Source organism: Tardiphaga robiniae (assembly GCF_013359755.1).
GTDB classification, from domain to species: domain Bacteria; phylum Pseudomonadota; class Alphaproteobacteria; order Rhizobiales; family Xanthobacteraceae; genus Tardiphaga; species Tardiphaga robiniae.
This window is the reverse complement of the sequence record NZ_JABMCJ010000079.1, coordinates 1-112,833: the sequence shown is the minus strand read 5'-3', so window position 1 is coordinate 112,833 and position 112,833 is coordinate 1. Positions and strand designations below refer to the sequence as shown.

Genomic DNA, 112,833 nt, shown 5'->3' with positions numbered 1-112,833 from the left:
GCCTCGATCCGCATCCTGTATGGCGGTTCGGTCAAGCCATCCAACGCCAGGGAGTTGATGGCGGTTCCTCATGTGAACGGTGCGCTGGTGGGCGGCGCCAGCCTGAAGGCGGCCGATTTCCTTGCGATCGCGGCGGGCTGTCCCTAACTCTCACGGAATGCTGGAATTTGCGGTCCAGACCGGTCGGCGCGGGGGTGACAATCCCCCGGTCGATCGTGTAGACACCGCTGGATTCAAACCCCGCAAGCCATGACTGCAGCCGGCGATCGGCGCTGCGTGCTTGCGATGGAAGGACACGATGCAAAGCGTCATTATCGTTATCCACCTCATGATCGTCGCGGCCCTGATCGGGACGGTGCTGCTGCAGAAATCCGAAGGCGGCGGCTTGGGCGTCGGTGGCGGCGGCGGTGGCGGCTTCATGTCCAGCCGCGGCACGGCGAACCTTCTGACACGCACCACCGGCGTTCTTGCGGTGGGCTTCTTCCTGACCAGCCTGTTCCTGTCGTGGCTCGCGACCTATGAGCGCAAGCCGACCTCGATCCTGCCAGGCAACACTGCGCCGGTCTCGCAGCCGGGCTCGCCGCTGGCTCCGCCGACCTCGGGCGGCCTGCTCGATACGCTGAAGAAATCCGACGAGCAGCAGGCTCCTGCAGCCCCGGCACCGCCACGCTCGCAATAAAGCAGAGGCGCCATGCAGGACGGGGACTACCGTCCTGCATCAGCAGATCCCATCAAGGGGCTGCAATCATTTCGTTTTTCAAGTCACCCACAGCCTCACCGATTCTCGGCTGACGGCTGCGATTCGTTTTGGCGAATCGGTTTCGGAGCCTTAAAGGTTAAGTCCCATGGCGCGGTACATTTTCATCACCGGCGGCGTGGTTTCCTCGCTCGGTAAAGGTCTGGCTTCAGCGGCGTTAGGCGCGCTGTTGCAGGCGCGTGGCTACAAGGTCCGGCTTCGCAAGCTCGACCCCTATCTCAACCTCGATCCTGGGACGATGTCGCCGTATCAGCACGGCGAAGTGTTCGTGACCGATGATGGCGCCGAGACCGATCTCGATCTCGGCCATTACGAGCGTTTCACCGGACGGCCTGCCACCAAGCAGGACAACATCACCACCGGGCGAATCTACCAGGACATCCTCACCAAGGAACGTCGCGGCGACTATCTCGGCGCCACGATCCAGGTGATCCCGCACGTTACCAACGCCATCAAGGACTTCGTCCTGTCGGACAATGACGGCTACGACTTCGTGCTGGTCGAGATCGGCGGCACTGTCGGCGACATCGAAGGCCTGCCGTTCTTCGAAGCTATCCGCCAGTTGCGCAATGACCTGCCGCGCGGCGACACCGTGTTCGTGCATCTGACGTTGCTCCCTTACATCCCGAGCGCCGGCGAGTTGAAGACCAAGCCGACCCAGCACTCCGTCAAGGAACTTCGCTCGATCGGCATCCAGCCGGACATTCTGCTGTGCCGCTGCGATCGCGATATTCCCAAGGAAGAGCGCCGCAAGCTTGGCCTGTTCTGTAACGTCCGCGAAAGCGCCGTGATCGAGGCGCGCGACGTCGACAATATCTATGCGGTGCCCGAGGCCTATCACGTCGCCGGGCTCGACGACGAAGTCCTGGCCGCATTCGGCATGACGCCGAAGGCGCTGCCCGAGCTGAAGACCTGGAACACCATCAACGAGCGTATCCGCCATCCGGAAGGCGCGGTGACCATCGCGATCGTCGGCAAATATACCGGCATGAAGGACGCCTATAAGTCGCTGACCGAAGCGCTGTCCCATGGCGGTATCGCCAACAAGGTGAAGGTCAATCTCGACTGGATCGAGAGCGAGGTGTTCGAGAACGAGGATCCGGCGCCCTTCCTCGAACACGTCAACGGCATCCTCGTCCCGGGCGGCTTCGGCCAGCGCGGCGCCGAAGGCAAGATCCGCGCGGCGCAGTTCGCGCGCGAGCGTAACGTGCCTTACTTCGGAATTTGCTTCGGCATGCAAATGGCGGTCATCGAAGCCGCGCGAAACCTTGGCGGCATCAAGGACGCCAACTCCACGGAGTTCGGTGAGACCAAGGAGCCGGTCGTCGGCCTGATGACCGAATGGCTGCGCGGCAACGAACTCGAGAAGCGCCACAATGCCGGCGATCTCGGTGGCACCATGCGGCTCGGCGCCTATCCGGCGACGCTGACCAAGGGCAGCAAGGTCTCGGACGTCTATGGCGGCGCCACCGAAATCTCCGAGCGCCATCGCCATCGCTACGAGGTCAACACGGCCTATAAAGACCGTCTTGAAAAGCATGGGTTGAAGTTCTCCGGCCTGTCGCCGGACGGCGTGCTGCCCGAAATCGTCGAATACGAGAACCATCCGTGGTTCATCGGCGTGCAATATCATCCCGAACTGAAGTCGCGCCCGTTCGAACCGCACCCGCTGTTTGCGTCGTTTATCAAGGCTGCGGCGGCGCAGAGCCGGCTGGTGTGAGACCGGAGGAGCGGATTTGGCGAATCTGTAATCCGCCGTCGGCGTGTGTGGGACGGAAGGATGGCGGATCACGCTTCATCAATCCGCCCTACGACCGAGTTGCCCATGTCGCTGCGCTCATAAGGGCTGCGCAGACTGCCGATTGATCGGCAGAAACCAATCATGCGAATGATCCCTGAGGCGTCGGTCTTCTGACCGGCCGAACGGACAGAGGGATGATCCATGCGCGCTTTCTATCACCCGGATCAGGCAATTCATTCGCCGCAGCAATTCATGCGTTACGGCCGCTTCGTGCCCATCAAGGATTCGCCGGTTCGCACCGAACGACTGATCGGCGCTTTGGCGCGGCACGAGATCACGCCTGAAAAGCCGGCGGAGTACGGCACTGCGCCCGCGCTGACGGTGCATACGCCGGCTTACGTACGCTTCTTGGAAACCGCGTGGGATAATTGGGCGCAACTGCCTGACCACGGACCGGAAGTGTGGCCGCAATATTTCCCGTATTGGAGCGGACGCCCGGAAGAGGCTGCACGGCGGGATTGCCCGGCAACCGGATTTATCGCTCAGGTGGGCTGGTATCTCGGCGATCTGTCGGTGCCGATGGGCCCCGATAGCTGGCGTTCCATCCTGCGCTCGTCGGAAACAGCGGTCACTGGCGCAGACGCTATCGTCGGCGGGGACCGCGCTGCCTATGCGCTGTGCCGGCCGTCGGGCCATCACGCGCGCGCCGATCGCGGCACAGGATTCTGCTACCTGAATAACAGCGCGATTGCCGCGCAGCGATTGCGCAGTCGCTTTGGAAAGGTGGCGATCATCGATGTCGATGTTCATCACGGCGATGGCACGCAGCAGATTTTCTATAATCGTCCAGATGTGCTGACGATCTCGATCCACGGCGACCCCACGAATTTCGTGCCGTTCTATACGGGCTATGCAAGCGAGACCGGCCATGGTGCCGGCGAGGGCTTCGATCTCAATCTACCCTTACCGCCCGGTGCCGGTGGTGCTGAGATGAATGCAGCGCTCGACACGGCGATCGAACGCGTTCGCGCATTTGGCGCCGATGCCCTTGTCGTGGCGCTCGGCTTCGATGCCCATCGCGACGATCCGATCGGCATCCTGAAGCTTGACGCAAAGGACTTCGGGAGCGTCGGCACCAAGATGCAATCGCTGGGTCTGCCGACGCTCATCGTTCAGGAGGGCGGATACGGCATCGATGCAATCCAGGACTGCCTCGATTCCTTCCTGACTGGCTTCAGGCAAGCGTAGTTCGGATGGGATCGCGTAGGGCGGATTACGCTTCACCCTACGGCTCAGCCACAGGTTCAGCTCTCGAAGAATACAAACGCCGCCCAGACCGACGGGTCTTTGGCGCCCGTGATCTTGCCCTGGATCGCTTCGATGCGGACCTTCCGGAGCGCGCTGGCGTAATCGAGTTTCTCGTCGGCCAGCACCTGATAGAACCGCGCCATGAAGTTGGCGGTGCCTTCGTCTGCGACCTCCCACAACGTCAGCAGCGAACGCCGGGCGCCGGCGATGGCAAGGGCGGTGGGCAAGCCGCGCACGCTGCCAATCCGGCTGGGATCGCCGAGCGCCGTCTGGCAGGCGGACAGCACGACAAGGTTGGCCGACGACAAATCCCAGTTCATCAGCTCGTGCGCATAAAGTACGCCGTCATTATCGTCGCGCTGCGGCGGGCGGCTGAGATTGGGGCGCGAGGCAACGAGGCCGCTGCGCCAGAGCGCGTCGGTGCGGTTGGAGGCGGTCTTGTAGAAGCCGTGGGTGGCGAGATGGATCAGGGACGCGCCTTTGGCGTCGGCGCGGATCGTCGCTTCGCCGCTGCCGCTGCCCGAGAGGATGGTAACGACAAGGTTGCGCTTCTTCAGATCGGCGCTGACCGTATCAACTTCGGTCTTCGTCGAGGGTAGCTCATTGGCGGCGCCGGCATAGTCGAGCCCGCCGACCAACAGCGCCTTGTCGCCCGATGCAAGCCTGTTGTTGTTGTTCGCAAAGAACAGCGCGTCGGCGTGCGTCATGATCCGGGTGTCGTAAATCTCGTCGAGATAGCGGCCGCCCGCATCCTGCAGCATCGCGAAGGGCAGGCTGTAGAGTTCGGCATCGGGGACAAGAAACAGTCGTCTCACGTCGGCGAGCTGCGGCTTCAGCGGTCCGAGCAGCGTGTCATGGAGGCGACGGAAGAGCTTTGCATGATCCGGCGACGTCGCATCGACTGCGAGGAAGCCATCGAGCGGGCCGAGATCGAACAGCGCTGGCGCGCTGTCGTGGCGGCGGATCACGGCCTGCAGCCGCATCTCCGGTTTTGGCGCGATCGGATTGACGCGGTTACGGCGGCCGCTGACGAAGAAGTCGACCAGCGCGTCTGATCGTTCGAGCCTTTCCTCTATGGATGGGAGCTTGAGATCGGTTGGTGCCTTGTCACCCATCTTCGCCGCAAGCGCCTGCCGTGCGTTCTGCAACTGCTTGAGCACGTCGCGCGCGTCGTCATCGATCTTGCCCGATGACAGCAATTCCTGCTGTTGGCCGGACAATCGCAGCACGGTCTGCGCCAGTGCCTTGGTGGCGTCGTCAGGCAGTCGGTCGGCCGTCAGGCGCAGCAATGTGCGTTCGCCATCTTCCATTGTCTTCCAGCGCGACACTGCGTCGGCATAGGCGATGGCCGCGGCTGGTTCGACCAGCGCGTAGCGACCGAACTCATACAGGATATCATCGGCCAGCTTGCGCATGGTCTCGGCGACGTAGCGGTTACCGGCGGTGCCGACCTCGCGCAGCATCCAGCGGAACGCCTGCTGCTCGACATCCTTGAAGGTCGCCAGCGTGTCCTTGTCGCCGCGCTTCATTCGAGTCATCGCGACACCGAGCAAGGCATCGAACGTGATCGGATGCTGACGCGCAATGGTCGTCTGCGAACGGTGATAGGCGTCGATCCGCAGCGCCAGCGCGCGGTCAGTCTCGCCATGTGTCTCATACTGATCGGCAGCGAGTTGTGCCGCCTTGATGCGCAGGAGATCCGGTGCGCCGTTCCAGTCCTTGACCTTGGCCATGGCTTGCAGATCAGGGCGGCTCATCTGCTGGTCGGGATGGAAATAGGCTTTTGTATAGGCGATCCAGACATTGGCCTGCTGGACATGTTCGGAGCGGGGATCGGCGAGTTCGGTCGCGCAGCGCTTTTGCAAGTCGAGCGCGCGGAGCGTTTCGGCTTCGTTGCCCATGGCCAGATGGTTGAGCGCGAGATTGCTGGCGCTCACCAGCGCCTGGATGCTGCCATAGCCGTAATGCGCGATGCGCTTGCGCAGCAGTGGTTCGTCGATCCCCGCGGCGACGTCGGGATGCCCGACCATGCGCAGCGCTTCGGCATAATTGTTCTCGGTGCGCCAGGTCAGCGGCTCGCGGTCGCCGAGCGCCTTTCGCGCATTCAGATAGGTTTCTTCGGAGAGGTTGAGGCCGGATGCGACGGCACCGTTATTGGTCAGCAATGTTGCGAGGATGTCGCCACCGGCGATGTCCTGCGCCGAATTCGGCCCGTAGGCCGCGCGCATGCGCTTGCGCGCTTCGGTGGCGACGGGGATGCCGAGATCGTATTGATTGCTGCGTTCGAGGAAGCGTGCATATTCGAACCAGAACGTGACCGCATCGTTGCCACCGTCGCGCGCGGCACGGGTCTTGGCTGCATCAGCAAAAAACTCGGATGCCGTGCCGTTGTCGCGGCGGCGCTCGAACGAGCCTGCGGCATTCAGATAGGCCGAAATCGTAAGCCGGTGATAGTTGCTCTGCGTAACCTCGCGCAGTGCGTTCTTCAGTCGATCGCGGCCGCTGCCATCATTGCTGGCGCGTAACGCATTTAACGCATCCTGAATCTTGGCTGTGAGCTCGCGCTCGCTGGGTGCGCGGCTGTTCTGCGCTTGGGCGACGGGGGTGAAAGCCGGCAATAGGATGAGGCCACTGGCGATGGCGATAGCAAGCCGAGCGGCAACGCCGGCTGCCCATTGCACCCGGGATGACAAAGACATCTCCGGCAAGTCCTACTTGCAGCCCGATGTGCTATCTCCGGCACGGGCCATCGGCTTGCCGTTGATGAACACGCCAGTGCTGCCCGAGATGGTCTTGCCGCCGCATTCGGTGCTGCCGCCGACGACGGCTGCAGGCTTGCCGTTAATGTAGACGCCCTTCGCACCCTCGATGATCTTGCCATCGGTCGTGGTGTCACCGACGCGTGCCGCCGGCTTGCCATCGACCATCACGCCGGTGGCGCCCGACGTGATCTTGCCGGGCTGTTGAGCGGTGGCAGACACGGTCAGTGTCATCAGGGCGACTAGCGACAAAAGGGGCTTTTGCATCGTGGATCCAAGTCGGTTGCGTCACTGGCGGCATGATGTAAGCCTGACGTTGCGCAGGCAAGGGACGATGCCGCAACAAGCCATGCGTTAGAGTCTTTCAAGGCTGACAAAAAGGGAAGGAACCAAAGCCGATGATCTATGAATTACGCGTCTATCGCTGTTTGCCGGGACGTTTGCCGGCGCTGATCAAGCGATTTGAGTCTGTCACATTGAAGCTCTGGGAGAAGCACGGCATCCGGCAGTCCGGTTTCTTCACCACGGTGATCGGCGAATCCAATCAGGAACTGACCTACATCCTCAAATGGGAATCGCTCGCCGAGCGCGAGAAGGTGTGGACTGCCTTCATGTCCGACCCGGAATGGATGTCGGCGCGCGCCAAGTCCGAAGAGGATGGCCAGATCGTTGGCAATATCGTCAGCCAGCTGCTGGCGCCGACTGCGTTCTCGGCGCTGAAGTAAGCCTGGTTCCGGGGGCAGGCCGGTCCGCCCGGTGCGGAGGCCGCCCTAGTCGGGTCGGAGGCGGCTTCCGCCGCAACCCTGATATTCCGACCGGCGGGATGGGCCTGATCCGGCTTGCATCCCGCCCGGTCCTGCGGTCATGGTCTCGCGCGAAAAGGAGACCATTTTGACCGCATCGTCCGCAGCCGCGCCCGTCGTCGCACTTGGCAATGTCCGCTTCGGCAATGCTCTGCCGATCTCGGTGATCGCCGGGCCATGCCAGCTCGAAAGCCGGGCGCATGCGCTCGAAGTGGCATCGGCGCTGAGGGAGATCGCGACCCGGCTCAAGATCGGCCTCGTCTTCAAGACCTCGTTCGACAAGGCCAACCGCACCAGCGCCTCCGCCGCGCGCGGCATCGGCCTCGATGATGCTCTGCCGATCTTTGCCGAGATCCGCGAGACGCTCGGCCTGCCGGTACTGACCGACGTGCACGAGAACTATCAATGCGCGCGTGCCGCCGAGGCGGTGGACGTGCTGCAGATCCCGGCCTTCCTGTGCCGGCAGACCGATCTGCTCCTGGCCGCTGCCGCGACCGGCAAGGTCGTCAATGTGAAGAAGGGCCAGTTCCTGGCGCCCTGGGACATGGCCAATGTCGTCAGCAAGCTGACATCGTCGGGCAATGACAAGGTGCTGGTCACCGAGCGCGGCGCGTCGTTCGGTTACAACACGCTGGTCTCGGACATGCGGGCGCTGCCGATCCTCGCGCGTACCACCGGCGCGCCTGTGATCTTCGACGCGACCCATTCGGTGCAGCAGCCGGGCGGCAAAGGGACATCATCGGGTGGCGAACGCGAATTCGTGCCGGTGCTGGCGCGTGCGGCCGTGGCCGTCGGTGTCGCCGGAGTGTTCATCGAGACCCATCCCGATCCGGATAATGCGCCGTCCGACGGACCGAACATGGTGCCGTTGCGTGACTTCGAAGCGCTGGTGAAGAACCTGATGGCGTTCGATGCGCTGGCCAAAGAGACCGCGGCCAAGGCCTGATCATGCAGCCCTCTGCCGCGGCGCTGGTGGCGCGCTGATGCCTCCGGTCCTCAATGTCATCGCACTGGCATCCTTCGCCGCCGCGCTGTCGATGCGCGCGCTGGATCCGGTGCTGCCGCATGTCGCCGACGATCTGTCCATCACGGTGGCGATCGCCGCCGGTCTGGCCTCCGCACTGGCCTTCACCTTCGCCATTGTGCAGCCGGCGCTCGGTGCTGCCGCCGACCTGTTCGGCAAGCCGCGCCTGATGATCGTCTGTCTGGTGCTGCTCGGCGTCGCCAATATTCTGGGCGCGATCACCACCGACTATCCGCTGCTGCTGGCGACGCGCGTGCTGGCCGGCATCGGGGCAGGCGGGGTGTTTCCGGTCACCCTCAGTCTCACCAGCGATCTGGTCGGGCCGAAGCTGCGTCAGGTGGCGCTGAGCCGCGTGATGGCCGGCGCCATGACCGGCAATCTGCTGGGGTCGACTGCATCCGGCGTGATCGGCGATTTCTTCGGCTGGCGCGGAGTGCTGGTCATCCTCGGCGGCCTCGCGATCGTCGCATCGGTCGCCGTGGCGTACGGCTTCAAGGGCGCCGCGATCATCAAGCCGACCGTGAAGGCCGACTTCGGCAAGCTTGCCCAGGGCTACAAGGTCATTTTCCGTAATCCGAACACGCTGATCGTTTACAGCGCCGTGTTCGTCGAAGGCTGCTGCATCCTCGGCCTGTTTCCCTATATCTCGTCGTTCCTGTTCGACCGCGGCGTCACAAGTCTCTCGATCGCGGGCCTCGTGATCGCCTGCTTTGCCGTCGGCGGCCTGTTTTATACGGCGACTGTGTCGCGCATGCTGGCGCGCCTCGGCATCAACGGCATGATGATCTATGGCGGCATCGTGATCGCGATCCAGCTTGCCGCCACCGCCTTCAGCCCAAACTGGCAGATCCAGGCACTGAGCCTGCTGCTGATGGGCTGGGGCTTCTACATGCTGCACGGCTCGCTGCAGATCTTCTCGACGGAGCTCTCGCAGGAAGCCCGCGCCAGCGCCATGTCGTTGCACGCCTTCTGCTTCTTCATGGGCCAGTCCGTCGGCCCAATCGCCTATGGCTTCGGCCTCGCCCATGCCGGCAAGATGCCGACACTGTTGACGTCAGCCGCCATTGTCTTCGCGCTTGGATTTGCGGCAGCAAAACTTCTGAAATCGACCAAGCCGGCGGATGCGGGAAGCGCTTGACGTCGAGCTAGCGTGGTGCGGCGGTCGCCAGCATCTGCAGTATTTGTTCAGGCCAGACGATCTCGGTCGTGTGCATCAATTCATCTCGCGACCACCAGTGGTGATCGGCGATCACTTCCGACTCATCCGGGGTCCATCCGAGACGGGACAGCGTGGCATCGTGCGATGTTACGAGGTAATATTTCTCGAACGCGCTGACACACTCGCCGTCGGGCATTTGTAGGCTGAACTCTCGGTCCGCCACAGGCTCACCGACTGTATCGCGGATCAAGCCCGTTTCTTCCCGGAGTTCGCGAATGGCAGCGTCATGGAAGGTCTCACCTTCCTCTAAACCTCCGCCCGGTGTTGCCCAATAATCCTGGCCGGCGAGGGCACCTGATTTGTGAACAAAACGGAAGAGCAAAACGCGCCCGTCGTTGTCGATGACGAGCAGACGCGCGGATTTGCGCTGGCGCATGCTTGGATCTTCCGTTGTTTCCCTTTCGGGCTGAGGTTTCACCCCCGTCCGCGATACGGAGCGACGCCTTGCTCGGGGACCCAGACGCCCTTGGGCAGCGTTCCGGTTTGCCAGAACACATCAATGGGGATGCCGCCGCGCGGATACCAGTAACCGCCGATGCGCAGCCATTTCGGCTTGATGGTGGAGGCGACGCGCTTGCCGATCTCCACGGTGCAATCCTCGTGGAAGGCACCGTGATTGCGGAACGAGGCGAGATACAGCTTGAGCGACTTCGACTCGACCAGCCACTGGCCGGGCACATAGTCGATCATCAGATGGGCGAAATCCGGCTGGCCGGTGATCGGGCACAGCGAGGTGAATTCCGGCGCCGTGAAGCGCACCACGTAATTGGTGTCCTTCTGCGGGTTCGGCACCCGGTCGAGTTTGGCCTGCTCCGGGGAGGTCGGCCATTCCACGGCGCGGCCGAGCTGCAAGTCAGCCGGCAATTTGGGGGATTTGCGGGGTGTTTTTGACATAAATATCTCCGTTATGGCGGTTCATAGCCAATCCCGGGCCAGTCGTCACGTCAGGCGGGGTTTTCCCGCCGGGAGGCTTGCTGTAGAAGCGGCGCCAACGACCCACCCCCAGCACAAAGAGGGCATTCATGACCGCCATCGTCGACATCATCGGCCGCGAAATTCTCGATAGCCGCGGCAATCCCACGGTTGAAGTCGACGTCGTCCTCGAAGACGGGTCGATGGGCCGCGCCGCGGTTCCGTCGGGTGCCTCCACCGGCGCCCATGAGGCGGTCGAGCTGCGCGACGGCGACAAGTCCCGCTATCTCGGCAAGGGCGTGCAGAAGGCGGTCGATGCCATCAATGGCGAGATCTTCGACGCCATCGGCGGCATGGACGTGGAGAACCAGGTCCAGCTCGACGAGATCATGATCGAGCTCGACGGCACCCCGAACAAGTCGCGCCTCGGCGCCAATGCGATCCTCGGCGTCTCGCTGGCCGCCGCCAAGGCGGCTGCGGAATCCTTCGATATGCCGCTGTATCGCTATGTCGGCGGGACCTCGGCCCGCACGCTGCCGGTGCCGATGATGAACATCATCAATGGCGGCATGCATGCCGACAATCCGATCGACTTCCAGGAATTCATGATCATGCCGGTCGGCGCCTCCTCCTTCGCCGAAGGCCTGCGCTGCGGCGCCGAGATCTTCCACACGCTGAAGGGCGAGCTGAAGAAGGCCGGCCACAATACCAATGTGGGCGACGAAGGCGGCTTCGCACCCAATATCGGTTCGGCCGAAGCGGCGCTGGACTTTGTGATGGCCGCCATCACCAAGGCTGGCTACAGCGCCGGCAAGGACGTGATGCTGGCGATGGATTGCGCCGCCACCGAATTCTTCAAGGACGGCGCTTACGTCTATGGCGGCGAGAACAAGACCCGCAACATCTCCGAACAGGCCAAGTATCTCGCCCAGCTCGTCGCCAACTATCCGATCGTCTCCATCGAGGACGGCATGTCGGAAGACGATATGGACGGCTGGAAGCAGCTCACCGACCTGATCGGTTCGAAGTGCCAGCTGGTCGGCGACGATCTGTTCGTTACTAACGTCACGCGTCTTGCCGATGGCATCAAGAACGGCCGCGCCAATTCGATCCTGATCAAGGTCAACCAGATCGGCTCGCTGACCGAAACGCTGAGCGCTGTCGAGATGGCCTACAAGGCGGGTTATACCGCGGTGATGTCGCACCGTTCGGGTGAGACTGAAGATTCCACGATCGCGGATCTCGCCGTCGCCACCAATTGCGGACAGATCAAGACCGGCTCGCTGGCACGCGCGGATCGTACCGCCAAGTACAATCAGTTGCTGCGCATCGAGCAGCAGCTCGGCACCCAGGCGAAATATGCCGGCAAGGCCGCACTGAAAGCTCTCGCGTAAAGCGCAAGCGCGGCCTTCGGCCGAGCAAGAAACTACGCGATCAACGCCGTTCGCTGAAATAGCGGGCGGCGTTTTTCATTGAATGACCCTGACCGCGTAAGCCTACAACGAGGTTCAATTTGTAGACGTCATTATGATACCCCATTGCGGTCGCGAAGGTATCACGTTGCGGGTTCAGCCTTCTCCAGACAATGCCGATGGAGAGCGCGAATGCCCAACATCTTTAAGGTCCAAGGTTTCGGTGCACTGTCGGAGTGGAATGGACAGTTCTCCAGTGCGTCGGCCGATCAGGCGTTTCAGGCCATGGCGTCTCTGGGATCGAATTCGATCGCGCTGACGACGCGGATATGGACCGACAGCCGTACGGGCAATGACGTGCTCGCCGTGCCGGACAAGACCGAAAGCGATGCGAGCCTGCTGGCTGGTTTTCAGAAGGCCCATGCTGCGGGGCTGGATGTTGTCTTCAAGCCCGGCATCACAGGTCTCGACGGCACGATCTCGCACAGTCTGGCGCCGTCGGATGTCGATGCGTTCTTTGCGTCGTACAAGGCCGAGATCGTGCATCTGGCCGAAATTGCGGAGCAGGGTGATGTCGCCAGTTTCGCTATCGGCAACGAGATGAGCAGCCTGTCGGGCGACGCCTATCGCAGCTACTGGGTCGATATCATCGACGCTGTGCGCGGCGTCTATCATGGCGAAGTTACTTATGCGGCGGCAACCGACGAGGCATCCAAGGTCAGCTTCTGGGACCAGGTCGATACGATCGGCATCAACGCCTATCCACCCTTGACGGCTAGCACCACGCCGACGGTGGACGATCTCGTACACGCCTGGAATGAGGTGCCGTACAATCCGTATTACGCGAAAGCATTCGGCTATCAGTCGCCCGTCGATTTCTTTCACTCGCTGGCGTTGGAATACGGCAAGCCGGTGCTGATGACCGAGGTCGGCTATCGCAGCATCGACGGCACCGCGATAAATCCGGGCGGCGGATCATCGAAGGCACCTGCGGATCTCGCCGAGCAGGCCGATGCCTATAATGCGTTCTTTCAGGTCTGGAGCGCGCATGGCGGCAGCTGGCTGAAAGGCGTGGAGTTCTGGCAGTGGGACCTCAACAACTTCTATTCGGAGACCGGCTATTCGGTCATGGACAAGCCGGCGCAGGATGTGGTGGCGCAATATTTCCATGGGACAGGAGCAACGCCGGGCGTCACCGTCACGGGCTCGTCGATTGGCGATACGATCGATCTCGGAGGTGGCAACGACGTCATCTTCGGCGGGCTCGGTCATGACGAGATCTATGGCGGTGCCGGGAACGATACGATTGTCGCCGGTCCAAGCGTAGCGGGCAAGCTCGCCACGACCACTATCACGCTGACGGGTTATGGCTCCGTCGTGAACGGAATCGGCGCGCAGGCACAGGTTCTGGTCAATGGCCAGCCGGTTTCGGGCGTGCTTGAATTCACGCCCGCGAGCGATCCGTCGGGCTACCAGACCTACACGGTCACTTTCGACAATCCCGCCAGCATCTCCACTGTCGCGATCAATCTCGCAAATTCCGAGCCCGGGCGCGCGCTGCATTTCAAGGACATTGCCATCAACGGCGTCGATCTGGTGCCGGCCGACGGCACCAATGCCAGTTCACCCGGCTCGTTCGATCTCTATGTCCGCAGCATCCAATTCGACACGACCAAGCATCAGGACTGGTTCTTCGGTGCCTCAAGCGACAACGATGTCGTCCGCGGTGGAGATGGCGATGACTACATTGCTGGCGGGATCGGCAACGACATCATCAATGGCGGCAACGGCACCGACACCGCGGTATTCTCCGGCAATGTGGCCGACTACAGCATCAGCCGCAGTGGCGCTCAGACGATCGTCACCGACGGAATCGCCGGTCGCGACGGCACCGACTATCTCACCAATACGGAGTTTCTGAAATTCGCGAATGCCAGTATTGCCGTCGATACGCTTGGACAAGCACTTGCGAGCAGCACTGGCAGTGAGAACTTTGCTTTCAGTCTGACGTCCGGCCACACGATGTCCGGGCACGCGGAGGTGCAGAATAGTGCGCAGGGTGAGGGCGCTGCGGAAGTCGTTCTTGCTCAGGTCCTGACGGCATCTAGCCATCCCGTCGCGGCCGCGCCGGCGCCGGACGACGCTCTCGGCACTCACGATGCCGCGCTCGCGCCGGTGACGCCTCCATCGCATCATGACGTTCTGATCGTCTGAGGATTTCGGATGGCCAAAACAATTCAGCCGAGGTGATGATCACCTCGGCTGAATGCGTTTCGATATTGGCTGCGTGTTATTGCGGAGCAGCCGAGACCTGCGCAGGCTTCGGCGCCGCCGGCTTGCGGCGAATACCGCCGCCGGTCACGGCCATGACACGGGCAATGGCCTGACGCTGCAGGCTGTCGTCCTTGTCGATCGAGAAGTGGTTGGTGGTGGCGTTCTCGTTGACGTTGGCAAGCTTGCCCTTGAAGCGGGGATCCGCAGACACCGCGCGCCCCCAGCCGGCAGGTACGTAATAGTTCACGATCTGCTTCACGTTGTTGGGGACGGCATCGGGCGCCACCGGATCGAAGTTCACGATCAGCGCCACCGGGATGTTGTACTGTGCGAGCTTGCGGGCAATCGAGATGGTCACGTCGGCACCGGCCGAGTGGCCCATCAGGATGATCGGTTCGCGGTTACCGGCCTTGTACCGGGCGATCATGTCGTCTGCCTGGCCGCTCCACAGCGTGTGATTGCTGACCGAGGAGGCGACGCCGGCGGCTTCGAGCTTGTAGGCGATCTGATCCATGCCGAGCGAGAACACGTTCATGAGGCCACGATAGAGATAGACATGGCCAGGGCGACGGCCGGGCGCCGCATCGGCATCCCCGGAACTCGCGAGTGAGGCCACAAAGAGCGACGACAGAATCAGCAAAACGGCCGCTGGAGAGGTCCACGACGGCCGTTTGAAGCCCTTGAGAGCAATCGACATAGTGCTTTCTTTCTTCGAAAAAACCCGCGACATGTTCAGACATAAGACCCTGCCGTCAATCACAGTCCTGCCTCGATTCCCGGAATTGTGATGAAGGGGGTTGCGAAAGAGCGGCTGTGTGACCTGAGGGCGACAAAATCCTGCCGGACGCTTCCGTTTTGGGCATGGGGCAGGTTTGTCGGCGCGGGCGAATTTGCTATGCACCGGATCAGAACGGTGCGTGATGCACTCGGGAGCGAACGGACGATGATCGCGCGGCGACATGTCTTCCACATTGGCGGCTACGACCCGATTCTGCCGGACACGCAGCTCGAGCGGTTCCGCCGTTCGCTGTCGAGTTTCGAGAAGACGTGGAGCGTGTCCGCGAAGGCGTCTGGCGTGCTTGACGCTACGGATGTGAGCGCATCCTGGCGGGCCGAGACCTCCGGACCTAACTGGAAGACCGAAACCACCTACGAAATGCTGCGCTGGGATGACCTGATCCTGCAGGATCACACCCGAAGCATGCTGTCGCGATTGGGCGCCGCCTTTGTTACGCTGGGCGACTGGCTGGTGACGGGAACCCTGTTCCGCTTCTTCTTCGCGAGCTGGAAATATGCCGGCTTCTTCCTGTTCTCCTATCTGTGGATCGCGGGCTTTGCTGCATCTGGCGCAGCGGTGGGCTATGGGCTGACCTGGCTGCTTGGCATGAATGCCGCCGCCGCATGGATCGCTGGCGCAATTGTTGCTGCTGCCGTCTTCACGGCGCTGTTGCACCATTACGGCTGGCGCAAGCCGATCAATCATGTGTTCGACGACTGGATTTTCTCGCGGCAATATGTCCATGGCCAGCGCCCGAAGATGACGGCGCGCGTCGATGAATTCGCGGGGGTAATCGTGGCCCGCGCGCAGAAGGCCGATGTCGACGAGATCGTCATCGTCGGGCATTGCCTTGGTGCGGCATTGGTGATGGAGGCGGTGGCCCGCGCACTCGTGCTCGACCCGGATCTCACCAAACACGGCCCGACCATCTGCGTGATGACGGTGAGCGCGACCATCCCGAAGTTCGCGTTGCACCCCGCCGGCAAGAGCGTACGCGCAGCAACGCGCCTCGTCGCCGACACGCCGGCGATCCGCTGGACCGAATATCACGCCCGCGACGACGTCATCAGTTTCTACCGCTTCGATCCCGTGACCTTGAAGCGCCGCAGCCGCGACCGCGACGAGGGCAGGCCGAACATCCGGCGCGTCCAGATGCATGCGATGATGGGCATGGAGCAGTTCAAGCGCTATCGCTTCAGCTTCATGCGCATCCATTATCAGATGGTGATGGGCAACCAGTGCCGCGCGCCCTACGACTATTGCATGGTGATTTGCGGTCCTCTGCCGTTCGACGAGATCACCGCGGGCGAAGGCGGCCTCAAACGCTTCAGTGCGGATGGCGCGCTGCTGGACATGCCGCTGTCCAAGATCACATCCTCTCAATCGCAAGCCGGGGCATCCGTGAATGCCGCATGATGGCCTGATCGGACGACAATGACCGCGTCACTTCTTGGAACATATGTCTGGGCGATCGGTCTGATCGCCTGGTTCATCATTCGCTATCCTTATGCGCGCAAGGCTCGCCGCACGGCGACGCTGCGCGCGGTCGGCTGGAGCCGTGAACGCATCCTGCTGGCGATCGCCACCATCGGCCTGTTCGTGGTACCGCTGATCTGGCTGGTGACCGGCTTGCCGGCCGCGCTGAACTATCAGCTGAATTATGCGGCGGTCGTGGTTGGCGCTGCACTCTATGTGCTGTCGCTCTGGCTGTTTCGCCGCTCACACAAGGATCTCGGCCGGCAGTGGTCGGCCAGTCTGGAAATCCGCGAGGCTCACCAGATCGTGCGTGCCGGCGTCTATCGCAGCATCCGCCATCCGATGTATGCCTCGTTCTGGTTGTGGGCACTGGCGCAGGCATTCCTGCTGCCGAATGCCATGGCCGCGCTGGGCGGGCTGGTCGCGATCGCGATCCTGTTCTTCACCCGCATCGACTATGAAGAGCGGATGCTGATCGAGGCATTCGGCGACGACTACCGGGCCTATATGCGTGAAACCAAGCGCATCATTCCGGGCATCTACTGACGCGGCACCAGACCGCCGGACAGATTAAGGGGAAACGACCATGACTGACATCACATCCGGACTTGAACTGCGCTCGCTCATCAAAAGCAGCGGAGAACTGGAAATCTCGCTGCAGCAGGTGGCGATCCCGGCGCCGGGTCCCGACGAGGTCGTCGTGCGCATCGAGGCTGCGCCGATCAATCCGTCGGATCTCGGTCTCCTTCTCGGCGCGGCCGATCCGGCCAGCGCGAAAGCCTCCGGCTCTGGCGCGTCCTCGATCGTCACAGCAACCGTCCCGCAGGCCAATATGAAGGCGATGGGCGGCCGTCTCGACGAGTCGATGGCGGTCGGCAATGAGGGCGCCGGCACGGTGGTGAAGGCCGGATCGTCCGAGGCCGCGCAAGCGCTGCTCGGCAAGACCGTCGCGATGATCGGCGGCGCGATGTATGCGCAGTATCGCGTCATCAAGGCCAAGGAATGTCTGCCGCTGCCCGAGGGCACGACGGCCACCGAGGGCGCATCCTGCTTCGTCAACCCGCTGACCTCGCTCGGCATGGTCGAGACCATGAAGCGGGAAGGGCACACGGCGCTGGTGCATACGGCCGCCGCGTCCAATCTCGGCCAGATGCTCAACAAGATCTGCCAGAAGGACGGCATCGATCTCGTCAACATCGTTCGCAGCGAGGAGCAGGAGAAACTGCTACGCGGGATCGGCGCGAAATATGTCTGCAACTCGACGTCGCCGAGTTTCATGGAAGACCTGACTGCCGCATTGATTGCCACCAATGCCACGCTGGCTTTCGACGCCACCGGTGGCGGCAAGCTGCAGGGCCAGATCCTGCAGGCGATGGAAGTCGCCGCCGTCAAGGCCATGAAGGTCTATAGCCGCTATGGCTCGACGACCCACAAGCAGGTCTATGTCTACGGTCGGCTGGATCTACGCCCGATCGAATTCGTCCCTGCCGGGATGGCCTGGGGCATGGGCGGCTGGCTGCTGTTCCCGTTCCTGCAGAAGATCGGAGCGGCCGATGCCGCCAGGCTCCGTGCCCGCGTGGTCGCCGAACTCAAGACCACCTTCGCCAGTCACTACACCAAGGTGATTTCGCTCGAAGGCGTGTTGCAGCTCGACAATCTCCGGGCCTATGCGAAGCGCGCCACCGGCGAGAAGTATCTGATCAATCCGAACATGCCGGGATGACACTCGCCGATCAGTCTGCCGGCGTGGTCACGGATGGCGCGCGGCTTTTGCTGCGCCATCCGCCGTATCTGTACTACATGGTGTCGCGCAGCTTCTCGCGCTTCGCGTCGCAGATTGCCGCTGTCGCGGTCGGTTGGCAGATCTATGATCTGACCGGCAGCGCGTTCCAGCTCGGTATGGTCGGCCTCGCGCAATTCGTGCCGATGCTGGCGCTGGTCTTCGTCGCCGGCCATATCGCCGACCGCTACGACCGCCGCCGCGTGGTGCAGATCTGCCAGACGCTGCAGGGGCTGACAGCGATCCTGCTCGCCTGGGGCACCTATGCCGGTTGGATTACGGTGCCGCAGATTTTCGTGGCGCTGGTGGTGATCGGCGCGGCGACGGCCTTCGAGGCGCCGGCCGGCTCGGCGCTGCTGCCCGGCGTCGTACCGGAAGGTCGCCTGCAAAAAGCGACGGCACTTTCCACCGGCGTGTTTCAGGTGGCGATGATTTGCGGCCCTGCGCTCGGCGGCATCGCGTACGCGCTATCTCCGTCGACGCCCTATGTGCTGATGGCGGCATTCTGGCTGATCGGCGGCGGGCTCAACAGTGCGATCAAACTGGCGCGCGAGGTGGCGGTGAAGGATCCGCCGTCGCTGCGGACTTTGTTTGCCGGCGTGGGCTTCGTGCGCAGCAATCCGGCGATCCTCGGCACCATTTCGCTCGATCTGTTCGCGGTGCTGCTCGGCGGCGCCACTGCGCTGCTTCCGATCTATGCGCGTGATATCCTGCAGACCGGTCCGTGGGGCCTCGGCCTCATGCGCGCGGCGCCGGCAGTCGGCGCGCTGCTGACGACGATCGTGCTGACGCGCTGGTCGATCAATCGCCGGGTGGGCATGCGGATGTTCCAGGCCGTCATTATCTTCGGCCTTGCGACAGCGGTGTTCGCGGTGTCGCAATGGCTGTGGTTGTCGGTGGCCGCACTCGCCGTGCTCGGCGCCGCCGATACGGTCAGCGTGGTGATCCGTTTCTCGCTGGTGCAGCTCGCGACCCCGGATGACATGCGCGGCCGGGTCGGTGCAGTGAACTACCTGTTCATCAATACCTCGAACCAGCTCGGCCAGTTCGAGAGCGGCGTCACCGCGGCGCTGTTCGGCACTGTGCCCGCCGCCCTGATCGGTGGCCTTGGCACCGTTGCCATAGCGTTGCTGTGGATGCGGCTGTTCCCGACGCTGCGCAATGTCGAGCGGCTGGAATAGGCGCGTCAGCGATCCGCGAAGGCCAGTTTGGCGCCGAGCGCGGCAAACGCCCCGGCAAAAGTGCGTCGCATCCAGGTCAGCACCCGTGGCTGCGTGATGACGTGGTTGCGGATTGATGCGGCGAACAGGCCGTAAAGCGCAAAGACAACGAAGGTCATCAGCATGAATACCGCGCTGAGCAGCAGCATCTGCGATAGCGGATGCGCCTCGTCGGCGCTGATGAACTGGGGCAGAAAGGCGAGGAAGAAGATCGACAATTTCGGATTGAGGATGTTGATCAGGATCGCTGTGGTCGTCACCTGCACCGCGGACTGCGCGCTATCGTCGGTCTCCACCTTCAGCGTGCCATGCTCCTGCAGCGTCTTCCAGGCCATATAGAGCAGGTAGGCGACGCCGATATATTTGAACACCTGAAACGCCACGGCGCTCGTGTGCAGCAGTGCTGCGAGACCAAGGATCGCGGCGGCCATATGCGGCACGATGCCGAGCATGCAACCGAACGCGGCGACGACGCTGCTGCGGCCTCCGCGCGAGAAACCAGTTGCCAGTGTGTAAAGGGCGCCAGTGCCCGGCGACGCCACCACGATCAGCGAGGTGATGAGAAATTCGATGGTCACGATGATGGCTCCGGCTTGCAAACCTGGATCGTTAGAATGTCGCTTGCGATCCTGTCAGGCAAGCACGTCGTCAGTTGCACACCTCGACATTGGTGAGGCCGATCCGCATGTCGCGCGATACCAAGCGGCAGCCGGGACGCACTGGACGGCAGCCGGCATTGTCACAGACGATCTGGCCGGACGGTTGCGCACGCGGCGTGCGGGCCTGAACCTGCGGGCGATCAAGCTCATCGCGCTCAAGACGTTCGCGGTGCGGCGCCGCGTTGCGCTTGGCCTCGGTGCGGCTGCGCTTCTTCTCACATTCATTGTCGTCGTTCAGGAAGGTGCCGACGCGGCATACGATTTTCACGCAGCGGTTGCCGTCGGCCTCTGAACCATGCGCACAGACCAGCGGGCAGACGCGGGACGACCTGGTCTTGATCGCGTCGAGCGCATTGGTGCTGGCCGCCTTGGCATCGAATTTGGTCGACGCGTAGCGATTGAAGCGCTCGAGCGATTTGCGGGAAGCCGCAGTCCATGTGTTGTCGACTGATCCCTGCAGGCAGCCCACCCGCTGAAGCTCGACCTGGACCTGACGGGGTAGATCGGCTGGCGCGGGTGTTCGGGACACATCGGCCGTGGGGGCAGGGAGTGTCGCCAGCTGCGGTCCGGCGGCAGGCGTGTCCGGCTTGCCGGCATCGACCCTGGCTTCCGCTGCCGCGCGGGCGCGCTCGCCGGCGGCGGCGCGTTCCTGCTCGGCGGTTTTGAGTTTCTCGGCGGCGATCCGGGCATCCTCGGCGGCCTTGGCATCGGCCGCTGCCTTGGTCTGTTCGGCCTTCCTGGCGCCTTCGGCAGCCAGACGGGCTTTCTCTTCAACGGCGAGGCGGGCTTTCTCCGCAGCAGCGGTATGGGCGTCCTCGGCTGCGAGCTTCGCTAGTTGGGATTTGGCCAGCGACGCATAGAAGCCGTCGGGGTGCTGGGTCAGGAACGCGTTCCAGCCGTCTCTGGTCGCAAGCTGCAAAGCCAGCTCGTAGTCGCGGCGGGTTTCCGCCTGAGCGCTGACGGCGGGGGATGTCGCGACGGCGGCCACCGGGACCAGAGGCACATCGTCGCCGCCGAGTGAACCGTAGACATAGGGTTCCTGGCGGTTGCTGGTGGTCTTCATGACGTCATCGCGGACGAAGCCAAAGGCCTTGCGCAGGTCGAGGCCGGGTGTCGCGATATGGCGGACCAGCGCGGCCGTGAACGGGCTGTTCTTGCTGTCGCCATCCAGCGCCGTCGAGCCGGCCTTGGCCGAATAGGCGATCAGTGTGTTGGGGCTGGCCGGCTCCACCTTGGCGAGGCCGCGGGTGATCGCCCGGGATGCCGTGGTGCGCTTCATGTTCTTGACGAAGGGGTTGTCGCGGCAGGCATCGAGGATCACCAGCCGCAGCTTCCTAGCCGGCTCGATGGTCACGAGGATGCGCTCCAGCGAGAATGCCTCGTCATAGACGTCGGTGTCGCGTTCCAGCAGTGCGTCGGTCGGAATCAGGTAATTGGTGCCATCGACCTCGATGCCGTGGCCGGCGAAATAGACCAGAGCAACGTCCGCATCGCGCGCCTTGTCCGCGAAATCGCGCAAGGCCCGGCGCATCTCGGTCGCCTTCAGATCCCGTCGGGCTTCGACAATGTCGAAATTCGCGGTCTTCAAGGTCTCGGTCATCGCTGCAGCATCGTTGGCGGGATTGGCGAGCTTGACGACGTTCTGGTAGGCCGAATTGCCGATCACCAGTGCGACGCGCTTGTCGGCGGCTAAGGCCGACTGACTGAGCAAGCTCAAGGCGAAGACTACGGAAGCCACAAGACCGAGGTTGCGCATCGGAAGCCCCGCAAATTGCGACGGTCGAATTTGAACAGCCTGGCCAGACGTCGCAGATCAGTCGGGACTGGCGTGCGTGGTTTGTCTTACGTGGTTTGTCGCGCAGCACTCTCCGAAGGTTCGATCACAGCGGCGCTCCGGGCGTCATCCATTTGAGCGATATCAGCATAACGAAGATGTGTTTGGGCGGGCGAGGCGGACGTGCCGGTTCGGCACGATTACGGCCGTCAAATACAATCCATGCACTTGCATCTTTTCCCGGGATAGGTGACAGGTTCCAGATGCGCTCCGCGCTTTTTGGAAGCAGTTATTCAGGGGATATCTCATGGCCACCTACAGCGTTGCCGTCATTGTCGGCAGCCTCCGCAAACAGTCATTCTCGCTCAAGGTTGCGAATGCACTCGCCCAGCTGGCGCCGCCTTCGCTCAAGCTGAACGTCATCACGCTGAACGAGCTGTCATTCTTCAATCAGGACCTGGAAGCCGCGCCGCCGGCCGACTGGGTCAAGTTCCGCGAAGCGATCCAGGCCTCGGATGCGGTACTGTTCGTCTCTCCGGAATATAACCGCTCCGTTTCGGGTGTTCTGAAAAACGCCATCGACGTCGGTTCGCGGCCCTATGGCAAGAGCTCGTTCCTCGGCAAGCCCACCGGCATCGTGGTTAGCTCGCCCGGTCCGATCGGTGGCCTGGGTGCTGCCCTTAGCTTGCGCCAAACCCTGCCGGGGATTGTCGGTCCCATCATGCAACAGCCTGAAATCTATCTGAATGCCGTCGGCGACGCGTTCAGCGAACAGGGCGAGATCGTCAAGGAATCGATCCGGCCGGTGCTGCAGGCCTATATCGACGCCTTCGCCGCCTGGGTCGACAAGCTGAAGAAATAACCCGCGCAAATTCAGGTTGTGGCCCGGTTGTTAGGTTCGCCTTAACCGGGCCGTCGCATTTTCGGGAATGGTCAAGCATACCCGCCTCAAATCGATCCTCACCGGGCTCGTGCTCTATGCACTGGCGGCGATGATGATCAGCTATTTCGGGGTCAATGCCTATACCGGCAAATATGGCCTCAACGCCCGCCAGGAGCTCGACCAGGAGATCGTCGCGCTGACCTCCGAACTGGTACAATTGAAGAAGGAACGCACCAAGGCCGAGCAGCGCGTGGCGTTGCTGCGATCTGGTGGACTCGATCCCGACATGCTCGACGAGCGCGCGCGCTACCAGCTCGACTACGCGCATCCGCGCGACCTCGTGAAGGTCATCAAGCCAAACTAAGATTCTCTCTTCGGCGGCGAGTCGTCCTCGCATGAAGCAACACAGCTTTGCATCAAAGCTATGGATCGCTCGCGCCTGCTCATCGTGACGGCAACGTGACCACGACACGCGCTTTCATTCCTCAAATTACAAAACCGATCCAATTCGATTTCGAAAGTTTCGCGCTTTCGCTGCAGTGCGAAACAACCGTGTGGCATTCCGCGCGACGCAATCCCTTTCAAGCCGCAAGCACTTGGAGTAGGAAGGGCCATTCACTCTCGCATCCGGAATTTTCATGGCCGCACCGAAGAAAAGCGTCGCTCCCGCAGGGCAGGCAACGAGCAATGGCGCAACCCCGTCATCGCCGCCAGATTTCACCCGCGATCAGGAGATGCACGCGCTTCGCGACATGCTGCTGATCCGGCGTTTCGAGGAGAAGGCCGGCCAGCTCTATGGCATGGGCGCGATCGGCGGTTTCTGCCATCTCTATATCGGTCAGGAAGCCATCGTCGTCGGCATGCAGATGGCATTGAAGGATGGCGATCAGGTCATCACGGGCTATCGCGACCACGGTCACATGCTGGCCTGTGGCATGGACGCCAAGGGCGTCATGGCCGAGCTCACGGGGCGCAAGGGCGGCTACTCCAAGGGCAAGGGTGGCTCCATGCACATGTTCAGCCGCGAGAAGAATTTCTATGGCGGCCATGGCATCGTCGGTGCGCAGGTGTCGCTCGGAACGGGTCTCGCTTTTGCCAACCGTTACCGCGGCAATGATCTCGTCAGCCTCGCTTACTTCGGCGACGGCGCGTCGAACCAGGGCCAAGTCTATGAGAGCTTTAACATGGCGGAGCTGTGGAAGCTCCCGGTGATCTACATCATCGAGAACAACCGCTACGCCATGGGTACCTCGGTGACGCGCTCCTCGGCTCAGACCGACTTCTCCAAGCGCGGCATCTCCTTCAACATTCCGGGCGAGCAGGTCGACGGCATGGACGTCCGCGCCGTGAAGGCCGCCGGTGACCGTGCGGTCGCCTGGTGCCGCGCCGGCAAGGGTCCGTTCATTCTGGAAATGCAGACCTATCGCTATCGCGGCCACTCGATGTCGGATCCGGCCAAGTACCGGACCCGCGAGGAGGTGGACAAGGTCCGCCACGATCAGGACCCGATCGAGCAGGTGCGCAACCGTCTGCTGGCCGCTGACGTGACCGAGCAGGACCTCAAGGCGATCGATGCCGAGGTGCGTGACATCGTCAACGCATCGGCGGATTTCGCGCAGCAGGACCCTGAACCCGATGCATCCGAACTTTACACCGATGTGTACCGCTAAGCGCGCGGCTTAAAGACCGATCTGGAGTTATAATGGCCATTCAAGTTCTGATGCCCGCGCTGTCCCCGACCATGGAGAAAGGCAACCTCTCCAAATGGCTCAAGAAGGAAGGCGACACGATCAAGTCCGGCGATGTGATTGCGGAAATCGAGACAGACAAAGCGACGATGGAAGTCGAAGCGACTGATGAAGGGACGCTCGGCAAGATCCTGATCCCGGAAGGGACCAACGACGTCGCGGTCAACACGCCGATCGCGACTATCCTCGCTGACGGCGAAGATGCATCCGCTGCAGCGAGCGCACCGGCCCCCGCGAAGCAGGAGAGGGCCGCAGAATCCGCGCCGCCTGCCGCGGAAGCCAAATCCGCTCCGGCTCCGAAGGAAGAGGCTGTTGCGCCGGCAGCTCCGACGGCTTCGATCCAGCCCGATCCCGAAATTCCTGAAGGCACCGAGATGGTGACCATGACCATCCGCGAAGCGCTGCGCGACGCGATGGCCGAGGAAATGCGCAGGGATGAAGACGTCTTCATCATGGGCGAGGAAGTCGCCGAATATCAGGGCGCCTACAAGGTGACCCAGAACCTGCTGCAGGAATTCGGCGCACGCCGTGTCATCGATACGCCGATCACCGAGCACGGCTTCGCCGGTGTCGGCGTCGGCGCGGCGATGTCCGGCCTGAAGCCGATCGTCGAATTCATGACCTTCAACTTCGCCATGCAGGCGATCGACCAGATCATCAACTCCGCTGCCAAGACGCTCTACATGTCCGGCGGCCAGATGACCTGTCAGATCGTATTTCGCGGTCCGAACGGCGCTGCGGCGCGCGTCGGCGCCCAGCACAGCCAGGACTACTCGGCCTGGTATTCGCAGATCCCGGGCCTCAAGGTTGTCGCGCCCTATAGCGCCGCCGACTACAAGGGCCTGCTCAAATCCGCGATCCGCGATCCGAACCCCGTGATCTTCCTCGAAAACGAAATGCTCTACGGGCATTCCGGCGAGGTGCCCAAGCTCGACGATTACATCGTGCCGATCGGCAAGGCCAAGGTCGCACGTGTCGGCAAGGACGTGACGCTGATCTCGTGGTCGAACGGCATGACGTATGCCCTGAAGGCTGCCGAAGAACTCGCCAAGGAAGGCATCGAGGCGGAGGTCATCGACCTGCGCACGCTGCGTCCACTCGACACCGACACCATCATCGAGTCCGTGAAGAAAACATCGCGCGCCGTGACGGTGGAAGAAGGCTGGCAACAGTCGGGTGTGGGCGCCGAAATCGCCGCACGCATCATGGAGCATGCGTTCGACTATCTCGATGCGCCGGTCGCGCGCGTGTCCGGCAAGGACGTGCCGATGCCTTACGCCGCCAATCTCGAAAAGCTGGCGCTGCCGTCGGTGGCCGACGTCGTGGCTGCGGCCAAAGCCGTTTGCTATCGGTGAACCATGCCAGGTCCGAAGGAACAGCCACTGCCGCCAGATGTCATGGACCGCGAGGACGCCACCGAGGTGTTGCGCGCATTCGTGCTGGATGGCGGGCTGTCCATCGCCTTCATGCGCGCCTTCGAGGAGCCCGACATGTGGGGGCTCCTGCTGGTCGACATCGCGCGCCATGCCGCACGCGCGTATGCGCGTGAGGCCAATTATTCCGAGGACGAGGCGCTGAACCGCATCGTCGAAATGTTCGAAGCTGAAATCGCGCGTCCGACTGACATGGGCAACACCACGCCGCGGTCGCAACAAGGTCACTGACAATGCCAATCAACATTCTGATGCCTGCGCTGTCGCCCACCATGGAAAAGGGCAACCTTGCCAAGTGGCTCAAGAAAGAGGGCGACAAGGTCAAGTCCGGCGACGTGATCGCGGAGATCGAGACCGACAAGGCGACGATGGAAGTCGAAGCCGTCGACGAAGGCACCATCGCCAAGATCCTGGTGGCGGAAGGTACGCAGGATGTTGCTGTGAACGCGGTGATCGCGGTGCTCGCCGCCGACGGCGAGGACGTAAAGGCTGCAGGTTCGGGGGCAGGGGCCGACAAGCCGAAGCCTGCACCCGCTGCCGCGGCTCCCGCACCCAAGCCTGCCGCCGCTGCACCTGCGCCGGCTGCTGCTTCGGCAGCGAAAGCACCGGCTCCGGCCGCCGCGCCGGCTCCGCAGCCGACCGCGGCACAAAGCAATGGCGCGCGCGTGTTCTCGTCGCCGCTGGCGCGTCGTCTCGCCAAGGACGCCGGCATCGAACTCGGTCGTATCAACGGATCGGGTCCGCATGGTCGCGTTGTGGCCGCAGACGTCGAGAAGGCGAAGTCTGGTGGCGGCCTGAAGGCATCAGCCGCGGCTGCCGGCGCTCCCGCAGGTGCAACTGGAGCGATCGGTGCGCCTGCAATGTCCGATCAGCAGATTCTCGGGCTGTACGAGCAGGGTGGTTACGAGAGCGTGCCGCATGACTCGATGCGCCGCACGATTGCGCAGCGTCTCACCGCTGCGACCAACTCGATGCCGACCTTCTATCTCACCGTCGATTGCGATCTCGGCAAGCTCTCCGCCGCGCGCGAGGAGATCAACGCTGCCGCCGGCAAGGACAAGGCCGGCAAGCCGCTCTACAAGCTCTCGGTCAACGATTTCGTCATCAAGGCGATGGCCATCGCGCTGCAGAAGATTCCGGAAGCGAACGTGTCGTGGACGGAAGCGGCGATGCTCCGTCATAAGCATTCGGATATCGGCGTCGCGGTGGCGCTGCCGTTCGGCCTGATCACGCCGATCATCCGCCAGGCCGAGATCAAGTCCATTTCGGCAATCTCCAACGAGATGAAGGAATTGGCCGCGCGCGCCAAGGCCAAGAAGCTCAAGCCCAACGAATACCAGGGCGGTGCGTCATCCGTGTCCAATCTCGGCATGTTCGGCATCAAGGACTTCACGGCGGTGATCAATCCGCCGCAGTCGTCGATCCTTGCGGTTGGCACGGGCGAGGAACGGGCCGTGGTGCGCAACGGCCAGATCGTCGCTGCAACCATCATGAGCGTGACCCTGTCCTGCGACCACCGCGCCATCGACGGCGCGCTCGGCGCGGAACTGATCACGGCGTTCAAGAAGCTGATCGAAAATCCAGTGATGATGGCGGTGTGACGCGGCGTCACGGGACAAGTCGATGAAGTTGTTCGGCATGGTCTTGCTGGCGGGTTTTATCTCGCTGATTTGCGGAGTGGCGGTTACGTCAGCGGCCTCGTCGATCATGCCTTGTTACAGCGACAAAGCCGGTTGCGGTATGGGCGAAGCCTACCGGCTGTTGTTCGTGCCCGGATACGTGCTGCTCGCAATGATTGGTTTTGGTATCGCGGCACCTGGCAAGCATCGCGAACGCGCGTTGAAGCTCGCGATGTTGGTGTTGGTACTGGTGGCGGTGTTTGTGATCGCGCTCGGGATGGCGTCGGATGCAAATTCGGGGCGGTCTCCAAATGCGGGCGACCTCATCGATGCAGTACAGATGTCGGTCTCGTACTGGGTCGTCGTCATCGTGCAATGGCTAATGCTGCGGCGTTACCTGCGTTTGCGCGAGGCCGAACGGGAAGCAATATCTTGAATCGCCGCAAGCGCGGCAACGCGTGTTTGAGTTGAACGGGAGCCACAATGGCCGATACATCTTTTGACGTCGTCGTGATCGGTTCCGGTCCCGGCGGTTACGTGACGGCGATCCGCGCCGCACAGCTCGGCTTCAAGACGGCGATCGTCGAGAAGGCCTATCTCGGCGGCATCTGCAATAACTGGGGCTGTATCCCGACCAAGGCGCTGCTGCGCTCGGCGGAAATCTATCACTACATGCAGCATGCCAAGGATTATGGCCTGTCGGCGGACAACGTGACGTTCGACATCAAGGCCGTGATCGCGCGCTCGCGCGGCGTCGTGAAGCGCCTCAGCGGCGGCGTCGAATACCTGATGAACAAGAACAAGATCTCGATCATCTGGGGTGAAGCGACCCTGGATGCGCCGGGCAAGTTCACTGTCAAGAAGACGGAAGCCGCAGCACCCAAGGGCGCGATCGGTGCGGGCAGCTACACTGCGAAGCATATCATCGTCGCCACAGGCGCTCGGCCGCGCGTGCTGCCGGGCCTCGAGCCCGACAAGAAGCTGGTCTGGACCTATTTCGAGGCGATGAACCCCGACAAGATGCCGAAGTCGCTGCTGGTGGTCGGCTCCGGCGCCATCGGCATCGAATTCGCGTCGTTCTACAAGACCATGGGCGCCGACGTGACTGTGGTCGAGGTGCTGCCGCAGATCCTGCCAGTGGAAGACGCCGAGATCGCGGGTTTCGCCCGCAAACAGTTCGAGAAGCAGGGCATCAAGATCATGTCCGGCGCGAAGGTAACCAAGCTCGACAAGAAGTCGGATTCGGTCACCGTGACCATCGAGGATGGCAAGGGGGCTACCCAGCAACTCACCGTCGATCGCGTCATCTCGGCGGTCGGTGTGGTCGGCAATATCGAAGGCTTTGGCCTCGAGAAGCTCGGCGTGAAGACCGAGCGCGGCTGTATCGTGATCGACAAATACGGCAAGACCAATGTGCCCGGCATCTATGCCATCGGCGACGTCGCCGGTCCGCCGATGCTGGCCCACAAGGCCGAGCATGAGGGCGTGATCTGCGTCGAGGCGATCAAGGGGATGAACCCGCATGCAATGGACAAGTCGCTGATCCCGGGCTGCACCTATTGCCATCCGCAGGTGGCCTCGGTCGGTCTCACCGAAGCCAAGGCCAAGGAAGCCGGCAAGGACATCCGCGTCGGCCGCTTCCCCTTCGTCGCCAATGGCAAGGCCATCGCCCAGGGCGAGGACCAGGGCATGGTGAAGGTGATCTTCGACAAGAAGACTGGCCAGCTGCTCGGCGCCCATATGGTCGGCGCTGAGGTCGTCGAGATGATCCAGGGCTTTGTGGTCGCTATGAATCTGGAGACCACGGAAGAGGAACTCTTCCACACCATCTTCCCGCATCCGACCATCTCGGAGACGATGAAGGAAGCCGTGCTCGACGCCTATGGGCGCGTGCTGAATACGTAGTCGGAAGCATTTCCGATCGATAATTTTGATCGCCGCATCGTGAAGTTGCGGCGGGCTTACGTTCCGGTCTCCCGACGTTATCTGCCGCCAAGGTCAGACGCGAATGCGTCCAAGGCGCAAAGTGCTGTCATTTCCGAGTGACGCTTAATTCAGGGAGCTTTTCATGAAAACAACGATCACCACTGCCGCGGCTTCGGCCCTCATTGCTCTGATAATGTCCGGTGCCGCCACTGCGTCAGAGCGGCGCTCTGCACACCGGTATGCTCAACCGCAGGCCGTCACAACCTATGGCGCCTCACGCGATGCCTTCGCCTATTACCCGGGCTGGGGCCGTGATCCCGTGCTCATCCGCGGTGTTTATCCCGGGCTGGTCTACGGTGGTGCCACCTCCGCGCCCGCCGGACGTTGAGATCGGCAACGAATGGAAAAGTCGGCCTTGCGCCGACTTTCCGGTAACGGGGCAGCGATTTTAGCCTCGCTCAAAAGGGTTGCCGGTGCGCCACAAATGTTGCTTGGTTGCCACAGTCCCCCAAGATTTAACCCTGTCGTGCTGTGGGTATTGTAACCGCCGCTATTTGGCCACACGCCTTCGTGAAATCATTTCTCACCAGCCAGAAGGCTGGAGCGCTTTGTTGATCGGCGGGATGTCAGTGGGATTGTCCCGGATCGCCGAAGCGGCCTGAGAAACCAGGTTCGCGATGGACGCCAAGACGAACATCAAGTCGCGTTTGCCTAGCCGTCTTATGACGGAGGGCCGGGAGCAGGCGTCGCGTGGCGCGCTCCCCTGCGCGATTGGTCTGGCGACGCTGCGGCGCGAACGGTTCATCGCCGGCCCAGTGCTGCGCGCGCAAGAATCTCGCACCGTCGAAATCTTCAAAAAGACACCATATGGCACCGATTTGAAGCGGGTGAGCCGTTATGTCGCCAAAGACATATTGGAAGTTGCCGACATACTGTTGCTGAAGACGACATTGCTCGATCACAGCCGGTCGCAGGGACCGTGCCTCACTGCGACGGGGCAGATGATCGCGGAGAAAATGAAGCCCGTGACGCGGAATTCCCATCAGGACGTCATTCGTTCTGCCGACAAGCTGATCGCCGTTATTGGTGACCTTGTTGGATCGAAGGGGACTCTGGCTCCTGACACCTTCGAATCGATGGGCGGTAGCACCATCGGGCGCGAAACCGGTGAGGGCTGCCTTAACGTAAAATTGACCGACAAAGAATTGGCCGCGCACCCGACCAAACGGAAGCGTCGCGCGACTAACCATATGTCAGGGACGCTGTGGACATATGCCCAGCAGGTTGGATCGGCCATTGGTTGCGCCGTGACCCAAACCGGCCGGGCCCACGAGAAATACTGTTATGCGGATAGTTGAGCGTACCATTTTTGTAGCGTTTGCTTTGGGTGCCGCGTCAGTGGCCGCGCCGGCCTTTGCCTTTGATGGTGCGCCCGTTGGCAGCAGCGACGCAGCCCTGCCGGTTGTAACGACCATTCCCGGTGCTGCGCCGGTCTTGAAGAAGTCCGCCAAGCCCGATACCTCGCTGACCGCTCTTCAGTATGCCGCCGAAGGCGGTCATCCGATTGCCCAGTGGAAGCTCGGCCGGATGTATGCCGACGGTAACGGTGTGGCACAGGACGATCTGCGCGCCTTCGAATATTTCAGCCGTATCGCCAATGCCCATGCGGAGGACTCGCCGTCCGCGCCGCAGGCGACCATCGTCGCCAACGCCTTCGTGGCGCTCGGTCGCTACTACCTCGACGGTATCCCGAATTCGAAGATCAAGGCCGACACTGAACGCGCACGTGAGATGTTCTCCTACGCCGCATCCTATTTCGGCAATGCCGATGCGCAATACGATCTGGCCCGGCTGTATCTGAAGGGCATCGGTACCCCGCGCGACACCAAGTATGGCGCCCGCTGGCTGGGCCTTGCTGCGCAGAAGGGCCAGCACCAGGCGCAGGCGTTGCTCGGCCAGATGCTGTTCAACGGTGAATCGCTGCCACGGCAGATGGCGCGCGGCCTGATGTGGCTGACGCTGGCCCGTGACAATGCCGGCCCGGACGACACCTGGATCCGCGACAGCTACAACAAGGCCATCGCCAAGGCCTCCGAAGACGACCGTGCGATGGCGCTGCAGATGCTTGAACACTGGGTGTCCGGCAAACGGGACTGAGGGTTGTCCCGGACTAAGCGACCGTTCCGAGCGCGATTACCTCACACTCGACTGTCGTCACCCGGCTTGACCGGGTGACCCAGTAATCGCCAGCCTTCATTATTATCAACGAGTGCTCGCGTCAGGCGCCGCCTCGGAACATTGCCCCGGGCGTTTGCTGGATCGCCCGGTCAAGCCGGGCGATGACGGTTTGTGTTTGGGGAGCGCTTGGCGACGGGCCTTTACGCCGCCTCCAGATCCAGGTCGACCCACACCGGCACGTGATCGCTCGGCTTCTCCCAGGCGCGCACATATTTGTCGATGCCGACATCGATGAGCTTGTCGCTGGCCTGTGGTGACAGCAGCAGATGATCGATGCGGATGCCCCAGTTCTTCTGCCAGGCGCCGGCCTGATAGTCCCAGAACGTGTACTGGCCGGGCTCATCTGTGACGGCGCGCAGGGCGTCGGTCATGCCCAAGCCGAGCAGGGTCTGGAAGCTCGCGCGGGTCTCCGGCTTGAACAGCGCGTCGTTGATCCAGGCCGCCGGATTATAGGCGTCTGCTGCCGCCGGGATGACGTTGAAGTCGCCGGCGAGAATCAACGGCTCCTCGGTCTTCAGCCGTAGTCGGGTGAACTCCTGTAGCCGGGACATCCATTTCAGCTTGTAGGGATACTTCTCGGTGTCGACTGGATTGCCGTTCGGCAGATACAGGCAGGCAACCCTGACCACCCCGGATTTCAGCGACACTACGCCTTCGATGAAGCGCGCATGGAGATCCTCGTCGTCGCCCGCCAGCCGGGGCGTGGCTTCCTCCAGCGGATATTTCGAGAGCAGGGCGACGCCGTTGAAGGTCTTCTGGCCGTGGGTGACTACATTGTAGCCGAGCGCCTCGATGGGCTCGCGCGGAAACGCCTCATCGAGGCATTTGATCTCCTGCAGGCAGACGATGTCCGGCGAGCAGTCGCGCAGCCACGTCACCAGATGGTCCAGCCGCTGGCGGACAGAATTCACATTCCAGGTGGCAATTCTCATCTGATGGGATTCCGGTAACAACAATGGCAAAAATACGTCAACGTGGCATACCATCATCCCCGCCAACATGATAAGCTTTAAGCCTAAAGCGCACAGACGCTGTCTTTAAAGCTGCCATGGGCGGGAAACGGGGGCGACCCGATCTTCTGTACCAGGTGACATGGACCATATGAAGAAACGCACATCGATCGCTCTACTCGTTCTCGTCGGCGCTGCCGCGGTTGCGGCCTACACGACGCGCTCCTCGTGGACCGGTGGCAACACCAATGCACAGGCCCCGCAGCGCGCGCGGATCGTTGCGGTCGAGATTGCCAAGGCGGAACGCAAACCGGTTCCGGTCGATGTCGATTCGATCGGTACAGTAACGCCGATTTCGAGTGTCGCGCTCAAGTCGCGGGTGGAAACCACCATCACCTCGGTGCATTTTGAAGACGGCGCCAAGGTCAAGGAAGGCGATCTGCTGTTCACCCTCGATTCGCGGCAGATTGATGCCCAGATCGAGCAGGCCGAAGGCACGCTGGCCCGCGATCAGGCCCAACTGGCCGGTGCGGAACGCGACGTGCGGCGCTTTACCGATCTGATCGGGAAGGGCGCGACCACCCAGGTGAGCGTCGATAATGCCAAGACCCAATCCGACATCCTGGCCGGAACCATCCGGGCCGATCAGTCGGCGCTCGATAATCTCAAGGTCCAGAAGAGCTACACCATCATTCGCGCACCGTTCTCCGGCCGGATCAGTGCAGCCAATGTGAAGGTCGGCAATTTCGTGCGCCCGGCTGATACGGCGCCGCTCGCCACCATCAATCAGATGGCTCCGGTCTATGTCTCCTTCGCCATTCCGCAGCGTGTGCTTGGCGATCTGCGCGAAGCGATGGCGGCGGGATCGACCTCGGTCATTGCGACCATCCCGAACAGCGGCCGTTCTGAAACCGGCAAGGTGGCGATGGTGGAAAACACTGTGGATTCCACCACCGGCATGGTCACTGTGCGCGGCATCATGAGCAATCCGAACGAAACCCTGTGGCCGGGCATTTTGGTACAGACCAAGTTGATCGTGCGCACCGAGGACGGCGTTGTTGTGCCCACCGTGGCCGTGCAACGCAGCCAGACTGGGAACTTCGTCTTCATGGTGAAGGACGGCGTCGCCCGTGTTCAACCTGTCGAAGTCGATCGCACCTTCCAGGGGATTTCGGTGATCTCGTCGGGTTTAAAAGGGGATGAGGACGTCGTCGTCGACGGCCAGCTCTTGCTGACACAAGGCACACGGGTCGAAGCCCGGGCCCGCAAGGCCGGGGCATAAAACATGACCCTCTCGGAGCTCTGCATCCGTCGCCCTGTGATGACCACGCTCATCACGGCGACGATCATCGCGTTTGGCATTTTCGGTTTCCGGCTGCTGCCGGTGTCGGCGCTTCCGAAAGTGGATTTTCCGACCATCGCGGTGACGGCGACGCTGCCGGGCGCCAGCGCCGACACGATGGCGGCCTCGGTCGCCGGCATCATCGAGCGTCAGCTCTCGACCATCGCTGGTATCTCTTCGATGTCGTCGAGCTCGTCGCAGGGAACGACCCAGATCATCATTCAGTTCGATCTCAACCGCAATATCGATGCGGCGGCGCTGGACGTGCAGACTGCGCTGACGATCGCACAGCGCCGGTTGCCGATCGAAATGACGATCCCGCCGAGTTTCCGCAAGGTGAACCCCGGCGATTTCCCGGTGCTGTTCATTGCGCTGAGTTCATCGACGCTGCCGCTCTCGGCCGTCAATGAATTTGGCGATATCACCATCGGGCAGGCGCTGTCGCAGATTCCCGGCGTGGCGCAGGTGCTGATCTATGGCACGCAGAAATTCGCCATTCGCGTGCAGGCCGATCCCGAAGCTGCGGCGGCTCGTGGATTGTCGCTTGAAGATATCCGTACGGCGGTGTCACGCGCGAACTCCTCGACGCCGGTCGGAACTCTGAACGGACCGAAGCAGGATATCTCGCTGCAGGCATCCGGACAGATGTCCAAGGCCGCCGACTATGGCCAGGTCGTTGTTGCCTGGCGCAACGGCTCGCCGGTCAAGCTGAACGAAGTCGCCAAGATCTATGACGCCGTCGAAAACGACAAGGTCGCGACCTGGTTGAATGGCGAGCGCGCCATCGTGCTGGCGATCCAGAAGCAGCCCGACGCCAACACGGTCGCCGTGGTCGACGGCGTCCGCGCCAAGCTGCCGTCGCTGCGTGCGCAATTGCCGCCATCGGTCGAAGTCAATATGATGATGGACCGCTCGATCTCGGTCCGCGAAGCCGTCGCCGACGTCGAGGAGACATTGCTGATCGCCGTCGTGTTGGTGATCTTCGTGATCTTCCTGTTCCTGCGCTCAGCCTCCGCGACCTTGATCCCCGCACTGGCGGTGCCGATCTCGATCTTCGGCACATGCGCCGCGATGTACATGCTGGACTACTCCATCAACAACATGACGCTGCTGGCGTTGACACTGTCCGTCGGCTTCGTTGTCGACGACGCCATCGTCATGCTGGAGAATATCGTCCGACACATCGAGCTCGGCATGAAGCCGTTCGACGCGGCGCTGAAGGGCGCACGCGAAATCGGTTTCACCATCGTCTCGATCACCTTCTCGCTGATCGCGGTGTTCATTCCCGTGCTGCTGATGGGCGGCATTGTCGGCCGCGTGTTCCGTGAATTCGCGGTGACGATCGCGGTGGCGATCATCGTCTCCGGTTTCGTGTCGCTGACGCTGACGCCTATGCTCTGCGCGCGCGTACTCAAGGCGCACAATCCCGAACACAAGGAAAATTTCATCCTACGCGGTTTCGAGCGCATATTTGCGGCCTGGCTGCGCGGTTACGAATGGGCGCTCGATCGCGTGCTCGCACACAAGGGCATCATGCTGGTGGTGACGCTCGCGACCCTCGGCGGCACTGTCTATCTCTACAACATCGTACCGAAGGGCTTCTTCCCGCAGGAGGATACCGGGTTCCTGACCGGTACGACCGAAGCCGCAACCGATACGTCCTTCGAAGCGATGAGTGCGCGGCAGCAAGCGCTCGCCGATCTGCTGAAATCCGATCCTGCCGTTGAATACATCAACAGCACCGTGGGCTCCGGCGGTCCGAATGCGACGGCGAATTACGGTCGTCTGTTCGTTGCGCTGAAACCGCGCCAGGATCGTGATCCCGCACAGGTGGTGATGACGCGGCTGCGCCAGAAGTCGTTGGCCGTTCCTGGCTTGCAGGCCTTCTTTCAGAGCATCCAGAATCTGAACATCGGCGGCCGACCGTCGAAGAGCCAGTATCAATACGTGCTTCAGGGCAGCGACACCGACACGCTGTATCGCGTGTCGCCGGAGATGCGCGACCGCATCGCCAAGGTGCCGGGCCTGCTCGATGTGACCACCGACCTCTACATCAAGAACCCGCAGATGACGGTCGATATCGACCGCGAAAAGGCGGCGGTCTACGGCGTCACCGTCGATCAGGTTCGTAACCAGCTCTATAATGCGTTCGGCTCGCGTCAGGTCGGCACCATCTATATGCCGACCAACGACTATCAGATCATTCTGGAAGCACAGCCGCAGTTCCGGATCGATCCGAGCGACCTCTCCAAGCTCTATATGAAGACGTCGAACAATCAGACCATTCCGCTGAGCGCGGTCGCGCGTCTGGTGCCAACGGTCGGGCCGCTGCAGATCAACCATCAGGGTCAGCAGCCGGCGGTGACGATCTCATTCAACCTGGTGCCCGGCTATTCGCTGGGCTATGCGGTAGACCAGATCACGCAAATCGAAGCGGATTCGAAACTGCCGGTGACCATCGCCACCGGCTTCTCTGGCACGGCGCAGGTGTTCCAGGATTCGTTGCGCGGGCAGGGCGTACTGATCCTCGCCGCCGTGTTCGCGGCCTTCGTGATTCTCGGCATCCTCTACGAGAGCTTCATCCACCCGATCACAATCATCTCCGGCCTGCCATCCGCGGGTATCGGCGCGATCCTGACGCTGATGCTGTTCAAGATGGAAATGTCGGTCATTGCCATGATCGGCATCGTCATGCTGGTCGGCATCGTCAAGAAGAACGCGATCATGATGGTCGACTTCGCACTCGAGCGTCGCCGCGTCGGCCTGTCGGCCGAACACGCGATCCGCGAAGCCGCGCTGCTGCGTTTCCGCCCGATCATGATGACCACTTTCGCGGCCATCTTCGGCACGCTGCCGATCGCGCTCGGTGCCGGTGCCGGCGCCGAATTGCGTCAGCCACTTGGCGTCGCGGTGGTCGGCGGTCTGTGTGTCTCGCAATTGCTGACGCTGTTCATCACGCCGGTCATCTACATCTATCTCGATCGCATCGACCGCAAGCTGAAGCGCAAGCTGCAGCCGCAGCTCGACGAAGAAGATCACGACGATCGTCCCCGCGTCGTGGCGGCGGAATAGGGTGTCTTAATGCTGGTGAGAACACTCACTGCGGCCGCCTTGCTGGCCGCACTTGTTGCTGCGCCGGCGCATTCCGACGACCGGATCGAAATCTTCGACGCCCATATGCACTACAACTGGGAGCCGAAGCCGTATTACCAGCCCGACGAAGTGCTGGAGGTTTTCAGGAAGAATCGCGTCACCGGCATTCTCGCCACCAGCCGCCCGAACACCGGCACCCATGTGCTGATGGACGGTAAGGCCAGTGGCAAGGCAGGCGATTTGCAGGTCGTGCCGTTCATCCGGCCGTATCGCGTGCGCGCCGATATCGGCAGCTGGTTCAACGATCCCGTAATCTTCGATCTCGTGCAGGAGGAGTTCAAGCGCGGCTACTATCGCGGTGTCGGCGAATTCCATCTGACCGGCAAGGCGGCCGATACCGAGATGGTCAAGAAGACCGTCGACTTTGCCGTCGCCAACAATCTCTATTTGCACGCCCATGCCGACGACGAAGCGGTCGAGATTCTGATGCGGCACAATCCGCGTGCGCAGATTATCTGGGCACATACCGGCTTCAGCCTTGCGCCGGACCGTGTCGCAGCGATGCTGATAAAATACCCGAAACTGTGGGGTGAATTGTCTTACCGCAGCGGCATCGTGGACGGATCAGGCAAACTGACGTCGCAATGGCGCGTGCTGTTCGAGCGCTACCCCGATCGCTTCCTGCTGGGCTCCGACACCTGGGTGCCGGAACGCTGGGCGAGCTATGGCGATATCATGGATGGCTATCGCGCATGGCTGGCGCAACTGCCGCCGGCGGTCGCTAAACAGATCGCGCACGGCAATGCGCGGGCGCTGTTCGCCGAGAAATAGACCGATCTAAAAGAGCCGAATAGAGGTCAGATCGAGAAGCTGGTCCCGCAGCCGCAGGACGCCGTCGCGTTCGGATTGACGACGCGGAACGAGGCGCCGATCAGGTCATCGACGAAGTCGAGTTCGGAGCCGGCCAGGAACGGTGCTGAGGAGGGGTCGACCAGCACCACGGCGCTGTCACGTTCGATCAGGATGTCGTCGTCCGCCTTGGCGCGCTCGACGTCGAACTTGTACTGGAAGCCGGAACAGCCGCCGCCTTCGACCGACACGCGGAGCATGGCGCCGTTGCCTTCGGTCTTGAGGATCTCGCCGATCCGGCGCGCAGCACGCGCGCTGACGGTGAGGGGGGCCTCGGTGACTGCAGTGTCGGTCATATCTGGCTCTCCGGGCAGGATTCGAACCATTTGAATCTGCCGCTCCCCATAGTTAAGTGCGGCAGGCTCAGGAATCAATTGGATCAAGGATAAACACGCCGTGTCGGTCGGAATGGCTGCTCCCCGCGCACCCTATGCCTGCGACCCCGATCGCAGCCGTGGACGGCTGTTTTCCGAGGCTCCGAGCCGGACCCGCAGCGCGTTTCGCCGGGATTGCGACCGGGTCATCCACTCGACTGCGTTTCGCCGGCTCAAGCACAAGACCCAGGTCTTCGTGTTCCATGAGGGCGATCATTACCGCACCCGTCTCACCCACACGTTGGAAGTGGCGCAGATCGCCCGCGCCGTGGCCCGGCAACTGGGCCTCGACGAGGACCTGACCGAGACCCTGGCGCTGGCCCATGACATCGGCCATCCGCCGTTCGGCCATGCCGGCGAGCGGGCGCTGGACGCCTGTCTCGAGGCCCATGGCGGCTTCGATCATAACGCCCAGACCCTGCGCCTCGTCACGTCGCTGGAGCATCGGTATCCCGAGTTCGATGGCCTCAACCTGACCTGGGAAACCCTAGAAGGCATCGTCAAACACAACGGGCCTCTGACCGACGCGTTAGGCGCGCCGGTCGGACGTTATGCCACTCACGGCGTGCCATTCGGGATCACCGAATATGACCGCACCTTTGATCTGGAGCTGTCGAGCTTCGCGTCAATGGAGGCTCAGGTTGCGGCGATCGCAGATGATATCGCCTATGACGCTCACGACATCGACGATGGGTTGCGCGCCGGGCTGTTCACCGTCGATGACCTCAAGGCGATGCCGCTGACGCAAGACATGATCGCCAAGATCGACACGCGCTATCCCGGTCTCGACGAGAGCCGGCGCGGTGCCGAACTGGTGCGCGAGCTGATTTCCTATCTGATCGGTGCGGTCGTCGGTGAGACGGAACAACGACTAGCCGCGGTGTTGCCGAAATCCACGGAGGACATTCGCCGCTGCGGGCGCAAGCTCGTCGCGTTTCGTGCTGACGCGGCAGAAGCCGAGGCTGGGATCAAGGCCTTCCTCTGGCAGCACATGTATCGCCATGAGCGTGTCATGCGGGTGATGGTCGAGGCGGAATGTCTGGTTACCGACCTGTTCGCACGCTATCAGCGCGCGCCCGAGGATCTACCGCCCGAATGGCAGCCCCCTGAAGGCGCCGAGCCGGAATCGGAGGGCGAACAGGCGCGCCGGATCGGCAATTTCATTGCCGGGATGACCGACCGTTTTGCCATCACCGAACATATCCGGCTCTTTGACTCGACCCCCGAATTGCGTTAGGCGAAGGCTTCTAAGTGCCTTTCGGGGCTACAGATTTTGATCCTTGCCCACTTGGCGGATCGGCCGTCAAAGAATTGGCGGAACGCCCCCGAAACCGCTATTCCATCCTGATGCAATCCTGCCGGAATCCTCCGGCGCAAGCTGGTTCCCGTATCGCCATGGCCTCGACTGTTCCGACCCCGCATCTGTTCGCCAACGTGCTCGCGCGCGTTCACGCGATCTGCAACGCCCTCGTCAGTGAAGGCGTGTTGCCCGCCGGCATCGATTTGTCGCGCGTCGTCGTCGAGCCGACCAAGGATGCGTCGCATGGCGACATGGCGAGCAATGCCGCGATGGTGCTGGCGAAAGAGGCGAAAGCCAAGCCGCGCGATCTGGCTGACGCTATCGCTGCGAAGCTGCGCGAAGACGATCTGGTGACGTCGGTGGATGTCGCCGGACCCGGCTTCATCAATCTCACGCTGAAGTCGTCGGCCTGGGCCGATGCGCTGCGCGCGGTGTTGCGCGACGGTGCCTCGTATGGTCGGAGCGCGGTCGGAGCCGGTGAGAAGGTCAATGTCGAATACGTGTCGGCCAATCCGACGGGACCGATGCATGTTGGCCATTGCCGCGGCGCCGTGTTTGGCGATGCACTGGCGAGCCTGCTCGATTGCGCCGGTTATGACGTCACCCGCGAATACTACATCAACGACGCCGGCGCACAGGTCGACGTGCTCGCGCGCTCGGCACATCTGCGCTACCGCGAGGCGCTAGGCGAAGCTATCGGTGACATTCCGGAAGGCTTGTATCCCGGCGACTATCTGGTGCCGGTGGGGCAGGCGCTCGTGGCTGAGTACGGCGCTGCGCTGAACCAGATGCCCGAGGACAAGTGGCTGCCGATCACGCGCGCCAAGGCCATTTCCATGATGATGGAGATGATCAAGGGCGATCTCGCCGCGTTGAACATCTCCCACGGAGTGTTCTTCTCCGAGCGCTCGCTGATCGCTGGCAGCACCGACATGGTTGGCGCGACCATCGATTTCCTGCGCGCCAAGGGCGATGTCTATGAGGGCCGGTTGCCACCGCCGAAGGGCAAGCCGATCGACGATTACGAAGACCGCGAGCAGACCCTGTTCCGCGCCACCGCCTATGGCGACGATGTCGATCGTCCGCTGCTGAAGTCGGATGGCGGCTACACGTATTTTGCGTCCGATATCGCCTATCACAAGACTAAGTTCGACCGTGGCTTCCTCAACATGGTCGACGTCTGGGGCGCCGATCACGGCGGCTACATCAAGCGTGTGCAGGCGGCGATCAAGGCGGTGACGGCAGGGAAGGCTGAGCTCGACGTCAAGATCGTGCAGCTTGTAAAGCTGTTACGCAATGGCGAGCCGGTGAAGATGTCGAAGCGCTCCGGCGATTTCGTTACCCTGCGCGAAGTGGTCGACGAGGTCGGCTCCGACGCCGTGCGCTTCATGATGCTGTTCCGGAAGAACGACGCGGTGCTGGATTTTGACCTCGCCAAGGTGATCGAGCAGTCCAAGGACAATCCGGTTTTCTATGTCCAGTACGGGCATGCCCGCGGCCATTCGATCTTCCGCAATGCGCGGGAGATGCTGGCCGACCTGCCTCTGGAAACCGAGGCGCGCATTGCCTATCTACAAGACGCGGTGATGGAGCGGCTCGACGATATCGCCGAGCTGGGCCTGATGCGGCAGTTAGCATTGTACCCACGGATGATAGAATCTGCGGCCACGGCGCATGAGCCGCACCGCATAGCTTTCTATCTGTATGATCTCGCCAGCGAATTTCATGCGCTCTGGACGCGCGGACGGGATATGCCTCATTTACGCTTCATTATCACTAATGATGCAGAACTTACCAAAGCGCGATTGGCACTCGTCCAGAGCGTCGTCTCAGTCCTGGCTTCGGGCCTCGCCGTTCTCGGCGTCACCGCACCGGACGAGATGCGGTAGACAGGGGACGGCCGCTCACATGGGGATCTGTGGGTGGTTCTTGATAGCAGCTGTTTCGTTTGAAAAGCGGGTTGGCGGCTTTCCCGAAGGGGATGCGACATCACAATGGCTAATCGATACCAGAACCGACCTTTCCCAGCGGATGACGATTACGGCCGCGACGCTCAATCGCGGACGAAGGGTGAGGGCGATCCGCTCGCCGAACTCGCGCGGCTGATCGGGCAAACCGACCCGTTTGCGAGCAACAGCCGCCCGGCGCCCGCGCCGCGCCAGGCTGAACCGGCCTATCAGGACGAGCCGGAATATGAGGAAGAACCCGCGCAGCCCGGCCCGCCGCCGTGGATGCAGCGTGCGGTAGCCCATGAGCCGCAGCAGCAGGAGTTCGAGAATCTTCATCCGGTGCAGCGTTACGGCGCTCAGCATCAGGAGCCGCAGCATCTGCAGCCGGAGGCCGATTATCATCAGGCGCCGGCATTTGCCGCGCATACGGATCATCAGGCGCAGGACTATCAGGGCCAGTACGACCAGGCTCACGCGCCGCATGATCCCAATCGTTATGACGATGCGCTGTATGGCCACGTCGATGGCGCACAGGCCCAGCATCCGCTGGACGATCAGTATCAGGACGATCCCTACGCCTATCAGGACGGTTATGCCGAGCAGGAAGAGGCGCCGAAGCGCCGCGGTGGCATGGCGACCGTCGCCATCGTGCTGGCGCTGGCCGTAGTGGGTACCGGTGCTGCCTTCGCCTATCGTACATTTATGGGATCGGCGCGCACCGGCGAACCGCCGGTGATCAAGGCCGAGCCCGGTCCGAACAAGATCGTCCCGCCGTCGGCGACAGCCGCGGCCGACGGCAAGCCGATTCAAGATCGTCTCGGCGGCGCAGCCCCCGAGCGGTTGGTGTCGCGCGAAGAGCAGCCCGTCAACGTGCAGGATGCCACCAAGGCTGGTCCGCGCGTGGTATTCCCGCCGCTGAACCAGAACGCCAACCCGCCATCGACAGCCAGCGTCTCGCCATCCAACAAGCCGATGGTGGGCAATGGCGCGATGCAGGGCGATGAGCCTCGCAAGATCCGTACTTTTGCCGTCAAGGGTGACCAGTCCGACGCCGGGGCCACACCGGCCGCGCGTCAGGCGCCGGCCCGCATCGCCGCTCCGGCAGCGGTTCCTGCAGCCGCGCCCGCTGCGGCACCGCGCGCGACCAATGCCAACGCATCAGCCAATGCCCCGATGTCACTGTCGCCGCAGGCCGCGCCTCCGGCTGCAGCCGCTCCTCCGGCGCCCTCGCGTATGGCCTCGACCAACCCGACCCAGCAGGCGGCCCCAGTCGCCTCCAGCGGCGGCTATGTGGTCCAGGTATCGTCCCAGCGGTCGGAGGGCGATGCGCAGGCGTCGTTCCGTGCCCTACAGACCAAGTTCCCCTCGGTGCTGGGATCGCGTGCGCCGTTGATCAAGAAGGCCGACCTTGGCGACAAGGGGACCTATTATCGGGCCATGGTTGGACCGTTCGGCTCGCAGGACGAAGCCTCACAGGTCTGCGGGAACCTGAAATCTGCCGGCGGACAGTGCGTCGTCCAAAGGAATTAACGGCCGTTTCCTTGACCCTGGGCGTTGATGGGGGCTAATCGGCCCCATGAGCACACGCGCATTCATCACCGGTGTATCTGGGCTGGAGCTGACCGCTGAAGAGCGCGCATTTCTGCGCGCGGAACGGCCGTGGGGCTTCATTCTCTTCAAGCGCAATGTCGATAATCCCGCCCAAGTTGCTCGACTTGTAGAAGAATTGCGAAACACGACCGGTGATCTCGATGCGCCGGTCCTGATCGACCAAGAAGGCGGGCGTGTGCAGCGTCTGGGACCGCCGCACTGGCCGGTCTATCCGCCCGGTGCTGTGTTCGGTACGCTCTATGACGCGGACCCGGAAGCAGGCCTCAGGGCCGCCTGGCTGAGCTCACGGCTCATCGCGAGTGACCTTGTGGACCTCGGCATCACCGTGGACTGCCTGCCGCTGGCGGACGTCCCCGTGGAAGGCGCTGATGCCGTGATCGGCAATCGCGCCTACGGCACCGAGCCCGGCAAGGTCGCGATTATTGCCCGCGCCGTGACCGACGGTCTGTCGCAAGGTGGCATTCTACCGGTCCTCAAACACATTCCCGGCCATGGTCGGGCCACGGCCGACACCCATTTCAAATTGCCGATCGTGGATAACGCGAAGAGTGAGCTCGAAGCCTCTGATTTCGAAGCGTTTCGTCCGCTAGCCGACCTGCCGATGGCGATGACTGCACATGTTGTGTTTAGCGCTCTGGACGCCACCCAACCGGCCACGACTTCTGCGACAATCATCGAGCAGGTGATTCGCGGCAGTATCGGGTTCCAAGGTTTGTTGATGAGTGATGACGTGTCCATGAATGCTCTGGCGGGATCGATCGCGGAACGCACACGGGCGGTCGTCAGCGCGGGGTGCGACATGGTCCTGCATTGCAACGGCAAGCTGGACGAGATGCGCGACGTCGTCAGCGAGACCCCGGTTCTGGCCGGGAAGGCGCTTGAGCGCGCCAAGGCGGCCATCGCCGCCCGCGGTCAGCCGCAGCCGTTCGACCGCGCCGCTGGCCGCGCGGAACTGGACGCCTTGATCGCTCGAGCAGGAGCAAGTGCATGAGCGCTGAGATTTTGTCGTTTGAGACCGGACTGCCGGCCGAGGTCGTTCCCGACGACGAGCCGTCGCTGGTCGTCGACGTCGAAGGTTACGAAGGCCCGCTCGACCTGCTGCTCGCGCTCGCACGTCAGCAGAAGGTCGACCTGCACAAGATTTCGATTCTCGCGCTGGCTGACCAGTATCTGTTGTTCATCGAAGCCGCGCGGAAGATCCGTCTGGAACTGGCTGCCGACTATCTGGTGATGGCGGCGTGGCTGGCATTCCTGAAGTCGCGCCTGCTGCTGCCGGATACGACGGTGCCGGGCGAAGGCCCGAGCGCCGAGGATATGGCGACCGCGTTGGCCAACCGGCTGCGCCGCCTCGAAGCCATCCGCGAGGCCTCGAACAGGCTGATGACCCGGCCGCAGCTCAACCGCGACATCTTTCCGCGCGGCGTTCCCGAGTCGATTGCCGAGGTGAAGCATCCGCGCTTCACAGCGACGCTTTACGACCTGCTGTCGGCCTATGCGACCCAGCGCCAGGCTCGCGTGCTGACGCGCGTCCATCTCGCTAAGCGCACCGTCTGGTCGCTGAGCGAAGCGCGCGCCTCGCTGGAACGGTTGGTCGGCATGGCCGAGGACTGGAGCCGCCTCGACGAATATCTGCTGGCCTATGTCGCCGACCCCGCGCAGCGCGCGACGGTGATGGCCTCGAGTTTTGCAGCTGCGCTTGAACTGGTCCGTGAGGGCACGCTCGACCTCAGCCAGAAAGAAGCATTCGCGCCTTTGTATTTCCGCAAGCACATCGTCCAGCCTGTGCAGGTGGAGCCGGAAGTTCCGGCCGAGTAAGTGGAAGAAGGAGATCCAGACATGGCAAGCCTCGCCGAGAAACGCATCGACGATGTCGAGGATCAGATCGTGCAGTCCGAGGGACAATCCGAGGTCCAGTCGGAGGCGCGCCCAGAAGAATTGCGCCTGCTCGAAGCGCTGTTGTTCGCATCCACCGAGCCGCTCGACCAATCCGCGCTGGCCAAGCGCATGCCGGATGGCGTCGATATCAAGGCGGCACTGGCGCAGTTGCAGGCCGATTACGCCATGCGCGGCGTCAATCTGGTCCGTGTCGCCAACAAATGGACGTTCCGCACCGCTGGTGACCTGTCCTGGCTGATGACCCGCGAGACCACCGAAACCCGCAAGCTGTCGCGTGCGGCGATCGAAGTGCTCGCCATCGTTGCCTATCACCAGCCGGTGACCCGTGCCGAAATCGAAGATATTCGCGGCGTCATCACCTCCAAGGGCACGCTCGACGTGCTGTTGGAAACCGGCTGGATCAAGCCGCGCGGCCGTCGCAAGACGCCGGGCCGTCCGCTGACTTTCGGCACCACCGAGAGCTTCCTGTCGCAGTTCAGCCTGGAGGCGCTCGGCGATTTGCCAGGTCTTGAGGAACTCAAGGGTACTGGTCTGCTGGATTCGCGGCTGCCGTCCGGCTTCAGCGTGCCCAATCCGTCCGACGATCCAACGCTCCGCGAGGACGAGGATCCGCTGGAGGGCGGCGAACTGGAACTGGCGCTGTCGGCACCCGATCCGGAATTCCCCGAACTGCAGCTCAAGGAACCCGAAGCCGGGACTGTCGGATACGCTGGTGAGGCCCAGGCATTTGCCGAGGCCAAGGCCGAATTCACTGAAACGGCAGATGTCGTGGAGCCAGAGAGCGAAGCGGCCGAGGTCGCGGAACTTGAAGCGCGTGATCTCGACGTGATCGAGCCCGAGCAAGGCGAGGCCGAAGCGGCTGAAGTCGCAGAGCCCGAGTCGGATGAAGACGAGACCGCTGAGCCCGAAACGGCCGAACTCGACGACGATGAAGACGATTCCGACGACGCGGAAGACGACGAGGACGATCAGGACGAAGATGAGCCGGATGACGCTGAGCCGGACGCAACCGACCGGGACAACGACAGCAAGCATTGATCGCGGCATTAACGCTCGCGGCATTGCGCCGCGACATCCGCGATTCCACGAGGGTTAAGTCCTTGTTTTTGACACCCCCGCAGCCTACTTTCCGGTCAGATCAGGCCGGGCGACTGGCCGCGTGTTTGGAGGGTTAGCAGGATGGGTTCACTCAGCATTTGGCACTGGATCGTCGTGATCGGAGTGGTCCTGCTGTTGTTCGGGCGCGGCAAGATTTCCGACCTGATGGGCGACGTTGCGCAGGGTATCAAGGCCTTCAAGAAGGGCATGGCGGACGACGACAAGCCGGCAGACAAGCCGACCGAGCCGGTCCGCACCATCGACCAGACCCCGCCGGCGCCGACCGCCAACCGTACGGACGTCGGCAGCAAGGTTGTCTGAGGTTCCGAAGGGATTGTCCTTGGGGATCGCGGCGGCCATTGAAGGAGACGCGGGCACATCCAGCCCCGCGTGAGCGGATTTTTTCATGTTCGATATCGGGTGGAGTGAACTGGTCGTCATCGCGGTCGTCGCGCTGATTGCCATCGGCCCGAAAGAACTGCCCGGCGTGCTGCGCATGGTCGGGCAGTGGATGGGCAAGGCCCGCAAGATGGCCTCGGAATTCCAGGGCCAGTTCAACGAGGCGATGCGCGAAGCCGAAATGGCCGACGTCAAAAAGGCCTTCGACGACGTGAAGGATGTCGCCTCCGGCTTCACCACCAACAACATCATGACCTCGCTGACCAAGGACGTCAGCGATGCCATGGCCATCGACAAGGCTGACAATCTCGACACGCCTCCGGCCGTGCCCACCACGCCCGAGCCGCCTACACCCGAGACCTTCGTTGAGGCCGAGACGCATGCGCAGGAAACTGCTGCGGTAAACGAGCCGCTGGCCATTACCCGGGAAGTGCAGCCGTCGCCGGTCGAAACTCCCGCTGCCGCCCATGATGGCGCAGCAGCCCCCGACGCGGCCAGTCCCGATGTTCTGAAGGACGCCAAAGCGTCATGAGTGCCGAAGATATCGAAGCCTCCAAGGCTCCCTTGATGGATCACCTGATCGAGCTGCGGTCGCGGCTGATCAAGGCGCTGCTCGCATTTGCCGTGGCCTTCATCTTCTGCTTCTTTTTCGCCAAGCAGATCTACAACGTGCTGGTCTGGCCGTTCGTCTGGGTCGCCGGCCCCGAGAACTCGAAATTCATCTACACGGCGCTGCTGGAATACTTCCTGACCCAGCTGAAGCTCGCGATGTTCGGCGCTGGGTTCATCTCCTTCCCCGTGATCGCCGCGCAGATCTACATGTTCGTGGCGCCCGGCCTCTACAAGCACGAGAAGGGCGCGTTCCTGCCGTATCTGATCGCGACGCCGTTCTTCTTCGCGTTGGGCTCGCTGCTGGTCTATTTCCTGGTGCTGCCGATGCTGATCCGGTTTTCGCTGGGCATGCAGCAGACCGGAAGCTCCGATACCGCGCAGATCGCGCTGCTGCCCAAGGTCGGCGAATATCTCTCGCTGATGATGTCGTTGATCTTCGCCTTCGGCATCGCCTTCCAGCTCCCCGTCATCCTGACACTGCTTGGCCGCATCGGCATCCTCACGTCGAAGCAGCTGCGCGAAAAGCGCCGCTACTTCATCGTCATCGCTTTCGTTATCGCGGCCGTGCTGACGCCGCCCGATGTGATCAGCCAGGCCTCCCTCGCAATCCCGCTGCTGATCCTCTACGAAGGTTCGATTATCGCGGTCAGCATGGTCGAGAAGAATGCCGCCAAGGCCGCTGCTGCCAAGGCTGCGGCGGGGACCGGCACGGACGTGACGCCAGCGGAGTAGGCGCCTACGTGTTCTTGTAATTGCAATTGTGGCAATCTACCTTAAGTTGTGCAGCTGGCGCTGCTACGGAGGTGATTGTGGCCTTTGCATTTGATACACTCGGCTATTCCAAGCGGCTCCGCGAAGCCGGGGTAGCGAACAATCAGGCCGAGGCTCATGCCGAAGCGGCACGGGATTTCATCATGACCGAGCTTGTCACGAAATCCGATCTCTTCGCTGTTAAGTCCGATCTGGACGCGCGATTGTTGGCGACGCGCAACGATTTGCAGGCAGCCATGGAGGCTCAGACGCTTCGTCTTACAGTGCGCTTGGGTGGCATCGTCGTTACCGCAGTGAGTGTCGCCGTCGCCTGCATTGGAATACTTGCGCTTCTGCTGCGAGCGCACTAACGGGGCGATCGCGCCATTTCATGTTCCAAATGTCAGCTATTCGGGGTACTCAGAGCCGCTTTCGCTCAGGAATCCCGTCATGCACGACATTAAATCGATCCGCGACAATCCCGAAGCTTTCGACGCTGCGCTGAAGCGGCGGGGGCTGGCGCCACTGTCGGCATCGCTGTTGGGGATCGATGAAGCGCGCCGGACCGCGATCCTTGCGTCCGAGCAGGCGCAGGCTCGTCGCAACGCGGCCTCGAAGGAAATCGGCGAGGCCAAGAAGACCAAGGACGAGGCGCGCGCCAATGCGCTGATGGCCGAGGTCACCGAGCTCAAGACGACGATGCCGGCGATGGAAGCCGCGGTGAAGGACGCCGAGGATAAGCTCAAGGTCGCGCTTGCCGAAATCCCGAATCTGCCACTCGACGAAGTGCCTGAGGGTGTCGACGAACACGGCAATGTGGAGCGTCATCACTTCGGCGCCAGGCGCAACTACGCGTTCACGCCGAAAGCTCATTACGATATCGGCGAAGCCTTGGGCTTCATGGATTTCGAGGCCGCGGCCAAACTCTCGGGCGCACGCTTCGTCGTGCTTAAGAAAGGCCTTGCACGGCTGGAGCGTGCCATCGGGCAGTTCATGCTCGATCTGCATACGAATGAGCATGGCTACACGGAAGTGAACCCACCGCTCTTGGTTCGCGACGATGCGATGTTTGGCACTGCGCAGCTTCCGAAGTTTCGCGATGATCAATTCGCCGCCGGTGCGATCGGTAGTGAAGGGCAGGGTTACTGGCTGATCCCGACCGCCGAAGTCCCGCTGACGAATCTCGTTCGTGAATCCATCCTTGAAGAAAAAGAGCTGCCGCTGCGTATGACGGCGCTGACGCCGTGCTTCCGCGCCGAGGCTGGTGCTGCCGGCCGCGATACGCGTGGCATGATCCGCCAGCACCAGTTCACCAAGGTCGAATTGGTTTCGATCACCACGCCTGAGGAAAGCAAGAACGAGCATGAGCGCATGCTGTCCTGCGCCGAGGAAGTGCTGCGCCGGCTTGGCCTGCATTACCGCGTGATGACGCTGTGTACTGGCGACATGGGTTTTGCTGCGCAGAAGACCTACGACATCGAGGTCTGGATGCCGGGCCAGGGCGACGGCGGTGCTTACCGCGAGATTTCGTCCTGTTCGGTCTGCGGCGATTTCCAGGCGCGTCGCATGGATGCGCGCTCGCGCGGGCCGGATGGCAAACCGCGCTTCGTGCACACTCTGAATGGTTCGGGCACCGCCGTCGGTCGCGCGCTGATCGCCGTGATGGAAAACTATCAGCAGGAAGACGGCTCGATTGCCGTGCCGGATGTGTTGCAGCCTTATATGGGCGGGCTCAAAGTCGTCCAGGCCGGCTAGGCGTCGTCGCGCGCCAGCCGCTCAGGCGCGGCTGGCTGTGACCAGCGCGCATTTGGCTTTCTCGGCTTTTATGTTGACAAAGCCCATATGCGTCATCGGAAACGCCTTGCGGCTCTTCGTGCTGACGGTCTCCGCGATGACGCGGCGCCGCTCCGTCACATAGCGCCCATCCCTGCTGCGGAAGGCGCAGGCGATTTCGAGGTCCTTGACCGGATAGTCATTGGCGTTGCGGACTGTGAACGTCATCAGCGCCCTGGAGCCGAGGCCGCCGCGGCGAAACGATTGGCGGGAGAGGCTGAGACGGTTGAGCTCCGCGGCGTCGGGGACGCTGACGAGTTGTGAAGGAGTGGGTTTGGCAAAGTCCTCCTCACTCAACTCGTCGGGCATAGTTGCCACTACCGCCGTCTTGAGGGTGAGATCGGGCTTGGTCTCGGCCAATCTGGGAAGCAGCAGCCACCCCGTCAGGGCGACAACCGCGATCGCCGGCAATCCGATGATCAACACCCGTTCGAGCTGTTTCGCCATCTCCGTCGCCCTGTGGGGCGCTGCGACCAAGGCCATCCGGGTCGAGCGCGCATGCTTCAGACGCAACTGGCACTCACCTACCTAAGTTAAAAATCCCGGCGCCGCCGAAATGTTCCGGCTCGCGGGAAAAATCGCCTTCGAGACAGCCTCGGCAGCGCACGAGCAGCGCCCAAAATGGGGGTGGCAAAAGCGGGCACATGCTGGCAAAAACCGGTGCCGGCCAGCGGCCCTCCCGATCGAAAAGGCACCTCACGAATGCGCATTCTCTGCACCAATGACGACGGCATTCACGCCCCCGGCCTGAAGATCATCGAGCAGATCGCCAAGGAATTGTCCGACGACGTCTGGGTGGTGGCGCCCGAACTCGATCAGTCCGGTGTGTCGCATTCATTGTCGCTGAACGATCCGTTGCGGCTGCGCGAAGTCGGCCCGCGGCACTATGCCGTGCGCGGCACGCCGACCGACTGCGTCATCATGGGCGCGCGCCATATCCTGAAAGACAAGCAGCCAGATCTCGTATTGTCCGGCGTCAACAAGGGCCGCAACGTCGCCGAGGACGTGGTCTATTCCGGTACCATCGCCGGTGCGCTCGAGGGCACCATTCTCGGCATTCCGTCGGTGGCGTTGAGCCAGGAATTCTCCATGGAAACGCGTCACAACCCGCAATGGGAGACCGCGTTGAAATATGGGCCGGACGTGCTGCGCAAGGTCATCAAGGCGAGCGTGCCGAAGAATACCGTCATCAACGTCAACTTCCCGGCCTGCGCGGCCGACGAGGTGAAAGGTGTCGTTGTCACCCGGCAGGGCAAGCGCAATCAGGGCTTTCTGCGCGTCGATGAGCGGCGCGATGGCCGCAACAATCCGTATTTCTGGATCGGTTTCGAGCGCATCGTCGCCGCGGAAGCCCCGCTGGAGGGTACCGATCTCGCAGCGCTTGCTGCGCGCTATGTCTCGGTCACGCCGCTGCGTCTCGATCGCACGGATGATGTATTCTCCGAAGCGCTGACCAAGGCGCTTGGCTGAGAGTTCGAAATAGGCGAGTGGGCTCGCCTAGACCGCGACGCCCTTGAGCGTCGTTGACAGCACCTGCGCCAGCGTTTCCATCTGGAACGGCTTCTGCAGCGTCGGGCGGTCACGAAATTCTTCCGGCAGGCCTTGCGCGCCGTAGCCAGTCGCGAAGATGAACGGGCGGTTGCGCGATGCGATCACTTCCGCGACCGGCGAAATCACCTTGCCGTTGACGTTGACGTCGAGGATCGCAATGTCGAACTTGGCAGACCCAGCCAGCTTGATCGCTTCGTTGATGTCACCGGCTTCGGCGGCTACGCTATAGCCGAGTTCCTCGAGCATATCGGCGACCATCATGCGGATCATGACCTCGTCTTCGACCAGGAAGACGGAGCCGCCCGGCGGGTTCGTTGCAGTCATGGCCGGTTTCCTTGCCCCAATCCTCTGAACAAAATCGCAAATTCCCGGGTTGAACGCAATCTCGACGCATTGCCATTTTCGTGACCCAAAGACGCAGTCGCGTGCTCGGTACCAGATAGAGCAAGATCAGGATTTCAGCGCCCCGCCCATAACAGGCTGGTATGTTGCTGGTTCCGCGCGCGGAACAATAAAAGTTGTCGTTAGGCTATCCCGGTTCCGATCGCAGAAATACATCAATCTATCTTTGCTAGATTGAGAGTGTTTCTAACCTGTGCTGCGTGAGGCATTTCCATGATTACCGTCGGACAGCCGCCTGAACAGATGACGTTTCAGCTTGGTCTGCGGCGCCGTGGGATCAGCGATCGGCTGGTGTTGCGCGCAATGGAGGATATTCCGCGTGATCGCTTCGTTGAGCCGGACGATCGCGCCCATGCCTGGCGGGATACGGCCTTGGCCATTGCCTGCGGTCAAACCATCAGCCAGCCCTTCGTGGTGGCCTATATGACCGAACAGCTGCAATTGAATGCTGGTCACCGTGTGCTCGAGGTCGGCACGGGATCGGGCTACCAGGCCGCGATCCTGTCAAAGCTTGTCCGCGACGTGCTCAGCATTGAGCGTTATCGCACGCTGGCCGATGCCGCCCGGACCCGGCTGGAGGCACTCGGTCTCCACAATATCGAGGTCATGCTCGGCGATGGCCTCAATCCGGCTGCCAATTTGGGATCGTTTGACCGGATCGTCGTGACCGCCGCAGTGGAGGAGGTGCCGGTGGCGCTGACCGATCGGCTTGAGGAGGGGGGTATTCTGCTTGCGCCGGTTGGTCCTCATAATGGCGTCCAGACCCTGGTCCGGATCCGCAAAACCGGGGATGGATTGGAGCGAAAGGAGCTCGTGGATGTACGTTTCGTGCCTGCACTTCCGGGCATCGCGCGCGAACTCTGAAAAAAGTTCGTGAACGGCTGTCACGTGTTGGTCGCAAGGTTAAAGGCTTGGTAACGGAGACGGTGTTTACTCAATTCAGTTGTTTGTTGCGTATGAGTGAGTAACCAATGTCCAGCGTTGTCGAGTTGCTTTACTCGCGCCGCGCTCCGCAGGTCGCGGTGCTGGCGCTGATGTCTATCGGTTTTGCCGGCTGCAGCGCCGACATGCAGACACGGCTATCTCAGAATCCAAATTTTGACTCAGGTCAGTCCCGTGGCTTTGGCTGGCAAGGCGAAACCACCGGCTCGGTGCCGCAGCGAGCACCGCGCGCGCCGGTCGAGCGCCAGGAATTGCCGCAGTATCAGCGCCCGGCCTACAATCCGCAGCCGCAGTATCAATCCCAGGCTTTGCCGCCGCCGATCTCGGCGCCGCAGTCCTATCCGACAGCTCGTCCGGTTGCGTCGGCTGCACCCGTCAGCGGGGGCGGCAACGGTATGTATACGCCGCCGCCCGCACGTGCGCCGATCGAAACCACCGGCTCCACGGCGCCGCGCTCGGTTGCAGCGACCAACGGCCTTGCCCGTGATGGCGGCACCTCGATCATCGTCGGCACCAGCGATACGCTCGACGGTCTGGCGAAGCGCTACAACGTCTCGTCGGCCGCGATCCTGCAGGCCAATGGCTACAAGGGTCCCCGCGCGCTGTCGCCCGGTCAGTCGCTGATCATTCCGCGCCAGGGCGCCGCGGCAACACCGGCCGTTGCCGTTGCTGCGAGCAAACCTGCCGTCGGCGCGTCGACCACGCATTTCGTCAATCGCGGCGATACGCTGATGAGCATCTCGCGCCGGAACAACGTGCCGGTGGCCGAACTCGCGCGCGCCAATGGTCTGGCGCCGACTGCCCAGTTGAAGCTTGGCTCCAAGATCACGATACCAGGCGCGCGTACGGCTTCTGCGGCCGCGCCGCTTGCTGCGCCCGTCGCAGCCGTGACGGCCGCTCCGGCTGGCGCGGTTACGTCCGCTGCCGTGGCCCGTGTTGCTTCTGCCGAGCCCGCACAGAAGGCCCGTCTGGCAAGTGCCACGACGACGCCTGAAGAAACCGCGCCGGAATCGCCAACTAAAGCCGCTGACGCAACCGGCGCTTTGCCGACGTTCCGTTGGCCGGTGCGCGGCCGCGTGGTCACAGGCTATGGCGCCAAGACCAATGGCAAGTCCAACGACGGCATCAACGTCGCCGTGCCGGAAGGCACGCCGATCAAGGCTGCCGAAGATGGCGTCGTTGCCTATTCCGGCAACGAGCTGAAGGGTTACGGCAATCTGGTCCTCGTTCGTCACTCCAACGGCTACGTCACCGCATATGCCCATGCGAGTGAGCTGATGGTGAAGCGTGGCGAGACCATCAAGCGCGGTCAGGTGATCGGCAAGTCCGGCCAGTCCGGTGAGGTTACTTCGCCGCAGCTTCACTTCGAGATCCGCAAGGGCTCGTCGCCGGTCGATCCGCTGCAGTTCCTCAATGGGGCGTAAGCGCAATCCACGAAGTGTAGTTCGCATTTAAGCAAGCCCGGCCTCGTGCCGGGCTTGATGCGTTTGATCTCGGGGCTACGGCCCACTCCAGCTCCGGAGTCTTCAACGCGCTGCTGCGAGTGGGCAGCTTGCGCGCGCAAGCTCGGTTGACTGCCGCGCGATGTTGCCCATATGTGGACATGTCGTGGTTCTTCGGGAAGGTTTGCCCGAAGCTAAGAGGGAAGCCGGTGAGGCGTTAAGCCAAGGCCGGAGCTGCCCCCGCAACTGTAAGCGGTGAGCCGCTGTCCATTAAAGTCACTGAGACCCGCAAAGGTTTTGGGAAGGCCGGACAGCAGCATTGACCCGCGAGCCAGGAGACCTGCCTCGACAACATAAACGTCCTCGGGCGGGGTGTCCCGGTGGTGCGGTTGCGATTCCGCGACTGCCGTCGTGGAATCCAGACGTGTCACTTTGGCCTTTTGCCCCCAATCATTGGGGTTAAGCCATGTCTACTGTGTCAAAGTCTACTTCTTCCAAGTCTTCTGCCAAATCTACGTCCTCGCTTCCTGTTGCTACGTTGGGAACGCCACGGATCGGTCCGCGGCGTGAGCTCAAGATGGCGCTGGAAAGCTATTGGTCCGGTGCAATCGACGAGAATGCGCTGATCGATGTCGGCGTCGGGCTGCGTGCCGCAAACTGGGCACGTCAGAAGTCGCTCGGGATCACGGTCATGCCGTCGAACGACTTCTCATTCTACGATCAGGTACTCGATACCAGCGTCATGGTAGGCGCCATTCCGAAGGTCTATGGCTGGAACGGTGGAGACGTTTCCTTCGCGACCTACTTTGCCATGGCGCGTGGATCACAAGGTGATGCGCATGACGAGGCCTGCACGCACGGCTCTCATACGCATGATACGTCGCAAGGCGTACCAGCACAGGAGATGACCAAATGGTTTGATACCAACTACCATTTCATGGTGCCTGAACTGGCGCAGGATCAGACCTTCAGTCTCGCGTCGCGCAAGCCGATCAAGGAGTACGAGGAGGCGAGATCGCTGGGTTATCAGACACGACCTGTGCTGGTTGGGCCTGTGACCTATCTCAAATTGGCCAAGAGTATGGATGCGTCATTCGACCCGGTGACGCTGCTCGATCGATTGCTGCCGGTTTATGTCGAGGTACTCGGCGAACTCGCCGACAAAGGGGCCGAATGGGTGCAACTGGATGAGCCGTGTCTCGTGCTCGATCTCGATGCACTCGCCCGGCAAGCGCTGCAGCGGACCTACGCTGCCTTTGCAGAAGCGGTCCCGCAGCTCAGGATCATGCTAAACACTTACTTTGGCGAACTTGGCGATAACCTCGATCTGGCCCTGTCGCTTCCCGTCGCCGGACTTCATCTCGATCTGGTCCGTGGATCGGAGCAGTTCGACGAAGTAGCTGCGAAGGCACGGAAGGACCTGATCCTCTCGCTCGGCGTGATCGACGGACGCAATATCTGGCGGTCCGATCTGTCCAGTCTGCTCGATGGGTTGGAACCCATGGTCGATCTCCTGGGGAGGGATCGCGTTGAGCTCGCGCCGTCCTGTTCGCTGCCACATGTGCCGATTGATCTGGGCCTCGAGACTGATCTCGATCCGGACGTCAAAAGCTGGCTGGCATTTTCGATCCAGAAGATGGAAGAGCTGGCCGCACTTGGAGCAGCGCTGGCTGGCAGCCGCGCTGATGTCGCTGCAAAGCTCGCTGCGTCGGATGCGGCGGCAGCCGCGCGGGTCGCATCGTCGAAGATCCACGATCTTGCGGTCGCCAAACGCGTCGCCTCTGTTGACGCGACAATGCGTCGTCGTGGTAGCGACTTTGCCACGCGGGCTGCCGAACAGCATCGACGCTTCAAGCTGCCGGCATTCCCGACAACGACCATCGGCTCGTTTCCGCAGACCGCGGAAGTGAGAAACGCACGCGGGGCCCATGTCAGGGGTACACTCAGCGATGCTGCCTACAAGACGTTCCTGCAGAACCAGACGGCGAGGGCGGTGCGCTGGCAGGAGAATATCGGCCTCGACGTGCTGGTGCATGGCGAGTTCGAGCGCAACGACATGGTGCAGTATTTTGGTGAGCAACTTTCCGGCTTCGCCTTCACCAAACACGGCTGGGTGCAGTCCTACGGCTCCCGCTGCGTGCGGCCACCTGTGCTGTTCGGCGACGTGTCCCGACCGCATCCTATGACAGTCGAATGGTGGCAGTACTCGCAGTCGCTCACCGAGCGGCCGATGAAGGCGATGCTGACAGGGCCCGTCACGATTCTGAACTGGTCATTCGTGCGTGACGACATTCCCCGCGAAGTTGCGTGTCGCCAGATCGCGCTCGCAATACGCGATGAGGTGCTCGCTCTGGAAAAGGCTGGCGCCGGTATGATCCAGATCGACGAAGCGGCACTCCGCGAAGGGCTTCCGCTGCGCAAATCGGAATGGAAGTCCTATCTCGATTGGGCCGTGGAGAGCTTCCGCATCTGTTCGTCAGGCGTGCGGGATGACACGCAGATCCATACGCATATGTGCTACTCGGAGTTCAACGACATCATCGACGCTATCGGTGCCATGGATGCCGACGTGATCTCCATCGAAACGTCACGGTCGAAGATGGAACTGCTCGATGCATTCAGGACCTACAAGTACCCGAACGAGATAGGTCCGGGTGTTTACGACATCCACTCGCCGCGGGTGCCTGAAACGCGCGATATGGTCGATCTGCTCAAGCTTGCACGGCAGCGGCTGGCGGACTCCCAGCTCTGGATCAATCCCGATTGCGGGCTGAAGACCCGCAAATGGGAGGAGGTGCGGCCTGCGCTCGTGAATATGGTCGCGGCGGCACGTGAGTTGCGAAGCCTCGCCTAGGGCGAGTCGAATGCCGCCCCGTTGTCATGACGGGGCGGCATTTGCCTTTACTTTGTGGTCAGCTTCACGCCCAGGCGTCCTGCGAGCTCCTGCACGAACTGCCAGGCCACGCGACCTGATCGCGAGCCGCGGGTGGTCGACCATTCCAGCGCGTCGCGTTCCAGTTCGGCGGCGTCGGTCTTGATGCCGTAATGGCTGCAATAGCCGCGCACCATGTCGAGATATTCGTCCTGGCTGCATTTGTGGAAGCCGAGCCAGAGGCCGAAACGATCCGACAGGGACACCTTCTCCTCGACGGCTTCGCCGGGATTGATCGCGGTCGAGCGTTCGTTCTCGATCATCTCGCGCGCCAGAAGATGGCGGCGGTTCGAGGTCGCATAGAGGATCACGTTGTCCGGCCGGCCTTCGATGCCGCCTTCCAATACGGCTTTCAGCGATTTGTAGGACGCATCGTTGCCGTCGAAAGACAGATCATCGCAGAACACGATGAAATAGAAATCCGAGGCGCGGATCTGTTCCATCAGCGCCGGCAGGCTCTCGATGTCCTCGCGATGGATCTCGACCAGCTTGAGGCGGCCGGCGACGGACTTGCTGGCATTGACCGAGGCATGCGCGGCCTTGACCAGTGATGACTTGCCCATGCCGCGCGCGCCCCAAAGCAGCGCGTTGTTGGCCGGCAGGCCGTTGGCGAAACGCCGGGTGTTCTCGATCAGAGTGTCGACCTGCTGATTGATGCCCTGCAGCAGGCCAATATCGACCCGGCTGACCTTCGGTACGGGAGCCAGGCGGCCGTCGGGATGCCAGATGAAGGCCTCGGCGCTGGCCAGAGAATCGGCATTGGAGCGCTTCGGCGCCGTGGCAGCCATACCCGCGGCAATTGCTTCGAGGGCGAGCGCGATCCGCTCCTCCATCGGGGGAGCGGCGGCTGGTCGCGGACGTTTTGCCGCGGTCTTCGTCGTGCGGGCCGCGGGAGCCTTTTGGGCAGGGCGGCGGCTTGTTTTATTGGGCTTTTTTGACATTTTTGACTTTCCTCGGCGCGCACCCATATCGAGCCCGGAACACATCCGCAAGCGGTACAAATCGCAGACAAATCAGAGGGTTTACCGGCGTTGCAATTGGGACGCCGGCCGCTATAGTCCGCGCGAATTTACCCAAACCGGCCGAACGCCGACGCGTCGCCGGTTTATTCCCCAGCGTTTACGAGGACTTCCCGATGTTCATTACCCCTGCGTTTGCCCAGGCTGCAGCCGGCGGCGACACCAACAGCATGCTGATGTCGCTGCTGCCTTTCGCGCTGATCTTCGTGATCATGTATTTCCTGATCCTGCGTCCGCAGCAGAAGAAGGTGAAGGACCACGCCGAGATGGTGAAGAACATCCGTCGCGGCGACACCATCGTCACCTCGGGCGGTCTCGTCGGCAAGGTCACCAAGGTGGTCGACGACGAGCAGGTCGAGTTCGAACTCGCTGAAGGCGTTCGCGTACGTCAGCTCCGCACGATGATCTCAGGCGTGCGCACCAAGGGTGAGCCCGCCAAGGAGAAGGCGGACAAGGCTGATGCCAAGGACGACGCGGCCGCGAGCTGATGCGTTTGCGCGTCGCCATTTCAAGAATCTGACGGATCATCTCGATGTTGTATTTCACGCGGTGGAAGGCGCTGGCGGTCATTCTGACGGCGCTCGTGGTCTGCCTGTGCGCGGTTCCGAATTTCTTCCCCGAAGCTACCGTGAAAACCTGGCCGAAATGGGCGCAGCGCCATCTGGTGCTGGGCCTCGACTTGCAGGGCGGCTCGCACATCCTGCTCGAAGTCGATGCCAATTCGGTCAAGAAGGACAAGCTCGATCAGGTGCGCGACGACGTCCGCCGCACACTGCGTGACGCCAAGATCGTCTATACCGGCCTTGGCGTTCGCGGCGACAATGTCGAAGTCCGTATCACCAAGGACACCGAGTATCAGACCGCGCTCACCAAGCTGCGTGAACTGTCGCAGCCGCTCGGCGGCCTGATGGGGCAGAGCGGCCAGCGCAGCCTCGAAGTGTCGGATGCCGGCAACGGCCTGATCCGCCTTTCGGTGCCGCCGGCAGCGATCAATGACCGCATCCGCCAGTCGGTCGAACAGTCGATTCAGATCGTCGAGCGCCGCGTCAACGAACTCGGTACCGTCGAACCGCTGATCCAGCGTCAGGGCCTCGATCGCATCCTGGTGCAGGTGCCGGGCCTACAGGACCCGACTCGCCTCAAGGAATTGCTGGGCAAGACCGCGAAGCTCGACTTCCGCATGGTCGACACCTCGCTCCCGGCCGAGCAGGCACAAGGCAGGGTGCCGCCGGACTCCGAACTCTTGATGAGCTCGCAGTCTCCGAAGACGCCGTATCTCGTGAAGAAGGAAGTGCTGGTCTCGGGCGCTGACCTGACCGATGCGCAGCCGGGCTTCGATCAGCGCACCAACGAGCCGATCGTCTCGTTCCGCTTCAACACGTCCGGCGCCCGCAAGTTCGCCGATGCCACGGTGAAGAACGTCAATCTGCCCTTCGCCATTGTGCTCGATAACGAAGTGGTCTCCGCCCCGGTCATTCGCGAGCCGATCACCGGCGGCTCCGGCCAGATATCCGGCAGCTTCACGGTGCAGGGCGCCAATGATCTCGCGATCCTGCTGCGTGCCGGCGCGCTGCCTGCGCCGCTCAGCATCATCGAGGAGCGTACCGTTGGCCCCGGCCTCGGCGCCGACTCGATCGCCAAGGGCGAGCTTGCGGCCTATGTCGGCTCGATCCTCGTCATCGTCTTCATGCTGCTGACCTACCGCCTGTTCGGCCTGTTCGCCAACATCGCGGTGACCATCAACGTGCTGATGATCTTCGGCATCCTGTCGCTGCTCAACGCCACGCTGACGCTGCCCGGTATCGCCGGCATCGTGCTGACAGTCGGCATCGCCGTGGACTCCAACGTGCTGATCTATGAGCGCATCCGCGAGGAATTGCGCGCCGGCCGCACCGCCATTTCGGCGATCGATGCCGGCTTCAAGCGCGCGCTGGCGACCATTCTGGATTCCAACATCACGACCTTCATCGCCGCTGCGGTGCTGTTTTACATCGGCACCGGACCGGTCCGCGGCTTCGCCGTGACCTTTGGCATTGGCATCATCACAACGGTTTTCACGGCCTTCACCGTGACCCGTCTGATCGTCGCCGGCTGGGTCAGGTGGAAGCGGCCGACCAGCGTGCCGATTTGAGTTTACGGAGCAGATTTTGACAACGACACAAATGGTTCTGGCAGGTCTGGGCGCGCTGATCGTCATTCTGTCGATCGTGGCGATCTTCGATCTGTTGCCGTCGCTCCGCATCGTCCCCGACGATACGAAGTTCGATTTCACGCGCTTCCGCCGGATCTCGTTTCCGATCTCGGCGCTGCTGTCGATCCTCGCCATCGTGCTGTTCTTCACGCACGGACTGAATTTCGGCATCGACTTCAAGGGTGGCACGCTGCTCGAAGTCCAGGCCAAATCCGGTACGGCCGATATCAGCGCGATGCGCTCGACGCTCGCCGCCCTGCAACTCGGCGACGTGCAGCTGCAGCAGTTCGGCGGCGCGGCCGACGTGCTGATCCGTCTGGCCGAACAGCCGGGTGGCGATGCCGCGCAGCAGGCTGCCGTTCAGAAGGTTCGTGCAGCCCTCGGTGACAGCGTCGAATATCGCCGCGTCGAAGTGGTGGGTCCGCGCGTCTCCGGCGAATTGCTGGCTTATGGCATGCTCGGCCTGATTGTCGCGATCATGGGCATCCTGATCTATCTCTGGTTCCGCTTCGAATGGCAGTTCGCCTTGGGCGCCATGATCGCCAACGTCCACGATATCGTGCTGACCATCGGCTTTATGTCGATCACGCAGGTCGACTTCGATCTCACCAGTATTGCGGCGCTGCTGACCATTCTCGGTTATTCGCTGAATGACACCGTGGTCATCTACGATCGTATTCGCGAGATTCTGCGTCGCTATAAGAAGATGCCGATGCCGGAGCTGCTGAACGAGTCGATCAATTCGACGCTGTCGCGTTCGATCATCACCCACGTCACCGTGACGCTGGCGCTGCTGGCACTCTACGCGTTTGGCGGCCAGGCGATCCACTCCTTCACCGCCGTCATGATCTTCGGCGTCGTGCTGGTCGGTACCTACACCTCGATCTTCATCGCGGCGCCGCTGCTGATCTATCTCGGCGTCGGCGAACACCGCGAAGACGCCGACAAGCCAGCCGCGAAGCCGAAGCCCTGAGATGCCGGTCGATCCCGAAGCGCCGCACCTTCCGCGCTCGGCCGCCATCGAAGCCTACGGCAAGGGCGGCTTCCACTTCGACACTATGTCGCATCAGGGCTCGCTGCTGTGTCTGCCCGATGCGGTGTGGGCGTGGTCGGTCACCAGGGCCAGTGACATCGACCGCCATTCTCTGCGGCGCGTGTTCGAAGGCGCGGCAGGCATCGACACGCTGATCATCGGCACCGGCAATGAGGTCTGGATCGTCCCGAACGACCTGCGCAACGCCTTGCGCAATCTGCATGTAGTGATCGATGCGATGCAGACTGGTCCTGCGATCCGCACCTATAACGTGATGATGGGCGAGCGCCGCCGCGTTGCCGCTGCGCTGATCGCGGTGCCATGAGTGGTGCTGATCAGAGCTCCGCGGCTTTCTGCGCGGAGTTGGTGCGCAGCCACGACTTTGACCGCTACGCGGCGACCTTGTTCGTGCCTGCCGACAAGCGCCGTTCGCTGCTGGCGCTCTATGCGTTCAATACGGAAATTACCCGCGTCCGCGAGCTCGTGAAACAACCGTTGCCTGGCGAGATCCGGTTGCAATGGTGGACCGATATGCTGGCCGGCGCAGGTCATGGCGATGTCGAACAGAACCCCGTTGCTGCCGAATTACTTCTGGCGATCCGCGCGCACGATCTTTCCGTCGACAGGCTGTCCAAGCTGATCGATGTGCACATCTTCGATCTCTACAACGACCCGATGCCAGATCTCGCGCTGCTCGAGAGCCACTTTCGCGATACGCTCGGGACTTTGCTGTTCTCATCGGCCAAGATCCTTGGCGACGGGTCTGAGGCCAGCGCTCATGTCGCCGAGCATGCCGGGCTGGCCCAAGGCGTCGCGTGGATCATTACGCGTCTGCCCTATGACACGATGCGGCGGCAATTGTTCGTTCCCCAGGACATGCTCCTGCAGAACGGCAGCAGCGCCGATCAGATCTTTGCCGGCAAGATGACACCGGGCATCCGTACAACGCTGGATCGGCTGATATCAGGCGCGCAGGAGCAGCTCGCGACAGCGCAGGGAATGCTCGCCGATGTGTCGCCGGCTGCGCGTAGGGCGTTCCTGCCTGTGGCGCTGGTGAAGCACGATCTGGCGCAGATGGTGCGACCGGATCACGATCCGTTTGAGCTCCATGTCAGATCGCGGCTGCGGACCCTGTGGACACTCTGGCGCGCCTCGCGCTCAGTGTGACGTCAGCTTCTGGTCGGTCGTCTCGAAGTTGAAGCGATCCCGCAGGTTCTTCCGCGACTCCAGAATGCCCTTCAGGAACGCGCGGTCGGCGTCGCTGGTCATCAGCGGCTCCAGCAGATCGACCTGGTTCATCGCGACGAGCTGCAGCACCTCGGTGCGAATGCGGCCTGAGGCGTCGCGGGGCAGGGCTGCGACGACCTGCAGATGCTCAGGCGGCTTTGCAGCCTTTGCGGCAGCCAGTTCACCCTGCAGCTTCGTTTCCAGCGCGACGTCATCGGCCTCCACGAAAGCATAGAGTCCGACGCCAGTGCGCCGGTCGGCAAAGGCGACGATCGATGCGTCGCGCACCGCCGGGTTCTGCTTGATGATCTCGAGCAGAGGGGGCGCGTCGTTGACCAGACGCTTGCCGCCGCCCTCGCGGTCGGTGAAGTTGAAGATGCCGCGGGTGATGGCGCGATAGACCTTCTTGCCGGTCATCAGCCAGATCCGTGCCGGCAGCGACTTCTTCGCCAGAATCGCCTTTTCCTTCGGCGTCAGCAGCTCCGGCGCGTAAGTCCGCTTGTGCTTCAGGAGATGACGTAGGTCTTCATAGGCCGCGATGCGAAATAACTGGCTGCGAGACTTGAAACAGACCGCGAGCTGGAAGTCGGTGACGTAGGCGAGGCCATCGCTGCCGCGCAGCCAGTTCTGCTCCTTGGCGAGATCGTTGTGGCACACGCCCATGCGATGCAGCTTGCGCAGCGCGAGCTTCGCGGATTTGAAATAGCGCGCATCGTGATGCGGCTTGGCGAGATGCAGCGCGACGCCGTCGATGAAGCCGCGCACCAGCGCGCGGTCGCCGGCCCAGAGTAATTCCGGTCCAACGCGCAGATCGCGCGCCAGCGTCAGTGCGCGGCGTTCCCGCGTGAACAGATGCAGCGCCAGCAGATATGACCACCACGGCACTTGATCGAGCCGGCGCAGCACCGCATCGACTTCGCCCGATGGCGTGCGATAGCGGCCGCGCTCGACGGTCGAGAACACGTCGCGTTTCAGCAACACGCCTTCGGTCCAGGTCTTGGACAGCGCAGCGGCGTCCTGTGGCGGCAAACTCATCGAACAATCCTGAAATTCAAAGCGCCGGCGTCATGCCGCGGCCGCAACGGGCAGGCTGGCGGCAATCCAGTCATCCATGTCGGCCAGCGCCCGCACGCTCATCGCCTGCTTTTTGGCAACGGTCTTCTCGTTGCCGCGCAGCCGCGAGCCGTCGGGCTTCTTGGTAGGCGCCTGAGCCAGCGGCGGGAACAGGCCGAAATTGATGTTCATCGGCTGGAAAGAGCGCGGGCCTGCGTCGACGGTTTCGATATGGCCGCCGGTGATGTGGCCGAGCAACGAGCCCAGCGCTGTCGTCACGGGCGGGGGCGCCAGCGACTGGCGCTTGGCATCGGCCGCCGCGTAGAGGCCGGCAATCAGGCCGACGCTGGCGGACTCCACATAGCCTTCGCAGCCGGTCATCTGGCCGGCGAAACGCAGCCGCGGCTGTGCCTTAAGGCGAAGTTGTTCGTCGAGCAGCTTCGGCGAGTTCAGGAAGGTGTTGCGATGCAGGCCGCCGAGCCGTGCGAATTCGGCATTCTGCAGGCCGGGGATCATCCGCAATGCCTGCTGCTGCGGGCCGTATTTCAGCTTCGTCTGGAAACCGACAATGTTGTAGAGCGTGCCGAGCTTGTTGTCCTGGCGCAGCTGCACGATGGCGTAGGGCTTCACGAGGGGATCGCGCGGGTTGGTAAGGCCGACTGGCTTCATCGGGCCGTGACGCAGCGTCTCGCGGCCGCGCTCGGCCATCACTTCGATGGGCAGGCAGCCGTCGAAATAGGGCGTGTTGGTTTCCCATTCCTTGAAGTCGGTCTTTTCGCCCGCCAGCAGCGCATCGATGAAGGCATCGTATTGCTCATGGGTCATCGGGCAGTTGATGTAGTCGGCGCCGGTGCCGCCGGGCCCGACCTTGTCGTAGCGCGACTGGAACCAGGCGATCTCCATGTCGATGGAGTCTTTGTGCACAATCGGTGCGATGGCATCGAAGAAGGCCAGCGCGTTCTCGTCGGTCAGCCCACGAATGCCGTCCGCGAGCGCTGCTGAGGTCAATGGCCCTGTCGCGACGATGACATTGCGCCAGTCGGAAGGCGGCAGGCCGGCGACTTCGGCGCGGTCGATGGTGATGAGCGGGTGGTCGTTGAGTGCCTTGGTCACGGCATCGGAGAAGCCGTCGCGATCCACTGCCAGTGCACCACCGGCGGGCACCTGGTTGGCATCGGCGCAGCGCATGATCAGCGAGCCCAGCTTGCGCATTTCGGCGTGCAGCAGGCCGACAGCGTTGTTGAGCGCGTCGTCAGAACGGAAGGAATTGGAGCAGACCAGTTCGGCGAGGCCATCGGTGCGATGGGCATCGGTCATCTGGTGCGGCCGCATCTCGTGCAAGATCACGGGGATGCCGGCATTGGCGACCTGCCAGGCGGCTTCCGAGCCGGCAAGGCCCGCGCCGATCACATGGACGCAGTCGTCTGGGTTTGGGGCTGTTGTCATGGCCCCGCATGTAGCGCGTTTCGGCGCGAAGTGGAATTCGCTTCGCGGAAATTCGGCCGGTTAGCCAAAGCTTTGAAGCCGCTTTGGTTCGAAGGTGTCTGGCTCCGAAGACGGTGTCTTTAGGGAACCACGATTGCGCCCGCGCGAGGCGGGCGCAATCCGTGAAACGTCAGGCAGGACAGATAGAACGTCCTGACGGATCAACCGTTATAGGCGCCAGAAGCAACACGCGGAATGTCCGAACGGTCGAGACCGATGTCGGAAAGCTCGCGATCGCTGAGCTGGGAGAGTTCGGCAACGTTGCGCTGATAGTCGCGGAACGCCTGGATCATGCGGATGAATGAAAGCAGCATTTGAGTTCTCCTTCGTTAAGCGATTCATCTCTTGCGAGGTGCTTCGCTGTTGAAGTGAATATAGGTGACAATATCGCAGTGCAGCAGTCGAGATGTTGCGATGCAGCTAGTCAAGGACTGCATAGCTCGCGCAAGGAATGATTAACCTCTTGGCGCTGGGAGGTGATTTTGCGGGCACAGTGCGTATTGAGGCACCTTTAGAGATGATTCTAGCTGTTAATTAGTCAGTTAAATCATGCGTTTGGAGGTGTTCCAAAGCTCAGCCGGATGCCGCCGGCTGAACCGGCGCGATAAAGCCTTTCTGACCTCAATCAGCCAGCCCACTCGGCGGTTCCTCGTAAGTTCCTGTCTGGCGTCGCTATGCGTGATTCGCATACGAGTATTAGGAGTGAACAATAAATCATCCTTACGTGAGGCTTGCGGGGCGACTTTTCTCTAAACTGCATGCGTGAAGGCAAATACATATGCAACTCGAGGTCCTGCGCGAAACGCGGTTGCTGTTGGCCTCCGGAAGCACATCAAACGGCCGATGCTGCGACGTCAGTGAAATCGCGCGAATTACATTTGTGTAAGTTTGTTGCTCTCGATTTCTGAAGCGCCAAAAAGCTGAGTGTTCTTGGTGGCGATCACAACCGGCTCACATTCAATTCACTGCGGCTGTTATTTCCTGGATCGCAGCGGGACGTATCAATTCCTTCTACAGAATCCGGCAATGGCGTCGGTTCTGTTGCGAAGGACAAACAAGATGATCACAAGATTACTGGGAGCGGCCGCCATGGCTGCTGTTGTGTTCGCTACGGTGCCGGCTTCGGCTGCACGTATGGAAGGCTGCAGCGGCAGCAACCTGCTGAAAACCGAAACCGCCGTCGAAGCGATGCCGGACGGCGATGCGAAGTGGGTTGCGTTCAAGGAAATGACGGATGCGCAGACCGCGTTGCTCGACAACAAGATGGGCGTGTGTGCGGTCCATCTGACCAGGGCCATGCATGTTGGCATGACGAAGTAAGAGATCACGGGAGGGGCCGCTTGCTGAGGAGCGGACGGCCCTTCCATCATCCCATGCGAGTCTATGGTTCTTTGGCGAGCTGACTGGCGAAAGTGGCAATGGTCTTCGAATAGACCTCGCTCTTGTTCCACTGCTGAATGACCGCGAAGTTCGCAGTCCCCGGCGCAAAATCCTGATCGCGCTTCCAGCCATAGCTGGCGAGATAGTTTGCCGTTGAGGCCAGTACGTCGGGCGCGCTGCGCAGCAGGTCGCGATGGCCATTGCCGTCGAAGTCGACAGCGAATTTCAGGTAGGACGACGGCATGAATTGCGTCTGGCCGATTTCGCCGGCCCAAGCGCCATGCATCTCGGCAGGCGCGAGGTCGCCGCGGTCGACAATGCGCAGGGCATCGAGTAATTCACCGCGAAACATCTCGGCGCGTCGACAATCATATGCGAGCGAAGCGATGGCGCGGATGGTAGGGAATTTGCCGACGTTCACGCCATAGTCGGTCTCCAATCCCCAGATCGCCACCAGCACCGGACCGGGCACGCCATATTGCTGTTCGATGCGTCCGAGCACCGAGCCGTAACGCTTCAGCATGTCGCTGCCGCGACGCAGCCTTGGTGGCACCATGCGTCCGGAAAATTCCTCGAAGCTTTGCTTGAAGACCTGCTGGCCGCGGTCGCGCGACAATACGCTGTTGTCGAGGGTGACGCCGGTCAGTGCCGCATCGACGGTCTTCTGCGAAATGCCCTTACCGACGGCTTCCGTCTTGAAGGCGGCGAGCCAGCCATCGAAACTGCCGGTGCCGCAGGAGGGCGCAGCAACGGCCGGCGCTAGTGGTGAGATCAGGACTGTACCAAGCAGGAACGTACAAAGCAGGGCGCGCATGGTCTCAAGGCTCTCATTCGATGATGAAATCGTGTGTCGCGAACGATAGTGCGCGATGAGCCTTCCGGTGAACCACGGCCAAAACAAGGCTTGCGCAGTGATATCAGAACGGCATGACGGCCTCTCGCGCAATTCTGCGAGAGGCCGTCATTGGGCGAGATCAGACTATCGGGTCCACATTACTCGTCGCTGCGCCATTGACGATGATGAGCTGCCAGCCTTGCGGCGTGGTCAGCACCTAGCGCCGTGGCTCACGCTTCGGTGAAAATGTCGTCGGACATTCACAGCGCTGCAATGCAGCGGCCGGGCTTTTGCCTCAATTCAGGCGGACCTTGCTACCGATGTCAAACGATCTGCCGATGACTTTGCCAACTGGCTTGGGCAGTTGCTTTGGAACGACTCTTCCCCGCAGTCTATCGCGTCGCATTGGCAAGCGAGTGGTGGGCGGATACAAGTACGAACCGGCTGGTGCTGCCGGAACCAAACACGGCACGAATTCTTCAATCTGTCACGAAAGCTATTGGGAGCGACATATGAGCATTTTCGGAAAGATCATGGGCGCGATTTTCGGCACCAGCGCCAGTGCAGCATCCCCTGATGCCGCGCCGGCCGCCGGCGGTTCGACTCCCGCAGGCGCCGCGCCGATGGACAGTGTTGACGTTGCTGCGATCCTCGACAAGGCGGTGGCGGCCAAGGGCGAGAAGCTGGAATGGAAGACCTCGATCGTCGACCTGATGAAGGCGCTCGACATCGACTCCAGCCTGTCGGCCCGCAAGGATCTCGCCAAGGAGCTCGGTTACACCGGCGACACCAGCGATTCCGCCAGCATGAACATCTGGCTGCACAAGCAGATGATGACCAAGCTCGCTGCCAATGGCGGCAAGCTGCCGGCCGACATCAAGCACTAAACTTTCCGTTTGGGACGGAGTGGAAGGCCCGCGCTCGCGCGGGCCTTTTTGCTGTGGTATACCAGCGCGCATAAATACAAGATCAGAAAACAACAAAACATACGAGGAGAAACGCCATGGACCCCATCAACCGCAGAACGATTCTGACCACCGGCGCCGTTGCCCTGGCTGGCAGCGCATTGGCGGGCGAGGCCGCGCAGGCGCAGGCCGGTCCCAAGGGCATATTCTCGGTCGCGACCGTGACGATCCCCATCGTCGGCGAGACCGACGTGTTTCCGGTGCGCCGCATCTATTGCATCGGCCGCAATTACGCGGCGCATTCCCGCGAGATGGGATCGGACCCGACGCGCGAGCCGCCGTTCTTCTTCCAGAAGCCGACCGACGCGATCCAGAACGTCAAGATCGGCGAGGTCGCCGATCACCCGTATCCGTCGCTCACCAAGAACTATCATTACGAGGTCGAACTCGTCGCCGCGCTGAAATCCGGCGGCACCAATATCCCCGTCGATAAGGCGCTCGACCATGTCTACGGCTATGCTGTTGGACTCGACATGACACGCCGCGACCTGCAGCGCGCCATGGGCGACGAGAAGAAGCCATGGGAGATCGGCAAGAGTTTTGACCACGCCGCAGTCATCGGCCCGATCCATCCGGTCGCCAAGACCGGCCACATGACCAAAGGTCCGATCTCGCTTGCGGTCAATGGCGCCGTGAAGCAGACATCCGACCTCGACAAGATGATCTGGAGCGTCGCCGAGCAGATATCGAAACTCTCGGACGCCTTCGAGCTGAAGGCTGGCGACATCATCTATTCCGGCACACCGGAGAATGTCGGCCCGGTCGTGAAAGGCGACGTGCTGCTTTGCAAGATCCAGGGCTTGCCGGACATGTCGATCAAGGTCGTTTGAGGTTTTGCCACACACTTGTCATTCCGGGATGCGCGCAAGTCGGCAGAGCCGACTAAAGCGCAGACCCGGAATCCCGATGCAATGAGAACTCAAAACATTTCCAGATTCCGGGTTCGCGATCGCCAAGTCGCGCTCGCGCCCCGGAATGACTATGTGTGGCTAGCCGACCAGGTCCGCATAGTCCGCATGCTGGCGCAGATAACCCACCACGAACGAACAACCCGCCACGACCTTCAGCCCATCCGCACGGATCAACGCCAGCGCGCCCTTGACCAGTTCTGACGCGATGCCGCGGCCGCGCAGGGCAGGCGGCGTTTCGGTATGCGTGATGATGACGCGATCGCCTGCACGGCGATAATTCGCAAAGGCGACGGAGTCGCCGACATCCAGCTCGAAGCGATTGAGCGCCTTGTTGTCGCGAACGCCGGTCATGCCGCGTCTTTCAGCAAATCCTGATAGTCCGCATGCTTCGCGATATATGCCGCGATGAAGGGGCACTGCGCCACGACCTTCAATCCCTGTGCGCGGACGGCATCGAGCGCGCCGCGGGCAAGCTGTGAGCCGATACCTCTGCCGCCCAATTCCTGCGGCACGACGGTGTGGACGAAGGTGATGGTATCGGACGTCCGGGTATATTCGGTGAAAGCAATATGGCCGTCGACCGCAAGTTCGAAACGGTGAAGCGAAGTATTGTTATAGACCGCGTTGCTCATTCTCATTCCATTCACAGGTGTCCGGGAGAAGGTAGCAGTCATTTCTAAACGGGTGCAATGCAGCCGCCGCATGCTTCATCTGATAGGGGAAATCCATGTCGTCGCGCAGGGCTCTTTGCCGTTCTGCGCGCTGTGAAAAATGGCTTTGGCGTGGCCTTGCAAAGGCAAAGCGGGTTCCTACGTCAATTGTAGACATACGCCCCGAAGCGGCCGGATCGGTTGTTTGACAGTTGGAGTGTCATGCCAACGGCCGCTGACGTATGCCTCTTTTGGAGGAGGTCACGATGTCAGACACTCGGTTTCTCGGTACGCATCGCACGTGGGAAGACTGGTTTGGCATGGCGCTTGGCGTTCTGATTGCGCTCTCGCCCTGGTTTCCTACGCAGAACGGTCATCAATATACCGGGGGGACCCCCAGCGCCATAATCATTAACACGGTGGCGGTTGGCGTCCTGGTATTTGGCCTTGCACAGCTTGAGTATGTCGCGCTGCAACGCTGGGAGGAGGTGGCCGCGATCATTCTCGGTCTGTGGCTGATCGCCTCGCCACTTTTCTTTGGTTATTCCGGCGACGGCATGCTCAGATTCATCCATACCTGCCTCGGCGGTCTCGTGGTGCTGCTGGCAGCACTGCAGTTGTGGCAGGACTGGGATTTGAGTGATGGGGAAATGGCCCAGCACGGGCAGTGACAACAAGCGATCAGGCCCGCCGGTCCTGTCGTGAGGCCGGCGGGTTTCGTCTGTCTTTGGCCGGCCGTTAGCGTCCTGGCACAGCCAGCGTCGCGATGACTTCGTCGATCCGGGAAAACACATAATTCGGCGTGCGCGCTTTCAGGGCCGCTCCGCTGGTATAGCCCCACGTCACCGCGCCGAAATCGATCCCGGCCTCGCGCGCAGCGTCGATATCGCGGATCTCGTCACCGATGCTGATCGTGTCATCGACAGAGATTCCGGTGAGGTCGAGGATGCGCTGGAATTTCGCCGTCTTGCCGAACAGGCCGGCGCCGCAGGCGAAATAGGCGACGTGCTGATCGAGATCGCCGAGCACGTGTCGGACATTGTCCTCGCTGTCGGAGCTGACGATCGCAATCGTCATGCCACGCGCCTTCAATTCACAGAACATGCGGTCGACGCCTGGGAACAGCGAAATGCGGTCGATCTGCTGCGCCTTGCGCTTGCGCATGTCGCGCGCAATCAACGGGATCCGCCATTTGGCGACACCGAGCAGCCGGATCAGCTCACCGGCGCCGACGCTCCGCAACTCGTCGATGCGGTCGCGTTCGACACGCTGAAACTTGTGCTTGTCGGCGACGGAATTGATGACGCTGAGAAACCACGAAAAGCTGTCGGACAGCGTGCCGTCGAAATCGAAGATGGCGAGCTTATAGGGCATGGCTGGCGGGCGGGGAGGTGGCCGGGGTCTCGGTCTCGGCTGGATGTTTGGCTGTGGCGGTCACGGGCTGGTTCTCGTCTGAGTCGTGGCCGATATGCGACCCGTCGCAAGGATGATCCCATCAGACCCGGTTTTCAACCCGCATCCGCGCGGCGAAACGATGCACGAGCCGCACGCAAGCGTGCTAAGTCCGTCATTGCCGTTTCATCACCCGCAGGAGGCCCTCATGGCAGACGATAGACCGAACCAGAAAGGCCCCAACACCAAGAAGAGGCAGAAGTGCAAGAATTGCGAAGGCAAGGGCCTGCTGAAGAAGGGCGAGAAGGTGGTGAAGTGCCAGCGTTGTCACGGGACGGGGTTGAGGTGAGGAGCAGCGCTACCTCTATTGCAATGATACATTAGGGTCCTGGAAATGACTGATCTGCGGTGAATGCCAATCGATCCTCATTTCTTGTGCGTTCATGTTTGTATTCGCGAAGCGCCTGTCACGCGTAGCCACATCTTGTGAAAGTGTGATTGAAACGCAAAAAAATCTACTCGTTCGCGCGACCTACGCTTGCTGCGTTTGAGCACAGTGCGTCTTTGATCATCAACAAAGACTCGCCTTGTAGTTGTGATTGTGAAACGGTCTCGGACGGCTCGTTTCCATCCAGCAATTTGGGGAGTACAGTATGGACGACATTCCAGCAGGTCTAGCCTTGCCCGGATCATTCGCCAGCGCGACCGTGGCACCGACACTGAGTCCAAGCCCTATTGTTGATGACGCCGTTCTCATTAAGGCCAGTTGGTCGGGTGGCTCTGGCTTCGTCCATTTTTATGGTGGCTCACAATGGCCGTCCGGAGGCGGCATGCCGCTCGTACAGGACAAATCCCAGGCGACCCAATGGCAGTTACATGATTGGGACCCCAATCAGAAGAACGGCTATCTCAAAACATGGTTCGGCGATTGGGCCGCGTGGTCATGGTTGTCTTGGGTCAGGGGCGGAGGAGCATTGCCGTCTGGGCTCCCCGTTCAAGCCAGGTATCGGGCATCAGCTGTTAGATGGCAGTTGAAGGACGATGGTCTTCTAGTCCCCATGGATATGCCGGACCACAGGCTCGGCATCTATCCCGGCAATACATACTTTACGTACAGCCTCAACCCGGACACCAATCCTCTTCAGTGCAGCATCGAGCCGGTCTGAGGCATCCATGATGGAATGCTCTACACTTTAAAGCAGATGACTTACATTACGTCATGGCCGGGCGTGTCCCGGCCATTCACGTCCTGCGGACGCGCGTAAACGCACTCTTCTACTCCGCCGCTTCGCTCGCCTGCTTCCGCTTCTTCGGCTTCCCCGCCTTCTCCAGCACCGGCTTCAGGAATTTGCCCGTATAGCTGCGCGGTGCCTTGACGATATCTTCCGGCGGGCCCCAGGCGACAATCTCGCCGCCGCCGTCGCCGCCTTCGGGGCCGAGGTCGATGACCCAATCGGCGGTCTTGATGACTTCGAGATTATGCTCGATCACCACCACCGTGTTGCCCTGCGCCACCAGCTCATGAAGCACTTCCAGCAGTTTGGCGACGTCGTGGAAGTGAAGTCCCGTGGTCGGCTCGTCGAGAATGTAGAGCGTGCGACCGGTCGCGCGCTTGCTCAGCTCCTTGGCGAGCTTCACGCGCTGCGCTTCGCCGCCGGATAGCGTCGTCGCCTGCTGGCCGACATGGATGTAATCCAGTCCAACGCGGTGCAGGGTTTTAAAAGTCTCGCGCACGCGCGGCACCGCCTTGAAGAAGTCGGCGGCTTCTTCCACGGTCATGTCGAGCACATCGGCGATCGACTTGCCCTTGAACAGAACTTCGAGCGTCTCGCGGTTGTAGCGTTTGCCCTTGCAGGTGTCGCAGGTGACATAGACGTCGGGCAGGAAGTGCATCTCGATCTTGATGACGCCGTCGCCCTGGCAGGCCTCGCAGCGGCCGCCCTTGACGTTGAACGAGAACCGGCCGGCCTCGTAGCCGCGCGCCTTGGATTCCGGCAGGCCGGCAAACCATTCGCGGATCGGCGTGAAGGCGCCGGTATAGGTCGCCGGATTGGAGCGCGGCGTGCGGCCGATCGGCGACTGGTCGATCTCGATGATCTTGTCGATATGCTCGAGGCCTTCGATGCGGTCATGCGGCGCGGCGCCTTCGCTGGCGCCGTTGAGCTTGCGCGCGATGGCCTTGTAGAGCGTGTCGATCAGCAGCGTCGACTTGCCGCCACCGGAGACGCCGGTCACCGCGGTGAACAGACCGAGCGGGACTTCCGCCGAGACGTTCTTGAGATTGTTGCCACGCGCATTGATCACCTTGATGGTGCGGCGATGGTTCGGCGGACGACGCTCCGGCACCGGCACCGACATTTCGCCGGTGAGATATTTGCCGGTCAGCGACTTCGGATTCTTCATCACCTCCTGGGGCGTGCCCTGGGCGACGATATTGCCGCCATGGGTGCCGGCGCCGGGGCCGACATCGACCACGTAATCGGCGGCGATCACCGCGTCCTCGTCATGCTCGACCACGATCACGGTATTGCCGAGATCGCGCAGCCGCCGCAGCGTGTCGAGCAGCCGCGCATTGTCGCGCTGATGCAGACCGATCGAGGGCTCGTCGAGCACATAGAGCACGCCGGTCAGGCCCGAGCCGATCTGGGACGCCAGGCGAATACGCTGGCTCTCGCCGCCCGACAGCGTGCCGGATGAGCGCGCCAGCGTGAGATAGTTGAGACCGACATCGAGCAGGAAGGAGAGGCGCTCGCGGATCTCCTTGAGGATGCGGACGGCGATCTCGTTCTGCTGCTTGTTGAGCAGATCCGGCACGGTCTCAAACCAGTCGCCGGCCTTGCGCACCGACATTTCCGAGATGTTGCCGATATGCTTGCCGCCGATCTTCACACTGAGCGCTTCGGGCTTCAGCCGATAACCCTCGCAGGCATCGCAGGGCACGTCGGAAAAATACTTGCCGAGTTCTTCGCGCGCCCATTCGCTTTCGGTCTCGCGGAAGCGGCGGTCGATATTGGTGACGACGCCCTCGAACGGCTTTTTGGTGTCGTAGGAGCGCACGCCGTCTTCATAGGAGAACTTGATCTCGTCATCGCCGGAGCCGTGCAGGATGGCGTTCTGCGTCTTCTTCGGCAGGTCCTTCCATTTGGTGTCGAGCGTGAACTTGTAGAACTTGCCGAGTGCCGTCAGCGTCTGCACGTAATAGGGAGACGACGACTTAGCCCAGGGCGCGATGGCGCCCTTGCGCAGTGTCAGCTCCTTGTCGGGAATGACCAGATCAGCATCGATGGTCTGCTCGACACCGAGGCCACCGCATTTCGGACAGGCGCCATAGGGGTTGTTGAAAGAGAACAGGCGCGGTTCGATCTCGGGGATAGTGAAGCCGGAGACCGGGCAGGCGAACTTCTCGGAAAACAGGATGCGCTCGGCACCTGTCTTGTCGTGAATCTTCGCGACCTTCTTGTCGGATTTCTTGTCTTCCGCGGGAGCGGCAGGAGCGTCCGCATATTCGATGACCGCAAGACCTTCGGCGAGCTTCAGCGCGGTCTCAAAACTTTCCGCGAGGCGCTGGCCGATATCCGGCCTGACAACGATGCGATCGACGACGACGTCGATGTCATGCGGAAACTTCTTGTCGAGTACGGGCGCTTCGGCGAGTTCATGGAAGGTGCCGTCGATCTTGACGCGCTGAAAACCCTTCTTGAGATATTCGGCCAGCTCCTTGCGATACTCGCCCTTGCGGCCGCGCACCACGGGCGCAAGCAGATAGAGACGCGTGCCTTCCGGCAGCGCCAGCACGCGATCGACCATCATCGACACCGTCTGGCTCTCGATCGGCAATCCGGTCGCCGGCGAATAGGGAATGCCGACGCGCGCCCACAACAGGCGCATATAGTCGTAGATCTCGGTCACAGTGCCGACGGTCGAGCGTGGATTCTTCGACGTGGTCTTTTGCTCGATGGAAATGGCCGGCGACAACCCGTCGATCTGATCGACATCCGGCTTCTGCATCATCTCGAGGAATTGCCGGGCGTAAGCCGACAGCGACTCCACGTAGCGGCGCTGGCCTTCGGCATAGATCGTATCGAAGGCGAGGGACGACTTGCCGGAGCCGGACAGGCCGGTGAACACCACCAGCTTGTCGCGCGGAATCGTCAGATCGACATTCTTGAGATTGTGCTCGCGCGCGCCGCGGATGGTGATGCTGCGCATGTTGGCGGCGGCCTGCTGCCGCTTCGCCTTGATGATCTCGTCCATACAGGCAATTCCCCGGCGCGTCGGGCGCGCCACATCCGGGCGCGCATCGCCGGCCGGGCCGGGATCGGGCGCCAATTGATTGTCGCTGGAACATAGGAAGAACGGGCGGGAATTTCCAGTGCTCCGAAGCAACGATCAACGGTTTGTTGGGAGAGAGGTTGCGCAGCGGCCGGCAAACGAGAAAGGCCGGCGTTTCCGCCGGCCTTTCCGAAGTCAGGAGCCCGAGATCAGGCGAAGCTCAATACTTCGCGACGACCGGGCCACCGAACTTGTAGCTCAGACGGGCGGTGACCGTGGACACGGTCAGCTTGTCGTCAAACCTTTCGGTGCCGAACAGAACTCCGGTCGCCGTGAGATTTTGACCGCTGAACGACGTCGTGCCGAAATCCATGTAATTATACTCGACACCGACGATCCAGTTCGTCGCGAAGCCATATTCAAGACCCGCGCCGACGACGTAGCCACTGCGCCACTGGCTGTTGTCCAGATGGCTTCCGAAAATGTCGAAATTGCTCATCTTCAATCGGGCACCGGCGTAGCCGCCCTTCACATAGGGCAACCAGTTGTTGAAGGCGTAGCCGAGGCGGCCGGAGGCAGTGAGGGTGCTATCGATCCTCGAGCTGATCCGATCCGAGCCTGGGAAGAAGATGCTGATGTCAGTCGCGCGCATGTTCGCGCCGCCGCCTGCGAGTTCGACGCCGAACACCCAATTGGCCGACTGCCAGTTGTAACCCGCCTGACCGCCATAGACGGCGCCGGCGGGCTTGGTGCGCTGGGTGGTGCCGAGGGGGCTGAACGTACCGGAGGTCCAGAAGCCGCCAAAGCCGGGCAGCAGGTCGGTATGATCTTCGCGACCCCAGCCATAGCCTGCATTGGCGCCGATATAGAAGCCGGACCAGTTGTAGGTCGGATCGACGATCGGCGGCCGCGCCTTGGTGTAGGGCCGCGCTGCCAGATCGGCAGCTGAAGCCGATGTTCCGGCGCCGACAGCGGCGAGGGCGACGGATGCGATCAGAATTTTCTTCATGGTCAGACTCCCCAATTGATGTCGCAACCCTAGCGTGATTCAGTAAGGCCGTCTGTATTTCGATTGCAACACCAAGAAACTAACGCGGGGGTTGCGCGAAAGTGCATATCTACGCGCCAGAATAGAAGCAAGTTAGTGCGACCACTTCCAGGCAACGGACCGGCTACGATGAAATGAAAAAGGCCGGCGTTTCCGCCGGCCTTTCCGAAGTCAGAAGCCTGAGATCAGGCGCGAAGATCAATACTTCGCGACGACCGGGCCACCCCAGTTGAAGCGGTAGTTCAGGCCAGCCTTGACGGTGTGCTCGTCGTTGCGGGACGACAGGCCGACGATGCCAATCGGCGACGGAGCAGCAAAAGTGGTCTTGCCGAAGTCGTAGTACTGGTACTCAACCTTGCCCGACCAGTTCTGGGTGAACAGGTATTCGAGGCCGGCGCCGACGGTGTAACCGTCATGCTTGGTGCCAGCTGCGAAAGCCACCGGAACGGCGCCAACGGTCGTGACCAGCGATTCGCTGTAGTCGGAATAAGCGTAGCCGCCCTTCACGTAGAGCAGTGCCGGACCCCAGGTGTAACCGATGCGACCGGTGACCGAGGCGAGGCCCTTCTGGTTCAGGTTGTAGGTGACGCCAGCCGGAACGAAAGCGACGTTGGTGTTGTTCGAACCAACCCAGCTGTACTGACCTTCGATGCCGAACACCCAGTTCGGAGCGAACTGGTAGTCGTAGCCGATCTGCAGACCGCCGAGGAAACGGCCGTCCGAATTGTCGGAGGTGCCGCCGAAGCCGTTCGAACCGTTGAACGCGCCGCCGACGTGACCGCCGATGTAGAAACCGGTCCAGTTGTAGATCGGGGCGGGAACATAAGCCGGAGCCTTGGTATAGGGACGAGCGGCCAAGTCAGCAGCCATTGCCGGAACCGAAGCGCCCAGAGCGATCAAGGCAACGGTGCCCAAAAGAAACTTCTTCATGTGAATTCTCCCCAAAATTGCTTCGCGTCGGCGAAGCCTCGTGTCCCGGCGCAAGCGCCAAATGCAATTCAGTGATCGAAATATACGCAAGTCTGCCAAAAAGTCCGTCACCCAAATAGCACACTCGTCTTCGATGTTTGGCCGTTTCTAAGTTAATGAAAGGTATATGAATTTTGGCGGGGCGCGGTTCCCTTCGGGTTCCACTATTGCTCGACTCAGACGCGACAGCGACGACTCGGCACTTCGTCGTCGCCCAACAATTCGCCAAGGGGTGTTCTTGAGAACAAAAATGGAACATGCTATATGGGACGACGATCATATAAGAGATCGTGGATAACCCGGTCGCGGGGGCCTGCGCGGGAGCGCGGACCGTATAGGGTCGCATCATCAGCGGCGTTTGCGCGCGGGCCAGGGCCTGCGCCGGCGCCCAATCAGCAAATTCAGGTTCGAGCGTAGGAGAGTGGCATGGCGGGTAGCGTCAACAAGGTGATTTTGGTCGGCAATCTCGGCAAGGATCCAGAAGTCCGCCGGATGCAGAACGGCAACCCGGTCGTCAACCTGACCGTCGCGACCTCGGATACCTGGCGCGACAAGGGCACCGGCGAGCGCAAGGAAAAGACCGAGTGGCATCGCGTCGTGATCTTCAGCGAAGGTCTCGCCAAGGTCGCCGAGCAGTATCTGAAGAAGGGCGCCAAGGTTTATATCGAAGGCGCGCTGCAGACCCGCAAATGGACCGATCCGCAGGGTGTCGAGAAATACTCCACCGAGATCGTGCTGCAGGGCTTCAACTCGACGCTGACCATGCTCGACGGCAAGGGCGGCGGCGCGGGTGGTGGCGGCGGTTACGGCGGCGATGACATGGGCGACAGCTTCGGCGGCGGCCAGTCGAGCGCTCCGCCGCAGCGCCGCGTGGCCGCACCGGCCGGCGGTGGTGGCCGCGGCAGCGACATGGATGACGACATCCCGTTCTGACTGTTGGTTGGAGCTGTGTGTAAACTAAAAAACGCTTTCGTCGCTTCTTCAATGACTTAGCGTTTTTCAGCTTCCGGATTGCCGACGAGACTCGAATCAGATTCTGTGGGCCCCGCTTGTGTAAACAAGCGGGGCTTTCGTTTGATAAATCAACGCATTGCCAGCCGATTTCGCGTAAAGCCCGTTGTAATGGAGGGCGGCGAGAGGTTTGGGCTTCTCTTGGATAGGGAGAGCGGGCTGCCGGACCCTTGGGCTAGCTGAGCACAACATTCGCATGATGGCCGCGCTCGTTGAGCCGCTTGCACAGCGCGTGGGCGAAGGTGGTCTTTCCTGCGGCTGCCGGGCCAAAGAACTCGATGATCATGCTCCCGAACCTCAAGAGGTTGTTGGTGCCTGCACGATTCGCCGAGGGTCCTGCACCTGAGGAAACAGGCGTTCCCGCTTTCGCGCCGCGACAATAAAACTCTCCGCCAATAATCCCGGCACCTTGAGCCTCCGGCACGCCTTTTCGAATGGCTCGATCAGCGCCTCGCAGAGATGTGGAAACAACCGGCCCGGTCGCGGGAGATAGCCGTAATACGTGCTCTCCACGACCTCAAATCCCTCATCCGACAGCAGGCTTGAAAATTGATACAAAGTCAGGGTGTGTCGAGGTCTGCTCGGATATGCCCAGTTCAGGACACGACTGAACGACCCGATGGGTGACGTTGCATTGAGCTGGATATTGCACACCAATACGCCGTCGTTGCGAAGATGCCGATAGATCGCCCGCAATGCGTCGCGCCTAAGCGTGTCTTCTGCATTCAAGAAGAACCGAAATGCGGTGGCAACGTCAAATGTCTGTTCGAGAGGAACCTTGGTGACGTCGACGCATAGCAGCGTCACGTTGTCTGGCACCGAAGCTGCCGAAAGCATCGCTTCTGACACATCGACCCCGACAACCGAGCCGAACAACCGAGCGGCGACCTTCGCAATGCGTCCGGTTCCGCAGGCGAAGTCGAGGCTTGTTCGCTGTGGCCCTCCGAGCCGGCGCAGAATGCTTTCGAGCAAGGGCTGTTCGACGTCCCGCCACAATGCCGCGCAATGGCCCACCTCGAAGGTGCTGACGTAGTCGGCAACGACATCAACCGACTGGTGGCTCGCGCGATAGCTGGGCGTGTCACCGTTGAGCATAAGGATATGTCCCTCGAGTCCGCCGACGCTAACCTCGATGTCGGGACGACGTCTTCATGCATTCGCACGATGCCGGAACGGAGCGGCAGGCGTGATCCGACTAGTCGACGGGCGGCAGTCCGCGGATCCGAACAGTCATTCAAATGAACGTTGGTGTGGTTTGTAATCCGGCTAAGCTCTGACCTGCAGGTAAATGACAGCTTGTTCCGAGGCGCTGGGCATTCCACCATGATCATCGAGTTATTTGGGCCGCCGGGTGCAGGCAAGACCACACTTCTTCGCGGCCTCTGCCGGGGGCTGGCGCAAGAAGGCATCAACCTGAAGACAGTGAACGGTTATCGCCTGATTGAATATGCGTCGGCCCAGGATGACGGCCCGGAGACGCGCCATGGCATTGGGCGTATTGGCAGAAAGATTGCCACCTCCGGTCCTGTCTTGCTATCGACCCTGCCGAAGGACGGTGTCGCGGCGCGGCTTCTAGCATCAATCCCGCTACGAAGCCGCACATGGTCGTGGCGCATGAAGGTCGACATCGCTCTACTGTGCGAATCTTGGCGTAAAGCGCAGGAATCGGAAGGTTACTTCATTTTTGAAGAAGGCCTGATCCAGGCATTGTGTGCGCTGGTTTTGCTGGCGCGAACTCCAAGCATTGACGTGGTTCGTGACTGCCTAGCGTTCCTTCCGCGACCGGACCTGCTTGTCCAGCTCGATGCGCCGCAGGAAACGTTGCGCCGCCGTCTTACGGATCGGCATGCGCACCAGCCGCTCATCGAAGTCCTCCTGTTCGAACTCGGCGTGGACAGGGGCTTGAAGCAGGCCAATATCTCAAGGGAGATCGGCGAGTGCTTGCGCCGGGACGGATGGTCCTTGATACAAGTCAACGGTGCCGACCCCCTCAATTTCGATAAGGTCATCACGCGAGTCCTAGGAGAGCATATCAATGAGGCCGCCCTGGGTGACCAAGGCGATAAAAGCCAAACCACTGGATTAGCTGGCAACTATGAACTTGATGGATCTCAACATTTCGCACGGGGGCCTGGTGGCAGCATCTGACGCTCGCTCACGATTTGAATCATTGCGTGGTCGAGCCCCGGTCCGCCCGGAGCGAGGCATGGATACTTTGGGTCGCCTCGACTAGCGCGGTCCCCTGTCTCGGAGAGCCTTGCGTCCGAAACCAACCATTCAGCCACGATCAGCCCGTGAGGCGCGCACGAAACAAGGTGCAGCCGTCCGCCAGGCGCGACCTGGAGATATCCCGGAATCCAGCCTCGGTCACCGGCGCGCTCCTCGACCGCCTCACGCATCACGTCCATAACCACATATAACCCTTCTGATCTGCTGTCAGGACGTCCTGAACTTCTGCATCGCGCGCTGTGAGCTGATTGCTTGCAGCGCGTTTTGCTTTTTGAGGGTGCGGTTAGCTGTGGCAACGCGGCGGCAATATGATCTTTACAATGGAAAGATTTCTGCGATGGTGAGCTGATGCTGCCTCCTGAACACGAGGGCCACCATGTCGCTTCAGCCGCTGCTTGATGCCGCCGCTCCAATCCCGCTGCATGCTTTTGCGGCCATGGTCGCATTCGTGCTCGGTGTCGTTCAATTGATCGCGCCCAAGGGCACGCTGCCACACAGGACGCTCGGCTGGATCTGGGTGATCCTGCTCGCCACCGTTGCGATCAGTTCGTTTGGGATCCACGGCCATAGCTACCGGCTGTGGCGAGACTGGAGCCCGATCCACCTGCTGTCGATCATCGCGCCGGTGATGCTGGTGGTCGGAGTGGTCGCCGCACGCCGGCACCGCGTCAGGGCGCATGCCATCACCATGATTTCGATCTTCGCCGGCGCCCTGGTGATCGCCGGCGTGTTCACCCTTGTGCCCGGCCGGGTCATGCACACCGTGGTGTTCGGTCGCTAGATTGCTGCAAGACGGCCGCATGATTTTCGCAAGATTCGGCGGGTTCGGGCTGGCTTATTCGGGGCCACTTCACAAGCCCTGTACAGCTCCCGTAAGCATTTGAAAAATCAGCAGGAAAATAGAGCCACGGGCGTTGTCTGCGGGGTGGCTTGAAGCCGCGCGATGCGCTATATGATTCCCAGCAAAACCTGACCGGAAATCATCCTTGTCCGACACTGAAGACCAGAAGCCTGGGGAGCCACCAGCCCCCTCGGATATTCGTCCCGTATCCATCCTCGATGAGATGAAGCGTTCGTATCTCGATTACGCCATGAGCGTGATCGTGGCGCGTGCGCTGCCGGATGCGCGTGACGGCTTGAAGCCGGTGCATCGCCGCATTCTCTATGCAATGTATGAGAACGGCTTCGAGTGGAACAAGCCGTATCGCAAGTCGGCGCGAACCGTCGGCGACGTCATTGGTAAGTATCATCCGCACGGCGACCAGTCGGTCTATGACGCCATGGTCCGCATGGCGCAGGACTTCTCGATGCGCGTGCCGCTGATCGACGGTCAGGGCAATTTCGGTTCGGTAGATGGCGATCAGGCCGCCGCGATGCGATACACGGAATCGCGCCTGACCAAGATCGCGCAGTCGCTGCTCGACGATCTCGACAAGGACACGGTCGACTATCAGGACAACTATGACGGCTCGTTCCGTGAGCCACGCGTGTTGCCCGCGAAGTTTCCCAATCTGCTGGTGAATGGCGGCGGCGGCATTGCCGTCGGCATGGCCACCAACATCCCGCCGCACAATCTCGGCGAAGTCATCGACGCCTGCGTCGCGTTGATCGATGATCCGTCACTGACCATTGACGATCTGAACAAGATCATCCCAGGTCCGGATTTCCCGACCGGCGGCATCATTCTCGGCCGCGCCGGAATTCGTACGGCCTATCACACCGGCCGCGGTTCCATCGTCATGCGCGGCAAGGTCTCGATCGAGCCGACGCGCAAGGATCGCGAAGCGATCATCGTCTCGGAAATTCCCTACCAGGTGAACAAGGCCACCATGGTGGAGCGCATCGCCGAACTGGTGCGCGACAAGAAGATCGAAGGCATTTCCGATCTACGCGACGAATCCGACCGCGACGGTTTTCGCGTCGTCGTCGAATTGAAGCGGGACGCGGTGCCGGAGGTGGTGCTCAACCAGCTTTACAAGTTCACGCCGCTGCAGACCAATTTCGGCGCCAACATGGTGGCGCTCGACACCGGTCGTCCGTTGCTGATGAACCTGAAGGATCTGCTGACGATCTTCGTCGCGTTCCGCGAACAGGTCGTCACGCGCCGTACCAAGTTCCTGCTCAACAAGGCGCGCGATCGCGCGCATATCCTCGTCGGCCTCGCGATTGCAGTGGCGAATATCGACGAAGTCATCCGTGTCATTCGTACTTCGCCGGATCCCGCCACCGCACGTGACATCCTGATGGAGCGTCATTGGCCCGCGCAGGACGTGGCGACGATGATGATGCTGATCGACGATCCGCGTCATCGCCTCGAGGAAGACGGCACCGCGCGGCTGTCCTTCGAACAGGCCAAGGCCATTCTCGATCTGCGACTGGCTCGCTTGACAGCTCTGGGCCGCGAAGAAATCTCCGACGAGCTGGACAAGCTCGCCGTCGAGATTGCGGACTATCTGGAGATCCTGCGTTCGCGCGCGCGCGTTCAGGGCATCATCAAGGACGAGCTCGGTGCGGTGAAGTCGGAATTCGCGACGCCGCGCAAGACCGTCATCATGGAGCAAGAGGGCGAGGTCGAAGACGAAGACCTGATCCAGCGCGAAGACATGGTGGTGACGGTGTCGCATCATGGCTACGTCAAGCGCGTACCGCTTTCGACCTATCGGGCACAGCGTCGCGGCGGCAAGGGCCGCTCCGGCATGGCGACGCGCGACGAGGATTTCGTCTCGCGTCTGTTCGTCGCCTCGACCCATACGCCCGTGCTGTTCTTCTCGTCGCGCGGCCAGGTCTATAAGGAAAAGGTCTGGCGTCTGCCGATCGCGCCGCCAAACGGCCGCGGCAAGGCGATGATCAACATCCTGCCGCTGGAGCAGGGTGAGCGCATCACCACGATCATGCCGCTGCCTGAGGACGAGGCGACGTGGAACGATCTCGACGTGATGTTCGCGACCACCGGCGGCAATGTTCGCCGCAACAAGCTCTCTGACTTCGTCGATGTCAGGCGCTCCGGCATCATCGCGATGAAGCTCGATGAGGGCGAAGCGATCGTCGATGTGCAGATCGCCACCGAACATGACGACGTGCTGCTGACAGCGGCCGGCGGCCAGTGCATCCGTTTCCCGGTGACAGACGTTCGCGTGTTCCAGGGCCGCAGCTCCATGGGCGTGCGCGGCATTTCGCTGGCGGAGGGCGACAAGCTGATCTCGCTCACCATCCTGCGCCATCTGGAGGCAAATTCAGATGAACGCGCGGCCTATCTGCGCCGTGCCAATGCGGTGCGTCGCGGCGGCGCCGAGGAGCGTGCCGATGTCGCGGACGAAGCGGCGGCTGCTGTGGAGACCGAAGAGGCGACCGGCGCCATCGAACTCGGCGAGCAGCGCTATGTCGAGATGTCGGCATCCGAGCAGTTCGTGCTGACCATCAGCGAGAACGGCTACGGCAAGCGGACCTCGTCGTTCGAGTACCGCACCACCGGCCGCGGCGGCAAGGGTATCGTCGCGATGTCGGTTAACAACCGTAATGGCAAGCTGATCGCTTCGTTCCCGGTCGAGGACAGCGACCAGATCATGCTTGTCACCGACAAGGGCCAGCTCATCCGCTGTCCGGTGGAAGGTATCCGCATTGCCGGCCGTTCGACCCAGGGCGTCATCGTGTTCAACACGGCTGACGACGAGCACGTCGTGTCGGTCGAGCATATCGGCGAGGCGGGCGAGGGCGAAGAGGGCGAGAATGGCAACGGTGCGCCGGTGGCGGAGGGCTGAGGCTCTCCGCAGCGGCTGGCACGTTGATAAAAAACCCGCGGTCATGCCGCGGGTTTTTCTTTTATGTATGTGATGTGCGGGATGGGTTGAGCGAAGCGAGAACCCAACACCTCGCGCTTGCTCGGTCGAAAGGGGCTTTTCGGCGCTATGCGCCTGCGCTCTTCGGCACCGGCGTATTGAGGAGCTGTTGCTCCCACAGATACGCAATGCCGCTGCCGCCTGCATGCTGCGTCATCACTTCCGTTAGCTTGGCGGCACTCTCAGCCCGCGCCCAGTCGCGCTGCCATTCGGCGGACACTGCCAGCCAGGTCATCATGTTGGCGCCGGCCGCGATCATGCGCTGGATGGCGACCTGATGGGCCTCGACCGAAACGGCGCCCGAGGCATCGGTGACGACCGTTACGTCCCAGCCCTCGCCGAGGGCCTGGATCGTCGGCATCGCGACGCAGATCTCAGTCCACAGGCCCGCGATGATCAATTGCTTGCGGCCCGTTGCCTTGACGGCGTCCACCGCCTTCGGGTCTTCCCAGGTGTTGATGAAGGTCCGGTCGATCACCTCCTGGCCGGGGAACACGTCGGTGATCTGAGGGAATAAGAGACCGCCACGCTCGGCGAGCACCGAGGTCAGGATGGTGGGAACGCCGAATGCCTTGGCGGCCTTCGCCAGGCCCGCCGTATTGTTGATCACCATCTGCGGTTCATGGCTGTTCACGTTGGCGAGCTGGTAGGGCTGGTGGTCGATCAGAATGAGAACCGAGTCTTCGGGACGAAGGAGCGACGCAAGGCCATTACGAAAGGTCATGAATATATCCTCTGGTGCCGTTGTGAGTGAGATTGGTCTTCTTGATGGGACATGCGCCAACGGCGGCGCTGTCTTGACGGGGTATTGCCGTTCTTGGGCTTGATGAGGTAGTGCCCTTCCGTGGCAAGCTGTGTTGCGGAATGGGGAATGCCGAATTGGACATCGAAGCGCTCAGGACATTCGTGGAAGTTGCCGATGCCGGGGGCGTTTCGCCCGCTGCGCGTCGGCTCAGCGTCTCCAAGTCGATCGTCAGTCGGCAGCTTGCTCGCATTGAAGCGGAACTTGGCGTGCAGCTTCTCGCACGAACCACGCGCGGCGCTGCGCTCACCGAAGCGGGAGTCGCGTTTCGCGACCATGCAGCGCGAGCTTGCGCCGAGATCGACGCGGCCAGGGAATTGCTCCTGCCGGATGGCGAGCTTTGCGGCCGCTTGCGCATTGCCGTGCCGCTTACTTTCGGCCCAACGCACTTAGCTCCCGTGCTTGCGGACATGGCGCGACGGCACCCGCAGCTCCACATCCATAGCGTCTACAGTGATCGCTTCGTTGATCTCATCGCCGAAGGCTTCGATTGCGCGATCCGGGTTGGCTATCTTCCGGACTCCAACCTGATCGCGCGACACGTCGGGCCTATCTATGGAAAACTGGTCGCCAGCCCGGACTATATCGAAGCGCATGGTTCCCCCGAGACGCCGGACGAACTCGTCGCGCATCAGGCTCTCATGCAGGGTACGGAAGCCTGGCAATTCATGGATGGCGACAAGACAATCACGGTGCGCCCGCAAGGGCGCTTCAAAGCCGACAACGGCACGGCTCTCCGCGCCGCAGCATTGGCAGGACTCGGCATCGCCTGGCTCCCCGATGGCATCACCCATGACGATGTCGCCTCGGGCGCGCTTGTTCCGGTCATGACACGCCATCCGCCACCACCGGCAGGTGTCTATGTCATCCGGCCGCCAAGTCAGCATCCCGCACGGAAGGTGCGGGTTCTTACCGAAATGCTCATCGCGTGTTTCGCAGAGGCCCCGCGCCTTGCGGGCGTCGATCGCTAGAGCGCAGGCAGGAGGCCTCGACGTTCGGCCAGGCCTGCTGCGAGCAGTCGTGACCGGCCGAGGCTTAAATCGCGAGCGATTTAAATCTCGATTTCGGTGCCGAACTCGACAACCTGCTTGGTCGGCACGCCAAAGAACGCTGCGGAGCGTTCGGCGTTACGTTGCAGGAACGCGAATACGGTTTCGCGCCACACCGCCATCCCGGCGACCTTGTCGCTGGGAATGATGGTCTCCCGGCCGATGTAATAGGTGATCTCGGCGAGGTCGATTCCGGGCAGCTTGCCCTGTTCGGAGGCCAGGCCGAGCCCGTCTGAAATCGTTGGATACTGCATAAAGCCGTAATGCAGGATGACGCGCGTGATCCCTTCAATGACTTCGATAATTTCGGCGCGATCGGCATCCGGGACGCGCGGCACTTCGGCGATCAGCACAGTCACCAGAATGACGCGCTCATGTAGGACGTGGTTGTGCTTGACGAATTGCGTCAGTGCGAGCGGCACACCGTTCGGCATGGATGCCAGGAACACCGCGGTGCCATTGAGGCGCGCATGGCAGCGACTGACGGCCGTCTCGATCAGGTCCTCTTCGGGTTGACGCAGTTTGGCGCGGGCGCTTTCGACGAGTTTGACACCGCTGCGCCAGGTCAACATCAGGAACGCCACAGCAGCCGCCAAGAATAGCGGAAACCAGCCGCCTTCGAACAGCTTCGTGGAATTGGCGGCGAAGAAGATGCAATCGATGATGAAGAAGAAGCCGTTCACCGTCACGACGAGAAGCGGCGGATAGCCCCATTGCAGCGCGACCAATGCCGCGAGCAGCGTGGTGATCGCCATCAGCAGCGATACGGCGATGCCATAGGCGCCTGCCAGCGCGTCCGATGTGCCGAAGCTGAGCACGGCGGCCAACGTCGCCGCCGCCAGCAGCCAGTTCACCAGCGGCACATAGATCTGGCCCATGGCGTGGCTGGTGGTGTGCCGGATCTGCATCCGCGGCAGGAAGCCGAGCTGGATCGATTGCTGCGTCAGCGAGAACACACCGGAAATGATAGCCTGCGAGGCGATCACCGTCGCGACGGTCGCAAAGGCCACCAGCGGGTAGTGCAGCCAGTCCGGCGCCAGTTGATAGAACGGGTTGTTGATGGCGGTGGGGTCGGCGATCAGCAGTCCCGCCTGGCCGAAATAGTTCAGCACCAGCGCCGGCAGGGCGATGGCAAACCAGGCGAGCCGGATCGGCATCCGGCCGAAATGGCCCATATCGGCATACATCGCTTCGCCGCCGGTCACGGCTAGGAAGGCGGCGCCGAGAATGGCAAAGCTGATGTGGAAGTCCTGGTGGATCAGGAATTCGAAGGCATAGAGCGGACTGACGGCAGCGAGCACGCCGGGCGATTGCACGATGCCATGGATGCCGAGCAGCGCCAGCACGGCAAACCAGCCCAGCATCACTGGCCCGAAGATGCCGCCGATGAAACCGGTGCCCTTACTCTGCATCAGAAACAGCCCGATCAGAATGATGACGGTGAGCGGCACCACGGCCGGCGCAAGCGACGGTGCATCGACCTTGAGGCCTTCAATGGCTGATAGGACCGAGATCGCCGGCGTGATGGCGCCATCGCCATAGAGCAGGGCGGCGCCGACGAGACCGACGACCAGCAAATGTATGCGCCAAGTGCCCGGCTCTGCGTTGCGCGCGTGGAGCAGTGCCAGCAGGGCAACGATGCCGCCTTCGCCGCGATTGTCGGCGCGCAGAATCAGAAGCGCGTATTTCAGGGAGATAATGAGGATCAACGCCCAGAGGATCAGCGACACCACGCCGAGCGTTGCTTCGGACGTGAGAGGCCCGCCATGGGCCGCCGCCTTCACGGCTTCCTTCAATGCGTAAAGGGGGCTGGTGCCGATATCACCATAGACGACGCCGAGCGCGCCGATCGTTGCCGTGAGAGGAAGTCCGCCAGAGTGGCCTGGCGATGCGGCTGGGATGGCGGTCACTGGCAGCCCTCACGGGACTCGCGCTTTCACGATCGCGCTTAACCAGCAGTCTGCGACGTTGCGTCGCGAATTGCTATGAAATTAGTTGAAGCAGGTGTCGCGAGAATTTCACTGAACTATGCATCGCGCGCGTTGGGGGAGTGTAGTTCGATTGCCCGGATTAAGTATCAGTACACCCCGGCTCTGACCGGGGTGCGGTATCCTTTGCCGCTTAGCGACGCTCGGTGGTCACGAGGCGGACTTCGCGGACAGTGATCGTCTTGCTGGCTGCGTTACGCAGGCAGGAGGCCTCGAAGTTCGGCCAGGCCTGCTCGGAGCAGTTGCGACCTACCGTGTGGATGTCCAGACGGTCGGCCTTGGCGAGGGCCACCGGCACCGACGCCTCGACCTTCGGAGCGAAGCCCGGCAGAACGGTGAGGGCGGCTGCGATGAAAGCTGCGACGGCAACTGCTGAGAGAGTCTTGATCATGACGGTCCCCTGTCATTCGGGCCGTTTTGGCCCGGTTTGTTTGTCGCTTCCTGTGCTTGCCTGATTAATCAGGCCCGGTTTCAGGAAGTTGTCGTGTCCGGGCAAAGTGGTTTCATCCGGCCCGGTTTGTGTTTCGTCCGTACGCGCATGACGACACATGAGGCTCGAAAGCCCAATGTTTTCAATATCGTTGCTGCGTACCCAGTAGACGCACTGACCCGGCATCCGGTTCGAGCCCTGTCCGAAAATAAACATCGGCCGTTCGGCCCCAGCGGGCGGAACCAAGTTGGCTTGCAGCTCGAACGGGGGCGGGGTAGGAGGGGGAATGCCCCGTATCGCGCTTTATCCCGGTTCATTCGATCCCGTCACCAATGGCCATCTCGATGTGGTCCGCCATGCCGTTGGCCTGTGCGACAAGCTCGTGGTCGCCATCGGCGTGCACCCCGGCAAGAAGCCGCTGTTCTCGACGGACGAGCGGCTGGAGATGGTGAAGCAGGTGTTCGGACCGCTGGCCTCGGCCGCCGGCTGCGAATTCGACTGCACGACCTATGACAATCTCACCACCACACTGGCGCAGCAGATCGGTGCGACCATCATGATCCGCGGGCTGCGCGACGGCACCGATCTCGATTACGAGATGCAGATCGTCGGCATGAACGAGACCATGGCGCCGGATGTGCAGACGGTATTTCTTCCGGCCTCGGTGAGCGTCCGCCCGATCACCGCCACACTGGTCCGGCAAATCGCCGCCATGGGCGGCGACGTTTCGGCTTTCGTCCCGGACGCGGTCGCCAAGAGCCTCAAGTCCAAATTCGTCGCATAAACCGAAATAAGTATCCTGGCCGGCTGACCGGCTTTCTCTGATCCGGAGTTTCCATGATCCGTATAGTCGCACTTGCTGCCGCGCTGATGTTCGCGGCTCCCGCTTTCGCGCAGGCTCCGGCAGCCCTTCCGGCTGGCCTCGACAAGGCCAATTCGGTTGTGATCGACACGACCAAGGGCCGGATCATCATCAAACTGCGCACCGATATCGCCCCACAGCACGCCGAGCGCATCAAGCTGCTCGCCCGCGAAGGCTACTACAACAACGTACCGTTCCACCGCGTGATGGACGGCTTCATGGCGCAGACCGGCGACGGCAAGAACTTCAACGGCACCGGCGGATCGAAATATCCGAACCTGAAGGCCGAATTCTCGCAGGTGCCGTACAAGCGCGGCGTTGTTGGCATGGCACGTGCCGGCGATCCGGATTCGGCCAATTCGCAGTTCTTCATTATGTTCGCCGAAGGTTCGTCGCTGAACGGCAAATACACCGTGGTTGGCGACGTCGTCGCTGGCATGGACGTGGTGGACAAGCTCAAGAAGGCGCCTCCCGGCTCGGCCAGTGGTGCCGTGACCGACCCTGACAAGATGGTCAAGGTTCAGGTCGCTTCCGACATCAAGTGAGCATCATGATGCCGCGATGCAGGGTGATTGCTCTGCTCGCGGCATCATTGCTGTCTGGCGTCCTTCAGGCGCATCCGGCGTCGGGGCAATCTGACGCCGTGAGTACGCTGGAGGGCATGTTCGGAAGGCTGAAAGCGTGCTGGCATCCGCCCGCCTTGCCGCGAGGCCATCCGGGCATGGAGATCACGGTGCTGTTCAGCTTCAAGCGATCCGGTGAACTTCTCGGAAGGCCGCGAATTACCTTCGAGACGCCGGATGCCTCCGAGGCCGACAGCGTTGCTTACCGAACGGCTGTGATGGAGACATTGCAACATTGCACGCCGATGCCATTTACCGGGGGCCTGGGCGACGCGGTCGCTGGACGCCCCTTCCGAGTGCGGTTTGACGACCGCCGAAACCAACCCAAACCAGTAGAGAGACGAGCATGGCTGTTACCGAGAATACTTTGATCCTTGAAACCACCCAGGGTCCCGTCACCATCGAGATGCGCCCGGATCTGGCCCCGGGCCATGTCGCCCGTATCAAGGAGCTCGTGCGCGAAGGCTTCTACGACGGTATCGTCTTCCACCGTGTCATCGACGGCTTCATGGCGCAGACCGGCTGTCCGCAGGGCACCGGCACCGGCGGTTCGGGCAAGAAGCTGAAGGCCGAATTCAATAACGAGCCGCATGTGCGCGGCACGCTGTCGATGGCCCGCGCGGCCAGCCCGGATTCCGGCGACAGCCAGTTCTTCATCTGCTTCGACGACGCGTCGTTCCTCAACAAGCAGTACACTGTCTGGGGCAAGGTCACCGAAGGCATGGAGAACGTCGACAAGATCAAGCGCGGCGAGCCGGTGCAGAACCCCGACAAGATCGTCAAGGCGCATATGGCTGCCGACGCGGCTGCCTAAGTTAAGCTCATCCCTCACGTTCGTCATGCCCGGGCAGCGCGAAGCGAACTTCGCTAGTTGTCCCGGGCATCCACGTTTTATAGGCATCAACACCAAGGCGTGGATGGCCGGGATAAGCCCGGCCATGACGGAGTGGGAATAACTACAAACCCATGCGTACCGATATCTTCGATTTTGAACTTCCGGCCGAGAACATCGCGCTGCGGCCCGCCAGCCCGCGGGATGCTGCGCGGTTGCTTGTTGTTCAGCCGGGTATCGGCGTGCAGGATCATGTCGTATCGGATCTGCCGACCTGGCTGAAGCCCGGCGATCAGCTGGTCGTCAACGACACCAGGGTTATCTCGGCGCAGCTCACGGGCCGCCGCATTGGCCGCGAGACCGAACCGAAGATCGATGCGACGCTGATCAAGCGCCTCGACGGTTCGCGCTGGCAGGCGCTGGTACGGCCTGCAAAGAAGCTCGTCGAAGGCGATACGGTGCGCTTCGGCAATGAAGGCCGCGTCTGCCTGCTCGGACATCTCGACGCGCAAGTCGAGCACAAGGGCGATGCCGGTGAGATCATCTTCTCTTTCTCGTTTCACGGCCCCGCGCTGGATCAGGCGATTGCCGAACTCGGCGCGCCGCCGCTGCCGCCTTACATCGCCGGAAAACGCGCTCCGGACGAGCGTGACACGGCCGATTATCAAACCATGTTCGCCGCCAATGACGGCGCCGTCGCCGCACCGACGGCGGGACTGCATTTCACGCCGGCACTGGAAGCCGCTCTGAAGGCGCGCGGCGTCGGCCTGCATCGCATCACGCTGCATGTCGGAGCCGGGACCTTCCTGCCGGTGAAGGTCGACGACACCGCCGAGCACAAGATGCATTCCGAATGGGGTACGATCTCGCGCGCAACGGCGGATGCATTGAACGCAGCGCATGCGGCCGGCGGACGCGTTGTTGCCGTCGGCACGACCTCAATGCGTTTGCTGGAAAGCGCAACGTCCGAGGACGGCGTTATTCATCCGTTCGCCGACGAGACTGCGATCTTCATCACGCCCGGCTATCGCTTCCGCGCCGTCGATATCATGCTCACGAATTTCCATCTGCCGCGTTCAACGCTGTTCATGCTGGTCTCTGCCTTCGCCGGCATGGATACGATGAAGCAGGCCTATGCCCATGCCATCGCGACCGGCTATCGTTTCTATTCATACGGCGACGCCAGTCTGCTGTTTCGGGACACACGCAATCAATGACCGTCGCCAATCATTTCGAACTGCTGCGCACTGACGGCACGGCACGCAGGGGCCAGCTGACGACGCCGCATGGCGTGGTGCGCACACCGGCCTTCATGCCGGTCGGCACCCTCGGTGCGATGAAGAGCTTGCACTGGCGCGACGTGCGCGATGCCGGCGCCGATATCGTGCTCGGCAATACCTATCATCTGATGCTGCGCCCCGGCGCCGAACGCGTCGCGTCGTTCGGTGGCCTGCAGAAATTCACCACCTGGAACGGTCCGATGCTGACCGACTCCGGCGGCTTCCAGGTGATGTCGCTGGCGCAGCTGCGCAAGGTGACCGAGCAGGGCGTCACGTTCCGCTCACATATCGACGGTGCGAAGTTCGAGTTGACGCCGGAGCGCGCCATCGAGATCCAGCGGCTGCTGAATTCGGACATCGCGATGCAGCTCGACGAATGCGTCCGGCTGCCAGCGGAACATGCCGATATCGACCGCGCGATGCAGTTGTCGCTGCGCTGGGCCGAGCGCTGCAAGCGCGCCTTCGAGACGGCGCCGGACGGCTATATGCTGTTCGGCATCGCGCAGGGCGGCGACGTGCCGGAATTGCGCCGGGCCAGTGCGCGTGGGCTGATCGATATCGGCTTTCATGGCTACGCGATCGGCGGCCTCGCCGTCGGCGAGCCGCAGGCCGTGATGCTGGCGATGATCGAGGAGGTGGTTCCGATCCTCCCCTCGGAGCGGCCGCGCTATCTGATGGGCGTCGGCACGCCGGATGATATGCTGGAAGCGGTGGCGCGCGGCGTCGACATGTTCGACTGCGTGATGCCGACCCGTAATGGCCGCCACGGCATGGCCTTCACGCGCCACGGCCAGATCAACATGCGCAATGCGCGGCATCAGGACGATCCGCGTCCGCTGGATGAAGAGAGCACCTGGCCGGCCGCACGCGATTACTCGCGCGCCTATCTGCATCATCTCGTGCGCTCCGGCGAAACCCTCGGCGCGATGCTGCTGTCTGAAATCAACATCGCCTATTACCAGAGCCTGATGCAGGGCATCCGCGCGGCCATCGAGGCTGGAACGTTTGAAGAGTTTCGGGCGCATACGCGCGAGGGCTGGGCGCGCGGCGACATTCCGCCGCGGTAACCGGAGGTCAACTAGGTCGCCTTCACCGGTTCCGACTTCACCGGCCAGTCGATCATCCGTGCCTCGGCCGGCAGCCAGGTCCGGTTTGCAGGTTCATCAATCGTTTGTCTCGCGGTCACCGGCCGCAAGCATTTCCATGGCCTTGTATTGCCGGAAAAACCTGCGGCTGGGCCGGGCTGGAAATCCTGCCCACCGCTCTCCCGCAGGCACGTCGCGCGTGACGCCGCTTGCACCGGCTATCTGTGCGCCGTCGCCGATTGTCAGATGAGGAGCAATTCCAGTCTGGCCGCCTATTGCAACAAAACTCCCGAGAGTTGCAGACCCGGCAATTCCGACTTGCGCGGCGATGAGGCAGTGCCTGCCAATCGTCACGTTGTGGGCGACTTGTACGAGGTTATCGAGCTTCGTGCCTTCGCCGATAGACGTGTTGCGGGTCGACCCGCGATCGATGGTCGTGTTTGCGCCTATTTCGACGCAGTCCTCAATAATGACGCCTCCGACCTGGAGAATTTTGATATGTCCGCCTTTGTCGGGCACGAATCCGAAGCCGTCCTGACCGATCGATACGCCTGGATGGACAATGACGTGATTGCCGACAGTTGCGTGCGCAATGATAGCGCCGGCGCCGACTGAGCTATGGCTCCCGATGGTGACGTCCGGGCCGATCACGACGTTTGACCCGATATAAGTGCGTTCACCGATCCTGGCCCGGGGACCGATTACTGCGCCGGGATCGATGGTAGCCCCGCAATCGATGATGGCCGAAGCATGAATCGTGGCGTTTGGAGAAATGCCGTCGGTCTCGAAAAGTGACCCCGGGATAGCCGCTCCTGGATAGAGCAACGCGAGGATCCTTGAGTAAATCAAATACGGCTGAGGTGTCACAAAAGAGTAGGTCTCCTTTGGAACGGACGCGCTGAAGCGCGGGGAGACAAGACAAGCGCCTGCATTCGTCTGCCTCAAGGCCTCAAGATACTTGTGATTGTCCATATAGCTGAGCTCGCCGCGACGCGCTGTCTCTAGCGCTGCTCCAGCCGAAATGAGGAAATCTTTTGTAACAAAAAGTAAGCCCGCGATGCCCGCGACCTCACTTGCAGTGATCGTGCGCTTAGGCACGAAGAAGGGAATTTGACCGGTCATGACCGACTCCAGTGCGGGTATCCCCTCGACCCGAGAGACGGCTTCTCCGCTGTAGACCCGACAGCTGGTTAGCACGGCTTGGGAACATCAGAAATGGCGAAGGTGTGACTGCAGCGTGGTCGTTACTTGGTGCACGCGTGACGGTGCAAATCGTTTGCGCAGATTGCTGACCTTGACGCGTGCCGATGCTGCGCCGACGCGGACGCCGGTCGAGACGATATGCTGAGCCTCGGCGCGAGCGGCTGCTTTTGTTTGGAGCGTCAATGACGCATGGGCGATACTGGCAGCGTTCGCCTTACTGGGCGTTTTGGTTGTGCCATCCGCGTGGAAAGCAGCCCTCGGCGGGCAAGCAGAGGCACGGTGAATGTGATAGTCACAATCGGTTGCTTCCTCGGATCGCGGAGCAATCCAAGATCGGTTCACGCTGGTCCGCGCGAACAGCGCTAGCTAGTTGCAGACCGTCCGGCGAAAGGCGTGCTTGGTCACAAAACCATAGCCGCATGTATCGCAGGTCCAGAGATAGCTGACGACGTCATCGGTGAGAAAGGCCGACGCCTCGGCAGCAATCATCGAGTCGGCACAAACGGGGCAGGTCGGAAGATCGCTGCCACGCGGCGCGGGATGGGACGTTTTGGTCGTACGGACTTCAGCTGATGCTGACATCGTGACCTCCTTCGTCGTCTCATCGGACATGATGCGATCCTAATCCGATTTGTTTGACCGTGTCGCAACACAAATGCGTTGCTTTGAAGTTTTTTAAGTCAGCGCATGTTTGTGCCGCAGCGCGGTCACCTTTGTGCGATGCCACGTGCGTCACGAAGAATCCGCCTGTTACGATGAATGACATTTGTAAAATTTGCTGACATTGCCGGTCCTGCAGCAGAGGCGAGTAGCCGCCACGTCGCGCCCTTGTGCGGACGCATCTTCGGCGACACCGTGGAAGCGATTGTGCAGGCGCTCAGCGGGCGCTATCTCTCGACGGCAATGTTGGAAGGAATCTGACCGAGATGGCACAGCCCCCGCGACGCCCGCGCACGCTCCAGGATGCCCGCACCGAGGCGGAGGCGGCGTTCAAGAAGACCACCACGAAGCCGGTCGAGGCACCGGTCGCCAAGGCAGCCGTTCCCGGTGTGCGCGAATTGGTGTCGCTGCGGATCGATCAGGATGTGCTGGAATATTTCCAGCAGGACGGACCAGGCTGGCAGGACCGCATGAACGACGCGCTGCGCAAGGCAGCCGGCAAGTAGGCTGCCGCTCCAGGTAGCGGGCTTAGCGGTTAAGGAAGCCGCCAACGACGCCGCCAATGAACCGGCCGGGACCGGCGGGATCGATGGCCGGGGCGGGGGCGGGCGCGGCCTGGCGCCGGACCACGGGCGCTTCCTCATAGGTCTGCTGTTGCACCTGGCGGCGCACCGGCTTCGGTGCGGGTGCCGGTTCCTCCTTCAGCGCGACGACCTCGGTGAGCAATGCGGCATGCTGCACCTTGTTGAGATAGCCCGACGTCGGGTAACCGCGTGCCGCCTGCCACCGCGTGATCACGCCACGGGTCCCGGCATCGAAGCTGCCGGTCGCCTGGGTGTCGAAGCCAAGGCCGTTGAGGCGGCGCTGCACGTCGCGCCGCTTGACCTTGTCGAGACCGATCTTGTCCTCGGTGAGCTGGTTGGCTTGCTCGGTAAACACGGCCTTGTCCACGCCCGGCGCAGCAGTACGCGGGGCCGTCGCGGCTTCCTGGAGCGCGGCGATGCGGGCAAGGGCGAGCGGCTTGAACTGGCCGTTCGGGTACATCGAGATGTAGGCGTTGAGTTCCTCCGGTCGGTTCGAGTCCTTGATCGAGCGCCAGAACTCGAGCTCGACATCGGAGCCGGCGGTGGCCGCCGCGGGCATGGTGGCGGTGGGGCTGGCCGCGGCAACGGCGACCTGCGCCTGCACGTCCGGATTGAGATAGACTGCGCCGATCAGATTGGTGTGGCCCCAGGGCAGCTGGCCCTTGTTGGTTTCGTCCTGCACCTGCGCGCGCACTTTCGTCATCGCCTGCTGGATCTCGGCGCCGGGCGTGGTGATGTTGTTGAGCAGCGCGCGGGTAAACGGGCTGTTGCTTCCACTCTTGCCGTCGAGGGCGGTCTGGCCGGGGCTGGTGGCGAATGCGATCAGCGTGCCTTCGCCGGATTTCATCTCCGCAAGGCCGGACGACACCGCGACGCTGCGCGTGGCAGATCCGCTGGAGCGGATCTTGGCGGCAAACGGATTGTCGCGGCAGGCATCGAGGAATACCAGCTTCACCTTGGCATCGCCCATGGTCTGGTCGAGGGTGGTCTCGACATTGATGGCTGCGCCGAGCTTGACGTCCATCTCCGACTTCAGATTGGCATCGATCGGCAAAAGGTAGTTGATGTTGTTCACCGAGATACCGTGGCCGGCATAGAAGAACACCGCGACATCGGCGCCCTGCGCCTTGCGGCCGAAGTCGAGCAGCTTTTCGGTCATGCCGTCGCGCGTCAGGTTCGATCCTTCGATGACGTCGAAGCCGACATTGCGTAGCGCGCTGGCCATGGCCTTCGCGTCGATCGGCGGGTTCGGCAACGGATCGACATTCTTGTAGCTGCCATTGCCAACGACGAAAGCGACGCGCTTGTCGGCGAGCGCTGCATCCGCGCTGAACAGGATGGACAGCGCAGACAGGGCAAAAGCGAAATGGCGCACGATACGATCTCCCCCACGAATCCGGTCATTCGACCCTAGACACATTGGGAAAAGTACCAATTGCGGGCGTGCGCCAAAATGTCGAGACACGCACTCGGATAATAAAATCGAAAAAGGGGAACCCGATGCGTCAGGCCGCCGCACGCACCGGCGGTCGATCGGTACTGAGCAGGTTCAGCGTGTTGCCGGCGAGAATGAGAGCTGCGCCGAGCAATGTGAACATGTCGAGCCGTTCAGAGTATAGTAACCATCCGATGGTGGCACTGAGTGGTACGCGCAGAAAGTCCATCGGCACGACCACCGTCGCATCGGCGTAGAGCATCGCGCGCGCCATGCAGAAGTGGGAAAACGTGCCGCAGAAGGCGACCACGACAAGCCAGCCCCAGACATAGGCCGATGGCCACTGCCAGGAATATAGCGCGGGGAAAACGCCGGCCACCGACTGCACCACGATCATCCAGAAGATGATCTTCAGCGCGCTGTCCGTCCGCGTCAGTGACTTGATCAACGTGATCGAGATGCCGAAGCCAAATGCGGCGGCTAGCGCAATCAGTTGACCGGGATTGACGACGCCCGTGGTCGGGCGAACGATGACGATCACGCCGATCAGGCCGAGCACGATGGCGACGATCTTCCAGAGCGTCATGCGCTCGCCGAGAAAGAACGCCGCCATGATCGCGATCCAGATCGGCATGGTGAACTCGATGGAGACGAGCTGGCTCAGGGGAATGAGCGTGAGTGCGTAGAACCAGCCGAGCTGCGCGCCGTAATGCACGAGGTTGCGCGACACATGCGCCAGCGGCCGTGTGGTCTTCATGGCGCGAAAGCCGCCGTTGAAATACAGGATCGGCAACAGCATGACGAAGCCGAAGACGGAGCGGATCTCCATCACCTGGAAGACATTGAGTTCGCGCAGCGTCTCGCGACCGCCGATGGCGACGAACAGCATCAGAAGCAGCCAGCCGGACATCCACAGCGCGGCGCGGGCCTTCGACGGGGGGCGATCCATAATCCCTGAGAACCAGTTTCTTGCGCTGCAACGATTCACGCAGCGGTGTAGCTTTACGGACAGGCTCTATCGGCGACATCGCCCGGCTTTGCAACGGACGAATCCGGTGGGGCTGCGTTGCGGGCGGGTGGTCCCGGACGCTCTTCGGCAGAGTCATGGAAGCAAAACAAAACCCCGGTTGTTTGAAACAACCGGGGTTCGAATTCCAAACATGCGGAACGATCAGCTGCGGCTGAGCGAAATGCTGGCGCCCCTGAACTGGCCTTCGGAGGTGATCGAGACCTGCTGCTTGTTGCCGGTCGTCGTCAGGATCAGCTTTGCGCTGAAGGCTGGCGATGAAACGTCAACATTGAACTTGCCGGCGGTTGCCCGGCCCTCAAGCGACCCTGTCACGCCGCGGGTCGTCTCAGCCCAGCTACCAGACAGCTCGCCACCTTTAGCCTTCACGTCGCTCTTCAGCTCGAACTTGTAGCTGTCGCTGGCGCAGAGCAGGGACTGGTTCAGTCCCGCGCCGTCGCCGCTCACGGCATAGGTCGCCTTGCAGCGAATGCGCTCCTTGGAGCCGTCCTCGAGCGAGATCGTCCCGTTACCCGACCATACACCGGCCATACCGGCGAACGGCGCTGACTGGGCATATGCCGACGCAGACGTCAGACCGAGCGCCGCGCAGAGCACCGCGGTCCGAACGAGCGAACGCGGAGAGGTCGAGGTAGGCATCATGGGGAGCATTCCTGGTTGGGGATTACTGACGCGAAGCTTCCCACCGGCCGCTGCAGGGGACGCCGCCCGAGGCGCCGTTCCACTTGCCCGATCCGGTGTTTCCGGACAACTGGCCGTTGGCGAAAGCAGGTCCGATCGATACGCGTACGGTGCCTTCGCGGCCAACCTTGCCGTTGACGTCGGCGCCGGGCGCAGTGATGCGGCCTTCGGTGACGGTCAACGGATAGCGAGCCGTCGGCTCGCAGCTGCCGGTCTTGGTAACGATGGTCACATTCCAGAGCCCGTCATAGGCATTGTCGGCTGCGAACGAAGGAGCCGAAATCAACGCTGCGCTGGCAATCAGCGAAACGGACAAGGCGGAACGGATGCGGTCAAAACGCATTGAATCAAATCCTCGATGTTGTGATGGCCACCTTATTGGGGGGTAATGTGTCCAAAATTTGCTGCGTTGCCGCATAGACCCAAAACAACTCACGGGATGCAAGCCGCGACGGGCAAATTGGTTCCCTTTATTGACAGATTTGGTTGATTCGGGCGGGTTCCGGCGCCTTTTTAACCAGTTTTGGAGGCTTCTAGGCCAGTTTTGGCGCATTGGTCGCGAATTGCTCGTCCTGGTAGGTTGCGGGCAAACGCTTGTGGACAGTCGCGAAGTCCACGACCTCGCCGAGCAGCTTGAGGCCCAGCGGCGCCAACGCGCGCTCCCAAAGTTCGCGAGCGGTTTCGCCTTTTTTCACGAAGCACCATTCCTGCGCGGCGATGGCGCCACCGTCCATGACATCGGCAAGGTGATAGATGGTGCCGCCGGCGATCGGATCGCCTTCCTTGATGGTCCATTCCACGGCAGCGATGCCACGGTGACGGGGCAACAGTGAGGGATGGTAGCCAATGCCGCCAAGGCTGGCTGCGGCGAGCGCATCCTTGCCGATGCGGGCGTGGCTGTGCGCCGTGATGATCAGCTCGGTGCCCTCGGCGATCTCGGAGGCCACGACGAGCTTCGGATTGGCCTGAACGGTCACCGGGATGCCGGCAGCCTTGGCGGCTGCGGCGAGACGGTCCTCGGCATCTGCAACCACCACGGACGCGATCTCGACGTTGTGGGTCTTCAGCATATCGAGGGTCGTGACGCCGAAGTGTTTGGAGCCGACGAGGGTAATCCGCATGTTCGATTGTCCGGTGTTCAGAGGCTGAGGATGGTGTGAAAACCGGAAGTTCCGGCGTGGCTCATCGCGGTGATGGTGGGCGGGGAGGGGATCGAACCCTCGACCAGTCGATTAAAAGTCGAATGCTCTACCACTGAGCTACCCGCCCTAAAGTGCCGTATTGACGAAGCTGAACGGAGGAAACCGACCCTTGCGGGGCGCGGTGAGGCCGGTCAGCCACGGCCGCGATGGCGCCCGCAATGCAGCGTATCGCGTGACCGGCTGTGTAAAAGGCGGGTCCGCCGGGGTCAAGGGCAGGGCTTGATGTTATGGACATGAACCGCGCCCCATTGGCGCGGTTCAGCTTGCTTCGCGCTGGGCCTCGGGACGGGACACATCGATCGGTGGCATGGTCACCGGGCGAAGGCCGATCAGCTCGGCCGTGCGGACCGTCGTGTTGCGCCACCACTGGAAGTCATTGGCGCGCGAATTCTCCAGGATTGCAATCATCACCGCCGACAGGAACGGCAGGCTCTGCAGCACCAGCACGCCGGCGAAGATGTAGATCTCGGTGACCTGCTTGGAGTTGTTGGAGAACACCAGCACGCCGCAGCTGATCAGCAGAAGCACTCCGATCACGGCTTCCCAGAAGGCCTGGAATTCGATCGACATGGTCGACTTGCCGCCCTTGGAGGTCACGGTGAAGGGTAGGTGATCCTTGATCAGGCCATCGGCGACGGCGCGCGACACGGTCCACTGTACCGACATGGCGGCGATCATCGCGCCCAGCATCTGCCACAGGCCGATCTTCACGCGCAGCCGGTACAAGACGATGAAGTGCGCCAGCGACACCACGAATGACGCGATGATCGGCAGCGTCAGGATCTTGTCGGGGATGGCGATATCGGCGAAGGCGATGATCGGCACCCAGATGATGTTGAGGATCGCCACCACGACGCCGAGGCTTTCGGCGCCGAGCCAGTTCAGCCAACCCATACCGAATTCGCGCTTCTGATCCTGGGTCATGCGGCTCGCGCCGGGCATGAAACGGCGCCAGTGCTTCTTGATGATCTGGAAGCCGCCATAGGCCCAGCGATGACGCTGTTTCTTGAACGCCTCATAGGTGTCCGGCAGCACGCCGTAGCCGTAACGCTCCTTCGTGTAATGTGTCAGCCAGCCATGCTGCATGATGGCGAGGCCGAGATCCGAGTCCTCGCAGATGGTGTCGCCGGCCCAGCCGCCCGCCATGTCCATCGCGGAGCGACGGATCAGGCACATGGTGCCATGGACGATGATCGCATTGGCCTCGTTGCGCTGAACCATGCCGATATCGAAGAACCCGGCATATTCGCCGTTCATGATGTAGTGCATCAGCGAACGGTCGCCGTCGCGGTGGTCCTGCGGCGCCTGCACGAGGCCGACGCGCGGATCGTTGAAGGCTGGGACGAGATCCTTCAGCCAGTTCGGCTCCACCACATAGTCGGCGTCGATGATGCCGATCACCTCGGCATCCGCCGCGGTGCGGTCCATGGCGATGCGCAGGGCGCCGGCCTTGAAGCCTTCGACCTTCTCCGCATTGATGAAGATGAAACGCTCGCCGAGCATGCGGCAATGATCCTGGATCGGCTGCCAATAGGCCGGATCCGGCGTGTTGTTGATGATCACCACGCATTCGAAATTCGGATAGTCGAGCCGGGCAACCGCATCCAACGTCAGCTTCAGCATGTCCGGCTGTTCGCGATAGGCCGGAATGTGGATCGAGACCTTCGGGTATTTCTGCTCGGCGTCTGCAGCGGCACGCAGCTTTTCGCTGCGTTCGGCTGTCAGCAGCCGCAATGGCTTCCTGCCGAAAGCGATGGCTGCAATCTCCTCAATGCGCGCCAGTGCGATGAGGAGCAGCGGGATCAGCAGGATGCAGCCGAGTGTGAGGGCGAAGGCCGATCCCCAGACAAAATAGTGGGTCTGCTGATAAGCGAAGATGGTTGCCGCCCAGGCGCCAACGGCATTGGCTGCGGCCGAGAGCACGAGAGCCTGCATCGCTGTCGCGCCAACGATCTGCAGGATCGGCAGCGACAGCAGGATGCCAACCAGAAGCGCAATACTGGCGTTCTTCCAGTGGTCCGGATCCACGACCGGACCGGTCCATGGGAATTTCGGCTCACGCGAGGCGTTGAGAACGCCCCAATAGGGGCCGACGCCGCCTTCGAAGAATTTCCAGGGCTGATCGATGGCTTCGACGATGTTGTAGTCCATGCCGATCGCTTCGGCGCGGGTCACGAAGTTGCGCAGCACGACGGCCTGCTTGAACGGGCCGGGCACGGCCCTGCGCAGATTATAGCCTTCGCTCGGCCAGCCGAATTCCGCGATCACGATGCGTTTGCCGGGAAAGGTCTCGCGCAGCACGCCGTAGAGGTGGACAGCCTGGTCGACGGCCTGGGTGTCGGTGAAGTTTTCCCAATAGGGCAGGATGTGCGCGGCGATAAAGTCCACCGACGAGGCGAGCTGCGGATTGTCGCGCCAGATGTTCCAGATTTCACCGGTCGTGACGGGAACCGTGACCTGGCGCTTTACCCGGCGGATATATTCGACGAGGTCCTCGAGCTTGAGTTCATCGCGATACAGCGTTTCGTTGCCGACGACGATGCCGATGACATTCGGGTTCTTCTTCGCCAGCTCAACGGCGGAGGCAATTTCACGCTCGTTGCGATCCGCGTTCTTGTCGATCCAGGCGCCGACGGTGACCTTGAGGCCGAACTCGTTGGCGATGGCGGGTACCATTTCCACACCGCCGGTCGACGAATACAGACGGATGGCACGGGTGATGGTCGACAGCTTTTTGAGGTCGGCGCGAATCTTCTCGACGGTCGGAATGTTGTCCACGTCGGGATGCGCCGTGCCCTCGAACGGCGCATAGGAGAGGCTGGGAATCATGCCCTTGAAATCGGGAGCTTCCTGCTTCTCGCGCAATACGCCCCATAGGGCGGCATGAACGGCGGTCACGAACAATAAAACGGCGACGACAGCGCGCATCGCAACTGAACCATAACGGGGCGAGCGTGGCCGGGAAGCGGACCCGTCCCCGAGGTCCGACCAGTACAACGGTAACGGAGACTATATCCGCCACACGAATTAACAACTCATACGCTGCCGTGGCCTTTTGAGGGCGGCACCATTATTCGAATGCGATTAGGCGCCGCCAGCTGAATGCCGCCTGAACAGAGCGCGCCACATTACTTCGGCGCTTCAGCAGGCGGTTTGGCGTCCGGCTGGGGAGCGGCCGCCGGCGCTGCTGCGCCGCCACCGGCAGGCGCAGGCGCTGCGGGCTGGCTCAGCGCGGCAGGCTGCGGCTGCGCATTCGGATTGATCCAGCAGCCATGGACGCGGCTGTTGAGACTGTCCGCAATTTTCGGATCGATCAGCGGGCCGAATTTGACCAGGCAGCGGAACGTTGCCTGCACATGACCGCCGGGGCAGCCGAATCGGTCGTAGAGATCGAGGTGACGGAACGCGGTGTCGAGATCGTCGCGCCACATCAGCACCACGACGCGGCGGCCAAGCCAGACGCATTCGGGATTGCCGGCAGGACCATTGATCGCCTGGGTCGCCTCGACGAATTCGTCGGATTTCTTCTGGCTTTCACGAGCAACGTCGGCAGGCGTCACGGGCGCATTTGCCGCAGGCTTCTGATCCTGTGCGCGAACTGGGCCGCTCTGGGCCAACGCGCAGCCAACACCCAGCAGCAGAGCAAGGCCTGGAACGGCGAGACAACGCAGAACCGCAGATTGGAACCCGAACACCAGTCGACGCATAAAGTCCCCGATAAGTTGGCTGTGCCAGGCAGTTCTGACGCCCTCGCCAGATGCCGTTCAAATGGGCCCCCAATACGGCGGCGACCACGGCTGAATCCCATGACGGACATTTTTGATTTTGTCCAGCAACGCCGGAAGTTTGTCTGATTTTCGTGGCGGGTCGGGCCGACAAGTCCGTGATTGCCGGCATGACGCACTTGGCAGATTGGTGATGACCGGCTAATCGACGGACGACTTTGGAGGACGGAACCAATTTCCACCCGCACGCCGCTGGCGCTTCTCATCCTTTCCCTTGGTACGATCGCAGCGGTTTGGTGGTGGCTCGCCACGCCGGTCACGCTGGTGCGCGCGCCGATCGATCCCGCCGCCAAACTGGAATGCGTCTCTTATGCGCCGTTCCGCGGCGAGCAAACGCCGCTGAACTCGACCGCCATCATTCCGGCGAGCCAGATTGCCGCCGACATGGCGCAGCTGGCGCAGATCACCAAATGCGTGCGGACCTATTCGATCGATAACGGCCTTGATCAGGTGCCGGAACTGGCCGGCAAGGTCGGACTGAAGGTCATTCAGGGCGTCTGGCTCGGCAGCAACCGGCTCAAGAACCTGGCGCAGATCGCCGGCGTCGTGGATCTCACCAAGCGCTTTCCGAACGTGATCAGCAGCGTGGTCGTCGGCAACGAGGTGCTGTTGCGCGGCGAGATGACGGCTGCCGATCTCGTCGGCAATATCCGCTCGGTGAAGGCGCAGGTCGGCAAGATCCCCGTGACCTATGCCGATGTCTGGGAGTTCTGGCTGAAGAATCGCGAGATCTATGACGCGGTCGATTTCGTCACGATCCACATCCTGCCCTATTGGGAGGACTTCCCGATTCGCGCGAAGAGCGCCGCCGCCCATGTGGACTCGATCCGCAAGCGTCTCGCCGTGGCGTTCCCATCCAAGGAAATCCTGATCGGCGAAACAGGTTGGCCGAGCGCCGGGCGGATGCGTGATGGCGCGTTGCCGTCGCGCACCAACCAGGCACGGGTCGTGTCCGAAATCCTCGATCTGGCCAAGCGCGAGGGATTCCGTGTCAATCTGATCGAAGCCTATGACCAGCCGTGGAAGCGCGACCTTGAAGGTACAGTCGGCGGCTATTGGGGCCTGATCTACGATGAGCCGCGCGAATTGAAGTATCCACCGGGCGTTCCGATCACCAATTATCCGTCGTGGAAGCTGCAGATGGGGCTCGGCATGGGCCTGAGCTTCCTGGTTTTCGTGACGGGCATGTTGACGCTTCGTCGACGGCCATGGTCGCCGCGTCTGTCGGCCTGGCTGACCGTTGCCGTATCGGCCACGGTAGCCGGCATCCTGCTGGGCGTTGCCGCAGACAAGCTGATCTATGAAAGCTATGGCGTCGGCCGCTGGATCCAGTGGAGCGCGCTGCTGGCTGCCGGTGTCGCGTCGCCGCTGCTGTGCGCCTATGCGACGATGTCCGGCCGCTCGCTACCGACCTTCCTCCAACTGGTCGGACCGAGCCGGTTCCTGGCCCGTTCGTGGTCGACCGTCCTGCTCGGGCTGACCCTGGCTGTGGCGGCGCTGATCGGCGCCGAGACCGCGCTCGGTTTCGTGTTCGATCCGCGTTACCGCGACTTTCCGTTCGCGGCGCTGACCATGGCGGTGGTGCCGTTCGCCGGACTGATGGCTGTCAACCGTCCGCAGGAAGGCGTACGGCCGATCGCCGAGTCGGTGTTTGCCGGAGTGCTCGTGCTGTCGGCCCTGTATATCGGCTTCAACGAAGGGCCGGATAACTGGCAGTCGCTGTGGACCTGCGCGATCTATCTGCTGTTCGGCATCACGCTGTGGCGGGCGCGGGCCGCGCAAAGCCCAGAATGAGCAGGCCGATCGCGATGCCCGACAGGGCAACGTTATAGAGCACGATCCCGAAACCGGCTGCGATCAGTGCGACAGTGATGAGCACGATCGATGGCCGCAGCAGATTCAGCGTCGCAATGACGATCGCGGCGATGCCGAACACCGAATTCTTGAACAGATAGGTCATCACCAGCCGGCTCTTGCACAGGGTGCTCTGCAGGCCGGCGTCGCAGGCGAGCGCCGTCGTCGACAATTCGATGGCCAGATAACGCAGATAGATGGCGTAGCCGACGGACAGGAAGCCGACGATGAGAAGCCATTGCACCTGACGGGCGGTGAGCTTGAACGGATCTTTTTTCATGCGGAAACCATGGTTCAAAACGCAGTGCGGAACAACCCGGCATGCGGTCGCGGTGAGAGGTCGGACCTAGATAACACGTTAGCCGCGCACGCCAAGGGATTGAAAATCTGATCTTTTGATCCTTAGCGCAGACCCAGGAACGAGGTCAGCGACGATTGCGGCTTGGGCGGCGCAACTTCTTCAACGGGCTTGGGCGGCGGCGCTTGTTCGGTGCGTTCCTGTGGCTTGGGCGCGGCGCGCCTGCGTGGCGCCGGTCTGGCTGGTACAGGCGCAGCTTCCGCGGGCGCCGTCTCGGCCTTCATAGCAAGGCGCTGACCATCGAAGATCGACGTCTCGCAGGGCCGGCTGCTTTCGGTCAGCGCGGCGCAGATCTTCGCGGCGGCTGCAGCATCGCTGAGCGGACCGGCGACGAGGCGCAGTTGCATGCCAAGTCCGGTCGGGCGTTCCTTCACCATCATGATCGGGCGCAGTCCGTTCAGCGCGCGAGACTTGGACATGCCGCGCCAGATCGCGCGCAGGCCGTCCACCGAATTGGCGCCGCCGATATCAACGCCGAACTCCGTGCGCGCGACCGGCGTCGCCACGGCTTCGACGGCTGTGGGGGTGGGCTCGGTCGCGGCCGGTTGGACCGATGCCGTTGTCTCCGGAGCGGCCGGAGGAGCTTCGATGGTCGGCGCCGGTTCGCTCAATTTGGCGGCCGCAGCGTCGGGCGGCGCCGTCATCGATTTCCATGCAACGAGCGGCGCAGAGGCTGGTGGATTGATTGTCGATGAAGCCGCTGCTTGCGCCGGTTTGGCGGGTGTCGTTTCGACAGGCGGCGTGATCGCAGCCACGGGACCGATGACCGGCGTCGACGGAATGCTTGGAAGCTCTGCCACCGGCTTTGGCTCGGTGGCTGCAGGGGGGGCAACGACGGATGCGGTGGCAGGTGGCTGCGGCGTTGGTGCTGGCGTCGTTGTGGCGGCTGTCGGTGTTGGAGTGGTCTGGCGTTTGATCGATCCGGTGACTGAATCCAGTCCCTGTTCGACGGAGGTGACGCGGGCATAGAGCCGGTCACGGTCGCTGTTCAGCGTCTCGATGGCCAGCGTCAGGCGCCGGGCCTCGGCCTGGGTCTCCTTGGCGACGAGTTGGATCTGCTGCGACTGCCGCGTAAATGTCTCCGATGTCGTGACCTGATCGCGGCGCAACTGGACCTGCGACTGGCTGGCCAGAATGGCAACCACCACCGCGCCCACGGCGGCAACGCCCCAGGAGCCCAGCCGCCACATCATGCGGCGGTCGACCTTGTCTTCCTCAGCCAGAAATCCGGTCAGCCAGCCGCTATGCTCGGCTGAGAGAGTATCGGCCCACTTGTCGTGCTTATCCGCCATTCGACGTCTGCGTCGCCCCATCGCCCCTGCGAATCACAGTTCAACATTATCAGGAAACCGGCGGGAACCTGAGGTTGTCGGGCCACACGGCGAGCCAAACCGGTTTCCAGATTGGCCCAAAACCATTTAAGACGGCCGCGGCGCATGAGCGCCGCCACAACGGGGATTCGGATGACGGGCAGAACCAGCCTCACCATCGTGCTCGCGGCCGGCGAGGGAACGCGGATGCGGTCCTCGACGCCGAAAGTGCTGCATCAGGTCGCCAGCCAGTCGCTGCTGGGCCATGTGCTTGCGGCGGCGCCTCATGGGGCAGGCTCTGCGCTGGCCGTCGTTGTCGGTCCCGATCGTCAGGACGTGGCCGATGAAGCCAGGCGGGTGCGGCCCGATGCCGCAACATTCGTTCAGCACGAGCGTCTCGGCACCGCCCATGCCGTGCTGGCGGCAAAGGACGCCATTGCAAAGGGCGCGGATGATCTGCTGATCGCCTTCGGCGATACGCCGCTGATTTCGGCCGAGACGTTCGAGCGTTTGCGTGCGCCCTTGAAGGCAGGTGCTGCGCTGACCGTGCTCGGCTTTCGCGCGGCCGATCCGACCGGTTATGGCCGGCTCCTGGTCGAAGGTGATCAACTGGTCGCGATCCGTGAACATGCGGATGCCACACCGGCCGAACGCAAGGTGGATCTCTGCAATGCCGGCGTGATGGCATTCGCCGGCAAGACCGCGCTCACAATCATCGAGCAGATCGGCACGTCCAACAGCAAGGGCGAATACTATCTCACCGACGCCGTGGAGATTGTGCGCAGCATGGGCTTGCGGGCGAGTGTGATCGAGACGAGTGAGGATGAAGTCCGCGGCATCAACACCAAGGCGCAGCTCGCGGAAGCCGAAGCGATCATGCAGGCAAGGCTGCGCAAGGCCGCGCTCGACGCGGGCGTGACCATCGTCGCGCCGGAGACCGTGCATCTTGCGGCCGATACGACGTTCGGCAACGACGTCACCATCGAGCAGTATGTCGTGATCGGGCCCGGCGTCAGTATCGCCGACGGCGCTGTCATTCACGCCTTCTCGCACATCGTGCAGGCGGCCATCGGCAAGAAGGCCTCGATCGGTCCTTACGCACGCATCCGGCCGGGAACGTCGGTCGGCGAGGGCGCGCGCATCGGCAACTTCGTTGAAGCCAAGGCGGCCATTCTGGAAGCGGGCGTGAAGGTCAACCACCTGACCTATGTCGGCGACACGCATATCGGTGCCGGCGCCAATATCGGCGCGGGCACCATCACCTGCAATTACGATGGCTTCAACAAGAGCAAGACGATCATCGGTGCCGGCGCCTTTGTCGGTTCGAATTCGTCGCTGGTCGCACCGGTGAAGATCGGGGCCGGCGCTTATATCGGTTCGGGTTCGGTGATCACCCGCGATGTGCCGGACGATGCGCTTGCGGTAGAGCGCAACGAGGTGTCGATGAAGGAAGGTTGGGGCAAACGCTTCCGCGACAAGAACGCGGCGAACAAGAAGCCGAAGTGAGCGCGCACGGTGTTCGCGATGACGTCAGGTCACCGGGGTCTTCAGATGCCAGCCACGACGGATCGGACGCTTGGCGACAATTTCTTCCTGCGGCGTATGGGGCTCGGCGACATGCGGTTTGACCGCAATATCACGCTGCGGCGGCGGCCAATGCGCCAGTTTGCTCTGCGACATCTCGACATGTCGCAGCCGTGATCCGGCGATCGATCGGGGGGCTCTCGGGTCTCGCTCCTCCCACATGGACGTCTACTCCGGTCAGGCGTAGATGCTTTCGCAAACACGTTGATGGTTTGTTAAACGCGTCGCGCAAAATGCCCCTACAACCGCGGTAACTTGTCTCAATCGGCAATAATTATTGAGTAACAGTCGATTTGCGATTCTCGCTAAGAGAGTTCCAGTATTTCTGGGCAATTTGATACCACTTGGAGAGATAACCCCGCATGTGCGGCATCGTCGGAATTTTGGGACGTGGTCCGGTTGCTGACCAGATCGTGGACTCGCTGAAGCGCCTCGAATATCGCGGCTACGATTCTGCCGGCGTTGCCACGCTGGAAGGCGCGCATATCGATCGCCGCCGCGCCGAAGGCAAGCTGAAGAATCTCGAAGCCAAGCTCGGCAAGTCGCCGCTCGCAGGTCATATCGGCATCGGTCACACGCGCTGGGCGACGCATGGCAAGCCGACCGAAGCCAACGCACATCCGCACGCCGCCGAAGGCGTCGCGGTCGTGCATAACGGCATCATCGAGAATTTCCGCGAATTGCGCCTCGAGCTCGAAAAGGGCGGCGCCAAATTCGCCAGCGAGACCGACACCGAAGTCGTCGCGCACCTCGTCAGCTTCTATCTGCAGAAGGGCGCATCGCCGGTCGAAGCTGTGAAGCAGGCGCTGCCGCGCCTGAAAGGCGCGTTCGCATTGGCTTTCGTGTTCAAGGATCACGACAACCTGATGATCGGCGCCCGCAAAGGCTCGCCGCTTGCAGTCGGCTATGGTGACGGCGAGATGTATCTTGGCTCCGACGCGATTGCGCTGGCACCGTTCACCGATGACATCAGCTATCTCGAAGACGGTGACTGGGTGGTGCTGACCCGCAAGGGCTGCGAGATCCACGATGAATCCGGCAAGGTCGTGAAGCGCGACGTGCTGAAATCCGGCGCGTCGGCCTTCATGGTCGATAAGGCCAACTATCGCCACTTCATGGCCAAGGAAATTCATGAGCAGCCGGAAGTCGTCGGTCACACGCTGGCGCGTTATGTCGATCTGGCGAACGAGCGCGTTGCGCTGCCGATGATGCTGCCGTTCGACTTCAAGGACATCCAGCGCATTTCGATCACCGCCTGCGGCACTGCGAGCTATGCGGGTTTTATCGCTAAATACTGGTTCGAACGCTTTGCGCGCGTTCCGGTCGAAGTCGATGTGGCATCTGAATTCCGCTATCGCGAAGCCCCGGTACGCAAGGGCGATCTGGCGATCTTCATCTCACAGTCCGGCGAGACGGCCGATACGCTGGCAGCACTGCGTTACGCCAAAGAGCAGGGCATGCACACGCTCGCTGTCGTCAACGTCACGACCTCGACGATCGCGCGCGAGAGCGAGACCGTGATGCCGACACTGGCTGGTCCGGAAATCGGCGTGGCTTCTACCAAGGCTTTCACCTGCCAGTTGATGGCGCTGGCGACGCTTGCGATCGCAGCCGGCAAGGCCCGCGGCGAACTGTCCGACGCCGACGAAGCCAAACTGGTTCACGGTCTCGTCAAGGTCCCCCGTCTGATGACCGATGCGCTGACGCACGAAGCTGCAATCGAGAAGCTGGCGCGCGACATCGCCAAGTCGAAGGACGTGCTTTATCTCGGCCGTGGCACCAGTTATCCGCTGGCGCTGGAGGGTGCGCTGAAGCTGAAGGAAATCTCCTACATCCATGCCGAGGGCTATGCGGCCGGCGAACTCAAGCACGGCCCGATCGCGCTGATCGACGAGACCATGCCGGTGGTCGTGATCGCGCCTTATGACCGGGTGTTCGACAAGACCGTGTCGAACATGCAGGAGGTCGCGGCGCGCGGCGGCAACATCATTCTGATGACCGACGCCAAGGGCGCCGAGGAGGCCACCGTGGACTCCATGGTGACCATCGTGATGCCGGATATGGACGCAGCCTTCACGCCGCTGGTCTATGCCGTGCCGGTGCAGTTGCTCGCCTATCACACCGCGGTGGTGATGGGCACTGACGTCGACCAGCCCCGCAATCTGGCCAAGTCGGTCACGGTGGAATAGGCCGGCGAAGCGGCAAGATTGTCGCAGGCGGCCGGTTTGGCCGCTTGGCGCCGCCAAGTGGCTTCCCCCGCACTGGCGAAATCCTGCTAGGATACCCATAAGGACTGACGGCGCGGTTTCGCGCGCCGCGCCAGATGGATTTGAAACGCTGATGGAACGCCCCGATTTGCCGTTGACCCCGCCCGTTGGCGACCCGCCGCCCGAGGCGCCGCGCGGCTTCATGGCCCGGATCCGCAACTATTTCCTCACCGGTCTGATCGTCGCCGGTCCGGTCGCGATTACCTTTTACCTGACCTGGTGGTTCGTCACCTGGGTCGATGCCATCGTGCGGCCGCTGGTACCGGAGGCCTATCGGCCCGAACAGTATCTGCCTTACGGTATTCCGGGCTCCGGCCTGATCGTCGCTTTCGTGGCGCTGACCCTGCTGGGTTTCCTCACCGCCAACCTGATCGGCCGCTCCCTGGTCGATCTCGGCGAGAACCTGCTCGGCCGCATGCCGGTGGTGCGCGCGATCTATCGCGGGCTGAAGCAGGTGTTCGAGACGCTGTTCTCGGGTTCGGGATCGAGTTTCCGTAAAGTCGGTCTCGTCGAGTTTCCGTCGCCGGGCATGTGGTCGATCGTGCTGATCTCGCAGCCGCCGAGCACCGAAGTCGCGAAGAGCCTGCCGGGGCAGGAGGAGCACATCTCGGTGTTCCTGCCCTGCGCGCCGAATCCGACGACGGGATTCTTCTTCTATGTGCCGAAGAGCAAGATCATCGACATCGACATGTCCGCCGAGGATGCCGCGACGCTGATCATGTCAGCGGGCGTCGTACAGCCGGGGTCCGATTCGCAGAAGAAGATCGCAGCATTGGCGCAGATGGCAACGGCAGCGGGTATCGCGAATGCTCCGCCAGCGAAGCAGCCAGCACAGGTGGACTGAGGCACCACGGCTTTGTTGATGGGATGAGCGTCTTCGCGAAACCTATCAATCGATGCCTCGTAACGCTCTCGGTCGTCATGGCCGGACTTGTTCCGGCCGTCCACGCCTTTCTCCGCGGCCAAGGCGTGGATACCCGGCATGCGCCGGGCATGACGGCGTCTGGTTTGAGCGTGCGCGCGTCACGTTATTTCAGATTCAACTGTCAAACAGCCACTGCTCTTCAGACATGCGTCATCACCCCCATTGTTTGCGGCGCGGGGGCGCCGTCGTCGCTTGCATTCCCGCCCCCTTGCGAGAGGGCGTGCGGAACGCCGGGTGCCCGTTGCACCCTTGGGCCTGATGCGAATGCGGTCTTCCGCAATTGAGAGTGCATCAGGACTTTCGGAGGCGCCGAGCAAGTGCCCGACGTTCCGCCTGCGGTGTTTTTTCGGTTGCTTGCACATCTGCCATGGCG

At 61.9% G+C, this 112,833-nt stretch carries 109 protein-coding genes, 1 tRNA gene and 1 riboswitch (1 of these 111 only partly in view); of the genes, 69 read left to right on the top strand and 41 right to left on the bottom strand.

The window, feature by feature from the left end:
* From tpiA to HP556_RS11315, 3 genes are all read left to right on the top strand, one after another.
* Nucleotides 1–147, top strand: partial view of a triose-phosphate isomerase gene (gene tpiA / locus HP556_RS11325; RefSeq protein ID WP_175367069.1) — the 3' portion only. 627 nt of this gene lie to the left of the window's left edge; 147 of the gene's 774 nt are visible here — the last part of the coding sequence; the start codon falls outside the window, past its left edge; it ends in the stop codon at nt 145–147.
* A gap of 151 nt (nt 148–298) precedes the next feature.
* The gene (gene secG, locus HP556_RS11320; RefSeq protein WP_068730834.1) at nt 299–679 is read left to right on the top strand and encodes a preprotein translocase subunit SecG; all 381 of its coding nucleotides are present in this window, start codon (nt 299–301) and stop codon (nt 677–679) included.
* A 166-nt stretch (nt 680–845) separates the two neighbouring features.
* Nucleotides 846–2,477 (top strand): CTP synthase, encoded by a 1,632-nt coding sequence (locus tag HP556_RS11315; protein WP_068730833.1) that lies wholly within the window; start codon nt 846–848, stop codon nt 2,475–2,477.
* Between the two features lie 68 nt (nt 2,478–2,545).
* Here the strand turns inward: HP556_RS11315 and HP556_RS11310 are convergent, their stop codons facing one another.
* Nucleotides 2,546–2,701, bottom strand: a complete 156-nt coding sequence (locus tag HP556_RS11310; RefSeq protein ID WP_158596801.1) for a hypothetical protein — start codon at nt 2,699–2,701, stop codon at nt 2,546–2,548.
* On the opposite strand from HP556_RS11310, the gene HP556_RS11305 reads away from it, so the two are divergent.
* Nucleotides 2,700–3,746, top strand: a complete 1,047-nt coding sequence (locus tag HP556_RS11305; protein ID WP_175367068.1) for a histone deacetylase family protein — start codon at nt 2,700–2,702, stop codon at nt 3,744–3,746. The two genes, HP556_RS11310 and HP556_RS11305, sit on opposite strands and share 2 nt — an antisense overlap.
* Nucleotides 3,747–3,802: 56 nt before the next feature.
* Here HP556_RS11305 and HP556_RS11300 read toward each other — a convergent pair whose 3' ends face one another.
* Nucleotides 3,803–6,505 (bottom strand): CHAT domain-containing protein, encoded by a 2,703-nt coding sequence (locus HP556_RS11300; protein WP_175367067.1) that lies wholly within the window; start codon nt 6,503–6,505, stop codon nt 3,803–3,805.
* A 12-nt stretch (nt 6,506–6,517) separates the two neighbouring features.
* Entirely contained in the window at nt 6,518–6,832 is a 315-nt protein-coding gene (locus HP556_RS11295; protein WP_068730830.1) for a PAAR domain-containing protein, read from the bottom strand.
* Nucleotides 6,833–6,963: 131 nt separating this feature from the next.
* Here HP556_RS11295 and HP556_RS11290 point away from each other — a divergent pair, with 131 nt between their 5' ends.
* The 3 genes from HP556_RS11290 (at nt 6,964) to HP556_RS11280 (ending at nt 9,530) form a co-directional block, all read left to right on the top strand.
* Nucleotides 6,964–7,290, top strand: a complete 327-nt coding sequence (locus HP556_RS11290; RefSeq protein WP_089264511.1) for an NIPSNAP family protein — start codon at nt 6,964–6,966, stop codon at nt 7,288–7,290.
* Nucleotides 7,291–7,429: 139 nt separating this feature from the next.
* Nucleotides 7,430–8,314 (top strand): 3-deoxy-8-phosphooctulonate synthase, encoded by an 885-nt coding sequence (gene kdsA, locus HP556_RS11285; RefSeq protein WP_175367066.1) that lies wholly within the window; start codon nt 7,430–7,432, stop codon nt 8,312–8,314.
* Nucleotides 8,315–8,351: 37 nt separating this feature from the next.
* The gene (locus HP556_RS11280; RefSeq protein WP_175367065.1) at nt 8,352–9,530 is read left to right on the top strand and encodes an MFS transporter; all 1,179 of its coding nucleotides are present in this window, start codon (nt 8,352–8,354) and stop codon (nt 9,528–9,530) included.
* Nucleotides 9,531–9,537: 7 nt separating this feature from the next.
* Here HP556_RS11280 and HP556_RS11275 read toward each other — a convergent pair whose 3' ends face one another.
* Complete coding sequence (locus HP556_RS11275; RefSeq protein WP_175367064.1) at nt 9,538–9,987, bottom strand: NUDIX hydrolase; 450 nt, start codon at nt 9,985–9,987, stop codon at nt 9,538–9,540.
* A gap of 38 nt (nt 9,988–10,025) precedes the next feature.
* Nucleotides 10,026–10,505, bottom strand: coding sequence for a preQ(1) synthase (gene queF, locus HP556_RS11270; protein ID WP_175367063.1), 480 nt, complete (start codon nt 10,503–10,505; stop codon nt 10,026–10,028).
* A 128-nt stretch (nt 10,506–10,633) separates the two neighbouring features.
* On the opposite strand from queF, the gene eno reads away from it, so the two are divergent.
* Together eno and HP556_RS11260 are read left to right on the top strand one after the other, a co-directional pair.
* Nucleotides 10,634–11,917: a phosphopyruvate hydratase gene (gene eno, locus HP556_RS11265; RefSeq protein ID WP_175367062.1), complete on the top strand. Its 1,284-nt coding sequence runs from the start codon at nt 10,634–10,636 to the stop codon at nt 11,915–11,917.
* A 210-nt stretch (nt 11,918–12,127) separates the two neighbouring features.
* A complete protein-coding gene (locus HP556_RS11260) occupies nt 12,128–14,149 on the top strand; it encodes a glycoside hydrolase family 113 (protein ID WP_175367061.1) in 2,022 nt (673 codons plus the stop codon).
* A gap of 76 nt (nt 14,150–14,225) precedes the next feature.
* Here the strand turns inward: HP556_RS11260 and HP556_RS11255 are convergent, their stop codons facing one another.
* Entirely contained in the window at nt 14,226–14,906 is a 681-nt protein-coding gene (locus tag HP556_RS11255; protein WP_089264505.1) for a hypothetical protein, read from the bottom strand.
* A 216-nt stretch (nt 14,907–15,122) separates the two neighbouring features.
* Between HP556_RS11255 and HP556_RS11250 the strand changes: the two genes are divergently transcribed.
* From HP556_RS11250 to HP556_RS11235, 4 genes are read left to right on the top strand one after another with little or no spacing between them, the layout of a single operon-like run.
* Complete coding sequence (locus HP556_RS11250) at nt 15,123–16,403, top strand: hypothetical protein (protein WP_338117561.1); 1,281 nt, start codon at nt 15,123–15,125, stop codon at nt 16,401–16,403.
* An 18-nt stretch (nt 16,404–16,421) separates the two neighbouring features.
* The gene (locus HP556_RS11245) at nt 16,422–17,009 is read left to right on the top strand and encodes a protein-S-isoprenylcysteine O-methyltransferase (RefSeq protein WP_175367060.1); all 588 of its coding nucleotides are present in this window, start codon (nt 16,422–16,424) and stop codon (nt 17,007–17,009) included.
* Between the two features lie 40 nt (nt 17,010–17,049).
* Nucleotides 17,050–18,186, top strand: a complete 1,137-nt coding sequence (locus HP556_RS11240) for a zinc-binding dehydrogenase (RefSeq protein ID WP_175367059.1) — start codon at nt 17,050–17,052, stop codon at nt 18,184–18,186.
* Nucleotides 18,183–19,424 carry an MFS transporter gene (locus HP556_RS11235; RefSeq protein ID WP_175367058.1) on the top strand — a complete coding sequence of 414 codons (1,242 nt, stop codon included), beginning with the start codon at nt 18,183–18,185 and terminating at the stop codon, nt 19,422–19,424. The genes HP556_RS11240 and HP556_RS11235 overlap by 4 nt, the downstream gene beginning before the upstream one ends.
* 5 nt (nt 19,425–19,429) lie before the next feature.
* Here HP556_RS11235 and HP556_RS11230 read toward each other — a convergent pair whose 3' ends face one another.
* On the bottom strand, nt 19,430–20,041 hold the full coding sequence (locus HP556_RS11230) for a LysE family transporter (RefSeq protein ID WP_175367057.1): 612 nt from the start codon (nt 20,039–20,041) through the stop codon (nt 19,430–19,432).
* Nucleotides 20,042–20,111: 70 nt separating this feature from the next.
* Nucleotides 20,112–21,878: a caspase family protein gene (locus HP556_RS11225; RefSeq protein ID WP_175367056.1), complete on the bottom strand. Its 1,767-nt coding sequence runs from the start codon at nt 21,876–21,878 to the stop codon at nt 20,112–20,114.
* Nucleotides 21,879–22,203: 325 nt separating this feature from the next.
* Between HP556_RS11225 and HP556_RS11220 the strand changes: the two genes are divergently transcribed.
* The 11 genes from HP556_RS11220 to HP556_RS11170 all read left to right on the top strand — a co-directional run bounded on the left by HP556_RS11220 (nt 22,204) and on the right by HP556_RS11170 (nt 31,662).
* Nucleotides 22,204–22,758: an NADPH-dependent FMN reductase gene (locus HP556_RS11220; RefSeq protein WP_089264500.1), complete on the top strand. Its 555-nt coding sequence runs from the start codon at nt 22,204–22,206 to the stop codon at nt 22,756–22,758.
* Between the two features lie 67 nt (nt 22,759–22,825).
* Nucleotides 22,826–23,143, top strand: a complete 318-nt coding sequence (locus HP556_RS11215) for an FtsB family cell division protein (protein WP_068730817.1) — start codon at nt 22,826–22,828, stop codon at nt 23,141–23,143.
* A gap of 274 nt (nt 23,144–23,417) precedes the next feature.
* Nucleotides 23,418–24,449 (top strand): pyruvate dehydrogenase (acetyl-transferring) E1 component subunit alpha, encoded by a 1,032-nt coding sequence (gene pdhA / locus HP556_RS11210; protein WP_068730816.1) that lies wholly within the window; start codon nt 23,418–23,420, stop codon nt 24,447–24,449.
* A 32-nt stretch (nt 24,450–24,481) separates the two neighbouring features.
* Entirely contained in the window at nt 24,482–25,882 is a 1,401-nt protein-coding gene (locus HP556_RS11205; protein WP_175367055.1) for a pyruvate dehydrogenase complex E1 component subunit beta, read from the top strand.
* A gap of 3 nt (nt 25,883–25,885) precedes the next feature.
* Nucleotides 25,886–26,191, top strand: coding sequence for a DUF5076 domain-containing protein (locus HP556_RS11200; RefSeq protein WP_175367054.1), 306 nt, complete (start codon nt 25,886–25,888; stop codon nt 26,189–26,191).
* A gap of 2 nt (nt 26,192–26,193) precedes the next feature.
* Entirely contained in the window at nt 26,194–27,561 is a 1,368-nt protein-coding gene (locus HP556_RS11195; RefSeq protein WP_175367053.1) for a pyruvate dehydrogenase complex dihydrolipoamide acetyltransferase, read from the top strand.
* Between the two features lie 22 nt (nt 27,562–27,583).
* Entirely contained in the window at nt 27,584–28,015 is a 432-nt protein-coding gene (locus HP556_RS11190; RefSeq protein WP_175367052.1) for a hypothetical protein, read from the top strand.
* A gap of 47 nt (nt 28,016–28,062) precedes the next feature.
* Nucleotides 28,063–29,484, top strand: coding sequence for a dihydrolipoyl dehydrogenase (lpdA, locus tag HP556_RS11185; RefSeq protein ID WP_175367051.1), 1,422 nt, complete (start codon nt 28,063–28,065; stop codon nt 29,482–29,484).
* Between the two features lie 163 nt (nt 29,485–29,647).
* Complete coding sequence (locus HP556_RS11180) at nt 29,648–29,893, top strand: hypothetical protein (protein WP_175367050.1); 246 nt, start codon at nt 29,648–29,650, stop codon at nt 29,891–29,893.
* A 289-nt stretch (nt 29,894–30,182) separates the two neighbouring features.
* Nucleotides 30,183–30,863 (top strand): dihydroxy-acid dehydratase, encoded by a 681-nt coding sequence (locus tag HP556_RS11175; RefSeq protein ID WP_175367049.1) that lies wholly within the window; start codon nt 30,183–30,185, stop codon nt 30,861–30,863.
* On the top strand, nt 30,850–31,662 hold the full coding sequence (locus tag HP556_RS11170; RefSeq protein WP_093758718.1) for a tetratricopeptide repeat protein: 813 nt from the start codon (nt 30,850–30,852) through the stop codon (nt 31,660–31,662). Before HP556_RS11175 ends, HP556_RS11170 begins: the two co-directional genes overlap by 14 nt.
* A 221-nt stretch (nt 31,663–31,883) precedes the next feature.
* On the opposite strand, the gene xth is transcribed toward HP556_RS11170, so the two are convergent.
* Complete coding sequence (gene xth / locus HP556_RS11165) at nt 31,884–32,675, bottom strand: exodeoxyribonuclease III (protein WP_120289926.1); 792 nt, start codon at nt 32,673–32,675, stop codon at nt 31,884–31,886.
* Between the two features lie 169 nt (nt 32,676–32,844).
* Here xth and HP556_RS11160 point away from each other — a divergent pair, with 169 nt between their 5' ends.
* The 3 genes from HP556_RS11160 to HP556_RS11150 are packed head-to-tail and all read left to right on the top strand — an operon-like array spanning nt 32,845 to nt 37,959.
* A complete protein-coding gene (locus tag HP556_RS11160; protein ID WP_089264722.1) occupies nt 32,845–33,975 on the top strand; it encodes an efflux RND transporter periplasmic adaptor subunit in 1,131 nt (376 codons plus the stop codon).
* 3 nt (nt 33,976–33,978) lie between these two features.
* Complete coding sequence (locus HP556_RS11155) at nt 33,979–37,107, top strand: efflux RND transporter permease subunit (protein WP_092142516.1); 3,129 nt, start codon at nt 33,979–33,981, stop codon at nt 37,105–37,107.
* A 9-nt stretch (nt 37,108–37,116) separates the two neighbouring features.
* The gene (locus tag HP556_RS11150; protein WP_175367048.1) at nt 37,117–37,959 is read left to right on the top strand and encodes an amidohydrolase family protein; all 843 of its coding nucleotides are present in this window, start codon (nt 37,117–37,119) and stop codon (nt 37,957–37,959) included.
* 26 nt (nt 37,960–37,985) lie between these two features.
* On the opposite strand, the gene erpA is transcribed toward HP556_RS11150, so the two are convergent.
* Nucleotides 37,986–38,333, bottom strand: coding sequence for an iron-sulfur cluster insertion protein ErpA (gene erpA, locus HP556_RS11145; protein ID WP_093758714.1), 348 nt, complete (start codon nt 38,331–38,333; stop codon nt 37,986–37,988).
* Between the two features lie 112 nt (nt 38,334–38,445).
* Between erpA and HP556_RS11140 the strand changes: the two genes are divergently transcribed.
* From HP556_RS11140 to serS, 11 genes are all read left to right on the top strand, one after another.
* On the top strand, nt 38,446–39,648 hold the full coding sequence (locus tag HP556_RS11140) for a deoxyguanosinetriphosphate triphosphohydrolase (protein WP_210269160.1): 1,203 nt from the start codon (nt 38,446–38,448) through the stop codon (nt 39,646–39,648).
* 158 nt (nt 39,649–39,806) lie between these two features.
* The gene (argS, locus tag HP556_RS11135) at nt 39,807–41,600 is read left to right on the top strand and encodes an arginine--tRNA ligase (protein WP_175367046.1); all 1,794 of its coding nucleotides are present in this window, start codon (nt 39,807–39,809) and stop codon (nt 41,598–41,600) included.
* A 105-nt stretch (nt 41,601–41,705) separates the two neighbouring features.
* Nucleotides 41,706–43,190 carry an SPOR domain-containing protein gene (locus HP556_RS11130; protein ID WP_175367045.1) on the top strand — a complete coding sequence of 495 codons (1,485 nt, stop codon included), beginning with the start codon at nt 41,706–41,708 and terminating at the stop codon, nt 43,188–43,190.
* Nucleotides 43,191–43,236: 46 nt separating this feature from the next.
* Nucleotides 43,237–44,262, top strand: a complete 1,026-nt coding sequence (nagZ, locus tag HP556_RS11125; RefSeq protein ID WP_175367044.1) for a beta-N-acetylhexosaminidase — start codon at nt 43,237–43,239, stop codon at nt 44,260–44,262.
* Nucleotides 44,259–45,086: a segregation and condensation protein A gene (locus HP556_RS11120; protein ID WP_120289914.1), complete on the top strand. Its 828-nt coding sequence runs from the start codon at nt 44,259–44,261 to the stop codon at nt 45,084–45,086. The genes nagZ and HP556_RS11120 overlap by 4 nt, the downstream gene beginning before the upstream one ends.
* Nucleotides 45,087–45,107: 21 nt before the next feature.
* Nucleotides 45,108–46,205 (top strand): SMC-Scp complex subunit ScpB, encoded by a 1,098-nt coding sequence (scpB, locus tag HP556_RS11115; RefSeq protein ID WP_175367043.1) that lies wholly within the window; start codon nt 45,108–45,110, stop codon nt 46,203–46,205.
* A gap of 141 nt (nt 46,206–46,346) precedes the next feature.
* Entirely contained in the window at nt 46,347–46,586 is a 240-nt protein-coding gene (locus HP556_RS11110; RefSeq protein WP_068730798.1) for a twin-arginine translocase TatA/TatE family subunit, read from the top strand.
* Between the two features lie 85 nt (nt 46,587–46,671).
* Nucleotides 46,672–47,196, top strand: a complete 525-nt coding sequence (gene tatB / locus HP556_RS11105; protein WP_120289910.1) for a Sec-independent protein translocase protein TatB — start codon at nt 46,672–46,674, stop codon at nt 47,194–47,196.
* A complete protein-coding gene (tatC, locus tag HP556_RS11100; protein ID WP_089264481.1) occupies nt 47,193–48,008 on the top strand; it encodes a twin-arginine translocase subunit TatC in 816 nt (271 codons plus the stop codon). Before tatB ends, tatC begins: the two co-directional genes overlap by 4 nt.
* 77 nt (nt 48,009–48,085) lie before the next feature.
* A complete protein-coding gene (locus HP556_RS11095; RefSeq protein WP_175367042.1) occupies nt 48,086–48,397 on the top strand; it encodes a hypothetical protein in 312 nt (103 codons plus the stop codon).
* Nucleotides 48,398–48,476: 79 nt separating this feature from the next.
* Nucleotides 48,477–49,781, top strand: coding sequence for a serine--tRNA ligase (gene serS, locus HP556_RS11090; RefSeq protein ID WP_175367041.1), 1,305 nt, complete (start codon nt 48,477–48,479; stop codon nt 49,779–49,781).
* Between the two features lie 21 nt (nt 49,782–49,802).
* Here the strand turns inward: serS and HP556_RS11085 are convergent, their stop codons facing one another.
* Nucleotides 49,803–50,306, bottom strand: a complete 504-nt coding sequence (locus HP556_RS11085; protein WP_175367040.1) for a hypothetical protein — start codon at nt 50,304–50,306, stop codon at nt 49,803–49,805.
* Nucleotides 50,307–50,561: 255 nt separating this feature from the next.
* Here HP556_RS11085 and surE point away from each other — a divergent pair, with 255 nt between their 5' ends.
* The gene (gene surE / locus HP556_RS11080; RefSeq protein ID WP_175367039.1) at nt 50,562–51,329 is read left to right on the top strand and encodes a 5'/3'-nucleotidase SurE; all 768 of its coding nucleotides are present in this window, start codon (nt 50,562–50,564) and stop codon (nt 51,327–51,329) included.
* A gap of 27 nt (nt 51,330–51,356) precedes the next feature.
* On the opposite strand, the gene HP556_RS11075 is transcribed toward surE, so the two are convergent.
* Nucleotides 51,357–51,734, bottom strand: coding sequence for a response regulator (locus HP556_RS11075; protein ID WP_120289904.1), 378 nt, complete (start codon nt 51,732–51,734; stop codon nt 51,357–51,359).
* A gap of 291 nt (nt 51,735–52,025) precedes the next feature.
* On the opposite strand from HP556_RS11075, the gene HP556_RS11070 reads away from it, so the two are divergent.
* The 3 genes from HP556_RS11070 (at nt 52,026) to metE (ending at nt 57,050) form a co-directional block, all read left to right on the top strand.
* Entirely contained in the window at nt 52,026–52,676 is a 651-nt protein-coding gene (locus tag HP556_RS11070) for a protein-L-isoaspartate(D-aspartate) O-methyltransferase (RefSeq protein ID WP_246297623.1), read from the top strand.
* A gap of 107 nt (nt 52,677–52,783) precedes the next feature.
* Entirely contained in the window at nt 52,784–54,178 is a 1,395-nt protein-coding gene (locus tag HP556_RS11065) for a M23 family metallopeptidase (RefSeq protein ID WP_175367038.1), read from the top strand.
* A 168-nt stretch (nt 54,179–54,346) separates the two neighbouring features.
* A riboswitch (cobalamin riboswitch) is annotated at nt 54,347–54,558 on the top strand.
* 104 nt (nt 54,559–54,662) lie between these two features.
* A complete protein-coding gene (gene metE / locus HP556_RS11060) occupies nt 54,663–57,050 on the top strand; it encodes a 5-methyltetrahydropteroyltriglutamate--homocysteine S-methyltransferase (RefSeq protein WP_175367037.1) in 2,388 nt (795 codons plus the stop codon).
* Between the two features lie 47 nt (nt 57,051–57,097).
* On the opposite strand, the gene HP556_RS11055 is transcribed toward metE, so the two are convergent.
* Nucleotides 57,098–58,069 (bottom strand): ATP-binding protein, encoded by a 972-nt coding sequence (locus HP556_RS11055; protein WP_175367036.1) that lies wholly within the window; start codon nt 58,067–58,069, stop codon nt 57,098–57,100.
* Between the two features lie 194 nt (nt 58,070–58,263).
* On the opposite strand from HP556_RS11055, the gene yajC reads away from it, so the two are divergent.
* From yajC to HP556_RS11030, 5 genes are read left to right on the top strand one after another with little or no spacing between them, the layout of a single operon-like run.
* The gene (yajC, locus tag HP556_RS11050; protein ID WP_093758697.1) at nt 58,264–58,635 is read left to right on the top strand and encodes a preprotein translocase subunit YajC; all 372 of its coding nucleotides are present in this window, start codon (nt 58,264–58,266) and stop codon (nt 58,633–58,635) included.
* A gap of 44 nt (nt 58,636–58,679) precedes the next feature.
* Nucleotides 58,680–60,278: a protein translocase subunit SecD gene (gene secD, locus HP556_RS11045; RefSeq protein ID WP_093758696.1), complete on the top strand. Its 1,599-nt coding sequence runs from the start codon at nt 58,680–58,682 to the stop codon at nt 60,276–60,278.
* 31 nt (nt 60,279–60,309) lie between these two features.
* Nucleotides 60,310–61,311: a protein translocase subunit SecF gene (gene secF / locus HP556_RS11040; protein ID WP_170849718.1), complete on the top strand. Its 1,002-nt coding sequence runs from the start codon at nt 60,310–60,312 to the stop codon at nt 61,309–61,311.
* Between the two features lies 1 nt (nt 61,312).
* Entirely contained in the window at nt 61,313–61,696 is a 384-nt protein-coding gene (locus HP556_RS11035) for an Mth938-like domain-containing protein (RefSeq protein WP_175367035.1), read from the top strand.
* The gene (locus HP556_RS11030) at nt 61,693–62,538 is read left to right on the top strand and encodes a phytoene/squalene synthase family protein (RefSeq protein WP_175367034.1); all 846 of its coding nucleotides are present in this window, start codon (nt 61,693–61,695) and stop codon (nt 62,536–62,538) included. The genes HP556_RS11035 and HP556_RS11030 overlap by 4 nt, the downstream gene beginning before the upstream one ends.
* On the opposite strand, the gene HP556_RS11025 is transcribed toward HP556_RS11030, so the two are convergent.
* From HP556_RS11025 to HP556_RS11015, 3 genes are all read right to left on the bottom strand, one after another.
* The gene (locus HP556_RS11025) at nt 62,530–63,633 is read right to left on the bottom strand and encodes a serine/threonine protein kinase (protein ID WP_175367033.1); all 1,104 of its coding nucleotides are present in this window, start codon (nt 63,631–63,633) and stop codon (nt 62,530–62,532) included. The genes HP556_RS11030 and HP556_RS11025 overlap by 9 nt on opposite strands.
* Before the next feature lie 30 nt (nt 63,634–63,663).
* Nucleotides 63,664–65,097, bottom strand: a complete 1,434-nt coding sequence (gene trmFO / locus HP556_RS11020; RefSeq protein WP_089264467.1) for a methylenetetrahydrofolate--tRNA-(uracil(54)-C(5))-methyltransferase (FADH(2)-oxidizing) TrmFO — start codon at nt 65,095–65,097, stop codon at nt 63,664–63,666.
* Nucleotides 65,098–65,297: 200 nt separating this feature from the next.
* Entirely contained in the window at nt 65,298–65,450 is a 153-nt protein-coding gene (locus tag HP556_RS11015; RefSeq protein WP_081421766.1) for a DUF1127 domain-containing protein, read from the bottom strand.
* Between the two features lie 775 nt (nt 65,451–66,225).
* On the opposite strand from HP556_RS11015, the gene HP556_RS11010 reads away from it, so the two are divergent.
* Nucleotides 66,226–66,456, top strand: a complete 231-nt coding sequence (locus tag HP556_RS11010; protein WP_320444061.1) for a hypothetical protein — start codon at nt 66,226–66,228, stop codon at nt 66,454–66,456.
* 61 nt (nt 66,457–66,517) lie between these two features.
* On the opposite strand, the gene HP556_RS11005 is transcribed toward HP556_RS11010, so the two are convergent.
* Nucleotides 66,518–67,330 carry a lytic murein transglycosylase gene (locus HP556_RS11005; RefSeq protein ID WP_175367032.1) on the bottom strand — a complete coding sequence of 271 codons (813 nt, stop codon included), beginning with the start codon at nt 67,328–67,330 and terminating at the stop codon, nt 66,518–66,520.
* A gap of 533 nt (nt 67,331–67,863) precedes the next feature.
* On the opposite strand from HP556_RS11005, the gene HP556_RS11000 reads away from it, so the two are divergent.
* Together HP556_RS11000 and HP556_RS10995 are read left to right on the top strand one after the other, a co-directional pair.
* Entirely contained in the window at nt 67,864–68,238 is a 375-nt protein-coding gene (locus HP556_RS11000; protein WP_175367031.1) for a DUF3597 domain-containing protein, read from the top strand.
* A 116-nt stretch (nt 68,239–68,354) separates the two neighbouring features.
* A complete protein-coding gene (locus HP556_RS10995; RefSeq protein WP_175367030.1) occupies nt 68,355–69,146 on the top strand; it encodes a fumarylacetoacetate hydrolase family protein in 792 nt (263 codons plus the stop codon).
* A gap of 159 nt (nt 69,147–69,305) precedes the next feature.
* Here HP556_RS10995 and HP556_RS10990 read toward each other — a convergent pair whose 3' ends face one another.
* Complete coding sequence (locus HP556_RS10990) at nt 69,306–69,578, bottom strand: GNAT family N-acetyltransferase (RefSeq protein WP_175367029.1); 273 nt, start codon at nt 69,576–69,578, stop codon at nt 69,306–69,308.
* Nucleotides 69,575–69,859 carry a GNAT family N-acetyltransferase gene (locus HP556_RS10985; RefSeq protein ID WP_093758688.1) on the bottom strand — a complete coding sequence of 95 codons (285 nt, stop codon included), beginning with the start codon at nt 69,857–69,859 and terminating at the stop codon, nt 69,575–69,577. The genes HP556_RS10990 and HP556_RS10985 overlap by 4 nt, the downstream gene beginning before the upstream one ends.
* 284 nt (nt 69,860–70,143) lie before the next feature.
* Here HP556_RS10985 and HP556_RS10980 point away from each other — a divergent pair, with 284 nt between their 5' ends.
* Nucleotides 70,144–70,548 (top strand): SPW repeat domain-containing protein, encoded by a 405-nt coding sequence (locus HP556_RS10980; RefSeq protein ID WP_175367028.1) that lies wholly within the window; start codon nt 70,144–70,146, stop codon nt 70,546–70,548.
* Nucleotides 70,549–70,615: 67 nt separating this feature from the next.
* On the opposite strand, the gene HP556_RS10975 is transcribed toward HP556_RS10980, so the two are convergent.
* Nucleotides 70,616–71,251 carry an HAD-IA family hydrolase gene (locus HP556_RS10975; protein ID WP_175367027.1) on the bottom strand — a complete coding sequence of 212 codons (636 nt, stop codon included), beginning with the start codon at nt 71,249–71,251 and terminating at the stop codon, nt 70,616–70,618.
* Nucleotides 71,252–71,477: 226 nt separating this feature from the next.
* Here HP556_RS10975 and HP556_RS10970 point away from each other — a divergent pair, with 226 nt between their 5' ends.
* Both HP556_RS10970 and HP556_RS10965 read left to right on the top strand, forming a co-directional pair.
* Nucleotides 71,478–71,618 (top strand): hypothetical protein, encoded by a 141-nt coding sequence (locus HP556_RS10970; RefSeq protein WP_175367026.1) that lies wholly within the window; start codon nt 71,478–71,480, stop codon nt 71,616–71,618.
* A 304-nt stretch (nt 71,619–71,922) separates the two neighbouring features.
* The gene (locus tag HP556_RS10965; RefSeq protein ID WP_175367025.1) at nt 71,923–72,435 is read left to right on the top strand and encodes a hypothetical protein; all 513 of its coding nucleotides are present in this window, start codon (nt 71,923–71,925) and stop codon (nt 72,433–72,435) included.
* A 109-nt stretch (nt 72,436–72,544) separates the two neighbouring features.
* On the opposite strand, the gene uvrA is transcribed toward HP556_RS10965, so the two are convergent.
* The 3 genes from uvrA to HP556_RS10950 form a co-directional block, all read right to left on the bottom strand.
* Nucleotides 72,545–75,523, bottom strand: a complete 2,979-nt coding sequence (gene uvrA, locus HP556_RS10960) for an excinuclease ABC subunit UvrA (RefSeq protein WP_175367024.1) — start codon at nt 75,521–75,523, stop codon at nt 72,545–72,547.
* A 238-nt stretch (nt 75,524–75,761) separates the two neighbouring features.
* A complete protein-coding gene (locus HP556_RS10955) occupies nt 75,762–76,550 on the bottom strand; it encodes an outer membrane protein (protein ID WP_175367023.1) in 789 nt (262 codons plus the stop codon).
* A 237-nt stretch (nt 76,551–76,787) separates the two neighbouring features.
* Nucleotides 76,788–77,519 (bottom strand): outer membrane protein, encoded by a 732-nt coding sequence (locus tag HP556_RS10950; protein WP_175367022.1) that lies wholly within the window; start codon nt 77,517–77,519, stop codon nt 76,788–76,790.
* Between the two features lie 465 nt (nt 77,520–77,984).
* Between HP556_RS10950 and HP556_RS10945 the strand changes: the two genes are divergently transcribed.
* Nucleotides 77,985–78,491: a single-stranded DNA-binding protein gene (locus HP556_RS10945; protein WP_089264456.1), complete on the top strand. Its 507-nt coding sequence runs from the start codon at nt 77,985–77,987 to the stop codon at nt 78,489–78,491.
* A 375-nt stretch (nt 78,492–78,866) separates the two neighbouring features.
* Here HP556_RS10945 and HP556_RS10940 read toward each other — a convergent pair whose 3' ends face one another.
* Complete coding sequence (locus HP556_RS10940; RefSeq protein WP_175367021.1) at nt 78,867–79,664, bottom strand: class I SAM-dependent methyltransferase; 798 nt, start codon at nt 79,662–79,664, stop codon at nt 78,867–78,869.
* 228 nt (nt 79,665–79,892) lie between these two features.
* Between HP556_RS10940 and HP556_RS10935 the strand changes: the two genes are divergently transcribed.
* From HP556_RS10935 to gyrA, 3 genes are all read left to right on the top strand, one after another.
* Nucleotides 79,893–80,717: a nucleoside/nucleotide kinase family protein gene (locus HP556_RS10935; RefSeq protein WP_244628505.1), complete on the top strand. Its 825-nt coding sequence runs from the start codon at nt 79,893–79,895 to the stop codon at nt 80,715–80,717.
* A gap of 457 nt (nt 80,718–81,174) precedes the next feature.
* Entirely contained in the window at nt 81,175–81,579 is a 405-nt protein-coding gene (locus tag HP556_RS10930) for a DUF2306 domain-containing protein (protein ID WP_093758683.1), read from the top strand.
* 205 nt (nt 81,580–81,784) lie between these two features.
* A complete protein-coding gene (gyrA, locus tag HP556_RS10925; protein ID WP_175367020.1) occupies nt 81,785–84,556 on the top strand; it encodes a DNA gyrase subunit A in 2,772 nt (923 codons plus the stop codon).
* A 145-nt stretch (nt 84,557–84,701) separates the two neighbouring features.
* Here the strand turns inward: gyrA and HP556_RS10920 are convergent, their stop codons facing one another.
* Complete coding sequence (locus HP556_RS10920) at nt 84,702–85,358, bottom strand: hydrolase (RefSeq protein ID WP_175367019.1); 657 nt, start codon at nt 85,356–85,358, stop codon at nt 84,702–84,704.
* Nucleotides 85,359–85,513: 155 nt separating this feature from the next.
* Here HP556_RS10920 and HP556_RS10915 point away from each other — a divergent pair, with 155 nt between their 5' ends.
* Nucleotides 85,514–86,407: a LysR family transcriptional regulator gene (locus HP556_RS10915; protein ID WP_175367018.1), complete on the top strand. Its 894-nt coding sequence runs from the start codon at nt 85,514–85,516 to the stop codon at nt 86,405–86,407.
* A gap of 80 nt (nt 86,408–86,487) precedes the next feature.
* Here the strand turns inward: HP556_RS10915 and HP556_RS10910 are convergent, their stop codons facing one another.
* The 3 genes from HP556_RS10910 to HP556_RS10900 all read right to left on the bottom strand — a co-directional run bounded on the left by HP556_RS10910 (nt 86,488) and on the right by HP556_RS10900 (nt 89,119).
* The gene (locus HP556_RS10910; RefSeq protein WP_175367017.1) at nt 86,488–88,395 is read right to left on the bottom strand and encodes a KUP/HAK/KT family potassium transporter; all 1,908 of its coding nucleotides are present in this window, start codon (nt 88,393–88,395) and stop codon (nt 86,488–86,490) included.
* 211 nt (nt 88,396–88,606) lie between these two features.
* Nucleotides 88,607–88,864 (bottom strand): hypothetical protein, encoded by a 258-nt coding sequence (locus HP556_RS10905; RefSeq protein ID WP_089264450.1) that lies wholly within the window; start codon nt 88,862–88,864, stop codon nt 88,607–88,609.
* 12 nt (nt 88,865–88,876) lie between these two features.
* Nucleotides 88,877–89,119, bottom strand: coding sequence for a hypothetical protein (locus tag HP556_RS10900; protein WP_175367016.1), 243 nt, complete (start codon nt 89,117–89,119; stop codon nt 88,877–88,879).
* 70 nt (nt 89,120–89,189) lie between these two features.
* Between HP556_RS10900 and coaD the strand changes: the two genes are divergently transcribed.
* From coaD to tgt, 6 genes are all read left to right on the top strand, one after another.
* Nucleotides 89,190–89,687 carry a pantetheine-phosphate adenylyltransferase gene (gene coaD / locus HP556_RS10895; RefSeq protein WP_175367015.1) on the top strand — a complete coding sequence of 166 codons (498 nt, stop codon included), beginning with the start codon at nt 89,190–89,192 and terminating at the stop codon, nt 89,685–89,687.
* Between the two features lie 53 nt (nt 89,688–89,740).
* On the top strand, nt 89,741–90,310 hold the full coding sequence (locus HP556_RS10890; protein WP_089264448.1) for a peptidylprolyl isomerase: 570 nt from the start codon (nt 89,741–89,743) through the stop codon (nt 90,308–90,310).
* A gap of 5 nt (nt 90,311–90,315) precedes the next feature.
* Nucleotides 90,316–90,759 carry a hypothetical protein gene (locus HP556_RS30095; protein WP_089264715.1) on the top strand — a complete coding sequence of 148 codons (444 nt, stop codon included), beginning with the start codon at nt 90,316–90,318 and terminating at the stop codon, nt 90,757–90,759.
* Entirely contained in the window at nt 90,735–91,202 is a 468-nt protein-coding gene (locus HP556_RS10885; RefSeq protein ID WP_089264447.1) for a peptidylprolyl isomerase, read from the top strand. The genes HP556_RS30095 and HP556_RS10885 overlap by 25 nt, the downstream gene beginning before the upstream one ends.
* Before the next feature lie 152 nt (nt 91,203–91,354).
* Nucleotides 91,355–92,437, top strand: coding sequence for a tRNA preQ1(34) S-adenosylmethionine ribosyltransferase-isomerase QueA (gene queA / locus HP556_RS10880; RefSeq protein ID WP_175367014.1), 1,083 nt, complete (start codon nt 91,355–91,357; stop codon nt 92,435–92,437).
* Nucleotides 92,434–93,567 (top strand): tRNA guanosine(34) transglycosylase Tgt, encoded by a 1,134-nt coding sequence (gene tgt / locus HP556_RS10875; protein WP_175367013.1) that lies wholly within the window; start codon nt 92,434–92,436, stop codon nt 93,565–93,567. Before queA ends, tgt begins: the two co-directional genes overlap by 4 nt.
* Before the next feature lie 96 nt (nt 93,568–93,663).
* Here the strand turns inward: tgt and lpxD are convergent, their stop codons facing one another.
* Together lpxD and HP556_RS10865 are read right to left on the bottom strand one after the other, a co-directional pair.
* Nucleotides 93,664–94,707, bottom strand: coding sequence for a UDP-3-O-(3-hydroxymyristoyl)glucosamine N-acyltransferase (lpxD, locus tag HP556_RS10870; RefSeq protein ID WP_175367012.1), 1,044 nt, complete (start codon nt 94,705–94,707; stop codon nt 93,664–93,666).
* A 447-nt stretch (nt 94,708–95,154) separates the two neighbouring features.
* Nucleotides 95,155–95,370, bottom strand: a complete 216-nt coding sequence (locus HP556_RS10865; RefSeq protein WP_068730943.1) for a helix-hairpin-helix domain-containing protein — start codon at nt 95,368–95,370, stop codon at nt 95,155–95,157.
* Nucleotides 95,371–95,714: 344 nt separating this feature from the next.
* Here HP556_RS10865 and HP556_RS10860 point away from each other — a divergent pair, with 344 nt between their 5' ends.
* Nucleotides 95,715–95,954, top strand: coding sequence for a BrnA antitoxin family protein (locus HP556_RS10860; protein WP_068730761.1), 240 nt, complete (start codon nt 95,715–95,717; stop codon nt 95,952–95,954).
* A gap of 22 nt (nt 95,955–95,976) precedes the next feature.
* Here the strand turns inward: HP556_RS10860 and HP556_RS10855 are convergent, their stop codons facing one another.
* From HP556_RS10855 to HP556_RS10820, 8 genes are all read right to left on the bottom strand, one after another.
* Nucleotides 95,977–97,407, bottom strand: coding sequence for a caspase family protein (locus tag HP556_RS10855; protein ID WP_338117560.1), 1,431 nt, complete (start codon nt 97,405–97,407; stop codon nt 95,977–95,979).
* A 130-nt stretch (nt 97,408–97,537) separates the two neighbouring features.
* Entirely contained in the window at nt 97,538–98,416 is an 879-nt protein-coding gene (locus tag HP556_RS10850; RefSeq protein ID WP_175367010.1) for a DMT family transporter, read from the bottom strand.
* A gap of 222 nt (nt 98,417–98,638) precedes the next feature.
* Nucleotides 98,639–99,136: a hypothetical protein gene (locus tag HP556_RS10845; protein ID WP_120289851.1), complete on the bottom strand. Its 498-nt coding sequence runs from the start codon at nt 99,134–99,136 to the stop codon at nt 98,639–98,641.
* A gap of 22 nt (nt 99,137–99,158) precedes the next feature.
* A complete protein-coding gene (locus HP556_RS10840) occupies nt 99,159–99,518 on the bottom strand; it encodes a hypothetical protein (RefSeq protein ID WP_068730757.1) in 360 nt (119 codons plus the stop codon).
* A 190-nt stretch (nt 99,519–99,708) separates the two neighbouring features.
* The gene (locus HP556_RS10835; RefSeq protein ID WP_089264406.1) at nt 99,709–100,296 is read right to left on the bottom strand and encodes a formyltransferase family protein; all 588 of its coding nucleotides are present in this window, start codon (nt 100,294–100,296) and stop codon (nt 99,709–99,711) included.
* 73 nt (nt 100,297–100,369) lie between these two features.
* Nucleotides 100,370–100,444: transfer RNA gene (locus HP556_RS10830), tRNA-Lys, on the bottom strand.
* Nucleotides 100,445–100,635: 191 nt separating this feature from the next.
* Nucleotides 100,636–103,305 (bottom strand): glycosyltransferase, encoded by a 2,670-nt coding sequence (locus tag HP556_RS10825; protein ID WP_175367009.1) that lies wholly within the window; start codon nt 103,303–103,305, stop codon nt 100,636–100,638.
* A gap of 200 nt (nt 103,306–103,505) precedes the next feature.
* Complete coding sequence (locus tag HP556_RS10820; RefSeq protein WP_175367008.1) at nt 103,506–104,084, bottom strand: beta-1-3, beta-1-6-glucan biosynthesis protein; 579 nt, start codon at nt 104,082–104,084, stop codon at nt 103,506–103,508.
* Between the two features lie 204 nt (nt 104,085–104,288).
* Between HP556_RS10820 and HP556_RS10815 the strand changes: the two genes are divergently transcribed.
* Nucleotides 104,289–105,956: a glycoside hydrolase family 17 protein gene (locus HP556_RS10815; RefSeq protein WP_175367123.1), complete on the top strand. Its 1,668-nt coding sequence runs from the start codon at nt 104,289–104,291 to the stop codon at nt 105,954–105,956.
* On the opposite strand, the gene HP556_RS10810 is transcribed toward HP556_RS10815, so the two are convergent.
* Together HP556_RS10810 and HP556_RS10805 are read right to left on the bottom strand one after the other, a co-directional pair.
* Nucleotides 105,916–106,296: a hypothetical protein gene (locus HP556_RS10810; RefSeq protein ID WP_068730752.1), complete on the bottom strand. Its 381-nt coding sequence runs from the start codon at nt 106,294–106,296 to the stop codon at nt 105,916–105,918. The two genes, HP556_RS10815 and HP556_RS10810, sit on opposite strands and share 41 nt — an antisense overlap.
* A gap of 122 nt (nt 106,297–106,418) precedes the next feature.
* A complete protein-coding gene (locus tag HP556_RS10805; protein WP_175367007.1) occupies nt 106,419–107,666 on the bottom strand; it encodes a hypothetical protein in 1,248 nt (415 codons plus the stop codon).
* Between the two features lie 171 nt (nt 107,667–107,837).
* Between HP556_RS10805 and glmU the strand changes: the two genes are divergently transcribed.
* Nucleotides 107,838–109,190, top strand: coding sequence for a bifunctional UDP-N-acetylglucosamine diphosphorylase/glucosamine-1-phosphate N-acetyltransferase GlmU (gene glmU / locus HP556_RS10800; RefSeq protein WP_175367006.1), 1,353 nt, complete (start codon nt 107,838–107,840; stop codon nt 109,188–109,190).
* A 24-nt stretch (nt 109,191–109,214) separates the two neighbouring features.
* On the opposite strand, the gene HP556_RS10795 is transcribed toward glmU, so the two are convergent.
* Complete coding sequence (locus tag HP556_RS10795; RefSeq protein WP_158550328.1) at nt 109,215–109,364, bottom strand: hypothetical protein; 150 nt, start codon at nt 109,362–109,364, stop codon at nt 109,215–109,217.
* Nucleotides 109,365–109,630: 266 nt separating this feature from the next.
* Here HP556_RS10795 and glmS point away from each other — a divergent pair, with 266 nt between their 5' ends.
* Both glmS and HP556_RS10785 read left to right on the top strand, forming a co-directional pair.
* On the top strand, nt 109,631–111,457 hold the full coding sequence (glmS, locus tag HP556_RS10790; RefSeq protein ID WP_175367005.1) for a glutamine--fructose-6-phosphate transaminase (isomerizing): 1,827 nt from the start codon (nt 109,631–109,633) through the stop codon (nt 111,455–111,457).
* 148 nt (nt 111,458–111,605) lie between these two features.
* Nucleotides 111,606–112,379: a DUF502 domain-containing protein gene (locus HP556_RS10785; RefSeq protein WP_374725664.1), complete on the top strand. Its 774-nt coding sequence runs from the start codon at nt 111,606–111,608 to the stop codon at nt 112,377–112,379.
* Nucleotides 112,380–112,833 lie beyond the last annotated feature (454 nt).

Coding starts and splice junctions, on each gene's coding strand:
- HP556_RS10905 (WP_089264450.1), bottom strand. CDS start 88,864: ATGATCAAGACTCTCTCAGCAGTTGCCGTCGCAGCTTTCATCGCAGCC.
- HP556_RS11065 (WP_175367038.1), top strand. CDS start 52,784: ATGTCCAGCGTTGTCGAGTTGCTTTACTCGCGCCGCGCTCCGCAGGTC.
- HP556_RS10990 (WP_175367029.1), bottom strand. CDS start 69,578: ATGACCGGCGTTCGCGACAACAAGGCGCTCAATCGCTTCGAGCTGGAT.
- HP556_RS11225 (WP_175367056.1), bottom strand. CDS start 21,878: ATGCGCAACCTCGGTCTTGTGGCTTCCGTAGTCTTCGCCTTGAGCTTG.
- HP556_RS11305 (WP_175367068.1), top strand. CDS start 2,700: ATGCGCGCTTTCTATCACCCGGATCAGGCAATTCATTCGCCGCAGCAA.
- lpxD (WP_175367012.1), bottom strand. CDS start 94,707: ATGACCGGTCAAATTCCCTTCTTCGTGCCTAAGCGCACGATCACTGCA.
- HP556_RS11030 (WP_175367034.1), top strand. CDS start 61,693: ATGAGTGGTGCTGATCAGAGCTCCGCGGCTTTCTGCGCGGAGTTGGTG.
- secD (WP_093758696.1), top strand. CDS start 58,680: ATGTTGTATTTCACGCGGTGGAAGGCGCTGGCGGTCATTCTGACGGCG.
- HP556_RS11255 (WP_089264505.1), bottom strand. CDS start 14,906: ATGTCGATTGCTCTCAAGGGCTTCAAACGGCCGTCGTGGACCTCTCCA.
- HP556_RS10930 (WP_093758683.1), top strand. CDS start 81,175: ATGTCGCTTCAGCCGCTGCTTGATGCCGCCGCTCCAATCCCGCTGCAT.
- HP556_RS11190 (WP_175367052.1), top strand. CDS start 27,584: ATGAAGTTGTTCGGCATGGTCTTGCTGGCGGGTTTTATCTCGCTGATT.
- HP556_RS10840 (WP_068730757.1), bottom strand. CDS start 99,518: ATGCGTTTTGACCGCATCCGTTCCGCCTTGTCCGTTTCGCTGATTGCC.
- xth (WP_120289926.1), bottom strand. CDS start 32,675: ATGAGAATTGCCACCTGGAATGTGAATTCTGTCCGCCAGCGGCTGGAC.
- eno (WP_175367062.1), top strand. CDS start 10,634: ATGACCGCCATCGTCGACATCATCGGCCGCGAAATTCTCGATAGCCGC.
- HP556_RS11160 (WP_089264722.1), top strand. CDS start 32,845: ATGAAGAAACGCACATCGATCGCTCTACTCGTTCTCGTCGGCGCTGCC.
- surE (WP_175367039.1), top strand. CDS start 50,562: ATGCGCATTCTCTGCACCAATGACGACGGCATTCACGCCCCCGGCCTG.
- HP556_RS11195 (WP_175367053.1), top strand. CDS start 26,194: ATGCCAATCAACATTCTGATGCCTGCGCTGTCGCCCACCATGGAAAAG.
- HP556_RS11085 (WP_175367040.1), bottom strand. CDS start 50,306: ATGGCGAAACAGCTCGAACGGGTGTTGATCATCGGATTGCCGGCGATC.
- HP556_RS11120 (WP_120289914.1), top strand. CDS start 44,259: ATGAGCGCTGAGATTTTGTCGTTTGAGACCGGACTGCCGGCCGAGGTC.
- HP556_RS10955 (WP_175367023.1), bottom strand. CDS start 76,550: ATGAAGAAAATTCTGATCGCATCCGTCGCCCTCGCCGCTGTCGGCGCC.
- HP556_RS10920 (WP_175367019.1), bottom strand. CDS start 85,358: ATGACCTTTCGTAATGGCCTTGCGTCGCTCCTTCGTCCCGAAGACTCG.
- HP556_RS10845 (WP_120289851.1), bottom strand. CDS start 99,136: ATGATGCCTACCTCGACCTCTCCGCGTTCGCTCGTTCGGACCGCGGTG.
- HP556_RS11055 (WP_175367036.1), bottom strand. CDS start 58,069: ATGTCAAAAAAGCCCAATAAAACAAGCCGCCGCCCTGCCCAAAAGGCT.
- scpB (WP_175367043.1), top strand. CDS start 45,108: ATGGCAAGCCTCGCCGAGAAACGCATCGACGATGTCGAGGATCAGATC.
- HP556_RS11245 (WP_175367060.1), top strand. CDS start 16,422: ATGACCGCGTCACTTCTTGGAACATATGTCTGGGCGATCGGTCTGATC.
- HP556_RS11310 (WP_158596801.1), bottom strand. CDS start 2,701: ATGGATCATCCCTCTGTCCGTTCGGCCGGTCAGAAGACCGACGCCTCA.
- HP556_RS10985 (WP_093758688.1), bottom strand. CDS start 69,859: ATGAGCAACGCGGTCTATAACAATACTTCGCTTCACCGTTTCGAACTT.
- HP556_RS30095 (WP_089264715.1), top strand. CDS start 90,316: ATGATGCCGCGATGCAGGGTGATTGCTCTGCTCGCGGCATCATTGCTG.
- pdhA (WP_068730816.1), top strand. CDS start 23,418: ATGGCCGCACCGAAGAAAAGCGTCGCTCCCGCAGGGCAGGCAACGAGC.
- trmFO (WP_089264467.1), bottom strand. CDS start 65,097: ATGACAACAGCCCCAAACCCAGACGACTGCGTCCATGTGATCGGCGCG.
- HP556_RS11170 (WP_093758718.1), top strand. CDS start 30,850: ATGCGGATAGTTGAGCGTACCATTTTTGTAGCGTTTGCTTTGGGTGCC.
- yajC (WP_093758697.1), top strand. CDS start 58,264: ATGTTCATTACCCCTGCGTTTGCCCAGGCTGCAGCCGGCGGCGACACC.
- tatC (WP_089264481.1), top strand. CDS start 47,193: ATGAGTGCCGAAGATATCGAAGCCTCCAAGGCTCCCTTGATGGATCAC.
- HP556_RS10885 (WP_089264447.1), top strand. CDS start 90,735: ATGGCTGTTACCGAGAATACTTTGATCCTTGAAACCACCCAGGGTCCC.
- kdsA (WP_175367066.1), top strand. CDS start 7,430: ATGGTCTCGCGCGAAAAGGAGACCATTTTGACCGCATCGTCCGCAGCC.
- HP556_RS11005 (WP_175367032.1), bottom strand. CDS start 67,330: ATGCGCGCCCTGCTTTGTACGTTCCTGCTTGGTACAGTCCTGATCTCA.
- HP556_RS11010 (WP_320444061.1), top strand. CDS start 66,226: ATGGCTGCTGTTGTGTTCGCTACGGTGCCGGCTTCGGCTGCACGTATG.
- HP556_RS10810 (WP_068730752.1), bottom strand. CDS start 106,296: ATGAAAAAAGATCCGTTCAAGCTCACCGCCCGTCAGGTGCAATGGCTT.
- HP556_RS11175 (WP_175367049.1), top strand. CDS start 30,183: ATGGACGCCAAGACGAACATCAAGTCGCGTTTGCCTAGCCGTCTTATG.
- HP556_RS10950 (WP_175367022.1), bottom strand. CDS start 77,519: ATGAAGAAGTTTCTTTTGGGCACCGTTGCCTTGATCGCTCTGGGCGCT.
- HP556_RS11300 (WP_175367067.1), bottom strand. CDS start 6,505: ATGTCTTTGTCATCCCGGGTGCAATGGGCAGCCGGCGTTGCCGCTCGG.
- HP556_RS10850 (WP_175367010.1), bottom strand. CDS start 98,416: ATGGATCGCCCCCCGTCGAAGGCCCGCGCCGCGCTGTGGATGTCCGGC.
- HP556_RS11075 (WP_120289904.1), bottom strand. CDS start 51,734: ATGACTGCAACGAACCCGCCGGGCGGCTCCGTCTTCCTGGTCGAAGAC.
- HP556_RS11110 (WP_068730798.1), top strand. CDS start 46,347: ATGGGTTCACTCAGCATTTGGCACTGGATCGTCGTGATCGGAGTGGTC.
- HP556_RS10945 (WP_089264456.1), top strand. CDS start 77,985: ATGGCGGGTAGCGTCAACAAGGTGATTTTGGTCGGCAATCTCGGCAAG.
- HP556_RS11155 (WP_092142516.1), top strand. CDS start 33,979: ATGACCCTCTCGGAGCTCTGCATCCGTCGCCCTGTGATGACCACGCTC.
- HP556_RS11220 (WP_089264500.1), top strand. CDS start 22,204: ATGGCCACCTACAGCGTTGCCGTCATTGTCGGCAGCCTCCGCAAACAG.
- argS (WP_175367046.1), top strand. CDS start 39,807: ATGGCCTCGACTGTTCCGACCCCGCATCTGTTCGCCAACGTGCTCGCG.
- HP556_RS10865 (WP_068730943.1), bottom strand. CDS start 95,370: ATGTCAGCATCAGCTGAAGTCCGTACGACCAAAACGTCCCATCCCGCG.
- HP556_RS10860 (WP_068730761.1), top strand. CDS start 95,715: ATGGCACAGCCCCCGCGACGCCCGCGCACGCTCCAGGATGCCCGCACC.
- tgt (WP_175367013.1), top strand. CDS start 92,434: ATGACCGTCGCCAATCATTTCGAACTGCTGCGCACTGACGGCACGGCA.
- HP556_RS11000 (WP_175367031.1), top strand. CDS start 67,864: ATGAGCATTTTCGGAAAGATCATGGGCGCGATTTTCGGCACCAGCGCC.
- queA (WP_175367014.1), top strand. CDS start 91,355: ATGCGTACCGATATCTTCGATTTTGAACTTCCGGCCGAGAACATCGCG.
- glmS (WP_175367005.1), top strand. CDS start 109,631: ATGTGCGGCATCGTCGGAATTTTGGGACGTGGTCCGGTTGCTGACCAG.
- HP556_RS11240 (WP_175367059.1), top strand. CDS start 17,050: ATGACTGACATCACATCCGGACTTGAACTGCGCTCGCTCATCAAAAGC.
- HP556_RS10900 (WP_175367016.1), bottom strand. CDS start 89,119: ATGTTTATTTTCGGACAGGGCTCGAACCGGATGCCGGGTCAGTGCGTC.
- glmU (WP_175367006.1), top strand. CDS start 107,838: ATGACGGGCAGAACCAGCCTCACCATCGTGCTCGCGGCCGGCGAGGGA.
- coaD (WP_175367015.1), top strand. CDS start 89,190: ATGCCCCGTATCGCGCTTTATCCCGGTTCATTCGATCCCGTCACCAAT.
- HP556_RS10835 (WP_089264406.1), bottom strand. CDS start 100,296: ATGCGGATTACCCTCGTCGGCTCCAAACACTTCGGCGTCACGACCCTC.
- HP556_RS11205 (WP_175367055.1), top strand. CDS start 24,482: ATGGCCATTCAAGTTCTGATGCCCGCGCTGTCCCCGACCATGGAGAAA.
- HP556_RS10935 (WP_244628505.1), top strand. CDS start 79,893: ATGATCATCGAGTTATTTGGGCCGCCGGGTGCAGGCAAGACCACACTT.
- HP556_RS10820 (WP_175367008.1), bottom strand. CDS start 104,084: ATGCGTCGACTGGTGTTCGGGTTCCAATCTGCGGTTCTGCGTTGTCTC.
- HP556_RS10940 (WP_175367021.1), bottom strand. CDS start 79,664: ATGCTCAACGGTGACACGCCCAGCTATCGCGCGAGCCACCAGTCGGTT.
- HP556_RS10995 (WP_175367030.1), top strand. CDS start 68,355: ATGGACCCCATCAACCGCAGAACGATTCTGACCACCGGCGCCGTTGCC.
- HP556_RS11280 (WP_175367065.1), top strand. CDS start 8,352: ATGCCTCCGGTCCTCAATGTCATCGCACTGGCATCCTTCGCCGCCGCG.
- secF (WP_170849718.1), top strand. CDS start 60,310: ATGGTTCTGGCAGGTCTGGGCGCGCTGATCGTCATTCTGTCGATCGTG.
- HP556_RS11025 (WP_175367033.1), bottom strand. CDS start 63,633: ATGAGTTTGCCGCCACAGGACGCCGCTGCGCTGTCCAAGACCTGGACC.
- HP556_RS11315 (WP_068730833.1), top strand. CDS start 846: ATGGCGCGGTACATTTTCATCACCGGCGGCGTGGTTTCCTCGCTCGGT.
- lpdA (WP_175367051.1), top strand. CDS start 28,063: ATGGCCGATACATCTTTTGACGTCGTCGTGATCGGTTCCGGTCCCGGC.
- HP556_RS10965 (WP_175367025.1), top strand. CDS start 71,923: ATGGACGACATTCCAGCAGGTCTAGCCTTGCCCGGATCATTCGCCAGC.
- HP556_RS11295 (WP_068730830.1), bottom strand. CDS start 6,832: ATGCAAAAGCCCCTTTTGTCGCTAGTCGCCCTGATGACACTGACCGTG.
- HP556_RS11215 (WP_068730817.1), top strand. CDS start 22,826: ATGGTCAAGCATACCCGCCTCAAATCGATCCTCACCGGGCTCGTGCTC.
- HP556_RS11200 (WP_175367054.1), top strand. CDS start 25,886: ATGCCAGGTCCGAAGGAACAGCCACTGCCGCCAGATGTCATGGACCGC.
- HP556_RS10975 (WP_175367027.1), bottom strand. CDS start 71,251: ATGCCCTATAAGCTCGCCATCTTCGATTTCGACGGCACGCTGTCCGAC.
- HP556_RS11130 (WP_175367045.1), top strand. CDS start 41,706: ATGGCTAATCGATACCAGAACCGACCTTTCCCAGCGGATGACGATTAC.
- secG (WP_068730834.1), top strand. CDS start 299: ATGCAAAGCGTCATTATCGTTATCCACCTCATGATCGTCGCGGCCCTG.
- HP556_RS10980 (WP_175367028.1), top strand. CDS start 70,144: ATGTCAGACACTCGGTTTCTCGGTACGCATCGCACGTGGGAAGACTGG.
- HP556_RS11015 (WP_081421766.1), bottom strand. CDS start 65,450: ATGCTGCTTTCATTCATCCGCATGATCCAGGCGTTCCGCGACTATCAG.
- HP556_RS11260 (WP_175367061.1), top strand. CDS start 12,128: ATGCCCAACATCTTTAAGGTCCAAGGTTTCGGTGCACTGTCGGAGTGG.
- HP556_RS11070 (WP_246297623.1), top strand. CDS start 52,026: ATGATTACCGTCGGACAGCCGCCTGAACAGATGACGTTTCAGCTTGGT.
- HP556_RS11140 (WP_210269160.1), top strand. CDS start 38,446: ATGGCTGCTCCCCGCGCACCCTATGCCTGCGACCCCGATCGCAGCCGT.
- HP556_RS10890 (WP_089264448.1), top strand. CDS start 89,741: ATGATCCGTATAGTCGCACTTGCTGCCGCGCTGATGTTCGCGGCTCCC.
- HP556_RS11235 (WP_175367058.1), top strand. CDS start 18,183: ATGACACTCGCCGATCAGTCTGCCGGCGTGGTCACGGATGGCGCGCGG.
- tatB (WP_120289910.1), top strand. CDS start 46,672: ATGTTCGATATCGGGTGGAGTGAACTGGTCGTCATCGCGGTCGTCGCG.
- uvrA (WP_175367024.1), bottom strand. CDS start 75,523: ATGGACGAGATCATCAAGGCGAAGCGGCAGCAGGCCGCCGCCAACATG.
- HP556_RS11180 (WP_175367050.1), top strand. CDS start 29,648: ATGAAAACAACGATCACCACTGCCGCGGCTTCGGCCCTCATTGCTCTG.
- erpA (WP_093758714.1), bottom strand. CDS start 38,333: ATGACCGACACTGCAGTCACCGAGGCCCCCCTCACCGTCAGCGCGCGT.
- HP556_RS11275 (WP_175367064.1), bottom strand. CDS start 9,987: ATGCGCCAGCGCAAATCCGCGCGTCTGCTCGTCATCGACAACGACGGG.
- HP556_RS11150 (WP_175367048.1), top strand. CDS start 37,117: ATGCTGGTGAGAACACTCACTGCGGCCGCCTTGCTGGCCGCACTTGTT.
- HP556_RS10970 (WP_175367026.1), top strand. CDS start 71,478: ATGGCAGACGATAGACCGAACCAGAAAGGCCCCAACACCAAGAAGAGG.
- HP556_RS10795 (WP_158550328.1), bottom strand. CDS start 109,364: ATGTCGCAGAGCAAACTGGCGCATTGGCCGCCGCCGCAGCGTGATATT.
- HP556_RS11290 (WP_089264511.1), top strand. CDS start 6,964: ATGATCTATGAATTACGCGTCTATCGCTGTTTGCCGGGACGTTTGCCG.
- HP556_RS10825 (WP_175367009.1), bottom strand. CDS start 103,305: ATGCGCGCTGTCGTCGCCGTTTTATTGTTCGTGACCGCCGTTCATGCC.
- serS (WP_175367041.1), top strand. CDS start 48,477: ATGCACGACATTAAATCGATCCGCGACAATCCCGAAGCTTTCGACGCT.
- nagZ (WP_175367044.1), top strand. CDS start 43,237: ATGAGCACACGCGCATTCATCACCGGTGTATCTGGGCTGGAGCTGACC.
- HP556_RS11035 (WP_175367035.1), top strand. CDS start 61,313: ATGCCGGTCGATCCCGAAGCGCCGCACCTTCCGCGCTCGGCCGCCATC.
- queF (WP_175367063.1), bottom strand. CDS start 10,505: ATGTCAAAAACACCCCGCAAATCCCCCAAATTGCCGGCTGACTTGCAG.
- HP556_RS10805 (WP_175367007.1), bottom strand. CDS start 107,666: ATGGCGGATAAGCACGACAAGTGGGCCGATACTCTCTCAGCCGAGCAT.
- metE (WP_175367037.1), top strand. CDS start 54,663: ATGTCTACTGTGTCAAAGTCTACTTCTTCCAAGTCTTCTGCCAAATCT.